General features: G+C 70.5%; 115 protein-coding genes, 2 tRNA genes and 1 pseudogene (1 of these 118 running past the window's edge). 91 read left to right on the top strand and 27 right to left on the bottom strand.

Annotated features, from left to right (window positions below; translation table 11 throughout):
• Positions 1-536 carry the 3' portion of a response regulator transcription factor gene (locus tag ACIBCT_RS02650; protein ID WP_344890264.1) on the top strand. 154 nt of this gene lie to the left of the window's left edge, so only the last 536 of its 690 coding nucleotides appear in the window; the start codon falls outside the window, past its left edge; it ends in the stop codon at positions 534-536.
• A 189-nt stretch (positions 537-725) separates the two neighbouring features.
• Here ACIBCT_RS02650 and ACIBCT_RS02655 read toward each other — a convergent pair whose 3' ends face one another.
• A complete protein-coding gene (locus tag ACIBCT_RS02655) occupies positions 726-1,370 on the bottom strand; it encodes a copper chaperone PCu(A)C (RefSeq protein WP_399185668.1) in 645 nt (214 codons plus the stop codon).
• Between the two features lie 261 nt (positions 1,371-1,631).
• On the opposite strand from ACIBCT_RS02655, the gene ACIBCT_RS02660 reads away from it, so the two are divergent.
• The 4 genes from ACIBCT_RS02660 to ACIBCT_RS02675 all read left to right on the top strand — a co-directional run bounded on the left by ACIBCT_RS02660 (position 1,632) and on the right by ACIBCT_RS02675 (position 3,401).
• Positions 1,632-2,114, top strand: a complete 483-nt coding sequence (locus tag ACIBCT_RS02660; protein ID WP_030924410.1) for a CarD family transcriptional regulator — start codon at positions 1,632-1,634, stop codon at positions 2,112-2,114.
• A gap of 17 nt (positions 2,115-2,131) precedes the next feature.
• Positions 2,132-2,590, top strand: a complete 459-nt coding sequence (gene ispF, locus ACIBCT_RS02665; protein ID WP_399185669.1) for a 2-C-methyl-D-erythritol 2,4-cyclodiphosphate synthase — start codon at positions 2,132-2,134, stop codon at positions 2,588-2,590.
• Between the two features lie 185 nt (positions 2,591-2,775).
• Positions 2,776-3,042, top strand: a complete 267-nt coding sequence (locus ACIBCT_RS02670; protein ID WP_344890255.1) for a GlsB/YeaQ/YmgE family stress response membrane protein — start codon at positions 2,776-2,778, stop codon at positions 3,040-3,042.
• 92 nt (positions 3,043-3,134) lie between these two features.
• Positions 3,135-3,401 (top strand): GlsB/YeaQ/YmgE family stress response membrane protein, encoded by a 267-nt coding sequence (locus tag ACIBCT_RS02675; RefSeq protein WP_344890252.1) that lies wholly within the window; start codon positions 3,135-3,137, stop codon positions 3,399-3,401.
• Positions 3,402-3,931: 530 nt separating this feature from the next.
• On the opposite strand, the gene ACIBCT_RS02680 is transcribed toward ACIBCT_RS02675, so the two are convergent.
• Positions 3,932-5,635 (bottom strand): hypothetical protein, encoded by a 1,704-nt coding sequence (locus ACIBCT_RS02680; protein ID WP_399185670.1) that lies wholly within the window; start codon positions 5,633-5,635, stop codon positions 3,932-3,934.
• 86 nt (positions 5,636-5,721) lie between these two features.
• Between ACIBCT_RS02680 and ACIBCT_RS02685 the strand changes: the two genes are divergently transcribed.
• The 8 genes from ACIBCT_RS02685 to ACIBCT_RS02720 all read left to right on the top strand — a co-directional run bounded on the left by ACIBCT_RS02685 (position 5,722) and on the right by ACIBCT_RS02720 (position 12,424).
• On the top strand, positions 5,722-6,111 hold the full coding sequence (locus tag ACIBCT_RS02685) for a PPOX class F420-dependent oxidoreductase (RefSeq protein WP_399185671.1): 390 nt from the start codon (positions 5,722-5,724) through the stop codon (positions 6,109-6,111).
• Positions 6,112-6,227: 116 nt separating this feature from the next.
• Positions 6,228-7,625: a cysteine--tRNA ligase gene (gene cysS, locus ACIBCT_RS02690; RefSeq protein WP_399185672.1), complete on the top strand. Its 1,398-nt coding sequence runs from the start codon at positions 6,228-6,230 to the stop codon at positions 7,623-7,625.
• Positions 7,626-7,648: 23 nt separating this feature from the next.
• Entirely contained in the window at positions 7,649-8,623 is a 975-nt protein-coding gene (gene rlmB, locus ACIBCT_RS02695) for a 23S rRNA (guanosine(2251)-2'-O)-methyltransferase RlmB (RefSeq protein ID WP_399185673.1), read from the top strand.
• A gap of 71 nt (positions 8,624-8,694) precedes the next feature.
• Positions 8,695-8,767: transfer RNA gene (locus ACIBCT_RS02700), tRNA-Thr, on the top strand.
• A gap of 200 nt (positions 8,768-8,967) precedes the next feature.
• On the top strand, positions 8,968-9,147 hold the full coding sequence (locus ACIBCT_RS02705) for a hypothetical protein (protein ID WP_399185674.1): 180 nt from the start codon (positions 8,968-8,970) through the stop codon (positions 9,145-9,147).
• Positions 9,144-9,959, top strand: a complete 816-nt coding sequence (locus ACIBCT_RS02710; RefSeq protein ID WP_399185675.1) for an inositol monophosphatase family protein — start codon at positions 9,144-9,146, stop codon at positions 9,957-9,959. Before ACIBCT_RS02705 ends, ACIBCT_RS02710 begins: the two co-directional genes overlap by 4 nt.
• A gap of 988 nt (positions 9,960-10,947) precedes the next feature.
• A complete protein-coding gene (locus ACIBCT_RS02715; RefSeq protein ID WP_399185676.1) occupies positions 10,948-11,901 on the top strand; it encodes an Imm10 family immunity protein in 954 nt (317 codons plus the stop codon).
• Between the two features lie 199 nt (positions 11,902-12,100).
• Positions 12,101-12,424 (top strand): hypothetical protein, encoded by a 324-nt coding sequence (locus ACIBCT_RS02720; protein ID WP_399185677.1) that lies wholly within the window; start codon positions 12,101-12,103, stop codon positions 12,422-12,424.
• 282 nt (positions 12,425-12,706) lie between these two features.
• Here the strand turns inward: ACIBCT_RS02720 and ACIBCT_RS02725 are convergent, their stop codons facing one another.
• Positions 12,707-12,847: a hypothetical protein gene (locus ACIBCT_RS02725; RefSeq protein ID WP_399185678.1), complete on the bottom strand. Its 141-nt coding sequence runs from the start codon at positions 12,845-12,847 to the stop codon at positions 12,707-12,709.
• A 73-nt stretch (positions 12,848-12,920) separates the two neighbouring features.
• Here ACIBCT_RS02725 and ACIBCT_RS02730 point away from each other — a divergent pair, with 73 nt between their 5' ends.
• The gene (locus ACIBCT_RS02730; RefSeq protein ID WP_399185679.1) at positions 12,921-13,118 is read left to right on the top strand and encodes a hypothetical protein; all 198 of its coding nucleotides are present in this window, start codon (positions 12,921-12,923) and stop codon (positions 13,116-13,118) included.
• Positions 13,119-13,205: 87 nt separating this feature from the next.
• Here ACIBCT_RS02730 and ACIBCT_RS02735 read toward each other — a convergent pair whose 3' ends face one another.
• The 3 genes from ACIBCT_RS02735 to ACIBCT_RS02745 all read right to left on the bottom strand — a co-directional run bounded on the left by ACIBCT_RS02735 (position 13,206) and on the right by ACIBCT_RS02745 (position 15,504).
• Positions 13,206-13,973: a glucose 1-dehydrogenase gene (locus ACIBCT_RS02735; RefSeq protein ID WP_399185680.1), complete on the bottom strand. Its 768-nt coding sequence runs from the start codon at positions 13,971-13,973 to the stop codon at positions 13,206-13,208.
• Positions 13,974-14,054: 81 nt separating this feature from the next.
• Positions 14,055-14,909, bottom strand: coding sequence for a helix-turn-helix transcriptional regulator (locus tag ACIBCT_RS02740; RefSeq protein ID WP_399185681.1), 855 nt, complete (start codon positions 14,907-14,909; stop codon positions 14,055-14,057).
• Positions 14,869-15,504 carry a GNAT family N-acetyltransferase gene (locus ACIBCT_RS02745; RefSeq protein WP_399185682.1) on the bottom strand — a complete coding sequence of 212 codons (636 nt, stop codon included), beginning with the start codon at positions 15,502-15,504 and terminating at the stop codon, positions 14,869-14,871. Before ACIBCT_RS02745 ends, ACIBCT_RS02740 begins: the two co-directional genes overlap by 41 nt.
• A gap of 249 nt (positions 15,505-15,753) precedes the next feature.
• Between ACIBCT_RS02745 and ACIBCT_RS02750 the strand changes: the two genes are divergently transcribed.
• From ACIBCT_RS02750 to ACIBCT_RS02795, 10 genes are all read left to right on the top strand, one after another.
• On the top strand, positions 15,754-17,724 hold the full coding sequence (locus ACIBCT_RS02750) for a glycosyltransferase family 2 protein (protein ID WP_399185683.1): 1,971 nt from the start codon (positions 15,754-15,756) through the stop codon (positions 17,722-17,724).
• 68 nt (positions 17,725-17,792) lie between these two features.
• Positions 17,793-18,836 carry an energy-coupling factor ABC transporter permease gene (locus tag ACIBCT_RS02755; protein WP_399185684.1) on the top strand — a complete coding sequence of 348 codons (1,044 nt, stop codon included), beginning with the start codon at positions 17,793-17,795 and terminating at the stop codon, positions 18,834-18,836.
• A gap of 47 nt (positions 18,837-18,883) precedes the next feature.
• The gene (gene cbiQ / locus ACIBCT_RS02760; protein ID WP_399185685.1) at positions 18,884-19,600 is read left to right on the top strand and encodes a cobalt ECF transporter T component CbiQ; all 717 of its coding nucleotides are present in this window, start codon (positions 18,884-18,886) and stop codon (positions 19,598-19,600) included.
• 62 nt (positions 19,601-19,662) lie between these two features.
• A complete protein-coding gene (locus tag ACIBCT_RS02765) occupies positions 19,663-20,394 on the top strand; it encodes an ABC transporter ATP-binding protein (RefSeq protein ID WP_344893369.1) in 732 nt (243 codons plus the stop codon).
• Positions 20,395-20,632: 238 nt separating this feature from the next.
• Positions 20,633-21,001, top strand: a complete 369-nt coding sequence (locus ACIBCT_RS02770; protein ID WP_399185686.1) for an STAS domain-containing protein — start codon at positions 20,633-20,635, stop codon at positions 20,999-21,001.
• Between the two features lie 33 nt (positions 21,002-21,034).
• The gene (locus ACIBCT_RS02775; RefSeq protein WP_399185687.1) at positions 21,035-21,808 is read left to right on the top strand and encodes an SDR family NAD(P)-dependent oxidoreductase; all 774 of its coding nucleotides are present in this window, start codon (positions 21,035-21,037) and stop codon (positions 21,806-21,808) included.
• Between the two features lie 10 nt (positions 21,809-21,818).
• Positions 21,819-22,583 (top strand): crotonase/enoyl-CoA hydratase family protein, encoded by a 765-nt coding sequence (locus ACIBCT_RS02780; RefSeq protein ID WP_399185688.1) that lies wholly within the window; start codon positions 21,819-21,821, stop codon positions 22,581-22,583.
• Positions 22,584-22,729: 146 nt separating this feature from the next.
• Positions 22,730-23,377, top strand: coding sequence for a rhomboid family intramembrane serine protease (locus tag ACIBCT_RS02785; RefSeq protein ID WP_399185689.1), 648 nt, complete (start codon positions 22,730-22,732; stop codon positions 23,375-23,377).
• A gap of 279 nt (positions 23,378-23,656) precedes the next feature.
• Positions 23,657-24,370, top strand: coding sequence for a GntR family transcriptional regulator (locus ACIBCT_RS02790; protein ID WP_399185690.1), 714 nt, complete (start codon positions 23,657-23,659; stop codon positions 24,368-24,370).
• 208 nt (positions 24,371-24,578) lie between these two features.
• Positions 24,579-24,986, top strand: a complete 408-nt coding sequence (locus tag ACIBCT_RS02795) for a BlaI/MecI/CopY family transcriptional regulator (RefSeq protein WP_399185691.1) — start codon at positions 24,579-24,581, stop codon at positions 24,984-24,986.
• Between the two features lie 49 nt (positions 24,987-25,035).
• Here the strand turns inward: ACIBCT_RS02795 and serC are convergent, their stop codons facing one another.
• Positions 25,036-26,145, bottom strand: a complete 1,110-nt coding sequence (gene serC / locus ACIBCT_RS02800; protein ID WP_399185692.1) for a phosphoserine transaminase — start codon at positions 26,143-26,145, stop codon at positions 25,036-25,038.
• Positions 26,146-26,459: 314 nt separating this feature from the next.
• Positions 26,460-27,566, bottom strand: a complete 1,107-nt coding sequence (locus ACIBCT_RS02805; RefSeq protein ID WP_399185693.1) for a citrate synthase 2 — start codon at positions 27,564-27,566, stop codon at positions 26,460-26,462.
• A 169-nt stretch (positions 27,567-27,735) separates the two neighbouring features.
• On the opposite strand from ACIBCT_RS02805, the gene pdxH reads away from it, so the two are divergent.
• The 4 genes from pdxH (at position 27,736) to ACIBCT_RS02825 (ending at position 32,609) form a co-directional block, all read left to right on the top strand.
• Entirely contained in the window at positions 27,736-28,389 is a 654-nt protein-coding gene (gene pdxH, locus ACIBCT_RS02810; protein WP_344890186.1) for a pyridoxamine 5'-phosphate oxidase, read from the top strand.
• 343 nt (positions 28,390-28,732) lie between these two features.
• Positions 28,733-29,437 (top strand): metal-dependent transcriptional regulator, encoded by a 705-nt coding sequence (locus tag ACIBCT_RS02815; protein ID WP_344890183.1) that lies wholly within the window; start codon positions 28,733-28,735, stop codon positions 29,435-29,437.
• Positions 29,438-29,554: 117 nt separating this feature from the next.
• Positions 29,555-31,780: a SpoIIE family protein phosphatase gene (locus ACIBCT_RS02820; protein WP_399185694.1), complete on the top strand. Its 2,226-nt coding sequence runs from the start codon at positions 29,555-29,557 to the stop codon at positions 31,778-31,780.
• 52 nt (positions 31,781-31,832) lie between these two features.
• Positions 31,833-32,609 carry an alpha/beta fold hydrolase gene (locus ACIBCT_RS02825; RefSeq protein ID WP_399185695.1) on the top strand — a complete coding sequence of 259 codons (777 nt, stop codon included), beginning with the start codon at positions 31,833-31,835 and terminating at the stop codon, positions 32,607-32,609.
• An 86-nt stretch (positions 32,610-32,695) separates the two neighbouring features.
• Here the strand turns inward: ACIBCT_RS02825 and ACIBCT_RS02830 are convergent, their stop codons facing one another.
• The gene (locus ACIBCT_RS02830; RefSeq protein ID WP_399185696.1) at positions 32,696-32,857 is read right to left on the bottom strand and encodes a hypothetical protein; all 162 of its coding nucleotides are present in this window, start codon (positions 32,855-32,857) and stop codon (positions 32,696-32,698) included.
• 103 nt (positions 32,858-32,960) lie between these two features.
• Between ACIBCT_RS02830 and ACIBCT_RS02835 the strand changes: the two genes are divergently transcribed.
• The gene (locus ACIBCT_RS02835; RefSeq protein WP_399185697.1) at positions 32,961-33,509 is read left to right on the top strand and encodes a hypothetical protein; all 549 of its coding nucleotides are present in this window, start codon (positions 32,961-32,963) and stop codon (positions 33,507-33,509) included.
• 121 nt (positions 33,510-33,630) lie between these two features.
• Here ACIBCT_RS02835 and ACIBCT_RS02840 read toward each other — a convergent pair whose 3' ends face one another.
• Positions 33,631-34,776: an acyl-CoA dehydrogenase family protein gene (locus ACIBCT_RS02840; protein ID WP_399185698.1), complete on the bottom strand. Its 1,146-nt coding sequence runs from the start codon at positions 34,774-34,776 to the stop codon at positions 33,631-33,633.
• Positions 34,777-35,049: 273 nt separating this feature from the next.
• Here ACIBCT_RS02840 and ACIBCT_RS02845 point away from each other — a divergent pair, with 273 nt between their 5' ends.
• From ACIBCT_RS02845 to ACIBCT_RS02855, 3 genes are all read left to right on the top strand, one after another.
• A complete protein-coding gene (locus ACIBCT_RS02845; protein WP_399185699.1) occupies positions 35,050-36,444 on the top strand; it encodes a hypothetical protein in 1,395 nt (464 codons plus the stop codon).
• A gap of 11 nt (positions 36,445-36,455) precedes the next feature.
• On the top strand, positions 36,456-37,322 hold the full coding sequence (locus ACIBCT_RS02850; RefSeq protein WP_399185700.1) for a class F sortase: 867 nt from the start codon (positions 36,456-36,458) through the stop codon (positions 37,320-37,322).
• A 1,112-nt stretch (positions 37,323-38,434) separates the two neighbouring features.
• A complete protein-coding gene (locus tag ACIBCT_RS02855) occupies positions 38,435-39,664 on the top strand; it encodes a glycerophosphodiester phosphodiesterase family protein (RefSeq protein WP_399185701.1) in 1,230 nt (409 codons plus the stop codon).
• 32 nt (positions 39,665-39,696) lie between these two features.
• On the opposite strand, the gene ACIBCT_RS02860 is transcribed toward ACIBCT_RS02855, so the two are convergent.
• The 10 genes from ACIBCT_RS02860 to ACIBCT_RS02905 all read right to left on the bottom strand — a co-directional run bounded on the left by ACIBCT_RS02860 (position 39,697) and on the right by ACIBCT_RS02905 (position 51,537).
• A complete protein-coding gene (locus ACIBCT_RS02860; RefSeq protein WP_399185702.1) occupies positions 39,697-40,887 on the bottom strand; it encodes a PQQ-dependent sugar dehydrogenase in 1,191 nt (396 codons plus the stop codon).
• A 141-nt stretch (positions 40,888-41,028) separates the two neighbouring features.
• Positions 41,029-42,027, bottom strand: a complete 999-nt coding sequence (locus tag ACIBCT_RS02865) for a sugar-binding transcriptional regulator (RefSeq protein ID WP_399185703.1) — start codon at positions 42,025-42,027, stop codon at positions 41,029-41,031.
• Between the two features lie 148 nt (positions 42,028-42,175).
• Positions 42,176-43,210, bottom strand: a complete 1,035-nt coding sequence (locus tag ACIBCT_RS02870) for a D-ribose ABC transporter substrate-binding protein (RefSeq protein WP_399185704.1) — start codon at positions 43,208-43,210, stop codon at positions 42,176-42,178.
• Between the two features lie 213 nt (positions 43,211-43,423).
• Positions 43,424-44,536 carry an ABC transporter permease gene (locus tag ACIBCT_RS02875; protein ID WP_399185705.1) on the bottom strand — a complete coding sequence of 371 codons (1,113 nt, stop codon included), beginning with the start codon at positions 44,534-44,536 and terminating at the stop codon, positions 43,424-43,426.
• Entirely contained in the window at positions 44,533-46,080 is a 1,548-nt protein-coding gene (locus tag ACIBCT_RS02880) for a sugar ABC transporter ATP-binding protein (RefSeq protein WP_399185706.1), read from the bottom strand. Before ACIBCT_RS02880 ends, ACIBCT_RS02875 begins: the two co-directional genes overlap by 4 nt.
• Positions 46,077-46,751: a DUF2291 family protein gene (locus ACIBCT_RS02885; protein ID WP_399185707.1), complete on the bottom strand. Its 675-nt coding sequence runs from the start codon at positions 46,749-46,751 to the stop codon at positions 46,077-46,079. Before ACIBCT_RS02885 ends, ACIBCT_RS02880 begins: the two co-directional genes overlap by 4 nt.
• Positions 46,748-48,424: an FGGY family carbohydrate kinase gene (locus ACIBCT_RS02890; RefSeq protein ID WP_399185708.1), complete on the bottom strand. Its 1,677-nt coding sequence runs from the start codon at positions 48,422-48,424 to the stop codon at positions 46,748-46,750. The genes ACIBCT_RS02885 and ACIBCT_RS02890 overlap by 4 nt, the downstream gene beginning before the upstream one ends.
• Positions 48,417-49,370 (bottom strand): transketolase family protein, encoded by a 954-nt coding sequence (locus ACIBCT_RS02895; protein ID WP_399185709.1) that lies wholly within the window; start codon positions 49,368-49,370, stop codon positions 48,417-48,419. The genes ACIBCT_RS02890 and ACIBCT_RS02895 overlap by 8 nt, the downstream gene beginning before the upstream one ends.
• On the bottom strand, positions 49,367-50,254 hold the full coding sequence (locus ACIBCT_RS02900; protein ID WP_399185710.1) for a transketolase: 888 nt from the start codon (positions 50,252-50,254) through the stop codon (positions 49,367-49,369). The genes ACIBCT_RS02895 and ACIBCT_RS02900 overlap by 4 nt, the downstream gene beginning before the upstream one ends.
• Positions 50,255-50,523: 269 nt before the next feature.
• A complete protein-coding gene (locus tag ACIBCT_RS02905; RefSeq protein WP_399185711.1) occupies positions 50,524-51,537 on the bottom strand; it encodes a sugar phosphate isomerase/epimerase family protein in 1,014 nt (337 codons plus the stop codon).
• 488 nt (positions 51,538-52,025) lie between these two features.
• Here ACIBCT_RS02905 and ACIBCT_RS02910 point away from each other — a divergent pair, with 488 nt between their 5' ends.
• Together ACIBCT_RS02910 and ACIBCT_RS02915 are read left to right on the top strand one after the other, a co-directional pair.
• On the top strand, positions 52,026-52,955 hold the full coding sequence (locus ACIBCT_RS02910) for a hypothetical protein (protein WP_399185712.1): 930 nt from the start codon (positions 52,026-52,028) through the stop codon (positions 52,953-52,955).
• Positions 52,956-52,968: 13 nt separating this feature from the next.
• Positions 52,969-53,808: a class F sortase gene (locus tag ACIBCT_RS02915; protein ID WP_399185713.1), complete on the top strand. Its 840-nt coding sequence runs from the start codon at positions 52,969-52,971 to the stop codon at positions 53,806-53,808.
• Positions 53,809-53,935: 127 nt separating this feature from the next.
• Here the strand turns inward: ACIBCT_RS02915 and ACIBCT_RS02920 are convergent, their stop codons facing one another.
• Positions 53,936-54,832 (bottom strand): NAD(P)-dependent oxidoreductase, encoded by an 897-nt coding sequence (locus ACIBCT_RS02920; protein WP_399185714.1) that lies wholly within the window; start codon positions 54,830-54,832, stop codon positions 53,936-53,938.
• 67 nt (positions 54,833-54,899) lie between these two features.
• On the opposite strand from ACIBCT_RS02920, the gene ACIBCT_RS02925 reads away from it, so the two are divergent.
• On the top strand, positions 54,900-55,274 hold the full coding sequence (locus ACIBCT_RS02925; RefSeq protein ID WP_399185715.1) for a winged helix-turn-helix transcriptional regulator: 375 nt from the start codon (positions 54,900-54,902) through the stop codon (positions 55,272-55,274).
• Between the two features lie 278 nt (positions 55,275-55,552).
• Complete coding sequence (locus ACIBCT_RS02930) at positions 55,553-56,698, top strand: acetyl-CoA C-acetyltransferase (RefSeq protein ID WP_399185716.1); 1,146 nt, start codon at positions 55,553-55,555, stop codon at positions 56,696-56,698.
• A 123-nt stretch (positions 56,699-56,821) separates the two neighbouring features.
• Here the strand turns inward: ACIBCT_RS02930 and ACIBCT_RS02935 are convergent, their stop codons facing one another.
• Together ACIBCT_RS02935 and ACIBCT_RS02940 are read right to left on the bottom strand one after the other, a co-directional pair.
• Complete coding sequence (locus ACIBCT_RS02935) at positions 56,822-57,034, bottom strand: hypothetical protein (RefSeq protein ID WP_399185717.1); 213 nt, start codon at positions 57,032-57,034, stop codon at positions 56,822-56,824.
• Between the two features lie 288 nt (positions 57,035-57,322).
• Positions 57,323-58,036: a class I SAM-dependent methyltransferase gene (locus ACIBCT_RS02940; protein ID WP_344890109.1), complete on the bottom strand. Its 714-nt coding sequence runs from the start codon at positions 58,034-58,036 to the stop codon at positions 57,323-57,325.
• A gap of 369 nt (positions 58,037-58,405) precedes the next feature.
• Here ACIBCT_RS02940 and ACIBCT_RS02945 point away from each other — a divergent pair, with 369 nt between their 5' ends.
• Positions 58,406-60,688 carry an ATP-binding protein gene (locus ACIBCT_RS02945; RefSeq protein WP_399185718.1) on the top strand — a complete coding sequence of 761 codons (2,283 nt, stop codon included), beginning with the start codon at positions 58,406-58,408 and terminating at the stop codon, positions 60,686-60,688.
• Between the two features lie 52 nt (positions 60,689-60,740).
• Here ACIBCT_RS02945 and ACIBCT_RS02950 read toward each other — a convergent pair whose 3' ends face one another.
• On the bottom strand, positions 60,741-61,826 hold the full coding sequence (locus tag ACIBCT_RS02950) for an adenosine deaminase (protein ID WP_399185719.1): 1,086 nt from the start codon (positions 61,824-61,826) through the stop codon (positions 60,741-60,743).
• 94 nt (positions 61,827-61,920) lie between these two features.
• Between ACIBCT_RS02950 and ACIBCT_RS02955 the strand changes: the two genes are divergently transcribed.
• The 4 genes from ACIBCT_RS02955 (at position 61,921) to ACIBCT_RS02970 (ending at position 67,634) form a co-directional block, all read left to right on the top strand.
• Positions 61,921-62,421, top strand: coding sequence for a SigE family RNA polymerase sigma factor (locus tag ACIBCT_RS02955; RefSeq protein ID WP_399185720.1), 501 nt, complete (start codon positions 61,921-61,923; stop codon positions 62,419-62,421).
• Positions 62,418-63,374: a PASTA domain-containing protein gene (locus ACIBCT_RS02960; RefSeq protein ID WP_399185721.1), complete on the top strand. Its 957-nt coding sequence runs from the start codon at positions 62,418-62,420 to the stop codon at positions 63,372-63,374. The genes ACIBCT_RS02955 and ACIBCT_RS02960 overlap by 4 nt, the downstream gene beginning before the upstream one ends.
• Positions 63,375-63,597: 223 nt before the next feature.
• Positions 63,598-65,598, top strand: coding sequence for an ATP-binding protein (locus ACIBCT_RS02965; RefSeq protein ID WP_399185722.1), 2,001 nt, complete (start codon positions 63,598-63,600; stop codon positions 65,596-65,598).
• A complete protein-coding gene (locus ACIBCT_RS02970) occupies positions 65,595-67,634 on the top strand; it encodes an ATP-binding protein (RefSeq protein WP_399185723.1) in 2,040 nt (679 codons plus the stop codon). The genes ACIBCT_RS02965 and ACIBCT_RS02970 overlap by 4 nt, the downstream gene beginning before the upstream one ends.
• 2 nt (positions 67,635-67,636) lie before the next feature.
• Here ACIBCT_RS02970 and ACIBCT_RS02975 read toward each other — a convergent pair whose 3' ends face one another.
• On the bottom strand, positions 67,637-68,842 hold the full coding sequence (locus tag ACIBCT_RS02975) for a pyridoxal phosphate-dependent aminotransferase (RefSeq protein WP_399185724.1): 1,206 nt from the start codon (positions 68,840-68,842) through the stop codon (positions 67,637-67,639).
• A 294-nt stretch (positions 68,843-69,136) separates the two neighbouring features.
• On the opposite strand from ACIBCT_RS02975, the gene ACIBCT_RS02980 reads away from it, so the two are divergent.
• The 6 genes from ACIBCT_RS02980 to ACIBCT_RS03005 all read left to right on the top strand — a co-directional run bounded on the left by ACIBCT_RS02980 (position 69,137) and on the right by ACIBCT_RS03005 (position 72,929).
• A tRNA-Trp gene (locus tag ACIBCT_RS02980) sits at positions 69,137-69,209 on the top strand.
• Positions 69,210-69,284: 75 nt separating this feature from the next.
• On the top strand, positions 69,285-69,533 hold the full coding sequence (gene secE, locus ACIBCT_RS02985; protein WP_399185725.1) for a preprotein translocase subunit SecE: 249 nt from the start codon (positions 69,285-69,287) through the stop codon (positions 69,531-69,533).
• 77 nt (positions 69,534-69,610) lie between these two features.
• Positions 69,611-70,480, top strand: coding sequence for a transcription termination/antitermination protein NusG (nusG, locus tag ACIBCT_RS02990; RefSeq protein ID WP_399185726.1), 870 nt, complete (start codon positions 69,611-69,613; stop codon positions 70,478-70,480).
• Positions 70,481-70,625: 145 nt separating this feature from the next.
• Positions 70,626-71,057 carry a 50S ribosomal protein L11 gene (gene rplK, locus ACIBCT_RS02995; protein ID WP_399185727.1) on the top strand — a complete coding sequence of 144 codons (432 nt, stop codon included), beginning with the start codon at positions 70,626-70,628 and terminating at the stop codon, positions 71,055-71,057.
• 176 nt (positions 71,058-71,233) lie between these two features.
• On the top strand, positions 71,234-71,947 hold the full coding sequence (rplA, locus tag ACIBCT_RS03000; protein ID WP_362808622.1) for a 50S ribosomal protein L1: 714 nt from the start codon (positions 71,234-71,236) through the stop codon (positions 71,945-71,947).
• A 154-nt stretch (positions 71,948-72,101) separates the two neighbouring features.
• The gene (locus ACIBCT_RS03005) at positions 72,102-72,929 is read left to right on the top strand and encodes a DUF1396 domain-containing protein (RefSeq protein ID WP_399185728.1); all 828 of its coding nucleotides are present in this window, start codon (positions 72,102-72,104) and stop codon (positions 72,927-72,929) included.
• Here ACIBCT_RS03005 and ACIBCT_RS03010 read toward each other — a convergent pair.
• On the bottom strand, positions 72,871-73,248 hold the full coding sequence (locus tag ACIBCT_RS03010) for a hypothetical protein (RefSeq protein WP_399185729.1): 378 nt from the start codon (positions 73,246-73,248) through the stop codon (positions 72,871-72,873). The two genes, ACIBCT_RS03005 and ACIBCT_RS03010, sit on opposite strands and share 59 nt — an antisense overlap.
• Positions 73,249-73,410: 162 nt before the next feature.
• Between ACIBCT_RS03010 and rplJ the strand changes: the two genes are divergently transcribed.
• From rplJ to truA, 44 genes and pseudogenes are all read left to right on the top strand, one after another.
• Positions 73,411-73,935, top strand: coding sequence for a 50S ribosomal protein L10 (gene rplJ / locus ACIBCT_RS03015; RefSeq protein WP_399185730.1), 525 nt, complete (start codon positions 73,411-73,413; stop codon positions 73,933-73,935).
• 82 nt (positions 73,936-74,017) lie between these two features.
• A complete protein-coding gene (gene rplL, locus ACIBCT_RS03020) occupies positions 74,018-74,407 on the top strand; it encodes a 50S ribosomal protein L7/L12 (RefSeq protein ID WP_344890067.1) in 390 nt (129 codons plus the stop codon).
• A gap of 353 nt (positions 74,408-74,760) precedes the next feature.
• Complete coding sequence (locus ACIBCT_RS03025) at positions 74,761-75,303, top strand: hypothetical protein (RefSeq protein WP_399185731.1); 543 nt, start codon at positions 74,761-74,763, stop codon at positions 75,301-75,303.
• Positions 75,300-75,821 (top strand): hypothetical protein, encoded by a 522-nt coding sequence (locus tag ACIBCT_RS03030; RefSeq protein WP_399185732.1) that lies wholly within the window; start codon positions 75,300-75,302, stop codon positions 75,819-75,821. The genes ACIBCT_RS03025 and ACIBCT_RS03030 overlap by 4 nt, the downstream gene beginning before the upstream one ends.
• Positions 75,822-76,265: 444 nt before the next feature.
• Positions 76,266-79,733, top strand: a complete 3,468-nt coding sequence (gene rpoB / locus ACIBCT_RS03035; RefSeq protein ID WP_399185733.1) for a DNA-directed RNA polymerase subunit beta — start codon at positions 76,266-76,268, stop codon at positions 79,731-79,733.
• A gap of 24 nt (positions 79,734-79,757) precedes the next feature.
• The gene (locus ACIBCT_RS03040; protein WP_399185734.1) at positions 79,758-83,645 is read left to right on the top strand and encodes a DNA-directed RNA polymerase subunit beta'; all 3,888 of its coding nucleotides are present in this window, start codon (positions 79,758-79,760) and stop codon (positions 83,643-83,645) included.
• Between the two features lie 514 nt (positions 83,646-84,159).
• Entirely contained in the window at positions 84,160-84,531 is a 372-nt protein-coding gene (gene rpsL, locus ACIBCT_RS03045) for a 30S ribosomal protein S12 (protein WP_012887826.1), read from the top strand.
• A gap of 2 nt (positions 84,532-84,533) precedes the next feature.
• The gene (gene rpsG / locus ACIBCT_RS03050; protein WP_179819699.1) at positions 84,534-85,004 is read left to right on the top strand and encodes a 30S ribosomal protein S7; all 471 of its coding nucleotides are present in this window, start codon (positions 84,534-84,536) and stop codon (positions 85,002-85,004) included.
• A gap of 87 nt (positions 85,005-85,091) precedes the next feature.
• On the top strand, positions 85,092-87,140 hold the full coding sequence (gene fusA, locus ACIBCT_RS03055; RefSeq protein WP_399186088.1) for an elongation factor G: 2,049 nt from the start codon (positions 85,092-85,094) through the stop codon (positions 87,138-87,140).
• Positions 87,141-87,413: 273 nt separating this feature from the next.
• Positions 87,414-88,607: an elongation factor Tu gene (gene tuf, locus ACIBCT_RS03060; protein ID WP_399185735.1), complete on the top strand. Its 1,194-nt coding sequence runs from the start codon at positions 87,414-87,416 to the stop codon at positions 88,605-88,607.
• A 334-nt stretch (positions 88,608-88,941) separates the two neighbouring features.
• Positions 88,942-89,250, top strand: a complete 309-nt coding sequence (gene rpsJ, locus ACIBCT_RS03065; RefSeq protein ID WP_030912931.1) for a 30S ribosomal protein S10 — start codon at positions 88,942-88,944, stop codon at positions 89,248-89,250.
• A gap of 14 nt (positions 89,251-89,264) precedes the next feature.
• Entirely contained in the window at positions 89,265-89,918 is a 654-nt protein-coding gene (rplC, locus tag ACIBCT_RS03070; protein ID WP_399185736.1) for a 50S ribosomal protein L3, read from the top strand.
• Entirely contained in the window at positions 89,915-90,562 is a 648-nt protein-coding gene (gene rplD, locus ACIBCT_RS03075; RefSeq protein WP_399185737.1) for a 50S ribosomal protein L4, read from the top strand. The genes rplC and rplD overlap by 4 nt, the downstream gene beginning before the upstream one ends.
• Entirely contained in the window at positions 90,562-90,864 is a 303-nt protein-coding gene (gene rplW, locus ACIBCT_RS03080; RefSeq protein WP_030912923.1) for a 50S ribosomal protein L23, read from the top strand. The genes rplD and rplW overlap by 1 nt, the downstream gene beginning before the upstream one ends.
• Positions 90,865-90,955: 91 nt before the next feature.
• Positions 90,956-91,792, top strand: a complete 837-nt coding sequence (gene rplB, locus ACIBCT_RS03085) for a 50S ribosomal protein L2 (protein WP_344890038.1) — start codon at positions 90,956-90,958, stop codon at positions 91,790-91,792.
• 11 nt (positions 91,793-91,803) lie between these two features.
• Positions 91,804-92,082 (top strand): 30S ribosomal protein S19, encoded by a 279-nt coding sequence (gene rpsS / locus ACIBCT_RS03090; RefSeq protein ID WP_012887835.1) that lies wholly within the window; start codon positions 91,804-91,806, stop codon positions 92,080-92,082.
• Positions 92,083-92,201: 119 nt separating this feature from the next.
• Positions 92,202-92,555, top strand: coding sequence for a 50S ribosomal protein L22 (rplV, locus tag ACIBCT_RS03095; protein ID WP_344890035.1), 354 nt, complete (start codon positions 92,202-92,204; stop codon positions 92,553-92,555).
• Complete coding sequence (rpsC, locus tag ACIBCT_RS03100) at positions 92,555-93,454, top strand: 30S ribosomal protein S3 (protein ID WP_344890032.1); 900 nt, start codon at positions 92,555-92,557, stop codon at positions 93,452-93,454. Before rplV ends, rpsC begins: the two co-directional genes overlap by 1 nt.
• 2 nt (positions 93,455-93,456) lie before the next feature.
• Entirely contained in the window at positions 93,457-93,876 is a 420-nt protein-coding gene (rplP, locus tag ACIBCT_RS03105; protein ID WP_184538242.1) for a 50S ribosomal protein L16, read from the top strand.
• Positions 93,876-94,112: a 50S ribosomal protein L29 gene (gene rpmC / locus ACIBCT_RS03110; protein WP_344890026.1), complete on the top strand. Its 237-nt coding sequence runs from the start codon at positions 93,876-93,878 to the stop codon at positions 94,110-94,112. The genes rplP and rpmC overlap by 1 nt, the downstream gene beginning before the upstream one ends.
• Complete coding sequence (rpsQ, locus tag ACIBCT_RS03115) at positions 94,105-94,404, top strand: 30S ribosomal protein S17 (protein ID WP_344890024.1); 300 nt, start codon at positions 94,105-94,107, stop codon at positions 94,402-94,404. Before rpmC ends, rpsQ begins: the two co-directional genes overlap by 8 nt.
• 178 nt (positions 94,405-94,582) lie before the next feature.
• Positions 94,583-94,951, top strand: a complete 369-nt coding sequence (gene rplN / locus ACIBCT_RS03120; protein WP_012887841.1) for a 50S ribosomal protein L14 — start codon at positions 94,583-94,585, stop codon at positions 94,949-94,951.
• 8 nt (positions 94,952-94,959) lie between these two features.
• Positions 94,960-95,190: pseudogene (gene rplX / locus ACIBCT_RS03125) on the top strand (50S ribosomal protein L24); the annotation flags it as partial.
• Positions 95,191-95,360: 170 nt separating this feature from the next.
• Positions 95,361-95,939 carry a 50S ribosomal protein L5 gene (gene rplE, locus ACIBCT_RS03130; RefSeq protein WP_399185738.1) on the top strand — a complete coding sequence of 193 codons (579 nt, stop codon included), beginning with the start codon at positions 95,361-95,363 and terminating at the stop codon, positions 95,937-95,939.
• Positions 95,940-95,941: 2 nt separating this feature from the next.
• Positions 95,942-96,127, top strand: coding sequence for a type Z 30S ribosomal protein S14 (locus ACIBCT_RS03135; protein ID WP_012887844.1), 186 nt, complete (start codon positions 95,942-95,944; stop codon positions 96,125-96,127).
• A gap of 143 nt (positions 96,128-96,270) precedes the next feature.
• Positions 96,271-96,669: a 30S ribosomal protein S8 gene (rpsH, locus tag ACIBCT_RS03140; RefSeq protein WP_030912900.1), complete on the top strand. Its 399-nt coding sequence runs from the start codon at positions 96,271-96,273 to the stop codon at positions 96,667-96,669.
• Between the two features lie 17 nt (positions 96,670-96,686).
• Positions 96,687-97,229: a 50S ribosomal protein L6 gene (rplF, locus tag ACIBCT_RS03145; protein WP_329089952.1), complete on the top strand. Its 543-nt coding sequence runs from the start codon at positions 96,687-96,689 to the stop codon at positions 97,227-97,229.
• Between the two features lie 2 nt (positions 97,230-97,231).
• A complete protein-coding gene (rplR, locus tag ACIBCT_RS03150; RefSeq protein ID WP_399185739.1) occupies positions 97,232-97,615 on the top strand; it encodes a 50S ribosomal protein L18 in 384 nt (127 codons plus the stop codon).
• Between the two features lie 61 nt (positions 97,616-97,676).
• The gene (rpsE, locus tag ACIBCT_RS03155; protein ID WP_344890012.1) at positions 97,677-98,309 is read left to right on the top strand and encodes a 30S ribosomal protein S5; all 633 of its coding nucleotides are present in this window, start codon (positions 97,677-97,679) and stop codon (positions 98,307-98,309) included.
• Positions 98,310-98,312: 3 nt separating this feature from the next.
• Entirely contained in the window at positions 98,313-98,495 is a 183-nt protein-coding gene (gene rpmD, locus ACIBCT_RS03160) for a 50S ribosomal protein L30 (protein WP_012887849.1), read from the top strand.
• 2 nt (positions 98,496-98,497) lie between these two features.
• The gene (gene rplO / locus ACIBCT_RS03165; protein WP_399185740.1) at positions 98,498-98,953 is read left to right on the top strand and encodes a 50S ribosomal protein L15; all 456 of its coding nucleotides are present in this window, start codon (positions 98,498-98,500) and stop codon (positions 98,951-98,953) included.
• A gap of 180 nt (positions 98,954-99,133) precedes the next feature.
• Positions 99,134-100,453 (top strand): preprotein translocase subunit SecY, encoded by a 1,320-nt coding sequence (gene secY / locus ACIBCT_RS03170; protein ID WP_399185741.1) that lies wholly within the window; start codon positions 99,134-99,136, stop codon positions 100,451-100,453.
• Positions 100,453-101,103 carry an adenylate kinase gene (locus ACIBCT_RS03175; protein WP_399185742.1) on the top strand — a complete coding sequence of 217 codons (651 nt, stop codon included), beginning with the start codon at positions 100,453-100,455 and terminating at the stop codon, positions 101,101-101,103. Before secY ends, ACIBCT_RS03175 begins: the two co-directional genes overlap by 1 nt.
• A 126-nt stretch (positions 101,104-101,229) precedes the next feature.
• Positions 101,230-102,048: a type I methionyl aminopeptidase gene (map, locus tag ACIBCT_RS03180; protein ID WP_399185743.1), complete on the top strand. Its 819-nt coding sequence runs from the start codon at positions 101,230-101,232 to the stop codon at positions 102,046-102,048.
• A gap of 32 nt (positions 102,049-102,080) precedes the next feature.
• A complete protein-coding gene (locus tag ACIBCT_RS03185; RefSeq protein ID WP_399185744.1) occupies positions 102,081-102,542 on the top strand; it encodes a DUF1707 domain-containing protein in 462 nt (153 codons plus the stop codon).
• A gap of 112 nt (positions 102,543-102,654) precedes the next feature.
• Complete coding sequence (locus tag ACIBCT_RS03190; protein WP_399185745.1) at positions 102,655-103,137, top strand: hypothetical protein; 483 nt, start codon at positions 102,655-102,657, stop codon at positions 103,135-103,137.
• A 529-nt stretch (positions 103,138-103,666) separates the two neighbouring features.
• Positions 103,667-103,888: a translation initiation factor IF-1 gene (gene infA, locus ACIBCT_RS03195; RefSeq protein WP_012887858.1), complete on the top strand. Its 222-nt coding sequence runs from the start codon at positions 103,667-103,669 to the stop codon at positions 103,886-103,888.
• A 23-nt stretch (positions 103,889-103,911) separates the two neighbouring features.
• Positions 103,912-104,025, top strand: a complete 114-nt coding sequence (gene rpmJ / locus ACIBCT_RS03200; protein WP_003956441.1) for a 50S ribosomal protein L36 — start codon at positions 103,912-103,914, stop codon at positions 104,023-104,025.
• Between the two features lie 210 nt (positions 104,026-104,235).
• The gene (rpsM, locus tag ACIBCT_RS03205) at positions 104,236-104,616 is read left to right on the top strand and encodes a 30S ribosomal protein S13 (RefSeq protein WP_344889992.1); all 381 of its coding nucleotides are present in this window, start codon (positions 104,236-104,238) and stop codon (positions 104,614-104,616) included.
• A 45-nt stretch (positions 104,617-104,661) separates the two neighbouring features.
• Entirely contained in the window at positions 104,662-105,066 is a 405-nt protein-coding gene (rpsK, locus tag ACIBCT_RS03210; RefSeq protein WP_012887860.1) for a 30S ribosomal protein S11, read from the top strand.
• A gap of 20 nt (positions 105,067-105,086) precedes the next feature.
• Positions 105,087-105,713 carry a 30S ribosomal protein S4 gene (gene rpsD / locus ACIBCT_RS03215; RefSeq protein ID WP_344889988.1) on the top strand — a complete coding sequence of 209 codons (627 nt, stop codon included), beginning with the start codon at positions 105,087-105,089 and terminating at the stop codon, positions 105,711-105,713.
• Positions 105,714-105,812: 99 nt separating this feature from the next.
• On the top strand, positions 105,813-106,829 hold the full coding sequence (locus ACIBCT_RS03220) for a DNA-directed RNA polymerase subunit alpha (RefSeq protein WP_399185746.1): 1,017 nt from the start codon (positions 105,813-105,815) through the stop codon (positions 106,827-106,829).
• A 147-nt stretch (positions 106,830-106,976) separates the two neighbouring features.
• Positions 106,977-107,552 carry a 50S ribosomal protein L17 gene (gene rplQ, locus ACIBCT_RS03225; protein WP_399185747.1) on the top strand — a complete coding sequence of 192 codons (576 nt, stop codon included), beginning with the start codon at positions 106,977-106,979 and terminating at the stop codon, positions 107,550-107,552.
• Between the two features lie 98 nt (positions 107,553-107,650).
• A complete protein-coding gene (truA, locus tag ACIBCT_RS03230) occupies positions 107,651-108,556 on the top strand; it encodes a tRNA pseudouridine(38-40) synthase TruA (protein ID WP_399185748.1) in 906 nt (301 codons plus the stop codon).
• Between the two features lie 123 nt (positions 108,557-108,679).
• On the opposite strand, the gene ACIBCT_RS03235 is transcribed toward truA, so the two are convergent.
• Positions 108,680-110,425 carry a hypothetical protein gene (locus tag ACIBCT_RS03235; RefSeq protein ID WP_399185749.1) on the bottom strand — a complete coding sequence of 582 codons (1,746 nt, stop codon included), beginning with the start codon at positions 110,423-110,425 and terminating at the stop codon, positions 108,680-108,682.
• Positions 110,426-111,612 lie beyond the last annotated feature (1,187 nt).

The raw sequence follows: 111,612 nt of genomic DNA on the forward strand, positions 1-111,612 counted from the left end.
ACCTGATGCTCCCCGGCCTGCCGGGTACGGAGGTCTGCCGCTCGCTGCGCCAGCGCTCCAACGTTCCCGTGATCATGCTCACCGCCAAGGACAGCGAGATCGACAAGGTCGTCGGGCTGGAGCTGGGGGCGGACGACTACGTCACCAAGCCCTTCTCCTCCAGGGAGCTGGTGGCCCGCATCCGCGCGGTGCTGCGCCGCCAGGGCGACGTGGAGGAGCTGGAGTCGGCCGTGCTGGCCGCAGGTCCGGTCCGGATGGACGTCGACCGCCACACCGTCGCCGTACGGGGCGAGGCGGTGCAGCTTCCGCTGAAGGAGTTCGAGCTGCTGGAGGTGCTGCTGCGCAACGCCGGGCGGGTGCTCACCCGGGGGCAGCTCATCGACCGGGTCTGGGGCGCCGACTACGTGGGTGACACCAAGACCCTGGACGTTCACGTCAAGCGACTGCGCGCCAAGGTCGAGTCGGACCCCTCCAACCCGCGGTGCATCCTCACCGTCCGGGGACTGGGCTACAAGTTCGACCCCGCCGAGGCCTAGAGGCCCGTTTCGTCTGGACCCCGGCTCGTTTCCGCTCCCCTGCCGGATCCCGGCTCGTCCCCGTCCCTGGTGAGCTCCGGCTCGTGACCGTTCCCGTCGGTCTTCGGCCCGGCGGCCGGGGCCGTCCTCGGCATCGTCATGCCCGCTGAGGGGCGGCCACGGTCCGGTGGGCCGCCCCGGCGGAGATCGTCAGTGGCCGCCGGTCTCGTTGCCGGAGGTCTCGGCGCCGTCGGTCTGGGTGCTGTTGGTGTCGGTGCCCGTCTCGGCGCCCGTCTGGGTGGGCGTCGGGGTGGGCGTCGGCGTGGGGGCCGCCGAGGCGCCCGGAGCCTGCGGGTAGGCGGTGTACTCGCGGCTGCGCGTGATCACCGGGACCCTGACCTGGATGATGCCGGCGTTGGCGAACTGCAGCTGCACCGGGATGCTCTCCCCGCCCCGCAGCGGCTTCTTCAGCCCCTCGATCAGGATCGTCGGCGTGGGCCTGCCGACGCCGACCCGCTCGTTCTGCGGGAGCGCGACCGGCGCCGTGACCTTCGCCGTGCCGAGCGCCGGGTCGACCCCCAGGCCGACGAGCTGGTCGGTGCCCGCCTGGGTGTTGACGACCGACAGGTAGAGCGGCAGCGCCCCTCCCACGGGAAGCGTCGCGCCGGAGTCGGGACCCAGGAAGAACGCCTGGGAGATGTCGATGCCCTGTGGCGTCTTGGTCGTCAGCGCCTCGGTCGGCGAGTAGGGCCTGTTGGTGATCGCATCGGTTCCGGCGCCGCAACCGGCCAGAGCCGAGACGGCTGCCAGGAACGCGGCGGCGACGATCGCCCGGTGACGGCTGTTGCGGGTCACGGTGCGAGTTCTCCTTGTCACGCATGAGATAGGGCAAGGGCCACCCTATCGGCGATGATTGCCGGGTTTCCCGGCGCCCCGCCCATCCGTCCGCGGCCGTCGAACGCAGGTCATAAGTGCTTTTGACCCCCTTGATTCATACAGTTTGGCACTTGTCAAGTCATAAGATGCGGCTTTGACCTGCAGTTATGGTGATTTCACTGTTCCGGGAGGCTGTGGATACGTGGTACTCTTGAGTACAGCGGAAGGGGTACTTGTCACATGACTTTCCAGGTCGGCGACACTGTCGTCTACCCCCACCATGGGGCTGCTCGGATCGAGGCGATCACGACCCGAACCATCAAAGGTGAGGAAAGGACCTACCTGGTTCTCAAGGTCGACAAGGGCGACCTTACCGTCCAGGTTCCGGCTGACAACGCAGAACTCGTGGGTGTTCGCGACGTCGTCGGACAAGAGGGCCTTGAGCGCGTCTTCGACGTGCTTCGAATGCCTCACACCGAAGAGCCCACGAACTGGTCCCGCCGCTACAAGGCGAACCTTGAGAAGCTGGCGTCCGGCGACGTCAACAAGGTCGCCGAGGTCGTTCGTGACCTGTGGCGACGAGACAGGGAGCGCGGGCTCTCCGCCGGAGAGAAGCGGATGCTGGCCAAGGCCAGGCAGATCCTCGTCAGCGAGCTGGCGCTCGCCGAGAAGACCAACGAGGACAAGGCCGAGGCCCTGCTGGACGAGGTTCTCAACTCCTGAACACGAGATTTCCACGGGTGGGCGTCGGTGTCGACGTCCACCCGTTCGCTTCCGGCCGTGAGCTTCACCTCGCAGGCCTGCACTGGCCCGGTGAGACCGGCCTGGCAGGGCACTCCGACGGTGACGCCGCCGCCCATGCCGCCTGTGACGCGCTGCTGTCCGCGGCCGGCCTCGGTGACATCGGCGGCCTGTTCGGCACCTCCGACCCTCGCTGGGCGGGTGCCTCCGGTGCCGTCCTGCTGGAGGAGACCGCCCGCAGGGTGCGCGCCGCGGGCTTCGACATCGGGAACGTGGCCGTCCAGGTGATCGGCAACCGTCCCAAGCTGGCCCCCCGCCGTGCCGAGGCCGAAAAGGCGCTCGGGGCCGCCGTGGGGGCTCCGGTGAGCCTCAGCGCCACCACGACCGACGGGCTGGGCCTGACCGGTCGCGGCGAGGGAATCGCGGCCGTGGCGACCGCGATCGTGGTGAACCTGTAGCGCATCCGGGGCGTCTTCTCATACGGAACGTGAAAACGTTCTGGCGAGCGGCGCGGAATGCTCGTCGATCCCTATCAGGTGGTGGCCCGTTTACTGGCGCGGTGCGGGCCACCCCTTTTGGGTGATCATGAGCACGTTGGGTAACCCCTTGGTGACCATGTCTCGTATATCGGGGGGAGCCGGACATGATCGGATCGATCGTCGCCGCCGTCATCATCGGCGCCATCATCGGGGCGCTGGCGCGTCTCATCATTCCCGGGCGTCAGAACATCAGCATCGGCCTGACGCTCATCGTGGGAATCGTCGCAGCGCTCATCGGCACGCTCATCGCCGCGGCGCTCGGGCTGACCAACACGCGGGGGATCAACTGGCTGGAGCACCTCATCCAGCTCGTCCTGGCCATTGGCGGGGTCCTCCTTGTGGTGCAGATGCAGGCGCGGAAGACGCACTGAAGGAATTTTTGCCGCCTATAGGAATAACTGTGACGTGGGGGGTAGCCACCTGTCCGTGAGGGTGAAGGTCTCACTCTCGCTGGGAGGTTGAAATGACTATCGCGTCCATTCTTGGGGCTATCGTCATCGGTGCTGTCGTCGGCGCCATCGGTCGTCTGCTGCTTCCCGGCAGGCAGGCGATCGGATGGATCCTTACCGTCGTCGTCGGAATCGTCGCAGCCCTCATCGGTACCGCCATCGCGCAGGTTCTCGGCGTGGCGACCACCAACGGGATCGACTGGATCGAGCTCGTCATGCAGGTCGTTCTGGCCGCCGTGGGTGTCGGCCTGGTCGCCGGCCTCAAGCGGTCGAGGGTCTGACGGAGACCTACATGCCCGATGTCCGGCGCAGGACGGGACGCACCGTCCCGATGACCTCGCCGGGCTCCACCGGACATCCCTCCGGCCTGAGGCCGCGGTGACGCGCACGATGTCACCGCCGTCAGGAAGGACCCGCTCGGCCCCGTACGGGGTCCCGAGCGGGTCTCGGACGTTCCGGAACGGTTCGAGCACCGCTGCCGAACCGGATCCGGTCCGCTCCTGGCATGGCCCGGAGGTGAGAGAGCGCCGGTCCGCAGCGGGGCGCCGCTCACACGTGTGTGAGCGAATAGCTGCGGGCCGGTCCACCCACGGGTGACCGGCGGCGACCCCTGAAGGGGCCGCCGCCGGTCTTCCGAGGGGTGAGAACCACGTGGCCCCCACGCCCGGCATCCCGGGCGTGGGGCGCCGGTCACGTTGCCGCGCCCGGCGGAGAGATCCGGCCGGGCGCACGGCCCCCGAGACCGGGCCGGCTCCTCCCAGGCCCCGGAGCTGGTCCGATCGTCCGCCGTCCTCCCCGGCCCGCCCGGGAGCTACTCCTCGCCCGGGGGGACCGGCGTGCTGCGCATCCGCCCCGAGGGCGGGGCCGCGGTGCCGTCGTCGTACGTGCGGGCCTCGGTCTCCTCGCCGCTGTCGGCGGCCTCGGCGCCGTGCGCCGGATCGGGTGACCCGCCGCCCTTCCTGCCGGAGGCGCCAGCCTCGTCAGCCGTGGAGCCCTCCCGGGCGGACCTCTCCGTCGCCGTGGACCCTTCCTCGGCGGACCTGCCGGTGACGGGCCTGCCCGCGACGGGCCTGTCGGCGACGGCCCCGGCCGAGGCCCTCCCGGCCGTACCGCCTCCGGGCCGACCGGTCGTGCCGCCTCCGGGCCGATCGGGGACGGTACGGATCGGCTGGGTGTCGGCGTCGCGCTCGCTCACCTCGGGGGCGTCGTCGTGCCTCCCCGCCCCGGACGTGCCGCGGCCCGCCACGGGGGCCGCGTCCTGCCGGGCCCCGGTGGTGTCGTGCCGGCCCGGTTCTTCCGCGTCGTGCCTGGACTCGTCGTCCCGCCCGGTTCCGCTGGTGTCGTGCCCCGCTCCGGTGCCCGCCTCCCTCGCCGGGAGATCGGTGTCGGCGTCCCAGGTCTCGATCCGCTCACCGACCCTGCCGGAAGGCTCGGGCCGGGTGCCGGACCGGGTCTCGGGACGCGGGCCGGGCGTGTCCTCCTGCCGCGGCGTCCCGGCGGCGGGACGGGGCGGGTGGACGAGCACGTCCCCCTCGCGCGGCCGGACCAGGTCGCCCCAGCGCATCGGCTTGGCCGGTGCGGGGACCACGGGGGCGGGCGGGGGGTCCCGCGGGATGTCGGTGACCTCCGGGGTCTCCGGCGCCGGGGTGGGGCCGATCACCGGTTCGGCCGGGGGCAGGTCGTGGTGGGGGACGCTCTCCAGCGGGGGAGCGGCGTGCGGGTCGAGCATGATCTCGGCCGCCGGGTGGTGCACCAGCTGGCCGTGGTGACCCGGAAGGTGGTGGTCCCCCTGCCCGGTACGTGCCTGCTCGGGACGTGCCTGCTCAGGGCGTACGGACTCGGGGCGGGCGGACTCGGGGCGGGCGGACTCGGCCTGCGGGGCGTGCCCGTGCCGCCGGTCCCCGGTCCCGGACGCGGCCGGATCGGTGCCGGCGTCCCTGTCGCCCTCCCCGGGGAAGGGCACGATGTCGCGGGGCGACGAGCGGCCGGCCGAGGCGGCGTCGGTCGCGGCCCGGCGGGCGGCGGCGTGCTTGATCAGCAGCAGCCAGAGCCAGAGGGCCAGGATCAGGATCACCCACGGGGCGACGGCGACCACGATGGCGGCGCGCTGCTCGTCCACGGCCACTCGCATGGCGGTGACCACCTCGGCGGCGACCGCGCCGGCGAACAGCAGCGTCAGGATCAGGCCCGCCTGCAGCCGTACCGGCCACCACCCGCCTCTCAGCAGGAGCACGCCGATCATGGCGATCACGAGCAGGGCGTCGAAGGCGGCGGGGTAGAGGTAGGCCAGGCCGGCGGGGGCCCTGCCCGCCACGGCGAGCACGCGCAGGTCCTCGAAGGAGAGCACGCAGGCCGCGGCGGTGAGGGCGGCGACGCCGATTCCGGCGACGGCGATCCCGGTGCGGCGGAGGGCGACGGCCACCCGGCTCGGCCGGGCCGAGGCGGTCGGGGGCGAAGGCGGGGGCGGGGACGGACGGGAGACCTGGTCTGCCGCCGCGAGGGGTTTGTCGTCCATGGCGCCTCGAGCCTACAGAATCGGCACCTGGCATGATCGGTGGAGTCGACTCACGCAGGGAAGTCGGCTCACGAGAAGGGGTGAAGATGGCGATTCTGCCCGATGGCGCACGGGACCTGTTCGATGCGGTGAACTTCGCCACGGTGACCAGCCTCAACGCCGACGGCGGCCCGCACGCCAGCGTCGTGTGGGCCAGGACCGACGGCGACGACATCCTCTTCTCCACCGTCCGGGGGCGGCGCAAGGACGTCAACTTCCGGCGTGACCCGCGTACGGCCATCGTGGCGTTCGACCACGCCGACCCCTACCGCTACGCCGAGGTGCGCGGGAGGGTCGTCCTGACCGACGACCCCGAGGGGGCGCTCATCGAGGAGATGTCGCGCAAGTACACCGGAAAGGCATGGGTCGAGGCGGATCCGCAGGCGCGCAGGGTGATCGTCCGGATCGTTCCCGAGCACGTGTTCTATCGCGGTTGATCCACCGGCGTTGTCAGGTGACATTTGCCGCTAATGGTCATAAAAGCCGCTGGCGGGTGCCTTCAAGGTCTCACAACCTGGTTTGTGAGGGGAGGTGAGGCATTAGCCTTGCCTTTGTGAGCCTGCAGCTATACGACACCAGCGTACGTACGGTCCGCGAATTCGTCCCGGTCGAACCCGGCCGGGCCTCGATCTACCTGTGTGGTGCCACCGTGCAGGCTCCCCCGCACATCGGGCACATCCGCTCGGGCGTCAACTTCGACGTGCTCCGGCGCTGGATGATCCGGTCGGGGTACGAGGTGACCTTCTGCCGGAACGTCACCGACATCGACGACAAGATCATCCGTGTCGCGGCCACCGAGAACGTGCCGTGGTTCGCCGTCGCCGAGCGCAACCAGCGGGCCTTCACCTGGGCCTACGACGTGCTGGGCTGCCTGCCCCCCACGGTCGAGCCCCGGGCGACCGGTCACGTGCCCGAGATGATCGAGCTGATGGAGCGGCTGATCGCCGCCGGGCACGCCTACGCCGCGGGGGGCGACGTCTACTTCGACGTCATGTCCTACGCCGACCGCTACGGCTCGCTGTCCAACCAGAGGCTCGAGAACATGCGGGCGGCCGGTGACACCGACACCGACTCGTGCAAGCGCGACCCGCGCGACTTCGCGCTCTGGAAGGGCGAGAAGCCCGGCGAGCCGACCTGGCCGACCCCGTGGGGACGGGGCCGCCCCGGCTGGCACCTGGAGTGCTCGGCCATGGCGACGAAGTACCTCGGGACGACCTTCGACATCCACGGCGGCGGCGTCGACCTGATCTTCCCGCACCACGAGAACGAGCTGACCCAGTCGCAGGCCGCCGGTGACGGCTTCGCGCGCTACTGGATGCACAACGGCATGCTCAAGATCGGCGCAGAGAAGATGAGCAAGTCGCTCGGCAACTCCCTGCTGGTCCCGGAGATCATCAAGAAGGTCCGCCCGGTCGAGCTCCGCTACTACCTGGCGGCCCCGCACTACCGCTCCTCGATCGCCTACTCCGAGGAGGCGCTGCTGGAGGCCGCCTCGGCCTACCAGCGCATCGAGGGCTTCGTCACCCGGGCCGCAGAGGTCATCCACGACGTCGACGCGCACGCGCCGCTGCCCCAGGCGTTCTCCGACGCCCTCGACGACGACCTGGCCACCTCCCAGGCGCTCGCCGTGGTGCACGAGGTGGTCCGCGAGGGCAACGTCGCCCTGGCCCAGGGCAACAAGGAGCAGGTCGCCAGGCTGCTGGCCGAGACGCAGAACATGCTCGACGTCCTCGGCCTCGACCCGCGCTCGGAGCAGTGGCGCTCCTCGGGCGGCGAGACCGGCATGCGGGCGACCGTCGACGCCCTGGTCGCGGTGGCGCTGGAACAGCGGCAGGCGGCACGGGCCCGCAAGGACTTCGCGGCGGCCGACGGCATCCGCGACAGGCTCGCCCACGCGGGGATCCACGTCGAGGACACCCCCCAGGGCCCCCGCTGGGAACTCTCGCGGTGAAACCAGGCCGTACGCTATAGACCATGGCTGGTGGGGGTAAAGGGTCCGGGCGACCCGCGAAGAAGAAGAGTCCGACCAAGGGCACGGGCGGCAACGTCCGCCGCGGTCTGGAGGGCAGGGGGGCCACCCCGCCGGCGCACATGCGGCACTGGCACAAGGACAAGTCGCGTACCGAGCGGATCGAGCGCGAGGAGAAGGGCGGCAGGACCTCGTCCTCCTCCTCGCGGACCCCGGTCCGCACCCGGCGGAGCGAGGACGCCCCCGAGCACATCGGCGGGCGCAACTCCGTGGTCGAGGCGCTGCGGGCCGGGGTGCCGGCCAGCACGCTGTACGTGGCCCTGCGCATCGACAACGACGACCGGGTCAAGGAATCCGTCCGCATCGCCGCCGACCGCGGCATCGCGATGCTGGAGGTCGGCCGGGAGAAGCTCGACCGCCTCACCGAGGGAGGCGTCCACCAGGGCATCGCCCTGCAGGTTCCGGCGTACGACTACGCCCACCCCGACGACCTGGTCCGCATCGCCCAGGAGGCCGCCGAGGCCCCGCTGATCGTCGCCCTCGACGGCGTCACCGACCCGCGCAACCTCGGGGCCATCGCCCGCTCGGCCGCCGCCTTCGGCGCCCACGGCCTGCTCGTCCCCTCCCGCCGCTCGGCCGGGGTCACGGGCGGGGCCTGGAAGACCTCGGCCGGCACACTGGCCTCGCTGACCGTCGCCCGTGCCGCCAACCTCACCGCCACCCTGCGGGAGTACCGCGAGGCGGGCCTGTTCGTGGTCGGCCTGGACGGGGAGAGCACGACCGACATCGGCGAGGCCAACCTCCTGGACGGTCCGCTGGTCATCGTCGTGGGCTCCGAGGGCAAGGGCCTGTCCCGCCTGGTCCGCGAGTCGTGCGACCTGGTCGTCCGGATCCCGATGGGGGCCGCGGCCGAGTCCCTGAACGCCGGCGTGGCCGCCGGTATCGCCCTGTACGAGGTGGCCCGCCACCGCCGCCCCTGACGACTCCCGATCACCGGGCATACCTCGGTGACGCGGAGGGGGCGGGCCGACTACACTCGTCAGGCGACCGTGCCGACGTAGCTCAATCGGCAGAGCAACAGTCTTGTAAACTGTAGGTCAGGGGTTCGATTCCCCTCGTCGGCTCGTGACGAAGGGCCAGGTCGACCGGTATCCGGGGACCTGGCCCTTTGATCGTTGAGCGGTCTTCTCACCTTTTCGTGCCACCCGCGTGCACCTTGAGCGCCTTCGCCCAGGGCCTCGGCGCCGGCCTTGTCCCGGCCCTGACCGGCGTGCCGGTAGATCACCGTCCCCGGAGGCGGCCGAACCGCCTGAACCACGTGTCCGTGAGCTTCACCATCCTTGTCGCGGACGGGACCGCATGCGTGGACCGGCCCTACCTGCCGAAGGCTCGTGGAGCCGGCTCGCCTACCATCGTGACCGATGACGACATGGCCGCCGATGGGCCGTTCCCCGTCTTCGACCAGGTGTTCACCTCGACGTGGGAGCGAAGCAGCCTCGTATGACCGTCGACGCCCGCGCACTCCTGCCGATCGCCGAGCAGGCCGTCACCATCGCCGCCGAGATCGTGAAAAGCCGCCTGCCCGGGATCGTCACGGCCAAGGGCGACCGCGACATGGCCACCGAGGTGGACTATGCCGTGGAACGGGCGGTCCGTGACTTCCTGAGCCGTGAGACACCCGAGATCGGGTTCGTCGGTGAGGAGGAAGGAGCCACGACCGTTGCCGAGAGCGGCCTCAAGTGGGTCCTCGATCCGGTCGACGGAACCGTCAACTTCCTGCACGGTCTCCCGCTGTGCGGTGTCTCCCTCGGCCTGGTCGATGAGGACATGCCGGTCCTCGGCGTGATCGACCTGCCGTTCCTCGCCTCCCGCTACAGCGCGGCCGAGGGCCACGGGGCGCGGGCCGACGGACGCCAGATCCATGCCGGCGAAACCGGCGACCTCCGTGCCGCCGTGGTCGCCATGGGCGACTACGCCGTGGGCGATGACGCGACGACGAAGAACCGTCTTCGCCTGGCGCTCACCCGCGAACTCGTCGCCCGCGTGCAACGCATCCGGATGTTCGGAGCGGCCTCGATCGATCTCGCCTGGGTGGCGGAAGGCAGGGTCGACGCCCTCGTCATGCTCAGCAACAAACCATGGGACACCGCCGCAGGAGTACTCATCGCCCGCGAGGCCGGAGCCGTCGTCGTCGACCTGGACGGCAGCCCGCACACCATGAACTCCGAAGCCACCATCGCGGCGAGCCCCGAAATCCTCGCCGACCTCATCGAACTCATCGCCGAAGTACGCAAGGAAGCCGAGCGCAACGAGTAGCTTGCCGAATTGTTCTCATGGGTCATCAAGGCGGCGGCGCGGCGCGCCGCCGCACGGCCCTCCCACCGTCCGCCTTCCGGGCGTGCGGCGTGGGCGCCCGTCCCGAACGGCGGCGGGAATCGGCCCACTCGCCGTACCCGGCACCCGCTGCACCCACCTAAACCACCGCACCGAGGCCACACCGCCGCAGCCCTGTCTACGGCATGCACGCAGTAGCTACGCTCACTCACTATGTCCTATGGATCACAACACCCGGTCGAGTCGCGCAAAGTCCCCCGTGGAACTTTGAGACGCCCTTCAGGCGCATTACTCCTGCTCGGTTTCCTGATCGTGCTCTTCGGTTTCGGTTATGCGTTCATCGGAGAAATCAAGCCTGAACAGGGGACGCTTTCAGGCGTACTCGGCCTGGCTGTCATGGTCGGAGGAGTCGGCTTCTCAATCAGTGAACTCATGAATCTGAGCTCCCCGCCCGCCACGAGGGAGTTCGTGAAGCTCGGGTCGACGTCATCCTCGACGCCTGAGTCCCAGACGACTCCATAACTGACCCTGGCGTCAATCGTGTCACCTTCGACTGTCGTGCTGGCCCCCTTGCCAACGACCCTGACCCCGCATGCCGGACGAACTCCGACAGGACTAAGACGCCACAGGCTCCAGGATGATCGACGTTCCAAAGTCGAGGCAGAAGACCGGATCTTCCCGTCTGTCACGTCCCAGGCAAGCCCACCGTCTCGGCTCCTCCGGAACAGGGCCGTCTGTGACCGTCGGCACACCGTGGCCGAGGAACGTCCATCGGCCGATGGACGCGCGAGGACGGCTTTGATCCTCCGTCCCCGAGTTGTTGCCCCTCCAGGGTGGGGCGGCGGGGAAGCCGGGACGATCCGGTAGGCGAAGCGTGCGCTCGAGCGCGTCAACGATCGGACGCAGCCACCTGGAAACACCCCCGATGAATTCCTGTTCTCGTTCGCACGACGGAAAAGGCTCGGTGAGCATGTCATCCGACCGTACCCATGAACTCTGTGCCGAGATCGGGCGGACCGTACGGGCCGGTGCCCCGGACGGATGGCGGGAGGCCGATGTCCTTCGCTGCCAGCTCGGCACCTTCGGCATGACCGCGATCACCTATTTGATGGCCGACGGTTCCCAGCAGATTCGAGACGACATGGATCTCGGTGACCTTTTCCATCAGCTGAAAGTGGCCGAGTACAAGCCGGACGAGGGGACGTGGTTCGTCTGCCGACTCGGCTACAGCCTGCGCGGAAAATCGTACAACTCCATGATGGAGACCTTCGGGACGGAGTCGCCTTTCTCCCAGGACTACACCGCCATGATGCCGCCCGCCTTCGGGACGGAGCTGCCTTTTACCCGAGCCATCGAGGTGCCCGCCTGGGCCTACGTGGAGGAATTGACCATGTTCCCGCGCAGGCCGGATCTCACCCCGCCGTGGATGCACGCCGCCTGGCCCGAAGGTGTGCCCCTGCCTGAGAGCGGCTCCACCGCCACCTCACCGGCGGAGAACGGGCCCAGCCCCACCTGGCCTCCTCTGGGAGCCATGGTCGCGCGAACCGTCGGCCGGGACGAGACCCCGGAGACGATCGTCTTCGGAATGGCCGAACACGAGGACGGCACCGGGAACGCCTTGATCTTCATGATGTCCACCGAGGAGCCGGACGGGCAGGAGATCGGACTCGGTATGGACACGTACTGCATCGTCCGCGAGGACCAGGCGGGTACCACCTACGGCGGCGTGACTCACTGCGGGATCGACTCCGGCCGCCTGACCTTCCACTTCACCGCGGAGGCCGCGAAGGAACTGAACGTGGAGCCCATCGTCCGGATCGATCTCCAGGTCGACGACGGCAGCGTCGAAGTTCTCAGGAGCAGCCTGCGAGAGATCCTGCTGTCCGGCCGTCTCGACCAGCACCCCCACGGCATGCACCTCTGATCGCCGGGTCGTCGACCAGGGCCACGAGGGGCCGACCACGGCCACTCACGACCGGCCGAACACCCGGGCCGACCGTTCCAGAAGGCGTGATCGGTACGTTTCCCAAGCCGACGGCGCAGATTTTCTCCTGTCGTTCGCCTTGATCCCGACGGCTGCCCGTCTTGACGCTTTACCACAGCGATGCCAACATGCAGCAACTATGACCGTCCACTCCTCGAACCCGAACGAACAGGATTACAGGATTTTATCCTTCGTCCTCGTCTTGTTCAGCTCGGTACTCATGGTCATGCCGATCGGCATCGTGGTCGAGGTGAGCGGATCAGGGCTCCGGCAACCGATCACTCCGGCTTTTGTTCCGGCATTGATATTGGTCGGGTCGCCTGCGGCCGGAGCTCTCGCGGGAGCTTTCCTGAGGTTTCAGGGACCCGGTGGAAAATTCTTCGGTATCGTATTGGGGATTTTTGTCGGCAGTCTGATCCTGATGGCACTTCTCGTCTGCTGGGTTTTCTCCTCCGTCGACTGATCCGCCCTAGTGGCTCGATCTGCCGAAACGGCACACGTCATCGAGGGCAAGCCGCCCGTCGCTCCTTCGTGTCATCCACGCGTACGTGAGCGCCTTGCCGAGAGTCTCCGCGATGACCTCCTCCCGGTCCTGGCCGGTGTGCCGGTGTGCCGGTGGATCAGCGCCGTTCGCGTCGGGTGGCGGCGTACCGTGCCGTCGTACGCTCCGCACCGGTGTCTCCGTGCCGCGGCGTCCCGTGGGGGTGCCTCATCTCGGTGCCGACCGCTCCTGTGTCCGAGGGGGCTATCCCTGCGGTCCTCCACGCGCGGAACGTTCACGGTCATGCTTCAGAGCCAGGCGTACGGCGAAGTAGATGACCAGGAACTGCACGAGAGCGCCGAACAGCATGAAGAGCACACTCATGACCGAAGTGCCGAAGTTCATGATGTCTCCCTCGTCGCCGTGTGGTCAGCCTGCCCGCCCCGGCCCACGCTGTCCACCGCCGATGCCACGACCGGTGAACCGCACAGACGCGCTCATCGCCCTGCTCGACGTCGCACCGGATACGGCGATGGTCGACGTCGGGTGCGGATCCGGCCGGGGCGATCAGCGACGCGCAGGCGAAATCTGGCTTGCCGAGCAGCGTGAACGGGGCCGTCGCGGGCGGTTGTTCCTCGCCCTCCCGCTGTTCGTGGCCGCGGCCACGCTCCGGTGACCGCCCGGCGTCGCGTCCAGAACGGCGCCGGACGGGAACGGCGCCGAAAGAGAACGGCGCCGGACGGGAAGGGGGTCGCCGCGGGTGTCAGGAGGCGACGGCGACGAGGCCGCCGTCGATGATCAGGTCCTGCCCGTTGACGTAGGACGCGTCGTCGGAGGCGAGAAAGGCGACCGCGCCGGCGACGTCCTCGGGGGTGCCGATCCGGCCGGAGGGCACCGTGGCGACGACGGCGGCCTGGGCCTCGGCGGAGATGTTGGCGTGGAACATCGGGGTCTCGATGTAGCCGGGGCTCACGGAGTTGACCCGGATCCCCCCGGGTCCCAGTTCGGCCGCGAGGGTGCGCGTCAGGGTGTGCACGGCCGCCTTGGTCGTCGCGTACAGGGAGGCGCCGGGCATGCCGCGGTGCGCCGTCCACGACGCGTTGATCACGATCGCCGCGCGGCCGGACAGCAGCGGGAGGACCTTCTGCAGGGTGAAGAACACGCCCTTGACGTTGATGTCCATGACACGGTCGTACTCGGCCTCGGTGATCTCGCCGGCCGGCTGGAACGAGGCGACGCCCGCGTTGGCGAAGACCACGTCCAGCCGCCCGTACCGGTCCCGGATCGAGGCCGTGAGCGCGTCCAGGTCGTGAAGGTCGGCCGTGTCGCCGCGTACCGCCAGGACGCGGTCCCCGCCGTCCAGGACCGCGACCGCTTCGTCCAGCCTGGCCCGGTCGCGTCCGGTGACGACCACCCGTGCGCCTTCGTCGAGCAGCCTTCGTGCGGTCGCCAGCCCTATGCCGCTGGTGCCGCCGGTGATGAGCGCGATCCTGTCGTCGAATCGCGAGATTCGGGAGATGCCGTACGTCATGGGAGCCAGCGTGCCGAGCGGCGCGCGGGGTGAACAGTGCGGGCGTATCCGGGGAGTGTCACCACCACCTTCGCCGGACGGTCACGCCGGAGCGGCGAGCCGGGCGTGCGGGAGCCGCTCGAGGCGGTCCGCGGTCCCGGTGCCGGGCCTCGGGTTGTACAGCTCCAGGTGCCAGCCCGGGTGGTCGGTCACCGCCAGGGGCGTCATGTCGAAGAACAGGTCACCGGCCTCGGGGTGACGCACCGCCTTCACCGTCTGGGCCGGGTGGCCGACGTCGTGGCGCGCCCACAGCCCGGCGAACTCCGCGCTCACGGCGCTCAGGTCGCCGACCAGCCGGTCGAACTCCGGATCCCCGGGGGCGTGCGCCGCGTCGGCGCGGAAGGCGGCGACGACGAGGGGGGCGACCGCCTCCCAGTGGACGTGCGCGTCGCGGTACCGGGCGCTCGTGAAGAACGTGATCAGGCAGTTGTGGTCGGTGTCGCCGTACCCGAACACCGTCCGGGCCGCGTCGTTGACCGCGAGCAGGTCCCAGTGGCGGTCCCGCAGCACCGCGGGGCGCGGGGCCCACGCGTCGAGCAGGTGCCGCAGCTCCGGTGTGACCGCGGCGTCGCGCGTCACGCGGGCCCGGGGCGGGTTGAGGCCGGCCAGCAGGTACAGGTGCGCGCGTTCGGGCTCGTCCAGGCGCAGCGCCCCGGCGATCGCGTCGAGCACCTCGGCCGAGGCGTTGATGTCGCGGCCCTGTTCGAGCCAGGTGTACCAGGACACGCCGACCCCGGCCAGCACGGCGACCTCCTCGCGCCGCAGCCCCGGCGTCCGGCGTCTGCCCGCCACCGCCATGCCGACGTCGCCGGGCGTGAGCCGTGCCCTGCGGGTGCGCAGGAAGACTCCGAGCTGCTCACGGCGCCGCCGCGTCGCCGCGGGGGGTTCGCTGGTCATGCGCCGTGCAACGACGGCCGGCGGCGGCCGATTCCTGGCGCAGGTCGCGACGCCAGGTGAACAGGGTGATGCGATCGCCCTTGCGCTCGAAGGTGACCGGTTCGGCGTCGGTCAGGTGGAAGCCGGTGGCGCGCGCCACCGCGACGCTCGCCCCGTTCGCCGGGTCGACGCGCAGGACCAGGCCGCGCATCCCCAGGGAGGTGGCGGCGTACCCGGCCATCACCTCGACGGCGCGAGCCGCCAGCCGCCGTCCCCGGTACCGGGCGCCGATCGCGTACGCGAGCTCGGCCACCCCGTCGTCGTCGGCCGTCCGGAAGAGCAGCACCTCTCCCTGCGCCCGGTGGCCGTCGTCGGTGACGGCGAGCTGCACGCCACGGTCGGCGGCACGCGCCGCGCGGGCCCGGGACAGGTACTCCCGGGCGGCGTCGGCGTCGAACGGCGAACGCAGCGGGGTCCAGCGGGCGACCTGCGGCTCGTCGAAGAGGGCGACCATGGCGGGCAGGTCGTCGTCGGTCCACTCGCGCAGGTGCAGCCCGAGGCCGGACAGCCGGATGTGGGAGGGAAAGCGGTTCGCGATCTCGTCCGGTGCCGTCATGACGTCGATTCTGCGGGTGGGCGACTCTTGTGATCAAGGTCGTGCGACAGGGCCCCGGCGGAGGTCCGGGCGCCGACGGGGCGGGGTGGCGTCTCGTGCAAGCCGTACGAATCGGGGACTTTCCCGCGACGGGCCGCTGTCCGGTGGTGATTCGGGGAGGTAAGAGCTGGGATTCGCCACGTGCGATCACTCTCCCGTCACATACTGAGACACTGTAAAAGCGGAGAGTGACCGACGAGGGGCGCGGCGGTGACGGTAACGATCCTTCAGCGAGTCCGTACGGGGCCGGACGGCTGTGACATCACGGACGGCTGTGACATCAAGGGCGGCTCCGGTGGCACGGACGACCGTGACGTCACGGGCGGCCGGGACATCACGAGAGAGGAGACGGTCCGGTCCGACGTCGACGTCACCGTGATCGTCCCCCTGCACAACTGCCGTCCCTATCTGGACAGGTGCCTGACCTCGCTGCTGATCCAGCGGGTGGCCCTGGAGGTGGTCGTCGTCGACGACGGCTCCACCGACGGCGGCGGGGAACTGGCCGACCTGTACGCCTCCTGCCACCGGGGCGTGGTCCGCGTCGTCCGGCAGGAGGCCTCCGGCGGCGCCGGGCGCCCGCGCAACGTCGGGCTCTCCCACGCGCGCGGCAGGTACGTCTTCTTCTGCGACGCCGACGACTACCTCGGCCCCCAGGCGCTGGAGCGGATGCTCGCCATGGCCGACCGCAACGGGTCGGACATCGTGCTGGGGAAGATCGTGGGGCACGACCGCAGGGTGCCGGTCTCGATGTTCAAGGAGAACGCCGAACGGGTGCCGCTCGGCGACAGCGCGGTCTACAACAGCCTGAGCTGCTTCAAGCTGTTCCGCAGGGAGATGCTGGAGCGGCACGCCATCCGCTTCGACGAGACGCTCCTGGTGGGCGAGGACGTGGTCTTCACCACCCACGCCTACTGCCACGCCGACGTGATCTCGGTGGTCGCCGACTACGACTGCTACCACCTGGTCGACCGGCCCGACGGGACCAGCATCATGCAGCGTCCGGGCAGCCGGGACCCGGTCTCCTGGCTTCGGATGATCAAGAAGCCGATCGGGGTGATGCTCGCCCACGTGCGTCCGGGGGAGCTGCGCGACCACCTGCTGCGCCGGCACTTCCGGATGGACGCCTTCGGCAACCTGGGCAGGCCCTTCCTGGAGGCGGGGGAGGTCGAGCGCAAGGAGATCGTCGCCGAGGTGGCCGACATGTGCGAGCGGTGGCTGACCGACGGGGTCCGCGACCGGCTCCCGGCGATCGACCGGAGCCGGATCGCCGCGCTGGAGGACATCGACCGCCTGGTGCGGCTGGCCCACATCGAGTCGGCCGCGGTCCGCCGGGAGCTGACCGCGCTCCGCTGGGAGGGGACGGGACGGCTGGCCGTGTCGGGCAAGGTGGCGCTGAGCACGCTGGAGCGCTACGACCGGCCGGAGATCGCGGGCGGGGACCCGGCCCTGGTGCTGCGCCGCAGGCACTCGGGCGCCGGCCCGGCGGAGGAGGTCGTGATCCCGGTGACCGGCGACTGCGCCGAGTTCACCGGGATCGTGGACGTCACCGCCCTGGCCGCGGGCATCTGGGACGTCCACGTCGGCGTCACCTTCGAGGGCGTGCGCAGGATCGCCCGGCTCGGGGCCGACCGGGACGGGGTCGTCGTGCCGCCCGCGCCGCGGGTGGCCGGGGACGTGGTCGCGCTGCCGTACTTCACCCGCCCCTACGGCAACCTCAGCCTGGACATCGGCGGGTACGTGGTCCCGGTGCCGGGGGGCGCCAGGCTGGTGCGCGCCCGCTGGACGGCCGGGCACCGGCTGGTGCTCGACGGCCAGGCGGTGGTGGGCACGGCCTGGCCGGCGGGGAAGGCGGTGCGCCACCTCGTCTGGCGGGAGCGCGAGTCCGGGCGGGAGCGGCGCGAGCCGGTCGCGGTCGGCGGGGACGGCACGTTCACGGCCTGCCAGGCGATGGGCCGGCTGGGCCCGGGGACCTGGGACGCCTACCTGGAGCTGGACCTGGGCGGGCCGCCCGCGCGTTTCCGGATCGAGGCGGTGCCCGAGGTGATCGAGCACCCGCGCACCTGGTGGCGGGGGACGACCCGGTGGAGCGTCCGGCCCTACGCCACCGCGGGCAAGGGGCGGCTCAGCACGGTGGTGCGCACCCTGGGTCCCCGGACCTTCATCAGGCGCATCGTTCGCTAATGCCACCATGTCGCAACTACAAGCCTATGGCCTAAAGTGGGGTCACATCCGCATCTCGGAGGCTTGTCGTGCACGTACCCGATGGCTTTTTCAACGCGGCCGTGTCGCTGTCCGCGGGAGTCGTGGCCGCCGCGGGCGTCACCGTCTGCCTGCGCGGTGCCCGCCGTGAACTCGACGACCGCACCGCCCCGATGGCGGGCCTGGTCGCCGCCTTCGTCTTCGCGGTCCAGATGCTCAACTTCCCGGTCGCCGCGGGCACCAGCGGTCACCTCCTCGGAGGGGCGCTCGCCGCGATACTCGTCGGCCCCTACACGGCGGTGCTCTGCGTGGCGGTGGTCCTGCTCGTGCAGGCGTTCTTCTTCGCCGACGGCGGGCTGACCGCGCTGGGCGTCAACATCACCCTGATGGGCGTCGTCGCGGTACTGGTCGCGTGGGGCGTCTTCCGCCTGATCACCCGGAGCGTGCGGGGCAGGGGGGCCGTGGTGGCGGCCTCGTTCGTCGCGGCGCTGCTCTCGGTGCCCGCCTCGGCGCTGGCGTTCACGCTGCTGTTCTGGATCGGCGGCACCGCGCCGATCGAGATCGGCACGGTGGCCGCGGCCATGGGCGGCGTGCACCTGCTGATCGGCATCGGGGAGGGCCTGATCACCGCCGTCACGGTCAGCACGGTGCTGGCCGTCCGGCCCGACCTGGTGTACGGCGCCAGGGGGCTCGCGGCGCCGCTGGTGCTGCGCGGCGCGGACGGGGACGTGACCGTCGTCCCGGGCGCCCCGGCCCCGGCCGCGGCTCCCCGCGGTCCCCGCTGGTTCCTGCCGGCCGGTGTCGCGGTGGCCGCGCTGCTGGCGGGCGTGGTCAGCTTCTACGCCTCCTCCTCGCCGGACGGCCTGGAGCGGGTCGCCCAGGACAAGGGCTTCATCGGCCAGGCGGCCGACCACGCGCTGGGCGAGCAGCCGCTGGCCGACTACGGGGACGCGGGCGGCCTCCCGGTGGGGGTGGCCGGCCTGATCGGCGTCGGCGCCACCCTGGTGACCGGCGGCGGTCTCTTCCTGGCCGTACGCCGCCGGGGCGGGGACGCCGGGTCGGCCGACGAGAGCCGGAAAAAGGCCTCCGTCTAGTGGGGGCGGGCCACACGAGCCGCCTACACCGGCCCGGGGACACGCTCGTGCACCGGCTTCCGCCCCAGTGCAAGCTGGTGGCGGTGGCCGGTTTCGCGCTGGTCGTGGTCGCCACCCCGCGCGAGTGGTTCTGGGCCTTCGGGCTGTACGCGGTCCTGCTGGCCGTCGTGGCTGCCCTGGCCCGCGTGCCGGCCGGGTTCGTGCTGCGCAGGATGGTGGTGGAGGTCCCGTTCGTGGCCTTCGCCCTGGCCATCCCCTTCATCGGGTCCGGCGGGCGGACGACCTTCATGGGGGTCTCGCTCAGCGTCGCCGGTCTGTGGGCCGCCTGGAACATCCTGGCCAAGGCGACCCTGGGCGTGGCCGCGAGCGTGCTGCTCGCGGCCACCACCGAACCCCGGATGATGCTGCTGGGCGCCCAGCGCCTGAGGCTGCCGCCGCTGCTGGTGCAGATCGCCATGTTCATGCTCCGCTACCTGGACGTCATCCTGGACGAGATGCGCCGGATGCGGGTGGCCAGGGAGTCGCGCGGGTTCGTCGCCAGGGACGTGCGGCACATCCCGGTGATCGCCAGATCGGCCGGCGCGCTCTTCATCCGCTCGTACGAGCGGGGCGAGCGGGTGCACCTGGCGATGCTCAGCCGGGGGTACACGGGCTCGATGCCGATGATCCAGGACGTGTCCGCGGTGCCGCGGCAGTGGCTGGCCGCCGGTATGTTGCCGGGTGCGGCGCTCGCCGTGCTGCTCGGAAGCTGGGGGATCGCATGAGCTCGCCCTGGTCCTCGGCGCCCTCGCCGTCACCGCTCCCGTCGCCGTCCGGGCCGGTGCCCGTGCCGCCGTCGCTGGAGGTGAGCCGTCTGGCGTACGCCTACCCGGACGGCACGCAGGCGTTGTTCGGCGTGGACCTGCGGGTCGAGCGGGGCGAGCGGGTGGCGCTGCTGGGGCCGAACGGCGCGGGCAAGACCACGCTGGTGATGCACCTCAACGGCATCCTGACCGCGGGGCACGGCACGGTCTCGGTGGCAGGGCTGCCGGTCGGCAAGGGGACGCTCGCGGAGATCCGCAGGCGGGTCGGGCTGGTCTTCCAGGATCCCGACGACCAGCTCTTCATGCCGACCGTCCGCGACGACGTGGCCTTCGGACCGGCCAACGCCGGGGTGACGGGACAGGAGCTGGAGCGCCGGGTCAGGGACGCGCTGGAGCGCGTGGGCATGCTGGAGACGATCGACCGGCCGCCGCACCACCTGTCGTTCGGGCAGCGCCGCCGGGTCGCGGTGGCGACGGTGCTGGCCATGGAGCCGGAGATCCTGGTGCTCGACGAGCCGTCGTCCAACCTGGATCCGGCCTCCCGGCGCGAGCTGGCCGAGATCCTGCGGGGGCTCGACGTGACCGTGCTGATGGTCACCCACGACCTGCCCTACGCGCTGGAGCTCTGCGAGCGCTCGCTGATCCTCTCGGGGGGCGTCATCGCCGCGGACGGGCCGACCCGCGAGATCCTCACCGACGCCGCCCTGCTGGCCGCGCACCGGCTGGAGCTGCCCTACGGGTTCGCCCCGCCCTGAGCGGACGGACCGGGGATCGCTTCGAGAGGTCGTCCGGGCCGGGAGGGCCGGCGGGCGCCGGAGGGGGTGCGGCCACGGAGAGTAAGGGTTCCGTACGGTGCCGGAAGTGCCGCCGAGGCCGACGGGCAGGGACCTGCGGGCGTGGCGAGGGTGAACTTCTCCCGAAGAGTCGCGCACGACCTCGCGCGGAGTGACGGCGAAGTAAAGTAGGTCTGCCCTTCGGGCGCGAGGAGGACTGATGAAGCTACGGCTGGCTCGCCGCGCCGTCGGTGACACCGTGGTGGTGGCCGTCGAGGGTGAGCTCGACCTGTTCACCGCTCCCTTCCTGCGGGACGAGGTCCGTGAGGCGATCAAGCTGGACGGCTCACGGCTGGTCCTCGACCTCACCGCGCTGTCCTTCATGGACTCCAGCGGGCTGTCGGTGCTGATCGAGGCGTGGCGGCTGGCCACCGGCGAGGGCGGCGGCGTCTGCCTGGCGGCCCCCCAGGCGCCGGTGGCGAGGATCCTCCGCACCACCGGACTGGACCGGAGGATCAAGGTCTACCCGGACGTGGGCAGCGCCGTCGGCGAGGTCCAGCGGGGCGGAGATTTACCCCACCCCCAGTAGAACTTCATTCGGTCGGCGCGTTAAAGTCCGCTCATGGACCTGAACGGAGCAGCAGCAATCATCTCGGGCGGCGCCAGTGGCCTCGGCGAGGCCACGGCCCGCGACCTGGCCGCGCACGGCGCCACCGTCGTCATCGCCGACCTCAACGAGGAGCGCGGCAAGTCCCTGGCGGGCGAGCTCGGCGGCGTCTTCGTCAAGACCGACGTGTCGGACGAGGGGCAGGTGCAGGCGGCCGTGGACGCGGCGGTGGCGGTCGGCAGCCCGCTGCGCGTCGTGGTGAACAGCGCGGGCATCGGCTGGGCCAGCCGGACCGTGGGCCGCGACGGCTCGCCCCACGACCTGGCCTCGTACCGCAAGGTCATCGAGGTCAACCTGATCGGCACCTTCAACCTCATGCGCATCGGCGCCGCGGCGATCGCCAGGACCGAGCCGGTCGACGCGGACGGCCAGCGCGGCGTGGTGATCAACACCGCCTCGATCGCGGCGCTGGAGGGGCAGACCGGCCAGGTGGCCTACTCCGCGTCCAAGGGCGGCATCGTCGGCATGACCGTCCCGGCCGCGCGTGACCTCGCCGCCATCGGCGTGCGCGTCAACACCATCTGCCCCGGCATCATCGACACCCCGATCTACGGCACCTCGCCGGAGTCGGAGGGGTTCAAGGCCAAGCTCATCGCCCCGGTGGCCTTCCCCAAGCGTCTCGGCCTGGCGTCGGAGTTCGCGCACCTGGTCCGCGCGCTGATCGAGAACGACTACATGAACGCCGAGACGATCCGTTTCGACGGCGGCATCCGCTTCCAGCCCAAGTAGGAGTCATCCGGTGTCTGACGAGGTTCTGGTCGACGTGGACGGCGGCGTCGCCGTCATCACGATCAACCGCCCCAAGGCCAGGAACGCCATCAACGGCGCCGTCGCGCGCGGGGTCGCCGCGGCCCTGGACGAGATGGAGGAGCGCAGGGACGTCTCCGCCTACGTCCTGACCGGCGCCGGTGGCACGTTCTCCTCCGGCATGGACCTCAAGGGGTTCCTGACCGGCGACCTCCCGGTGGTGGAGGGGAGGGGTTTCGGAGGCTTCGTCGAGGCGCCGCCGACGAAGCCGCTCATCGCCGCCGTCGAGGGCTACGCCCTGGCCGGAGGGTGCGAGCTGGCGCTGGCCTGCGACATCATCATCGCCTCCGAGGAGGCCAAGTTCGGGCTGCCCGAGCCCAAGCGCGGCCTGGTGGCCGGTGCGGGCGGCGTGATGCGGCTGCCGCGGCGCATCCCGTACCACGTCGCCATGGAGATCGCCCTGACCGGCGACCACTTCCCCGCCTCCCGGCTGTACGAGCTCGGCCTGGTCAACCACGTCACGCCCGCGGGTGAGGCGCTGACCACGGCGGTCGAGCTGGCGAAGAAGATCGCCGCCAACGCCCCGCTGGCGCTCGCCGCCACCAAGCGGGTGATCATCGAGTCCGTGGACTGGAGCCGGGAGGAGATGTTCAGGAAGCAGGGCGAGATCATCAACCCGGTGTTCGGTTCCAAGGACGCCATGGAGGGCGCTGCGGCCTTCGCCGAGAAGCGCGCCCCCCAATGGAAGGGCGAGTAACCTCCTTCAAGGGATTTTCCGCCGGGCGCGATCCAAAAGGGTCGCGCCTGGCGCGTTCACGGCCAAGAGTGCGTACGGTAAAGGTATGGACGAGTGCGGCGAGGGCACGTGACGCCCATCCACCGCTCCGAGGCCGGGAGAAGTGCATGAACGACCACGCCCACGGAACGACCCCCGTCGGCCGCTCCACCGGCGCCGTCCTGAAGCGCAGGGCGGGAAGTCTGGCGGCGGGCGCCCTGGGCGCCGCGATCATCAGCGTCCTGATGGTCGGCTCCATGTGGGCGGTCGAGATCGCCGATTACGTCCTTCCTGCGGAGTTCGACGTCTACGGCATCTGGGCCTGGGATCCCGACGGCCTGGGAGGCATCTTCCTCGCGCCCTTCCTGCACGCCGGGTTCGGCCACCTGATGGCCAACTCGCTGCCCCTGCTGGTCCTGGGATTCCTGGCCGCGCTGCGCGGGATCGGCCGGTTCCTGGCCGCCAGCCTGATCGTCGTCCTGGTCAGCGGCCTGGGAGTCTGGTTCACCAGCGCGCCGCAGACCCTCACGGTCGGCGCCAGCGGGCTGGTCTTCGGCTACTTCGGCTTCGTCGTCGCCCGAGGGCTGTTCGACCGCCGGGCCCTGGACATCATCGTGGGCGTGGGCGTGGCGATCGCCTACTACTCGATCATCTGGGGCGTCCTGCCCGGCGAGGCGGGCATCTCCTGGCAGGGGCACCTGTTCGGGCTCGTGGGCGGCGTCTTCGCGGCCTGGGTGGTGCGCCGCAGGCGCCGCGCTCTCTCCCCGGCCCGCTGAGGCGCGTCCCGGACCGGGTCCTTCCGGCCGGGACGGCCCGCTGGGTCCGCCGGGACGGCTCGCCGGGCGAGGGGCCGTCCACCCCGCTCCGATCGGGTGAGCGGACGTGTCGGTTCGGCCCTCTCACCCCCTTCGTCCTGACGGGCGCCGGACGGGCCTGTGGACGCCGTAGGGGACCCGCGCGGTACCGGGTGGCCTCCGGTGCCGGGTGGCGGTCCGCGTCCCTCAGGATCGAATAGGGTCGGCCGGGAGCATCATCGCTGAGGAGGACCTGCGGCCATGGGGGACGACACCGCGACCGACGCTCCGGCCGACGACGGACGAGACGGACGAGACGGACGCACCGGGCACGACGAGCAGCCCGGGCACGGCGGGCACGACGGGCGCACCCGGAACGGCGGGCACGAGGAGCGTGCGGGGCGGACGGGCCGGGAGGCCGCCGGCGGGCCCCGGGTGATCGTCCGGCGCGCGATCCCCACCGAGCCCGCGGTACGGGGCTCGGAGTCGCTCTTCGTCACCGAGGCCGCCCGCCAGGGCGTACGGCCCACCCGCAGGATGCTCTACGTCGGCCCCGAGCCGGCCGGTGACGACGTCGCCGCCGCGCTGCGGGTCGAGCCCGGCACGGAGGTCCTGGCCCGCAGGAAGATGATGTTCGCCGACGAGGTGCCCGTACGCGTCGCCACCAGCTACCTCCGCCTGGACCTCTTCGGCGGGACCCCGCTGGCGGACCCTGGTTTCCTGAGGCCCAGCCTGCAGGCCGCGATCGAGGCGCTCGGCCACCGGTTCGGCCACGCCGAGGAGCACCTGGTGGCCCGGCCACCGTCCCCGTCCGAGGCCGGGACGCTCCGGCTCGATCCCGGCGAGTGGGTCGTGCGGATCCTGCGCGCCGCCTACTCCGAGGACGGCACCCCGGTGCACGTGCTGGAGACGGTCTGCGCCGCCTCGCGTCACGTCTTCCCCATCGCGCAGGTCACCGGCGCCGACCAGTTCTGACCGGCGGCCGTTCACCGGTGGTCGCTCACCGGCCGGACGCGTCCGGAAGAGGCCAAACGATCATGTCGAGGGCCATCTGCTATGGCCGCATCGAGGTATTTAAGTGACAATATGACAAAATTTCATGTGTGGACCTGCTCGGCGGCGTGCCCGTACGTGTTCCACAGGGCCGTCACCGCCGGGCGCGATCCTCGAGAGGTGGCCGCGGGTGAACCTGGGATCCCTGGAACGCGCGATCATGGACGTGCTGTGGGGCTGTAAGCAGCCACTGCTGGTCCGCCAGGTACAGGACATGCTGAACCGGGACGAGGAACGGAACCTGGCCTACACCACCGTGCAGACGGTCGCCGAGCGCCTCGTCAGGAAGGGGCTGCTGGAGAGGGCCCCCGCGCGCAACGCCTTCCGCTACACCGCCAGCCGCTCCCGGGACGAACACGTGGCGGGGCTGATGCTCGCCGCCCTGGAGGGCAGCCCGGACCGGGCACCGGTGCTCTCCCGCTTCGCCGAGGGGGTGGCCCCGGACGACGCCCTGCGCCTGCTGCACGAGCTGGCCCGGCGCACCGGGGAACGGGTGCACGCCCCCGGGGCGGGCGGCCTCCCGAGCGTGCTGCCCTGAGACGCCCCGCGGGCCGTCCCCCGACCCCGGGAGACGGCCCGGACGGCGGCTACAGCCGCTCGGCGACGTAGTCGATGCAGGCGGTCAGGGCCTCGACGTCGTCGGGGTCGACGGCCGGGAACATGGCGACGCGCAGCTGGTTGCGGCCGAGCTTGCGGTAGGGCTCGGTGTCGACGATGCCGTTGGCGCGCAGCACCTTCGCGATCGCCGAGGCGTCGACCTCGTCGGCGAAGTCGATCGTGCCGACCACGTTGGAGCGGAACTCCGGCCCGGCGAACGGGGTGGTGTAGGAGGTCTTCTCGGCCCAGGTGTACAGGCGCCGGGCCGAGTCGGCCGTGCGGGCCGTCGTCCAGGCCAGGCCGCCGTTGCCGTTCATCCACTCGATCTGGTCGGCGAGCAGGAAGAGCGTGGCCACCGAGGGGGTGTTGTAGGTCTGGTCCTTGGAGGAGTTGTCGATGGCGACCGGCAGGCTGAAGAACTCGGGGACGTAGCGACCGCCGGCGGCGATCTCGTCCACCCGGGCCAGTGCGGCCGGGGACATCAGGGCGATCCACAGGCCGCCGTCGGAGGCGAAGCTCTTCTGCGGGGCGAAGTAGTAGACGTCGAACTCGCTCGCCTCGACCGGCAGGCCGCCGGCGCCGGAGGTGGCGTCGACGAGCACGAGCGAGCCCTCCTCGCCCACCCGCCGGATCGGCATCGCCACGCCGGTGGAGGTCTCGTTGTGGGTGAGCGCGTAGACGTCGACGCCCTCCTCGGTCCTGGCCTCGGGGTGGCTGCCGACCTCCGACTTGATCACGGTCGGGTCGCCGAGCCACGGCGCCTTGGCGGCGACCGAGGCGAACTTGGAGGAGAACTCGCCGAAGTGCAGGTGCTGGGACCTCTCGCGGATCAGCCCGAAGGCGGCGATGTCCCAGAACGCGGTCGTGCCGCCGTTGCCGAGGACGACCTCGTACCCCTCGGGGAGGGAGAACAGCTCCGACAGCCCCGCGCGGACGCGCCCGACGAGCGACTTGACCGGCTTTTGGCGGTGAGAGGTGCCCAGGACGGCGGCACCGGAGGCCGCGAGAGCCGAGAGCTGCTCGGGGCGCACCTTCGAGGGCCCGCAGCCGAAACGGCCGTCGGCGGGCTTGATGTCAGAGGGAATCACGATGTCAGCCACCTGACCAGCCTACTGAGCCCGCGGGGCGTTCCAGGACGGGGTCCGGATTCTGAGACGAGACGTGTCAGGAAATGGGCGGCGTCCAGGGACGGGTCATCGCGAAGGGTGCAGGGACGGGTCGTCGCGAAGGGGCGATGCCGCGCGGGACGGGCAGCGTGCGGGACGGACGCGAGGGGCCGATGCGGCGATGCCGGGCAGGACGGTCGTCGCGCGGGACGGGCGCGAGGGGCCGGTGCCGCGGGGGAGCGGGCGGCCGGTGACGGCTGCCGCGCGGGACGTCCGCGCGGCAGCCGCGAGGGAGGAGGCGGAGATCTCTAGACGGAGCCGACGACCTCGGAGGCCCCGGGGACGTCCTGGACCGACCGCTGGGAGGGACCCACGTAGTCGGCGCTGGGGCGGACGAGCCTGCCCGTGCGCTTCTGCTCCAGGATGTGGGCGGCCCAGCCCGCGGTACGGGCGCAGGTGAACATCGAGGTGAACATGGACGAGGGGATCTGGGCGAAGTCCAGGATGACCGCGGCCCAGTACTCGACGTTGGTGGCGAGCACCCGGTCGGGCTTGCGGGCGTGCAACTCCTCCAGCGCCGCCTTCTCCAGCGCCGCGGCGACCTCGTACCGCGGTGCGCCGAGCTCCTTGGCGGTGCGGCGGAGCACGCGCGCCCGGGGGTCCTCGGCACGGTAGACGCGGTGGCCGAAGCCCATGAGCCGCTGGCCCTTGTCGAGCTCGGACTGCACGTACTTCTTGGCGTCGCCGACCTGCTCGACGCCCTCGATCATGTGCAGCACGCGCGCGGGCGCGCCACCGTGCAGCGGCCCGGACATGGCGCCGACCGCACCGCTCAGCGCGGCGGCGACGTCGGCTCCGGTGGAGGCGATGACCCGGGCGGTGAAGGTGGAGGCGTTCATGCCGTGCTCGGCGGCGGACGTCCAGTAGGCGTCGATGGCCTTGACGTGGCGGGGGTCGGGCTCTCCCTGCCAGCGGATCATGAAGCGCTCGACGATGGTCCGGCCCTTGTCGATCTCGCTCTGGGGGACCTCGGGCCTGTCCTTGCCGCGCGAGGACTGGGCGACGAAGCTCAGGGCGGTCACGCTGGCGCGCGCGAGGTCGGCGCGGGCCTGCGCGTCGTCGATGTCGAGCAGCGGCTTGAAGCCGTACGTGGTGGCCAGCATGGCCAGCCCGCTCTGGACGTCGACGCGGACGTCACCGGAATGGACAGGAACGGGGCAAGGCTCGGCCGGGGTCAGCCCCGGCTGGAACTCGTTATCGACGAGCAGGCCCCACACGTTCCCGAAGGGGACGCGGCCGACCAGCTCTTCGATGTCGACGCCCCGATAGCGGAGGGCGCCCCCTTCTTTGTCCGGTTCCGCGATCTCCGTCTCGAAAGCTACTACGCCTTCGAGCCCGGGTTTGAAGTCGGACATTCTCGGCCGCCTCCCTTTCTTGAAGTCAAAGCCTTGATGTCGAGATACCGGCGGGTCATATTCAACCCCCTGGGGCGAGGCGGTGTGCCGCCGGACCCGCCTGAACGCGATCGCCGCAGGTGGGGGGCGCCGTACGGGCTTCCGGCTCGGCACGCGAGAATACCTTCCCGTGGATGCCGCATCGCGACCGCCTTCGGTGGCGGGACTTCGCCGTACGTATCAGGGACTGCCTCTGCTGGAGGCCGATCTCGCACCCGACCCCGTCTCGCAGTTCGCCGCCTGGTTCGGCGACGCCGTGGACGCCGGGCTTCCCGAGCCGAACGCGACCGTGCTGGCGACGGCCTCGGCGGGCGGCCGGCCGACGGCCAGGACCGTACTGCTCAAGGGGTACGACGAGAACGGGTTCGTGTTCTACACCAACTACGAGTCGCGCAAGGGCCGGGACCTGGCGGAGAACCCGCGGGCCGCCCTGCTGTTCCCCTGGCACTCGATCCGCCGTCAGGTGCGGGTCGAGGGGAGGGTGGTGCGGCTGCCCCGCGAGGAGTCGGCCGCCTACTACAGGACCCGCCCCTACGGGTCGCGGATCGGCGCCTGGGCGTCGCGGCAGTCGGCGGTCGTGAACTCCCGGCAGGAGCTGGACGACCGGTACGAGGAGCTGGCGGAGCGCTGGCCCGACGACCCGCCGGTCCCCGACTTCTGGGGCGGGTTCCGCGTGGTGCCCGCGGAGGTGGAGTTCTGGCAGGGCCGTACCGACCGCATGCATGACCGCCTCCGTTACCGCCGCTCCGGTGCCTCCTGGGTGGTCGAACGCCTGGCGCCCTGAGAACGTGCCTCGGGGCCGGACGCCCGATCCTGGGCAGCCTGCCCTCTATTCATTCATATATCCGTATATGTCCGTTGAGGGGGAGAGGGACGGGGCGGGGATCTCATTCGCGGGCATCCGGCCGGCCCGCGCCCGCCCGCCGTCCCCGGAGCCGGTCGCGGACCCCTCGCGGAGGCCGTTCCGGCTGCTCGGGAAGGATTTCATGACCGTCGGTGTTGCTGTCCCTTGTCACCGCGGCCCGTTCTCCCAATAGGGTCGTGTTCTCAAACTTCCAAGGTCCCGCGCCGCTCTCCCGGGAACGCCGCGCCATGGACGTAGCATCGAGAGAGGACGGGAGGAAACCTTGACCGCACACGGCCTGATCGACACGACGGAGATGTACCTTCGTACGATCTTCGAGCTGGAGGAGGAGGGCATCGTCCCCCTGCGCGCTCGCATCGCCGAGCGGCTCCAGCAGAGCGGTCCCACGGTCAGCCAGACGGTCGCCCGGATGGAACGCGACGGCCTCGTCCGCGTCGAGGGCGACCGGCACCTGACCATGACCGACCTGGGACGCACGCTCGCCACGCGCGTCATGCGCAAGCACCGGCTCGCGGAGTGCCTGCTCACCCAGGTGATCGGCCTGCCCTGGGAGGAGGTGCACATCGAGGCCTGCCGCTGGGAGCACGTCATGTCCGAGTCGGTGGAGGCGCGGCTGGTCGGCCTGCTGAACAATCCCACCGAGGATCCGCACGGCAACCCGATCCCCGGCCTGGAGGAACTCGGCGTCATCGGCCTGCCCGAGGGCCGCCTGGAGACGCTGCCGTCGATGGCCGCGATGGCCGGACCCAGAGATATACCCGCTGTGGTGCGGCGAATTAGCGAACAAGTGCAAAGCGATCCGGCTGTGATGCTTAAACTCAAGCAAGTTGGGATACAACCCGGACGCGAGGTGACGCTCGCGGCGAGCGACGACGGTGTGCGGGTGACAGGTGATAACGAGGCGGACAATTTCCTTGCGGTTCTCCCGCGAGAGATTGCAGCTCACGTTTTCGTCTCCACACGCTGACCGAGGCCCCTTAGCTCGGTTGGATCCCGTTCGGGAGTCCCTCCGCTCCCAGGCCGAGACTGCAGGAGCAACCGTGGTTCGCTTTGCACACACCCGCCCACGAGGGGCGGTCGCCGGATGAAGCGGTGGGGGGATGTTTCCCAGGACGCCGCCGAGCACCTTACGGCCGGTTCCGTCCTGGACCATGCTGAGATGGCGGTGGTCGTCACCGACAGGTTCAGCAACCTGCTCTACTGGAACCCTTTCGCGGAAAGGCTCTTCGGACGTCCGGGAACGTCCGGGCCCCGCGACCCGTCCCTCTCCCTGGGCATCATGGAGAAGGACCACCCGCTGGCCGTCGAGCTCTCCAAGCACGTCCTCAAGGGCGGCGTCTGGGAGGGCACGTTCGACGTCAGGCGCGGAGACGGAACGATCATCTACGTCCGGGCCCAGGCCGTGCCGCTGCGCCATCCCTCGGGAGCGGTGACGGGCATCGTCATCACCGCCCGCGAGGCGATGCGCAGCAACGAGCGCGAGAAGGACCGCTTCGGGCTGCTGGAACGCATCGGCGAGCGCCTCGCCGGTTCGCTGTACGTCGAGGAGACGCTCAAGCGCGTCGCCGAGATGCTCGTCCCGCAGTTCGCCGACCACTGCTTCATCGAACTGATGGAGGAGGGCCGGATGGTCCGCAGGGTCTCCACCCACGTCCAGGGATGGAGCCCGCCTGCCGACACCTGGGCGCCGGTCGGCGCGGAGATCCGCTACCCGGCGGGCCACTACGCCGACACCGCGCTGCGACGCCAGGAGACGATCCTCGTCGAGGACTTCTCCCAGACCAGCTATCCCAGCACCGGCGAGGCCAACACCCGCCTGGCCGCCGAGATCGGCATGACCTCGGCCATCGTGGCGCCGCTGTGCGTGCGCGGCGAGACCCTGGGGCTGATGTACCTGGGGCTGTCCAACCTGACCGACCGGCGCAGCCCGCACTACGACGCCTTCGACCGCGACTTCGTGGGGGCCATCGCCACCCGGGTCGCCCTGGCCGTCGACAACGCCCTGTTGTTCGAGGAGGAGCGGCACACCGCGGAGTCCTTCCAGAAGCACCTGCTGCCCCGCGCGCTGCCGCAGCTCGACGGGCTGGAGATCGCGGTCCGCTACTACCCGGCCGCACCCCTGGCCAGCCACGGGCAGGGCATCCAGACACAGGTCGGCGGCGACTGGTACGACGTCATCCCGCTCTCGGCGGGCCGGGTCGGCATCGTCATCGGCGACGTCGAGGGCAGGGGCGCCAAGGCGGCGGCGGTGATGGGGCAGCTGCGCGCGGCGCTGCGCGCCTTCGCCCAGGACGACAAGCCGCCCGCGGAGATCCTGGCCAGGCTCGACGAGTGGACGCGCATCATCGCCACCCCCGAGCAGGACGAGAGCGGCGCCGACATCAGCATCCCGCCCATCGTCACCTGCCAGTACCTCGTCTACGACGCCTGGTCGCGGCAGCTGTCGTTCGCCAACGCCGGTCACGCCCCCCCGCTGCTGCTCATCGGTGACACCTGCACCGAGCTGGACATCCGCGAGGTCGGCCAGCCGCTGGGCGTACGGGCCAAGGGACTGCACGCGGACCTGGTCTACAAGGAGGAGACGCGCACGCTGCCCCGCGGGGCGGCCCTGCTCCTCTACACCGACGGGCTCGTCGATCGTCGCCCCCTCCGCGACGCCGACGGCCATCCGCCCGACGTCGAGGAGACGCTGGCGCAGCTCTGCGGCAAGCTCGCCGAGCTCAGCGACGCCTCCGTCGAGCGCATCGCCGACGTCGCCACCGTCGCGGTGCCCGGCGAGATCGACGACGACATGGCCATCCTCGTGATCAGGTCCGCCTCCGAGGACCTGGCCGTCGAGGAGCGCACCTTCCCGGCCCAGCCGATCATGGTGGGGGAGGCGCGCAGGATGGCCCTGGAGGCGTTCGTCAGCTGGAACGTCCCCGAGGAGCGGGCCGAGCTCGCCTGCCTGCTGGTCTCCGAGGTCGTCACCAACGTCGTGCTGCACGCCGCCACCGCCAGCGTCCCGCGCAGGGAACTGTCGATGGACGGCCCTCCGCTGCCGTTCGACGAGTCCTGGGACGTCCCCGGCTTCGAGGACGACGTCGTCAACGAGAAGGAGTTCACGCTCCGGCTCCGGCGGGGCGGGGAGTCGGTCTGGGTCGAGGTCTTCGACCAGGACCTGCGGCTGCCGCGCATCCGCAGCGCCGGGGAGAACGACGAGGGCGGCCGGGGTCTCTACCTGGTCGACCAGCTCGCCAGACGCTGGGGCTCGCGCCCCACCAAGGAGGGCAAGGCCGTCTGGTTCGAGATCCCCACCAGGTCGCGCTGAGCCACCGCCGGCCGGGCTGGAACGTGCTCCCGATCGGTGGTTGACTCGGGGCATGGAGCTGGCGTTCGAACGGCGAGGTACGGGTCCGTCCCTGGTCCTGCTGCACGGGATCGGGCATCACTGGCAGGCATGGCTGCCAGTGCTGGACCGGCTCGCCACCGAGCGCGACGTGATCGCCGTCGACCTTCCCGGCTTCGGGGTGTCACCGCCGCTGCCGTCCGGCACGCCGTACACGCCCGAGAGCCTGGCGGACGCGGTCGAGTCCTTCTTCGCGATCCTGGGCCTGCGCGACCCTCACGTGGCGGGCAACTCCCTCGGCGGCTACGTCGCCCTCGAACTGGCCTCGCGCGCCGTGGTCCGCTCGGCCACCGCGCTGTCTCCGGCGGGGTTCTGGAACCGTACCGAACTCGCGTACGCGCGAGCCGTCCTGCGCCTGAGCAGGGTCTCGGCCAGGAGACTCCCCCCGGGCCGCGCGCTCGCCCTCGCCGAAGATCCGCTGGGCCGCACGCTGGCCGCGGGCCTGATGGTGGCCCGTCCCGCCGACCTCTCCCCGCAGGCGCTGCTCGCCGCCCTCCAGGCGCTCGGGGACGCCCCCGGATTCGACGAGACCCTGGTCTCGTTCACCGGGCTGATGCCTCCCGCGCCGCCCAAGGTGCCGGTGACGATCGCCTGGGGTGAGCGCGACCGGCTGCTCGTGCGCCGCCAGGCCGTCCGGGCCGCCCGGTGGTCCGGGCAGCGGGTGAAACTGCTGCGCGGCTGCGGTCACCTGCCGATGACGGACGATCCCGAGCTGGTCGCGCGCGTGCTGCTGGAGGCGTCGTCCGGGTAGGGCGGATCCCGCCCCTCGGGCCCGGCCGGTGGAAGGCCCCGGTCCGGCTCGCGGCCGGGGAAGGCCCGGACCGGTCCGCGGCGCGGCTAGCGGAAGGTCTGGCCCCAGACGGCGAGCATCACGACGACGAACACGATCATGACGCCCGCGTACGCCATCGGGCCGAGCCGGAAGGCGCGTCGCACCCGGTTCAGGCCCCAGGCGAACAGGAACGCCAGGAAGACCAGCAGAATCAGCCCGCTGTCCATTCGTCACCATCCCGTGGAGGTCTCCGCTGACCAGTATGCGTCGGCGGAGCCGTTCCCGCGGCCGGTTAACCGTTGTGCCCGGCCCATGAGATCGTTGCGTCTCGTGAACAGAACATCGAAGATGACGCGGGTCCTGCCGGTGGCGATGCTGGCCGCCGGCCTCTGCGCGTGTTCGGGCGGGGTGGGCGTGTCCGCGGCGGCGCCGACCGCGACCGTCACGGTGACCGCCTCCGCCTCCCCGTCCCTGTCGTCCCCGACCCCCCTTCCCTCGCCGTCGGCCTCGCCCTCGGCCGTCCCCTCGCTCTCCCCCTCCGCGTCCGAGACCTCCTCGCCCGACGCGCTCTCGCCGTCACCGTCGGTGAGCGTCCCCGGTGGCCGGGGCGTCGACGCCAAGGTGCGCGGGCAGCTCGCCCTGCGCGGGGTGGACGCGATCACGGTGACCCCCGAGAGCGACCAGGAGGTGAAGGCGCTCCTGCTGCCGTTCACGGTGGTGAACGACGCGAAGGGAGTGATCTGCAGCAACGGCAAGGCCCCGCGCAGCTGCTCGATGGAACAGCTCCAGGAGGCGTTGCAGAAGGACGTCGTCCTCTTCGCCGAAGTGACGATCAAGGACGGGGTGGCGGTGCAGATCGACAAGATCACCGAGGAGTGACGGGGCCGGCACGGGGACCGGCCGGCCCGGATCCCGGGCCGGGGACCGGGGCGAACCGGTCCGGAAGCCGCTCCGGGGCCGGGTTCCCAGGCGCCGGTCCCGAGACAGGTCGGGAGCCCGTTCAGAAGCCGAAGGAACGGCCGATGATCTCCTTCATGATCTCGGTGGTACCGCCGTAGATGGTCTGCACCCGGCTGTCGACCCAGGCCTTGGCGACGGGGTACTCCATCATGTAGCCGTACCCGCCGTGCAGCTGGAGGCAGCGGTCGATGACCTTGGTCTGCAGCTCGGTGGTCCACCACTTGGCCTTGGCGGCGTCCACCGCGGTGAGCTCTCCGGCGTTCAGGGCGAGGATGCACCTGTCCACGTAGTGACGGGCGATGTCCACCTCGGTGTCCAGCTCGGCCAGGACGAACCGGGTGTTCTGGAAGCTGCCGATGTTCCGGCCGAAGGCCGTGCGGTTCCTGCAGTACTCGATGGTCGTCCGCAGCACCGTCTCCGCCGCCGCCACCGCCATCACCGCGATGGACAGGCGCTCCTGCGGCAGGTTGGCCATGAGCTGGAAGAAGCCCTGCCCCTCCTGCGGGCCGAGCAGGTTGGCCGCGGGCACCCGGACGTTGTCGAAGAACAGCTCCGCCGTGTCCTGGGCGTGCATGCCGATCTTCTCCAGGTTGCGTCCCCGGGTGAAGCCCTCCATGCCCCGTTCGACGACGAGCAGCGAGATCCCGCGGGCCTTGGCCTCCGGATCGGTCTTGGCGACCACGACGACCAGGTCGGAGTTGATGCCGTTGGTGATGAAGGTCTTCTGGCCGTTGAGCAGGTAGTGGTCGCCCTGGCGCACGGCCGTCGTCCGGATGCCCTGCAGGTCGCTCCCGGCGCCGGGCTCGCTCATGCCGACCGCCGTGATCAGCTCGCCGCTGACGAACCCGGGCAGCCAGCGTGCCTTCTGCTCGTCGTCGGTGAGGTCCACGAAGTACGGGGCCATCACGTCGTTGTGCAGCGAGTAGCCCAGGCCGGTCGCGCCGATCGCCATGACCTCCTCGACGATCACGGCGTTGTAGCGGAAGTCGCTGATCCCCGCCCCGCCGAACTCCTCGGGCACGCCGAAGCCGAACATCCCGATCTCGCCGGCCTTCTTCCACACGTCGCGCGGGACGATGCCGTCCTTCTCCCAGCGGTCGTGGTGGGGGGCGACCTCACGGGCCAGGAACTCGCGTACGGTCTCCCGGAAGAGCTGGTGCTCCTCCTCGAAAAGGTCTCGCTGCACGGTGTGCCTCCTAGGGTCCGTGGTACAGAATACGATTCTGTTACTTTCAGGTACACCCGGTTCCGGGCCTCCCGCGACCTTCGTGGAGGTGCGCGGGGATCCGTCCAGATCACAAGTGCGCCACGGTATCCGCCCGTACCCATCATCTCGCTGCGGCGAAGACGGGTGAAACCGTACGATCTACCCTCGGTGTGCCATGGGTATGCCCGTTCAGGGCGGCCTTCGTGATCGGAGTGTGTGGTGGTTCGGTGGCGATCTCGGCTCCCTAGGACCGTGGCGGTCTCGGCCCTGTTCCTTTTCGGCGGCGCGCTGGTCGCGCTGCCCTCGGGCGCGGCCGGTGCCAGCAACGCCGAACTCGTGGTCGACTACAGCTGCAAGGGCGGCATCGCCCTGAACGGCGGCACGGTGAACCTCCGTACCAAGGTGTCGATCCCCACGACGCTCAAGGTCGGTGAACCGCTCAGCATCGGCTGGGACCTCAACTACAAGAACGGTGACCCGGCCAGGTTCGGCTCGCCCGACTACTTCGAGACCGGGGCCAAGACCCTGGTCACCGGGAACGTGCAGATCTCCGGGAGCTGGGTCGGTGTCCTGCAGCCGAAGGGCTCCGCCGACCAGCCCGGCAAGCTCCAGCCCGGCAAGATCCTGAAGCTTCCCGAGGGGATCTCCGACTCCGCCCACACCGCCGAGGCCGGCAAGATCAAGGTCACTCCCCGGAAGCTGTTCGTGGACTTCATCCCCCCGGCCGGTGAGGTCATGGTCAACGACGACGACCCTCGGGTGAGCTACCACGCGGCGGGTGACTGGCAGGACCTGAACGACCAGCCGCCGAGCATCGGCGACCACGGCCGCGACCTTCACCGCACGAAGCAGGTGAACTCCTGGACCTCCTTCACCTTCACCGGCACCGGGATCGAGTACGTCGCCCGGCGCAGCGTCGAGGCGGGACAGGTCGGGTTCCGGATCGACGGCCAGGACGCCACGCCGTCCTTCGTCGACGCCTCGAAGAACGCCGACGGCACGCCGACGAACGCCGCGCACCAGGGCGGGGTGACGCTGTGGAGGTTCAACGGCCTCAAGTACGGCAAGCACACCATCGACGTCAGGAACCTGGAGAACGGGAAGTGGGCGCAGCTCGACGCGTTCCGGGTGATCACCAGGGAGCTGCAGAACCCGCCGGAGGAGTACCGGGCCACCTGCACGCTCGTCAGCGCACCGGTCTCGGTGGACGTCACCATCTCCGAGGCGGGGGCGAGCCCCACGGTCACCCCGACGGGCCCCACGGGCAGCCCGACGGTGACCCCGACCGGCACTCCCAGCGTCACCCCCACCGGTACGCCGACGGGCACCCCCACCACCACCGCCTCCCCGACCGTGACCACCAGCCAGAGCGGTAACCCGTCGGCCGGGCCGAACGGCGGCACCTCGACGCCCAGGCCGACCCTGACCGTGACCGCCACCGTCATCCCCACCAGGACCGCGCCGACCACGCCCCAGGTGGTCATCACGCCGAGCGGCGGGGCGCAGACCGGCGAGGCACCGGGCGGAGGCTCCTCCGGCCTGGGGCTGCTGGGCGCGGGGACGGCGATGGTGGCCGGGAGCGCGCTCGGCGGCGTGGCTCTGATGAGGCGGCGAGCGGCACACGCGCGAGGCCAGAGGGACGGCTGAAGGAGGCCCGGATGTACCAAGGACCCACCGGCCCCGACCAGTACCACGGCGGCCACGACCCCTACAACGGTGGTGGCCCCGCGCCCAGGCGCAAGGGGAACCTGCTGATGGGCGGGCTCCTGGTGGCCGGCTCCCTCGGCGGAGTGGCCGCGATCATGGCCGGGCTGCTCACCTACCTGTCTCCGGTGGAGCAGGACGAGCCGTACGGGCCACCCGTGCCGCAGGCGGCGGGCAGCACCCTGGGGCCGCAGGAGGTCCCCGGAGGAGGGCAGCCGGTCACCGACCAGCAGCCTCCCGGGGTGACGCTGCCGTCCTCGGTGGGACCGGGCGGGCTCGACGTCCCGCTGACGGCGGCCGCTCCCACGGCGGCCCCGCCGCCGCCCGTGGTCCAGCCTCCGGAGCCGCTGAAGAGCGACGGGGTGAAGCCCCGCCGCCTGGCCATCCCGAGGATCGGGGTGATGGCCCCGCTGATGGCGCTCGGCGTCGACTCCAAGCGGGAGATCCAGACACCCCCGCTGAGCCGGCCCAACCAGGCCGGTTGGTACAAGCACGGCCCGATCCCCGGGCAGCAGGGCCCCTCGGTCGTGCTGGGACACGTGAACAACAAGCGCGGGGCCGCGGTCTTCAGCCGCCTCAAGGAGGTCAAGCGCGGGGACAAGATCAAGGTCTCCCGGACGGACGGGACGGTCGCGGAGTTCACGGTCGACGGCGTGGAGCAGGTCAGCAAGAAGGCGTTCCCGTCGAAGCGGGTCTACGGCAACACCGGTGAGGCGACGCTGAGGCTCGTCACCTGCGGCGGCGTCTACAACGCCAGGACCGGCCACTACACCGACAACATCATCGTCTACGCGACCCTGTCGAAGACCCGCCGCGCCTGAGCACCGCCCGCTTCGCGGACGGGGCGCCGGGGAAGCTCCCGCGCCGTGCACCGCTTCCCGGAGGGTCCACCGGGGCGTGGACCGCGGGCCCGGACGGTTCACCGGAGAAGCACACTCGCGCCGTGGATCGTCCCGGCGCGCCCGGCGCGTTCGTTAGCCGCCCGGGCGATCCGGGTAGAAGCCGTTTGTACCAGGTGAGCCCCCCGACCGATCACAAGACGGGGGTGTGCCCAGGTGAGCGTCATGCGGGCCGGTGTCGTGGCCGTAATCATCGGTGTGGCGGCCGTCGGCGGTGTCCAGCACTCGAAACAACCGCATGACCGGTCCTCCGGCTGGGTCGCCAAGCGGCCGGCGAAACCGGCGATGAAGCGCGCCGGGGCCTGGACGGTCAGGCGGCCGAACGCGGACACCGGACGGTACGACCGGCGCACCTCCGAGCGCTCCTTCAGCCGGACGTTCGGCCGGGACCCCGGACGGGCGGAGCCGGGCGCCGGGCGCGGGTGGGGAGAGCGGCGGTCGGGCCGGACGGAACCGGGACGGTACGGGGGCCGGGAGGCCGGTGACTGGGGAACGGGCTCCGGACGGTACGCGGAGCGCGACCGTTCCCTGGACCCGGGGTACGGCCGCGGACCCGGCCGGGACGGGTCCGGATGGCGCGGCACCGGTGCCGGACGCGACGGTCGGTGGGGACCCGGACGTTCCCCGGGCCCCGGGTTCGGCTCCTCGCGGGACCGCGGGTCCGGGCGTTACGGGGACCGCGGGTTCGGGCGTTCGCAGGACCGGGGGTCCGGCCGCTACGAGGACCGTGGGTTCGGGCGTTCCCAGGGCCCGGCGTACGGGCGGTACGACGGGCGCGCGTTCGGGCGGCGCGGGTCGGAGGCCCGGCGTGGATCGGAGGCCCGGCGCGGCGGGGAGCGGTGGTCGGGACGCCAGCCGCGGGCGTACCACCGTCACCGGCATGGGCGGGACGACCGCTCCCGCCACACCGGTAGGTAGATTACGTCCCATTTCATCCGCTGCTTGCTTGTACTGGGCATTCGCGCATCCGGTCCGGGTATAGAGGCTTATGCCAATGTGTCCCCCCGCTGAGCCGGAGCGAGGGGTGTACACGGGTGAGCAAGACGCGGGCCGGTGTTCTGGCCGTACTCATAGGAATGGCCGCGATCGGCGCTCTCCACCACGCGGAGACGACGGGAACGCGCGCGGGAGGCCAGGCGGCCGAACGGCCCGGTCACCCGACGGGACGGTCCGCGACGTCCACCACCGGGCGGGCCGCGGGCGCGAGGACCGGACGGCGCGGGAACCCGGCCTCCGGCAGGCGCGCGGACCGCGCGGACCGCGAGGCCGCGCCGATCGTCATCGCGCATCGCGGCGCCAGCGCCTTCCGGCCGGAGCACACGCTGCTGTCGTACCGGGTCGCCATCTCCATGGGCGCCGACTTCATCGAGCCCGACCTCGTCTCGACCAAGGACCACGTGCTGGTCGCCCGGCACGAGAACGAGCTCTCGGCGACCACGGACGTGGAGAGACATCCCGAGTTCGCCTCCCGCAGGACGACCAAGCTCGTCAACGGCGCCCGGCGCACGGGCTGGTTCACCGAGGACTTCACCCTGGCCGAGCTGCGCACGCTCCGCGCCAGGGAACGCTACGCCCGGCAACGACGCGACAACACCGCCTACGACGGCAGGGCCCGCATCCCGACGCTCGACGAGATCGTCCTGCTCGCGCAGAAGCACGGGGTGGGCGTGTACGCCGAGACCAAGTTCCCCACCTACTTCGCCTCGATCGGCCTGCCGCTGGAGAAACCGCTGCTGGAGACGTTCAAGCGGTACGGCTGGGAGGACGAGCACGACCCGGTGTTCATCCAGTCCTTCGAGCCCGGCAACCTCGGGCGGCTGCGCCCCCTCACCCGGATACGGCTCATCCAGTTCGTCGCCGCGACCGGGGCGCCGTACGACCTGGTGCGCGCAGGTGACCCGCGCACCTACGACGACATGGTGACGCCGAAGGGCCTGGCGAGGATCGCCGAGTACGCCGACGGCATCGGCGTGGTCACCAAGCGGATCGGACCCGGGGAGACCGGCGGCATCGACGGCAGGCGGATCTCACCGGCCGCGCTCGTCAGGAACGCCCACCGCGAGGGCCTCCTGGTGCACGCCACCACGGTCCGCAGGCTCGACGCGCGGCTGCGGGCCGAGCGCCGCGGGCGCGACACCGACCGCGTCACCGAACAGGTCAGGACATGGCTGAGGCACCTGTACCGGCTGAAGGTGGACGGCGTCATCGCCGACGACCCCGGCCTGGCACGCGCGGTACGGGAGAGCCTGCGCCCCGGGGACTGAGGACCGGGCCCCCGCGGGAGCGGGATCGCGCGTCACCCGGTGCCGGGGCTCGCGGGGTAGCGCAGGATCCGGTCGTCGCCGTCGCGCACGTCACCGCGCCCGTCGGTGTTGGACGTGGTCAGCCAGAGCGCCCCGTCCGGTGCCACGGCGACCGTGCGCAGGCGGCCGTACCGCCCGGTCAGCTCGGCCCTGGGCTCACCGGCCCGGCCGTCGCGCAGCGGCACCGTCCAGAGCCGTTCCCCGCGCAGCGCGGCCACGTAGAGCGTGTTCCCGGCGATGGCGGCGCCGGACGGCGACGCCTCGCCGGTGGGCCAGGTCACCAGCGGGTCGGTGAACCGTCCCCCGGCGGTGTCGCCCTTGCCCTCCACCTCCGGCCAGCCGTAGTTGCGGCCCGGTTCGATGAGGTTGACCTCGTCCAGCGCGTTCTGCCCGAACTCCAGGGCGAACAGCCGGCCCCGCGCGTCCCACGCCAGCCCCTGGACGTTGCGGTGCCCGAGGCTGTACACGGCCGAGCCCGCCCGCGGGTTGCCGGGGGCGGGCTCGCCCTCCGGGGTCAGCCGCAGGATCTTCCCGTTCGGGCTGACCGGGTCCTGCGAGGCGCCGCGCACCCCCGCGTCCCCGGTCCCGGCGTACAGCATGCCGTCCGGGCCGAACGCGATGCGGCCGCCGTTGTGGATGCCGGCCTTGGCGATGCCCTCGAACACCGTCTCGGGCGTGGCGTCGTCGAGGCGGAAGCGCACGATCCGGTTGTCGGACGCGGCGGTGAGGTAGGCGTACACGTACCGGTCCTCGTCGTAGCCGGGCGAGACGGCGAGCCCGAGCAGGCCGCCCTCCCCGCCCGGGGTCACGCCGGGCACCCGGTAGACCTCGCGCGGCTGCCCGCCACCGGCCGGGACCCGGAGGATCCGGCCGCTGTCGCGCTCGGCCACCAGCGCGTCGCCGCCCGGCAGGAAGGCCAGCCCCCAGGGGGTCCGGATCCCGGTCGCCACCTCCCGGCCCGCGCCCAGATCCGGTGTCCCGGTCCCGCCCGGCGCGGGGGAGGCCGAAGGGCTCCGCTCGGCGGCGGGCGTCCCGGTGGCGGGCGCGCTCGCGCTCGCGGTGGTCGCGACCGGCGTGGCGGCGGCTCCGGAAGCGGTTCCCGGGGTGGCCGGGTCGCCCGCGCAGCCGGCCAGCAGGACCGTCAGCCCGGCGGCGGCCGCGATCCGGCTCGCGTTCTTCCTCATGCTCACCCCTCCTGAAACCGGACGTCCCGGCCGGATGATCCGGAACCGGTCGACCCTTCGTACCCCATGCTGGTCCATGCTCGCGCCCTGGCGCGTCCCGCGCGGCCGGACACCGCCGCGCGGAGTTCCCCGGCCCGGGGGTCAGACCGGTTCGGCGAGCAGGCGTTCGGCCACGTCCAGGTCGGTGATCAGCACGTTGATCCACCCGCCCCGCAGGGCCGCCTTGATCGCGGAGTACTTCCGCTCGCCCCCGGCGACGGCGACCCGGCGCTCCACGGCACGGAAGGTCTCGACGTCTATCCCGACGACCCGCCGGTCGAAGGCCGAGTCGACCACGTCGCCCTGGGCGTCGAAGAAGTGCAGGCACACGTCGCCGACGGCGCCCAGCGAGCGGAGCTCCTCCTGGTCGGCATGGCCGACGGCGTTGCCGCTCCGCAGCAGGAGCGGGGAGGGCTCCAGGCTGCCGATGCCGACCAGGACGACGGTCAGCTCCCGCCACTGCGCCATCACCTCGACGACCGCCGCGTCCTGCAGCAGCGCGTCGCGGACCATCGGCGTGCCCACGACGCCCGCCGAGGGGACGAACACCGGCCGGGCGCGGGTGACACCGGCCAGACGGCTGATCAGTCGCGTGGCGTGCACCTGGGCCTCGGGGCTGCCGACCCCCCCGACGACCTGCATGACGCGGTCGGCGACCTGGGTGTTCCTGGGGTGCATGCGCTCGACGGCGGCCAGCAGGGTCTCGCTCCAGGAGGAGATGCCGATGACGTCGCCGCCCGTGAAGGTGGTGTCGAAGTAGGCCGCGGCGGCCGAGCCCAGCGCCGGGATCACGTCGCCCCGGGCGCCGCCGGTGTCGACCACCACCGCGTCCCGCAGCCCGTAGCGCCGCTGGAGCTCCTCCTCCAGCTCGGTGTGCACCCCGTCGGGGAGCACCACGACGGTACGGACGATGCCCCGGGTGATGGCCTCCTTGAGCAGGCGGGAGACGCGCGGCTGCGAGATGCTCAGCGCCGCGGCGATCTCGGGTTGCCGCATGCCCTGCTCGTGGTACATCCGCGCCACCCGCGCCAGCAGGCGCAGGTGGTCGACGGCCACGGCACGGCCGGAACGGTGGACCCGCCCCAGCTCGGGGACGACCATGCACCGCCTCCTCATCAGATCGTGGCACCGGCTCCGTGACCGGCACTCAGCGTACCGGCCCGGGTTCCCTCATGCCCGGTGAGCCCGGACATGGGAGCCATGACCGGAACCTCCGGCCGGGGCGGCGGCCGGAGGTCCCGGTGGGCGGTCACTTCCTGCCGAAGACCCCGAACTCGTCGGCGTTCTCCTTGGTGACCAGCTCACAGTCGATGGACTGCTTCTCCTCCGCGCCGGTGGAGCCCGTCCTGATCAGCTTGTCGGCCTGCTCCACGGCGCTCTCGGCGGCCAGCGCGGCCGGCTGGAGGGCGGTCGCGTGCATCTGGCCCGCCTTGATGGCGGCGATGGCGTCCGGGCTGCCGTCGAAACCGACCACCACCACCTTGTCGATCATCCCGGCGGCCTTGAGCGCCGCCACCGCGCCGAGGGCCATCGTGTCGTTGCCCGCGATGACGCCCTGGATGTCGCGGTTCTTCTGGATGATGGTCTCCATCTTGCTGAACGCCTCCTGCTGGTCCCAGTTGGCGCTCTCCTTGGCCACGGACTTCAGGTCCGGGTACTGGGAGATCACGTCGGCGTACCCCTTGGAGCGCACGCTGGCGTTGGTGTCGGACTCCTTGCCGACCAGCTCGACGTAGTTGCCCTTCTCCTTCATGGCCTCCACGAACGACTGGGCGGCCAGCTGGGCGCCCTGGGAGTTGTTGGAGACGATCTGGGCCTTGGCCACACCGGTCGCGTTGATCTCCCGGTCGATCAGGAAGACCGGGATGCCGCTCTGCGCGGCCTTTTTGACCGGACCGATGGACGCGTCGGCACCGGCGTTGTCCAGGATGATGGCCCTGGCCTTCCTGGAGATGGCGGCGTCGACCAGCTCGCTCTGCTTGTTGGGGTCGTCGTCGTGCGAGGCCACCGACGTCTGGTAGCCGAGCTGCTCCGCCTTGACCTTGGCCGCGTCGGCCTCGGCCTTGAAGAAGGGGTTGTCCGGGGACGGGGTGATGATGGCGATCAGCCCGCCCGCCTCGCCGCCGCCGGACGGGCCGGCCGCCTGGCTGGTCTGCGCGGTGGGCGCGCTCTGCGCCGAGGTCTCGGCGCCCCCGCACGCCGCCAGCAGCGAGGTGCCGGCGAGCAGCGAGAGCGCGAGGCCGAGGCCCCGCCTGCGGATGGAACCAACGATGGGAACGGACATCTCCGGCCTCCGGAAAATGGTGAACGGTGTGTGGGCGAGGGGTGAGGGGTGGCCGCCACGGGGCGGCCGTCTGGTCGTTCTCCCGCGAGGGGCCGGTGGGTCCGGCCGGCTCGGCGGGGTGGTGCGGGCCCGGTGGGGGCCCGGTGCGGGTCCGGTGCGGGTCCCGTGCGGTCCGGTGCCCGATGCGGGCCGCGCGGGTCGCGGGGCGCGGGGTCAGTCGGGTCGTTTGCTGGCCACCACCGCCGAGACCGCGGCGCCGCGCCGCTGGAACCGCTGCTGGCCCTGGTCCAGCATCACCGCGAGGATGATCACGGCCCCCTTGATGAGGATCTGCCAGAACGTCGACACGCCCAGGATCACCAGGCCGTCGGCGAGGAAGCCGATCACGAAGGCACCGACGAGGGTTCCCCGCACGGTGCCGCGCCCCCCGCTCAGCGCGGCGCCGCCGATGACCACCGCGGCGATCGCGTTGAGCTCGTACGTCTCACCGGCCTGCGGCGCGGCCGAGGTGAGCTCCGAGGCGATGATCAGGCCCGCGATCGCGGCGCAGGCGCCGGAGATCACGTAGACGGCCGTCTTGACCCGGTTGATCGGGACGCCGGAGAGCTCGGCGGCCCGCTCGTTGCCGCCCGTGGCGTACAGCCAGCGCCCGAACGGGGTCTTGGTGAGCACCAGCGTCACGACGACGGCGAGGACGATCATGATCCAGATCGAGGTGGGCAGGCCGAGCGGCCGCCCGCTGCCGAGGAGGTCGAAACCGGTGTTGCCGAGCTCGGGGGAACCGGCGAGGTTGGGATAGGTCGTGCCGCCGGAGATCAGCAGGGCGAGTCCGCGCGCCACGTACAGCATGCCGAGCGTGGCGATGAACGGTGCCACCTTGAAGCGGGTGACCAGGACGCCGTTCACCAGGCCGACGAGCATGCCGACCGCGATGCAGAGCGCGATCACCCCCCACACCGGCGGGTAGGCGATGATGTCGACGAACCCGAGGTGCAGGCCCTGGAGCAGCTCACCGGCGACGACGCCGGAGAGCCCGACGATCGAGCCGACCGACAGGTCGATCCCGCCCTTGAGGATGACCAGCAGCATGCCGAGTGCGATCACCGCGTTGATCGCGACGTGCTTGGTCATCGTGATGAGGTTCGGCACGGTGAGGAACGACTCCGACAGCAGGCCGAAGACCACGATCAGGACCGCGAGCGCGATGAACGCCCGCAGCTCGAACAGGGCGTTCAGCAGGGACAGACGGCGGGCCTCGGCCGCGACCTTCTCCGGCGGGGCGTCCCCCGGGGCCGGTAGGGCGGGGGTGGTTCTCTGCGAGGTCACGTCGCGTCCTCCTCGGCCGCGTCGATGGCGGCACCGTCCGACACACTCATCAGTTCCTCCCGGGTGATCTCGCCGCGCCGGAACTCACCGGCGACGACCCCGCGGGCGAGCACCAGCAGCCGGTCGGGGATGTGCAGGGCCTCCTCGGCGTCCGAGGTGGTGAACACCACGGCCAGGCCGCGCCTGGCCTGGGCCGCCATGAGCTCGAAGATGTCCGCCTTGGCGCCGACGTCGACGCCGCGCGAGGGCTCGTCCAGCAGCAGCACCCGCGGGCCGGTCAGCAGCGCCTTGCCGATGACCACCTTCTGCTGGTTGCCGCCGCTCAGCGAGCCGATGGGCGCCCCGGCGCCGTCCGTCTTGACGGTGACGTCGGAGATCATGCGGTTCACCGCGTCCCGCTCGCGGTCGGCCGAGACGAACAGCCGCCGGACGAACCGGCCCAGCCCGGCCAGGGAGAGGTTCTGCCCCACCGACATCGTCTGGACCAGGCCGTCGCGCTGGCGGTCCTCGGGGACCAGGACCACGCCCCGGTCGATACGGTCGCGGATGCCCGCGTCCTGCAGCGCGTCGCCGGAGAGCAGCACCTCTCCCGACTGCGCGGGGATCCGTCCGGCGAGCGCCTCCAGCAGCTCGGTGCGGCCCGAGCCCATCAGGCCGTAGATCCCCACGATCTCGCCCTCGCGGACGCTCAGCGACAGGGAGTCGATCGCCAGGCGGTCGGGGTTGGCCGGGTCGGCCACCGTGAGCCCGCGCAGCGTCAGCAGCTCCTCGCCGACGACCGGGGTGCGGTGCGGGAACAGGGCGTCCTGGTCGCGGCCGACCATCTGTTCCACGATCCACCGGATGTCGACGGCGCCGGCGTCGGCGGTGGCGACCCGCCGCCCGTCGCGCAGCACCACCACGTCGTCGGCGATCTCCAGGGCCTCGTCCAGGTGGTGGGAGATGTAGACCACCGCGACCCCGTTCGCGGTCAGCTCCCGGATCACCCGGAACAGGACCTCGACCTCCGGCGCGGTGAGCGCCGAGGTGGGCTCGTCCATGATCAGTACCCGGGCCTCCTGGAGGAGCGCCCGCGCGATCTCCACGACCTGCTGCTGGCCCAGCCTCAGGTCCCCGACCGGCCGGTCGGGGTCCAGGTCCTCCTCCAGGCTGCGCAGGATCGCCACGGTGGTGGCCCGCTGGGAGGCGCGGTCGATCGTGCCGAACCCGCCGTGGATCTCGCGGGCCAGGAAGAGGTTGTCCTGGACGCTCAGGTTGGGGCAGAGGTTGAGCTCCTGGTGAATGATCGAGATGCCCTGGTCGGAGGCGTCGCGGGGGGAGAGCAGCTCGACGGGCCGCCCGTCCATCTCGACGTGGCCGGTGGTCGGGTACTCGATCCCCGAGAGGATCTTCATCAGGGTGGACTTGCCGGCCCCGTTCTCGCCGAACAGCGCGGTCACCCGGCCGGAGGCGACCTCGAAGTCGACGCCCTTGAGGGCGTGCGTGCCGCCGTAGACCTTGGTGACGTCGCGGGCGCGCAGGATCGGGGTGGCCGAGGTCGTCACGACGCCTCCTCGATCGAGATCGGGGTGATGGTCACCACGGAGGGGCTGAGCAGGCTGAAGGCACCGACGAAGGTGATCTTCTTGCCGGCCAGGCTCGGCGCGTCCAGGGTGGTGAGCAGCTTCTGGCGCATCTGGTTGTTCAGCGCGGTGGCCGCGTCGGCGTACTCCACCTGGTTGAGGAACTGGCCGAAGGTGATGTACCCGGCCGCGTCCCGCAGCGCCGTGCCGTTGATGGCCGGGCCGACCTGCAGCGACACCCGGGTGCCCTCGGGCAGGTCCGGCACGGTCACCGGCATCAGCCCGGACTTCGCCGTCCCCGCCTCGCCGGTGCCCTTGACCGCGAAGCTGTAGGGGCCGGTGCCCTGGCGGACGCCGTACCTCTCACCGGCCGCGTCCTTGTCGGCGGCCAGCGCCCTCACCAGCACGGGCAGCTCGACGGCCTTCTTCTCGATGGCGGGCACGACCTTGCTCTCGTAGTTCTGCGCGCCGAACGCGGCCGGGTCGAACCGCTTGGGACCCGAGGCCGCGGCCGACTCCGTCGAGCGGTACTGCGTGCTGAACCCGATGGCCGCGAGGAGGAGCGCGCCCAGGGCGGCCGCGATCCACCTGGCCGGGATCCGCCGGCGGGACGCGCTCCCGGCGTGTTCCTGCGCTTCGGTCGGCGTGCTCATGCGCCGCTCCTCTCGGCCAGGCTGTCGCCCGCCTCCTGGTTCGTGGGGTGAGACCCGGCCCCGTCCGGGCCGGTGTCCGGGTGGAGGTCCGGGAAGGTGGCCGGGCGCAGGTCCGGGAAGGTGTTCCGGTGCGTGTCCGGGCCGGTGTCGCGGTGCGCGCCGGTCCGCGGGGGCGCGGTCGTCCCGGTACGGGGCAGGGACCGTCCGACCGCCCGGTGCCAGGCGGCGCGCCGGGCGGCCCGGTCCGGCGCGCCGGTGGCCGGGTGGAAGTCGTCGGACGGACGGGGACGGGCCTCCAGGTCGGCCAGGCTCCACAGGCCGGCCACCAGCCCGGCCGCGTCGGCCACGCCGAGCGCGGACAGGTCGTGCTCGGCCGAGCGCGAGACCGTCCGCCCGCCGATGTCGGCCTGGAGCCGCATCATCCGGTCGCTGCGGGTCAGCCCGCCGTCGGCCAGCAGCACCCGTACCGTGCCGGTGGCCCGCTCGATCGCCGCGATCACGTCCTCGACCTGGAAGGCCACGGACTCCAGGGCCGCGGCGACCAGGTGGCCGCGGCGGGCGCCCAGGGTCAGGCCGCTCAGCACCGCGGTCGCGCCGGGCTCCCACCAGGGGGCGCCCAGCCCGCCGAAGGCCGGTACCAGGTGAACGCCCAGCGACGTCTCCGCGGCCTCGTCGAGAAGGGCCGGCGTGGTGGTGCCGAACAGGTCGGCGAGCCAGCCGAGGGTCCGGCCGGTCGCCCGGACGTTGCCCTCCACCGCGAGCACCGGCCCGGTCACGTCCCAGGCGACGCTGCGGCACAGCCCCGGCACGTCTCCGCCCTCGCCCTCGCCGACGGCCATCACCGACGAGCCGGTCCCGTAGGTGGCCTTGACCACGCCGGGCCGCCACCCGCCGTGCGCGAACATCGCGGCGTGCGAGTCGCCCATCACGGCCAGCACGGGCACCCCGTCCGGGAGCGGCGCCAGGCCGCGGACCGCGGGGAAGGGGCCGCGGGAGGGGACGATCCTCGGCAGGACCTCGCGCGGCACGCCGAACAGGCCGAGCAGCGCGGGGTCCCACCGCCGGGTCGCCAGGTTCATGAGCTGGGTACGGGAGGCGTTGCCGACCTCGATCAGGTGCTCACCGGCTCCGGCGCGGTCCCCGGGGTCGCCGCCCAGGCGGCTCAGCAGCCAGGAGTCGACCGTTCCCAGGCACAGCTCGCCCGCCAGGCTGCGGCGGCGGTCCGGGTCGTGGGCGTCGAGGAGCCGGCGGGCCTTGAGCGCGGAGAACATCGGGTCCAGCGGCATCCCGCTGGACGCGCGCACCGCCGGGCCCGCGCCGGTGGCGGCGAGCGCCAGGCAGTCCGCCGCCGTGCGCTGGTCCTGCCAGCTGATCAGGGGACCGGCCGGAAGGCCGGTGCGGCGCTCCCAGAGCACCAGCGACTCGCGCTGGGTGCTGAGGCCGACCCCGGCGACCCGGGAGGCGAGCGAGGGGTCGACGCAGTCGGCGACGGCCCGGCGCACGCTCTCCCAGATCTCCTCGGCCGACTGCTCCACCCGGCCCGGACGGGGCTGGCTCTCGGAGACCGGGGCCGATCCGCGCGAGACGACCCGGCCGTCCCGGGCGACGAGCAGCGCCTTGGTGGAGCCCGTTCCCTGGTCGACGGCCAGAACGAGCGGGCCGGTGCTAGCCATGTCCCAGCAGTTCGCGCACGGCGGTGGCGACACCGTCGGCGGAGAGCCCGAAGTGGTCGAGCAGGAACGAGGCGTCCCCGGTGGGGGCGAAGACCCGCGGCACGCCGAGGATCCGCATCGGGCAGGGGTGGCGGGCCACCACGACCGAGGCGACGGCCGCGCCCAGCCCCCCGCTGACCGTGGCCTCCTCGGCGGTGACGATGCCCCGGGTCTCGCGGGCGGCGGCCACCACGGCCTCCTCGTCCAGCGGGGACACGAAGGGCATGTTCAGCACGCGTACCGAGACGCCCTCGTCCCGGAGCCGGTCGGCGGCCTCCAGGGCCCGGGAGACGAGCGAGCCGACGGCGACCACCGTGACGTCGCCGCCGTCGCGCAGCAGGACGGACCGGCCGCGTTCGAAGGGGGCGTCACCGGGGGTCACCTCGGGCACCTTGAAGCGGGGGACGCGCAGGTAGGAGGGCCTGCCGGAGGCGGCGGCCCAGCGTACGGCCGCGCGGGTCTGCGTCGGGTCGGCCGGGACGACCACGTCCAGGCCGGCCACCGCCCGCATCCACGACAGGTCCTCGATGGAGTGGTGCGTGGGGCCGAGCTCGCCGTAGGCCATCCCGGGGCTCTGGCCGCACAGCACGACGTGCGTCTCGCTGTAGGCGACGTCGGCCTTGATCTGCTCCAGGGCGCGGCCGGTGAGGAACGGCGCCGCCGCGCAGACGAAGGGGATCCTGCCCGCGTTGGCCAGCCCCGCGGCGACGCCCACCAGGTCCTGCTCGGCGATGCCGACGTTCACCAGCCGGCGGGGGAACTCCTGGCGGAAGCCCACCAGGTTGCTCGACCCGACGGAGTCGTTGCACACCGCGACGATCCGCTCGTCGGCGCGGGCGAGCGCGATCAGTTCCTCGGCGAACGCCTGGCGGGAGTCGAAGGTCGGCCGCTGGTCGGTGATCGTCATCGGACCGGCTCCAGCTCGGTGAGGGCCGCCTCGACCTGCTCGGGACTGGGCACCTTGTGGTGCCACTCCACCCGGTCCTCCATGAACGACACGCCCTTTCCCTTGACGGTGTTGGCGATGACCACGACCGGTCTGCCGCTGGTGGAACGTTCCAGGGCGGCCAGCAGCGCGAGGTGGTCGTGGCCGTCGACCTCGCGCACCTCCCAGCCGAAGCTGCGCCACTTGTCGGCGAGCGGCTCCAGCGTCTTGGTCTCCTCGGTACGGGCGCCCTGCTGGAGGCGGTTGCGGTCGATCACGGCCGTCAGCGACGACAGCCCGTAGTGGGACGCGGTCATCGCCGCCTCCCAGTTGCTGCCCTCCTGGAGCTCGCCGTCGCCCAGCACCACCACGGTCCGCCAGGGCGCCCCGTCCAGCTCGGCGCCGAGCGCGCAACCGGTGGCGACCGGGAACCCGTGCCCGAGCGCCCCGGTGTTCGTCTCCACGCCGGGCACCTTGATCTTGTTGGGGTGCCCGTTGAGGGCCGAGAGCGGGGCCATGAAGGTCTCCAGCTCGGCCGTCGGGAAGAAGCCGCAGTGCGCCAGGGTCGAGTACAGGGCCGCCGCGCAGTGGCCCTTGCTCAGCACGAACCGGTCGCGGCCCTCCCAGCGGGGACGTTCGGGGTCCACCGACAGCACCCCGTAGAAGCAGGCGACCAGGATGTCGGTGACCGACAGGTCGCCGCCGACGTGACCCAGCCCGGCCCGGGAGATCATCTGGACGATGCTCCGGCGGACCTGGACGGAGACACGCTCCAGCTCGGCGACCGCGTCCCGGGGGTCCCCCGCGCGGATGCGCCCGGAGACCTCCCGGTACTCGGTGACGCGCAGCGGATCAGCGGTCAACATGGTGCTTCCATTTCTCGACGTGGTTCTCGACATGGTCGTCTCCGCAGGGGTGGCCGGTGGCCCGCCCGCCGGGGGAGAGCCCGGGGAAGGGCTCGCGGACGGACCGGGGAAGGGCCCGGGGGAAGGCTCGGGGAGCCCCGGGGCTTCCGCAGGGGCCCGGGGAGGCGGGTTCCCGCGGAGGCCGGGGCGGGGGCCCGGACCGGAGGCGAGGGGGAGGATTCCGGCCGGGAGCCGGGGAACGGCGCCGGGGGGCCGGCGGGGCGGGGGCGTCACCGTTCGGCGAGGGAGCTCAGCAGGGCCTGCTGGACGATGCGCTGCGCGGCCAGCGCGTCCTGGGCCTTCTGCGCGGCGGCGAGGGCCTCGCGGTCCACCAGGTCGAGAGCACGATGGATGTTCCTCATCATCCGTATACCCGCTCGGGCGGCTTCCACCGAGTTCTCACGGAACGGGAATTGGTCGAGCTGCCAGACGCCGTCCCAGCCCGCGTCGCGCAGCGCGTAGAAGAACTCGAAGGTCTCGGTCAGGTGGACCGAGCCGACGACCATGTCGTCGTCCCAGCCGCGGTGGTTGTCGTTGACGTCGATGGCGAACAGGCGCCCGCGGGAGATCGCCAGCCGCGCCGCGTCCGCCGGGGACTCGCCGCCGTAGAGGGAGTGGCCGAAGTCCAGCAGGACGCCGACGTTGGGCAGGCCGATCTCCTCGATGGCCAGCAGGGTCTTGGCCGCGGAGGAGAAGACGATGCTGTTGCGCGGCTCGCGCGGCTTGTACTCGATCGCGAAGCGCAGGTCGGGGAAGGCCGTGGCCAGCTCGCGCACCGCGTCCAGGGAGAAGCGCCACAGCTCGGAGTGGTCGGCCTGGAAGGGGTAGTCCCACCCGTCCTGGCCCGGCCAGAGCTTCACGTAGTCGCATCCCAGCTCCCGGGCCGTCTCGGCACCCTGGGAGACCAGCTCGACCGCCTGGCGGCGCACCTCGGCGTCGGGGTTGGTGAACGCGCCGCGGACGAAACGCCGGGTGTAGATCTCCGGCGTGACCGCGATCGCCCGCAGGCCGTTGCGCTCCAGGGCCGCCTTCACCTCGTCCAGGCCGAGCTCGGGCGGGTCGAAGGGGAATGTCAGGTCCACCACGGACAGATCACCCACCTGCCCGGCCAGGTCGATCGCCTCCAGCGTGCTGACCGGCGGGCCGTAGCCGTCGGTGGCGTACCGGTCCACGTACCGCCCGAAGTGCCAGATACCTGCGCCGAAGGTCGGCTCTTGAATATCTATGCGTGAGTGACTAGACATAACCATGACGGTAGGATCAGCAGGGCGTCCATGTCAATGAAATCTTTCGGCAACGTCCGCGACGCTCCGGAGTCACCCCCTGGACGGGCGGGCCGGTTCCGCCGTGCCCGCCGGGGCCGCGGGTCGAAAGGCTCCCACCTGCGGTGACGTCGACCTTGACCAGGTTTTTCCCCGTGACCCCTGCGCCGCCACCCATGGGTCGCGGGCACATGACGACGGCCGTCAGGCGGCCGGGAGGCTTATGGCGATCTTCGGCGAAACATGTCGGTAACATGTATCGGTTGCCAGGGAAGACGGCTTTCGTCCCGCCATTCGTGCTTCGTCCATGTAGCGTGGCGTTTGCGGTGGGATAGATGGGAATTTGTGTCCGTTTAGCCGACCCGCTCGCATGGCCGGGTCTGTGTTCGTAGGATCTATGCCGAACCTTGACCGAGACCTGTAAGCCCCCCACCGGTACGAGCCGGTGACATCCGGAACGAGGAGAGATCGTGCTGAAGTCCAGGACGCGGCGGCGCATAGCGGTCAAGACGGCCGTGATCGCGGCGGCGGGCGTAGGCGTCTTCGGTGCGTTCCCGGCGCTCGCCTCGATCTACGCCGCCCCCAAGCCCGTCACCTACACCTGCACGGTGGTGGGGGGCACGGCCACCGCACCCACGTTCGCGTTCCAGATGGACCTCACCGGTCCGACCGCGGCGGTGACCAACGCGCCGCTCACGGCCACCTGGAAGATCGGCGCCCCCAGCGGGACGCCCTCCTTCGTGGCGCCCATGCCCATCCCGTCGACCATGCGGCTCGTGATCGACGCCGACATGGACGTCTACAGCGTTCCCAGCACGCCCGCGCTGGTCCCCACGGGGCTGCGGTCGGTCGCCGCCACCGCTCCCGCCGCCGCGATCCCGTCGGGCCAGCCGCTGACCGCGCCCCCGCTGGTCGTCACGGTGACGCCCACCGCCACCGGCGTCGTCGCCTTCCGGCCCGACACCTTCAGCGTCCTGATGAACACCGGCACCGGGACGGGCACCGGGACCGACACCGAGCTGTTCAGCTGCAGCGTCGCGGATCCGGTGCAGGCGAGCGCGGCGGCGCTGCAGGTCACGGTCAAGGCGACGATCTCCACCTCGACCTCCCCGAGCGCCTCGGTCACCCCGAGTGCCTCGGTGACCCCCAGCGCGTCGGTCACCCCCAGCGCCTCGGCCACCCCCAAGCCGACGATCACCGTCACCCGGACCAGGACCTCCAAGCCCACCAGGAGCTCCGACGAGCAGATCGAGGAGACCCCCGACGGCGCGGCCTCCACGGGCGGTGGCGGGGACGCCGGGCCGGACGCCCGCACGATCATGTTCAGCGGCATGCTGATGGTGGCACTCGCCGGGGCCGGGGGCCTGGTGCTGCGGCGCCGCACCGCCGGGCGCGGCTGATCGGGGCCGCCGGATGACCACCCCTCCGCCGGACGGATGGCCGCCGGGACAGGTGCCCGGGTACGGGCCGGTGGGCCGGCCCTACCCGCCGCCCGGCGCGCAGCAGTACGGCCCGGCGTACGGGGAGTGGCCACCCCCGGAGCCCCCCGCCCTCGACGGCGGGCGGGTGATGCGGTCGGTGCTCATCCTGGCGGGGATCGCCGGGGTGGTCACGGTGCTGGTGGGCGTGCTGTTCATGCTGGCCTCCCCGGAGGAGTACGGCCTGGCCGACGGGCGCACCACGCTGCCGCCCCGCAGCGAGGTGGCCGGGGCGCCGGCCGACCCGTACTTCAAGGGACCCGCGACCGCGCCGCCGCCGCAGCCCACCGTGCCGGCGGCACCGCCCATGCAGCCCTCGTCCCCGGTACGCCTGGTCATCCCCAAGCTCGGCGTCAACGCGCCGGTCAGGTCGGTGGGGCTGGACCGCAAGGGCGCGATCGAGGTGCCGCCGGTCGGCAACCCGAACCTGGTCGGCTGGTACCGCTCGGGTCCCACCCCCGGCGAGGCCGGCCCCGCGATCATGCTCGGGCACAAGGACACCCGCTCGGGAAGCGCGGTGTTCAGCCGCCTCGACGAGATCCGCAACGGCGACGTCATCGAGGTGCACCGCAAGGACGGCATCATCGCCGTCTACACGGTCGGCGGGCTGGAGCAGGCGGAGAAGTCGGTCTTCCCCACCCAGCGGGTGTACGGGGAGTCGCCCGTCCCGCGGCTGCACCTGATCACGTGCGGTGGCGTCTACGACCGCGCGACCGGCCACTACACCGACAACGTCATCGCCTACGCGACCATGACGAGCACCAGGAGCGCCTGAGCCGTTCCCCGGCCGTCCCGGACCCCTGCGGCGTGCCGGTCGCCGCGGTCACCCCGAGTCCCCATGGTCAGGCCGGGTCCCCGTGCTCAGGCCGGGTCCCTGCGGGCAGGCCGACGTCGTGCCGGCGTCACGCCGACGGGGTCCGGATCGTCTCGACGAGGCGCGCGAAGCTGTCGGAGCCCCGGCCCGCGTCGATCGCCCGCCGGGCGGTGGCGTGGGCGGCGGCCAGCACGCCGGTGTCGAGGCCGTGTCCCCGCGCCGTGTGGACGATGTGCTCCATCCCGGCCGCGGCCGAGAGCAGGTCGGAGCCGTCCGCCGGATACTCGCCCTTGTCGATCTTGATGGCGAAGTCGTCCATGATGTCGGGGAGCAGGGCGCTGATCCCCTTGGCGTACGGGACGAGGTCCCGGGCGGAGATGTTCTCCGCCGCGGCCAGCGCGAAGGCGTGCACGATGCCGCTCATCGCGGTCCAGAAGACGTCCAGCAGCGCCACGTCGTGGGCGGCGGCCCGGCCCGGGTCGGTGCCGAGGTGCACGGCCGCGCCGCCCAGGTGCCGCAGCACCGGCCGGTGCGCCTCGTACACGGACTCGGGCCCGCTGTACAGGACGAGGGTCGAGGGGCTGCCGATCACGGTGGTGGGGACCATGATCGCACCGTCCAGGTAGCCGGCGCCGATCCCGGCGGCCCAGGCCGCGGTGGCGCGGGCACGGTCGGGGGAGTCGGCGGTGAGGTTCACCACCGTGCGGCCCGCCAGCTCACCGGCCACGGGTTCGAGGATGGCGTGGACGGCGTCGTAGTCCAGCACGCAGACGATGACGAGGGGGCTCGCGGCGACCGCCTCGGCGGCCGTGGCGGCGAGGACGGCGCCCTCGGCCACCACCTCGGCGGACTTGCCCGGCGTGCGGTTCCAGACGGTGACGGGGTGGCCGGCCCGCAGGAAGGTGGTGGCCAGGGTCCGGCCCATCGGCCCGAGGCCGAGGACGGTCACCGGCGACGCCGAGGGCAGGCTGGGGGAATGGCTCATAGGGTGCTCCCGTTCAGAGGATTGAGGGCGAGTGTGGATCGGCCGGAGGTCGGAGGTCGGAGGGGACATGACCCGCGAGGTACACGTCTGTGGCGTCGGCGCCGCGATCGACGTCGTCCAGGGCAAGTGGAAGACGTTCCTCCTGTGGACGCTCGCCGAGCGGCCCCGCCGTTTCGGTGAGACCAGGCGGCTGGTGCAGGGCATCAGCGAGAAGGTGCTCACCGAGCAGCTGCGCGAGCTCGAGACGGACGGGATCGTCCACCGCGAGGTCTACGACGAGTCGCCACCGAAGGTGGAGTACTCGCTGACCGCGAAGGGACGAGGGCTCTTCGAGGCACTCGAAGTCCTGGACGTCTGGGGCAGGCGGCACCTTGAGGAGGATCGGGTGTCGGTCGGGGTGCGTGGCGCGCCTTCACCAGACTCCCCGTCGCGCTCGATCTGATCAAGTACGCACCTGAAAGTGGGTGCCCACCTCGGGGTACGTGACCCCGGGCCGTCGCACGACCGGTGCCCGGTGACAGGCGGGGCGGGCGGCGGGTTCGCGGGCTCGTCGGACTGCCCGGCCCCCGGCGGCCGGTCCGCCCTCGGGCCGGTTCGCCCTCGGGCCGGGTCCGGCCTCGCGGCGGCGGGCGAAGGCCCGCCCTGGGAAGGCGTGGACGAAAGTTCTGTTGTAATCTCCTACTGACCGAACATTGCTCGGTTTCATACGCAGGAGGCACTGTGGCAGAGGCGTACATCGTCGGGGCGGTCCGTACCCCGGTCGGTAAGAAGAAGGGCGGTCTGTCCACCGTCCACCCCACCGATCTGGCCGCGCACACCCTGGGAGCGCTGATCGAGCGCACCGGGGTCGACCCGTCCGCGGTCGAGGACGTGATCATGGGCTGTGTCATGCAGTTCGGCCCGCAGAGCATGGACATCGCGCGCAACGCCTGGCTGTCGGCGGGCCTGCCGGAGAGCGTCGCCGGTGTGACCATCGACCGCCAGTGCGGCTCCTCCCAGCAGTCGATCCACTTCGCGGCCCAGGGAGTGCTCTCGGGCACCCAGGACCTGGTCGTGGCCGCCGGGGTGGAGTCGATGAGCATCGTCCCCATGGGGTCGAGCATCACCGCCGCCCTGGAGAAGGGCATGCCCTTCCCCTTCGGTGAGAAGTGGGTCGAGCGCTACGGCAAGCAGGAGATCTCCCAGTTCCGCGGCGCCGAGCTCATGTGCGAGAAGTGGAACCTCAAGCGCGACGAGCTGGAGCGGTACGCGTACGAGAGCCACCAGCGGGCGGCGAAGGCCATCGCGAACGGCCACTTCAAGGACCAGATCGCCCCGATCAACGGCGTCGAGGACGACGAGGGCCCCCGCCCGGACACCACCCTGGAGAAGATGGCGTCGCTGAAGACGCTGCGGGAGGACGGCCGGATCACGGCCGCCACCTCCTCGCAGATCTCCGACGGCTCGGGAGCGCTCCTGATCGCCTCCGAGCAGGCGGTCCGCGACCACGGCCTGACCCCCAGGGCGCGCATCGTCACCCTGGCGCTCACCGGCGACGACCCGGTCTACATGCTGACCGCGCCGATCCCGGCGACGCAGAAGGCGCTCAAGCGGGCGAACCTCTCCATCGACGACATCGACGTCACCGAGATCAACGAGGCGTTCGCCCCGGTCCCGCTGGCGTGGATCAACGACCTGGGCGCCGACCCGGCCAAGGTCAACCCGAACGGCGGCGCGATCGCCCTGGGCCACCCGCTGGGCGGCACCGGCGCGATCCTGATGACCAAGCTCCTGCACGAGCTGGAGCGGACCGGCGGCCGGTACGGGCTGCAGACGATGTGCGAGGGCGGCGGCCAGGCCAACGTCACGATCATCGAGCGTCTGTGACCCGGCGTCCGCGGCACCTCGCGGGGGCCGCGGCGCGCGACCGCGAGATGTGATCGAGGTCCCGCGGCACACGGAAAGGCCCCGGCCCCGGATTCCTCCGGGGCCGGGGCCGTGGCCAGGGGATCAGCGACCACCCTTGCCCGGGATGCGGCGCGGCTGCCGGGTGGGCCTGGTCGGCATCGGCGGCATCTGCCTCGGCGTCCGCTTGGGTGCCGGGGGCATGACGCGCTCGGCCGGCGGGGTCCGCGGCTCGAACGGTCCGTTGATCTTGACGGTCGTGACGGGGAGGGCGGACACGGATCCGCCGTCGCGCTTCTGGGCGGCGTGAATTCGCATATGGACTCCTTGAGGCATGTGGCGACGCGGTGAGATCCCGGTCGAGACTCAGCTGCCGCGTCGGAACGGACGGGCCTGACGGCTGAGTGCGGGCGGATCAGCGATGGCTGATCGACGCCGGCTCTAGGAGTTGATCCACATGTGAACGAGGTTACGCCGCCGCCGCCGGGACGTGCAAGACGTTTTCCGGCGGCGGCGCGCGAGGCGGTTCCAGCCGCGGGGCGGTTCCATCGCGCGGGCCGCTGACGCGCGCGAGGTGCCGGCGCGCGGGTCACCGCGACAGGCGCGTCACTTCTTGGGGACGCGGGCGACGCAGAAGACGGTCTGCCCGAACGGCGGGCGGACGAAGCGCTCGATGAGCCGGGTCAGCGGCACCACCGTACGGTCGTAGATCTTGACCAGGCGGGGGTCGGGGTAGCCGACGCCACCGCGCCGCACCGCGGCCCACCAGGCGATGCCGCCCAGGAAGTTGATCGGCTTGAGCACGTCGATGTCCAGGCCCGCCTTGGAGACCGTGCTGCGCAGGGTGGCGGGGGTGTAGCGGGTGACGTGGCCGACCTTGCGGTCGAAGTCCCCGTACAGCTGCATGTAGCCCGGCACCCAGATGATGATCCGGCCGCCCGGGAGGGTGACGTCGGCCAGCGACCGCAGGGCCTCGACGTCCTCCTCGATGTGCTCCAGGACGTTCATCAGCACGACGGTGTCGACCTTCTCGCCGATCGGGATCTCGGTCGGCAGGCCGAACTGCAGCACGTCGATGTCGTCGCGGCCCTCGAAGCGCTTGTTCAGCTGCTCCACGCAGTAGGGGTCGAAGTCGCTGACCACCAGCCGGTCCAGGCGGGGCAGGAACTGCTCGGCGAAATGGCCCAGGCCGGAGCCGATCTCCAGCATGGAACGGCCCACGTGCGGGGCGACCATGTCGAACTCGTACTGCCGGTAGTTCTTGGCCTCGTCCCCACCGAGGTGGTTCTCCAGGGCCTCGTCACCGGCCGCGGGTTGCACTACGCGGTCATACCCAGACATGCGGTTCCGTCCAGCTCGTTCGGGGAAGGCCGCGGCGCGAACCGCGGATCAGGGACAGCCAGAGTCTAGTGGCCCCGCCCGCACCGCGGCCTCCCGACGATCGATGCCGGACCCGGCCGTCCGCGCCCCGCCGCGGCCGGGGCCCCGCCCCTGGTTACCGGCTCCGCCGAATCACCGATAAAGCACCTGCATTCTCGCCCTTTCCTCCGTACGGGAGAAGTCCGGCCCGGATGCGGCGGTGAGATGTGCACCGCAGGGCAAGGAAACCCCCCTGGAAAACGATGACCCCGCCGGTTCGTGATGTGGGAGGAGTGCGATTCCCGGTAAGTGAAAAAGGAGCGCGAACCCATGGAACAGGTCCAGTGGTGGCGTGGGAACCTCCCCGCGGAGACGGATCCCCTCATCGGCCGGGAGAGCGAGGTGCGGCGGTTGCTGAAGCTCGTGGCCGGCACGCCGCTGACCACGGTCACCGGTGCCGTAGGCGTCGGCAAGTCCCGGATCGCGGTCAGGGCCGCGCGGGAGCGGCACGGCCGCCATCCGGACGGCGCCTGGCTGGTGGAGCTGTCCGGTGAGCGCAACGGCGACCTGCTCGCCGACACGGTCGCGGCCGTGCTCGGCCTTCCCGAGCGGTCCGCGCGGCCGCAGACCGAGGCGCTGGCCGGGTTCCTCGCGGGCAGGAGGCTCCTGCTGCTCCTGGACGGGTGCGAGCACATCCTGCCGGCCTGCCGGGAGCTCGTCACCGCGATCGGGGCGGCCGCTCCGGACGTGCGGATCGTCGTGACCTCCCGCCGCCCGCTGGGACTCTCGCGGGAGGCGCTGCTGCACGTCGACCCCTTCGACGTGCCCGGCCCGCAGGACGACCGCACCGGCCCGGCGGTGCGTCCCTGGACGCAGGGACGCTCCTCGTGGGAGGGGCCGGCGGGCGGCGACGCGCTCCGTTTCTTCCTCGACCGCGCCGCCGCCGTGCCGAGGGCGGAACCGGCCGGGACCGGCCCGGCACGGACGGGAACCGGGACGCCCGCGGAGACGGGCGCGACCGCGGAGGCGCGGGCGACGGCGGGGACGCCCGCGGAGACGGGCACGACCGCGAGGATGACGGCGGAGGCGGGGACGACGGTGGAGGCGGGGCTCAGGATCTGCCGCCTGCTGCACGGCGTCCCGCTCGCCGTCGAACTGGCGGCCGGAGGGCTCCGCACGGTGTCCCCCGGACGGCTCGCGGACCTGGTGGAGAGCCGCCTGCGCGCGCCGTCCGGCAGGGGCGCCCCGGCCGTGCGCCCGCGGGCCCTTCCCGGTGGGGCCGCCCTCGCCGGGACCGTCCTCGACGAGCCCGTGCGCGACCCGGACACCTGCGACCGGGCCGTGCGCGCCGCGCTCGACGTGGCCCACGACCTCTGCACCCGCAGGGAGCGATCGCTCTGGGCCGGGCTCTCGGTCTTCGCGGGGGGCTTCACGGCGGCCGACGCCGAGTGGATCTGCGGCGGCGGGGACCTGTACGACGTGCCGGAGCTGCTGGAGCGGCTGGCCGCGCGGTTCCTGCTGGACCGGATCCCCGGTGGCTACCGGCAGCCGGTCGCGGTCAGGGAGTACGGCGGCGAGCGGCTCGCCCTGCGCGGCGACGAGGCGACGACGACGCGCCGGCACCGCTACCACTACCTGGACCTGGCGCGCCGGGCCGAGGCCGGCTGGTACGGACCCGGGCAGGAGGAGTGGGCGGCCAGGCTGACCTTCTCCATGGCCGACCTGCGCGCCGCCCTCGACGCGACCTCCCCGGTCCGCGTCGAGCTGGCCGGCACGCTCTGGATCCTCTGGTTCTGCCTGGGACGGCTGGACGAGGGCCGCTACCACATGGGCCGGGCCATCGAGACGGCCCCGGTGACGGATCCCGGACTGCCCCGGCTGCTGTGGGCGGACGGCTGCGTGGCCATCGCCCGGGGCGAGCTGGAGCAGGGCCGCTGCCGGGCCGAGGCCGCCCTGTCCGCGGCGCTCGACCGGGGGGACCACGCGGCGGCCGGGCACGCTCAGCTCGGGCTGGCCAGCCGGTCGCTGCTCACCGGCGCCCTGGACGAGGTCGAGCCCCGCGTCGAGCGCGTGCGCGAGTACTTCCGCAGGGCCGGGACCGCCACGGTCGGCGAGCCGCTCGCGCTGGTGACGGCGGCGATGGCCGTCACCTGGCGCGGCGAGTTCGGCCGGGCCGTCTCGGTGCTGCAGGAGGTGCAGCGGCTCTGCGACGCGCGCGGCGAACGCTGGGTCCGCGCCTGCGGGGACTACGTGCTGTCCATCGCCCTGCTCGGCCTCGGCCGGCCGGCCGAGGCGGCGGAGGCCGCCCGGCAGTCGCTCGACGCCAAGTGGCGCCTGCGCGACGCCATCGGGGTGGCGCTGGCCGTCGACCAGCTCGCGGTGATCGCCGCGGTCCAGGGCGACGGCCGCCGCACCGCCAGGCTCCAGGGGGCGGGGGTACGGCTCGGGGCGACCTTCGGGCTCCGCGACCTCGGCTCCGAGGGCATGTCCGAGCCGAGGACCGTCGCCCAGCGGACCGCCAGGCAGCTGCTCGGCGACGAGACCTACGAGGCGCTCTTCGCCGAGGGCTACGGGGACGAGCCGGACGCGGCGGTCGCCTACGCCCTGCGGTGAGGGCCGGTCCGGTCGCCCCGCCCGGCCGTCCGACGCCGGCCGGTCGTCCCGCTCACCCCTGCGACGCCGGCCGGTCGCCGATCCGCTCGGCGTCCGACGTCGGCCGGTCGTCGTCCCGCCCGGCGTCCGACGCCAGCCAGTCGTCGATGCCCTGGAAGAGCCTCTTGCGCACCTCCTCCGGGGCCGCCGAGACCCGGATCGACTGGCGGGCCAGCTCGGCCAGCTCCGGATCGGAGAAGCCGTACACCTGCCTGGCCAGCTCGTACTGGGGCAGCAGCCGGGCACCGAAGAGCAACGGGTCGTCGGCGCCCAGCGCGATCGGCACCCCCGCCTCGAACAGGCGCCGCAGCGGCACGTCCTCGGCCCGCTCGACCACCCCGAGGCCGACGTTGGACGTCGGGCAGACCTCGCAGGCGATCCCCCGCCCGGCCAGGCGCTCCATGAGCCACGGCGACTCGGCCGCGCGTACCCCGTGGCCGACCCGGTCGGCCTCCAGCACGTCCACGCACTCGGCCACGCTGGCGGCCCCCAGCAGTTCCCCGCCGTGCGGCACGGCCAGCAGCCCGGCCCGCTTGGCGAGCCGGAAGGCCCCGTCGAAGTCGCGGGCCCGGCCGCGCCGCTCGTCGTTGGAGAGCCCGAACCCGATCACGCCCTGGTCCATGTAGCGCGTGGCCAGACGGGCGAGCGTCTTGGCGTCCAGGGGATGGCGGGTGCGGTTGGCGGCCACCACCACCGCGATCCCTATCCCGGCGTGGTCGGCGGCCCTGCGCGTCGCGTCGAGCATCAGCTCCATGGCCGAGGTGAGGCCGCCGAACGTCGAGGCGTACCCGGACGGGTCGATCTGGATCTCCAGCCAGCCCGACCCCTCGGCCGCCTCGTCCTCGGCCGCCTCGCGCAGCAGGCGGTAGACGTCGCTCTCGCGCTGCAGCACCGAGCGCGCGATGTCGTACAGCCGCTGGAAGCGGAACCAGCCCCGTTCGTCGGTCGCCCGCAGCTGCGGCGGCCAGTCCTCCTTCAGGGCGTCGGGAAGGTGTGAGCCGTGCTCGAGGGCGAGCTCGACGAGCGTCGAGTGCCGCATGGAGCCGGTGAAGTGCAGGTGCAGGTGAGCCTTGGGCAGTTCGCTGAGGGGACGTGGCATTTCAACATGGTGCCGTACCCGGGGTGGTCGCGATGTTTCTTGGTCTCAACCTGACGGGGTCTCCATACGTTGGGGAGGGCGAAAGGGGACCTCGATGACGGAAGAAGACGAGGCGGCCTTCGACGAGTTCCTGGCCGCACGGAGTACGGCGCTGCTGCGTACCGCGATCCTGGTCTGCGGCGCGTCGCCGCACGACGCCGAGGACCTGGTGCAGAACGCGCTGGAGAAGGTCTACCGGCACTGGAGCCGGATCCGGCACGACAATCCCGAGTCCTACGCCCGCAGGGTCGTGGTGAACGCCGCGATCAACGTCTCCCGGCGCCGCAGGGTGATCCAGGAGATCACCTTTGCCCGTCCCCCGGAGACCGCGGTGGACGCGCCGGACGTGGACCTGCGCGACGCGCTCCTGGCCGAGCTGCGCAGGCTGCCCGCGCGGATGCGGGCGGTGCTGGTGCTGCGCTACTGGGAGGACCTGTCGGAGAACGAGACCGCCACGTTGATGGGCTGCTCGGCGGGGACCGTGAAGAGCCAGGCCGCACGGGGGCTGGCCAGGATCCGCGAGCGGATGGGCACCTTGGAAGGGGTACGGGGATGACGCTGGAACAGGAACTGTCCGAGGCGATGGGGGAGCACGTGGCCGATGTGCGGGCCTCCTCCCTGATGGGCACGAGGATCCGCCGCCGGCACCGCGGCAGGCGGGTCCGGGTCCGCACGGCCGGGGCCGCCCTGGTCACGGTCGCGGTCGCCGGGGCCGTGCCCTCGTACCTGGCGCTGACCGAGGGGCCGCGGGCCACGGTGGCCGGTCCGGCCGGGACGGAGTCCGAGGCCAGGGCCGGGATCGCCCCGCCGGTCGAGGTGCCGCGCGCGATCAAGATGACCGTGGCCGAGGCCAGGGCGGTCCTGGAGGCGGCGGGCCTGACGGCGAGCGTCGAGGGAGAGACCGGCGAGGCGGGCCTGGTGGTCGAGCAGACCCCCGAGATCGGGGAGAGCGTCCCCCGCGGGTCCGCGGTCAGGCTGGTGGCGATCGACCCGGCCCGGCCCGGCCCGTCCTCGACGGCCGACGGCCCCGAGGAGAAGACGACGATGCCGCAGGACCTCGGTGACCTCGGGGACGGCCGCGCGTTCGGCGGCGTCAGGTTCGGCTACCTGCCCGACGGCCTGGAATGGGGGAAGTGGTCGGGAAAGAATGGCTTCGGCACCACGAGCTACACCACGACGTGGCAGCGGCCGGGCCTGCCCGAGGGAGAGTACGACGTCCAGGCCGTGGTCTACCGGGATGGAGCCGTCGCACAGCTGAAGAAGCGGATGAGGGGGTACGAACGGCAGGGCGCCGAGCCGATCACGATCGACGGGCGCACCGCTTACCTCGTCCGGGCGGGCGAGGCCGCCTCCCGGATCGACGAGAACGGCACCCTCACGCTCGTGTGGACCGAGAACCGGGACGTGGCCGTCGAGGTCATGATGAGCCCCGGCTACGCCGGTGGGTTCGGCGACCGGGCCGAGGCCGAGATGAGGAAGATCGCCGAAGGGGTGGAGGCCGCGAAGTGAGACCGGATCGGCGGTCGATCCCTCTCGCCCTTTCCCCCGCGCTTCGATAATTACATTTTCACCTCAAAGGTGTTATTTCGGACGGACGTCACCGGTTTTCGGCGGCGTCCGTCCATATCTCATTCCGCCATATATCAAGGAAATCTGGGAAACGGGCTTTCAGTCGAGCGCGCCCCCGTGCGACCGTAGAGCCACACGTTGTCAGGAAGACGGTGGGGCTGCCATGGAAGCGGACGTCTTCGTCGGCAGGGAGACCGAACTCGCCGACGTGTCCGCCCTGCTGGAGAGGGTCCGGCACGTCACGCTGACCGGTCCCGCCGGAGCCGGGAAGACCGCCCTGGCCCTGCGGCTGGCCCGCACCCTCGCGCCGGCGTTCCCCGGCGGGGTGCACCTCGTGGAGCTGGCCGAGGCGCCCGCGGACCTGGACTCCCTGGCCGGGACGCTCGCCGACGCGATCGGCGCCCCGCGGCGGCCACGGACCCCGGCGCTGCGCGCCCTGGCCGACGGGCTCGCCGAGCGCCGGAGCCTGCTGATCCTCGACACCTGCGACCGCGTGGTCGGCGCCGCGGGCATCCTGGTCGGCCTGCTGCTGCGCTCCGTCGAGGAACTGCGCGTCCTGACCACCAGCAGGCAGCGGCTGGGCCTGCCCGGCGAGCACCTCTACCCGGTCGGCGGGCTCCGCGAGGCGGACGCCGTCCGGCTGCTGACCGCCCTGGGCCCCGGCCGCCCCGACCCCGGCGGCCTCGACGACACCGGCGGCCTCTGCGGCCCCGACGGCCCCGGCGGCCCAGGCGGCCCTGACGGTGCCGACGCGGACCCGGCCCGGTTCTGCGGCAGCCTGGACAACCTGCCGCTGGCCATCCGGCTCGCCGTGACCGGCACGCGGACGGACGGCACCGTCCACCGGCACACCTCCATGCGCGTCGCCCTCGGCTGGAGCCACGAGCTCTGCACCCCGGCCGAGCGCCTGCTCTGGGCGCGGGCCTCGGTCTTCGCCGGCACCTTCGACCTGGAGGCGGCCGAGGGGGTCTGCGCCGACGACGCCCTCGCCTCCGCCGACGTCCTCGACGGGCTGCTCGGCCTGCTCGACAAGTCCGTCCTGGTTCGCGAGGAGGGCGAGGGCGGGGTCCGCTACCGCCTGCTGAACACCGTCCGCGACTTCGGCGCCGTCTGGCTGGACCGGCTCGGCGAGACCGAGGAGATCCGGCGCCGGCACCGCGACCACTACCTCGCCCTGTCCGCCCGCGCCGAGATGAGCTGGCAGGGCCGCCAGCTGGAGTGGTACCGCAGGCTGGTCCTCGAGTGCGGCAACATGCGCGGCGCCATCGAGTACTGCTACTCCAGGCCCGAGGAGTACCGCAGGGGCCTGGACCTGGTCGGCAACCTGTGGTTCCTGTGGGCCTGCTGCGGCATGCAGGCGCCCGGCGACGACCTCCTCCAGCGGGGCCTGGACCTGGAGCACGCCGCGGGCCCCGAGCGGGTCAAGGCCCTGTGGGTGCACGCCTGGGTCTCGATCCAGCGCGGCGACCTGGAACGCGCCGAGCGGACCCTGGCCGAATGCGCCGCCCAGGACGCCGACGGCTACGCCACCGCCTACGTCAGCCAGTTCCAGGCCCACCTGGCCGTCGTCAGGGGCGACGTGGGCGAGGCGCTGCGGCTCATCAAGCACGCCCGGGTACGGCACCGCTCCACCGGCAACGTCTTCCCCGGCTTCCTGCCCACCTACACGGTGGTCGCCACCGCCATGATGCTCACCGGCCGCCACGACCAGGCCGTGTCCGTGCTGCGCGAGGGACGCGAGCTCTGCGACTCCTGCGGCGACTACTGGACCCTCATCCGCCTGGACCTCCTGCTGGGTCAGGCGGAACACCTCCTGGGGAACACCGCCTCCGCGGCCGCCTCCGCCCGCGACTCGCTGCGCGGGGCCCGCCTGTTCGGGGACACGGTCTCGCTCATGGAGGCACTGGAGGTGTTCGTCGTGATCGCCGAGTCGTGCGGCGACGACGTCCTCGCCGCCACCCTGTTCGGGGCCTCGGGGGCCGCGTGGCGTGAGGCCGAGGTCCCGCCCAGCCGATCCCCCATGATCGCGAACCTGCTCCGCACCGCGGAGCTGCGGCTGCGCGGGCGCCTGGGCAGGACGAAGTTCGAACGGCTGCTGGAACAGGGAGGTTCGATCAGCCTGCGGGACGCCGTGGACCACGCGCTGCGGGGAGAGTCTTCTTGACGCGGCGCGGCAACCTGCCGATCGAGATGAACAGCTTCGTCGGCCGCGCGGCCGAACTCGGCGAGATCGCGGAACTGCTCGCCCGCACCCGCCTGCTCACCCTGCACGGGGCCGGCGGGGTCGGCAAGACGCGCCTGGCCCTGCAGGCCGCGCGCGTCCTGCAGGACGGCCACCCCGACGGGGTCTGGGTGGCCGAGCTCTCCGCCGAGACCGACGGGGACCTGCTCGCGGGCGTCGTCGCCGGCGCCTTCGGCCTGTACGAGACCAGCGGGCGCCCGATCCTGGACTGCCTCGTCGACTTCCTCTCGCCCCGGCGCCTCCTGCTCGTGCTCGACGCCTGCGAACACCTCGTCGGACCCTGCGCCGCCGTGGTCACGGCCCTGCTGGACGGCGCGCCCGGCATCCGGATCATGGTGACCAGCCGCCAGGAGCTCGGCCTGCCGGCGGAGCTCGTGCTGCCCGTCGAGCCGTTCCCGGTGCCCCCGCCGGAGGCCGCCGACCTCGCCGGCTACGACGCGATGAGCCTCTTCCTCGACCGCGCCACGGCCGTCGCCCCGGGCCTGCGCACCGACGAGCGGGCCCTGATGGCCGTCGCCAGGCTCTGCAGGAGGCTCGACGGCATGCCGCTCGCCATCGAGCTGGCGGCCAGCCACATGCGCGGGCTCTCGGCGACCCAGCTCGCCGACCGGTTCGAGAACCGCTTCGGGCCGCCCTCCGGCGGCGTGGGACTGCTCCTGCGCCACACGCTGCACGCCACCACCGGCTGGAGCCACGAGCTGTGCACCCCGGCCGAGCGCCTGCTCTGGGCCCGCCTGTCGGTCTTCGCCGGCACCTTCGGCGTGGAGGCGGCGCGAGGCGTCTGCGAGGACGGGCGCCTGCCCGACGTGCCCGCCGTGCTCGACGCGCTCGCGGCCAAGTCCGTCGTCACCCGGGTGGGGGACCGGTACCGGCTGCTCGACACCATCAGGGACTACGGCCGCGACCGGCTCGACGAGCTCGGCGAGACGGACCTGACGATCCGCCGGCACCGCGACCACTACCTGTCCGCCGCCCGGCGGATGAGCGCGCGCTGGTCCGGCCCGGACCAGATCGCCTGGGCCGACTGGGCGTACGGGGAACTGCGCGACATCCGGGCCGCCCTCGACCGCTGCCTGGCCTCCGGCGACCCTCGTACGGCACTGGAGCTGGCCGGGGCCCTGCGGGTGCTCTGGTGCCACCTGGGCCTCGTCCGCGAGGGCCGCCGCTACCTGGACCGCGCGCTGGCCGCGGTCGCCGCCCCCGACCGGGTGAGGTCCAGGCCGCTGTGGGTGGCCGCCCACCTCGCGCTCGTCCAGGGCGACATGCCGCTGGCGCGCGCCAGGGCCGAGGAGTGCCTGGAGTCGGCCCGCCACCACGGCGACGCCGAGGCCGAGGCCGAGGCCCACCTCCGCCTGGCCGGGACCGACATGCTGGCCGGTGACCTGGCCGGCGCCCGGGAGCGCGTGCTGCGCGGGGCCGCGGGGCTGCGGCGGGCCGGTACGGGGTCGCCCGGCGTGCTCCTGGTCCCCCTGCTGCTCGCGGGGATCGCCGTCTTCGGCGGCGACCTCGACGAGGCGGTGGAGATCCTGCGCGAGACGCGCCGCAGGTGCGAGGCGCGCGGCGAGCTGTGCCAGCGCGCCATGGGCGACTACGTCCTGTCGCTGGCGCTGTTCAGCCGGGGAGAGCTCACCGCGGCCGCCGCCGCGGCGAAGGCGGCGCTGGAGACCAAGTGGCGGCTGCGGGACGCGGTCGGCAGCGTCCTGGCCATCGGCCAGCTCGCCAGGATCGCGGTCGGCGCGGGCGACGGCCTCCGCGCGGCCTGGCTGCTGGGCGCCGCCCGGCGGATCTGGATCACCTTCGGGCTGCCCGGCCAGGGCGTGGACTCGGTGTTCGAGCTCCGCACGGCCGCCGCGGCCCGCGCGGCGGCCCTGATCGGTGAGGCCGCCTACGCGCGGGCCTTCGAGGAGGGCTCGGCCGCCCACCTCGACGCCGCGGTCGCCTACGCCCTGCGGGACTGAGCTCAGCCGGCCTGGCCGAGGAACTTGGCGATGCGCCCCACACCCTCGGCGAGGTCGTCGTCGCCGAGCGCGTACGACAGCCGGAAGTAGCCCGGGGTGCCGAAGGCCTCGCCGGGGACGACCGCCACCTCGGCCTCCTCCAGGATGATCTCGGCCAGCTCGGCGGAGGTCGCCGGGCGCCTGCCGCCGAACTCCCTGCCCAGCAGCCCCTTGACCGACGGGTAGGCGTAGAACGCGCCCAGCGGCTCGGGACAGAGCACGCCCGGGATGTCGTTGAGCATCCGGACCATGGCCCGGCGCCGCCGGTCGAAGGCCTCGCGCATCTCGGCCACCGCCGACAGGTCACCGCTCACCGCGGCCAACGCGGCGATCTGGGCGACGTTGGAGACGTTGGAGGTGGCGTGCGACTGCAGGTTGGCCGCGGCCTTGACGACGTCCTTGGGGCCGATCAGCCAGCCCACCCGCCAGCCGGTCATCGCGTAGGTCTTGGCGACGCCGTTCAGGATCACGACCCTGTCGCCCAGCTCCGGGACCACCGTGGCGATGCTCGCGAACGTCGCGTCGCCGTACGTGAGGTGCTCGTAGATCTCGTCGGTGACGACCCACAGGTCGTGCTCGGCCGCCCAGCGGCCGATCCGCGCGACCTCGTCGGGGCTGTACACGGCGCCGGTCGGGTTGGAGGGGGAGACGAACAGCAGGACCTTGGTGCGGTCGGTGCGGGCCGCCTCCAGCTGCTCCACGCTCGCCAGGTAGCCGGTGGTCTCGTCGGTCACCACGTCGACCTGCACGCCCCCGGCGAGCTTGATCGCCTCGGGGTAGGTCGTCCAGTACGGGGCGACGACCAGGACCTCGTCACCCGGGTCGAGCAGCGTGGCGAACGCCTCGTAGACGGCCTGCTTGCCGCCGTTGGTCACCAGCACCTGGGACGCGTCCACCCGGTAGCCGGAGTCGCGGAGGGTCTTGTCGGCGACGGCCTGCTTCAGCTCGGGAAGGCCCCCGGCCGGCGTGTACTTGTGGAACCGCGGGTTCCGGCAGGCCTCGGCGGCGGCCTCGACGATGTAGCCGGGCGTCGCGAAGTCCGGCTCGCCGGCACCGAAGCCGATGACCGGGCGGCCCGCCGCCTTCATCGCCTTGGCCTTGGCGTCCACGGCGAGCGTGGCGGACTCGGAGATCGCGGAGATACGCGCTGAGATGCGAGGACGGGTCATGCCTCCATGGTTACAGACCTGTGCCGCCGATCCCGCCGGATATCCACCATCCGGACCTCGTCCGGGCCCCGTCCGCACCTCCGTCCGGACCCCGCGGGCGTGCCCGCGCCCGCCCCCGCGGTGCCGTCCCGGGCCGGAAAGCCCCTGAGCAGGGCTCTCATCCGCCGGTTCGACGTGATGGCCAATCACCCGTAGACTCCGGCATGGTCTTTCCGCCGCATGCGTGAACCGGCGGTCAAGACCGTGAGCCACGGACAAACTTCGGTCCAACCGATGTATGGTGGTTCATGTCTTAGGGCACTAGCGCAATTGGTAGCGCACCGGTCTCCAAAACCGGCGGTTGGGGGTTCGAGTCCCTCGTGCCCTGCGAGGAGCGGTCCGCGCATCTGGCGTCTAGCGCGCCGCTGTTATGCGTTGGACTCGAAGGATTCAGGTGAGGACTGTGGCGATCGACACGCGCGGCGAAACCGCAGACAAGCCGAGCGGTGAGAAGAAGACGAAGCGCACTTCTCCCGCCCTCTTCTATCGGCAGGTCGTCGCCGAGCTGCGTAAGGTCATCTGGCCTACGCGCAAAGAACTGATCTCTTACACCATCGTCGTCCTGGTATTCGTTCTGCTCATGGTCGGGATCGTGTCGGCGTTGGACGCGCTCTTCACCGAGGGTGTGCTGAGAATCTTCGGCGGATCCTGAGCCGCGACATCCCGCGGGCGAGGCGTCCCAGGACGCCCCGCCGGCCATCGACCATCGACGAAAAGAGATAGAGCACCGTGTCCGAGTCTGCACAGTCGGCCGGCCAGCCCCGCGACGAGCGCGAGGACGGGCCGGAGGAGGCCGTCGACGTCACCCGGGATTCGCTTGACGATTCCGACGGGCAGACCGTCGACGCCGAGACCGACGCCGAGATCGCGGAGGCCGGGTCCGGCGGCGACGCCGAGACGTCCGACGCCGACGCGGAGATCGAGCAGGCCGGGCAGGCCACGGCCGGTGCCGCCGACGGCGAGGACGACGGCGTGGACGGCGTGGACGAGGACGGCGACGTCCTCCCCGACGTCGACCCGGTCGAGGACTTCAAGCGGCACCTGCGCGGCCTGTTCGGCGAGTGGTACGTGATCCACTCCTACGCGGGCTACGAGAACCGGGTGAAGTCGAACATCGAGACCCGGACGCAGTCCCTCAACATGGAGGACTACATCTTCCAGGTCGAGGTGCCCACCCACCACGTGACCGAGATCAAGAGCGGCAAGCGCCAGCTGGTCAAGGAGCGGGTGCTCCCCGGCTACGTGCTGGTCCGGATGGAGCTCACCGACGAGTCCTGGTCGGCGGTGCGCAACACGCCCGGCGTGACCGGCTTCGTGGGCCTGTCCAACAAGCCGAGCCCGCTGAGCCTGGACGAGGTCGCCAAGCTGCTCGCGCCCGAGCCCTCGGAAGAGGTCAAGAAGTCCACCGCCAAGGCCTCGGCCGCGACGGTCGACTTCGAGGTCGGCGAGTCCGTCACCGTCATGGACGGACCGTTCGCCACGCTGCCCGCCACGGTCAGCGAGATCAGCGCCGAGTCCCAGAAGCTCAAGGTGCTCGTGTCGATCTTCGGCCGCGAGACCCCGGTCGAGCTCTCGTTCAACCAGGTCTCGAAGATCTGACCCGGTCGCGTAGACTTCATCAGTCTGCCCCGCGTTCGCGGGGATGGTTCCATGACCGCCGCGCCGCTCACGGCGCAGTCGCGGCCGACCTCGCGTGCGCGGGGATCAGGAACATCGCTCAGAGAAGAAGGACCCGGAGAGAATCATGCCTCCCAAGAAGAAAGTCGCAGCGCTGGTCAAGGTTCAGCTTCCCGCTGGCCAGGCCACGCCCGCACCGCCGGTCGGTACCGCCCTCGGTCCGCACGGCGTCAACATCATGGAATTCGTGAAGCAGTACAACGCTGCCACCGAGGCCCAGCGGGGCAACATCATCCCCGTCGAGATCACCATCTTCGAGGACCGCAGCTTCACCTTCGTCACGAAGACGCCCCCGGCGCCCGAGCTGATCAAGAAGGCCGCCGGTGTCGCGAAGGGTTCGGCCATCCCGCAGAAGGACAAGGTGGGCAAGCTCACCAGGGAGCAGCTGCGCCAGATCGCCGAGACCAAGATGCAGGACCTCAACGCCAACGACGTCGAGGCGGCGGAGAAGATCATCGCCGGCACCGCGCGGTCGATGGGCATCACGATCGCCGACTAGCACCATCCGCCGTACGTTCCCGGCGGTGACCTCGTGGCGGTGGACACCCCCGCGGGTCGGCCAGCAGGCGGCGGCGATCGCGACCCAGGTCGCGCCATGACACCGCACGTCGACGTCGAGTGGAGGGGCCCGCGCAGGCCCGTACCACGGACACTCGGATTCACAGGAGTGATCACATGAAGCGCAGCAAGGGATACCGCGCCGCAACGGCGCAGGTCGACCGCGAGACCCTGTACAGCCCCGCCCAGGCGGCCAAGCTGGCCAAGGAGACCAACGTCGCCAAGTTCGACGCCACCGTCGAGGTGGCCCTGCGGCTGGGTGTGGACCCCCGCAAGGCCGACCAGATGGTCCGCGGCACCGTCAACCTCCCGCACGGCACCGGCAAGACCGCCCGGGTCCTGGTCTTCGCGACCGGTGACCGTGCCGAGGAGGCCCGCGCCGCGGGCGCCGACATCGTCGGTGCCGACGAGCTGATCGACGAGGTGGCCAAGGGCCGTCTCGACTTCGACGCCGTCGTCGCCACGCCGGACCTGATGGGCAAGGTCGGCCGCCTCGGCCGCGTGCTCGGCCCCCGTGGCCTGATGCCGAACCCCAAGACCGGCACCGTGACCCCGGCCGTCGGCAAGGCCGTCACCGACATCAAGGGCGGCAAGATCGAGTTCCGTGTCGACCGGCACGCGAACCTGCACTTCATCATCGGCAAGGTGTCCTTCGGCGAGCGCCAGCTCATCGAGAACTACGCCGCCGCCCTCGACGAGGTGCTCCGTCTCAAGCCGTCCGCGGCCAAGGGGCGTTACGTCAAGAAGGTCGTCTTCTCCACGTCCATGGGCCCCGGCATCCAGGTCGACCCCAACCAGACGCGGGCGCTGACCGCCGAGCTCGACGCCTGATACCAGACGCGTTCCGCAGAGGGCCTCGACCGAATGGCCATTCGGTCGAGGCCCTCTTTCGTTCCTCCGGACGACGCGCCCGGCCGAGTCGACGCGTAGTGTCGTAAGTCAGGATCATCGGGGGAAACGAAGGAGTGAGGACGAAATGCGCCGAATGGCTCCCGCACTTGCACTGGGAGCGGCCGCGCTCGTCGCGGTCGCGGGATGCGGTGCACAGCAGAACACCGTGGCCCTCGGAAACGTCAAGCTCGCCGCGGCCGACGCGGTGCAGCAGAGCGCGCAGAAGGCCGAGGCGGTCACCTCGTACTCGGCGGACGTGGTTCTCGACACCAAGGGCGGCGGCCAGGAGGGCTCGGGCAAGGTCCAGGGCAGCATGCTCTACCAGAGCCAGCCCGAGCTCGCGACCGACATCAGGCTCGACACGATCAACTTCGGCGGGCAGAACGTGCCCGGCGGTGCGCGGGCCATCCTGACGGACGAGACCGTCTACGTGAAGTCCGAGATGCTGAACCGGATCGGCGGCATCACCAAGCCGTGGGTCAGGGTGCCGCTCAGCCAGGTCGACGCCGAGGGACAGGCCGAGATCAGGAAGTTCATGGACCAGGCCCGGCAGTTCGACCTGGCCGGCACCGTCAAGCTGCTGACCGCGTCCAAGGACGTCAAGGCGGTCGGCACCGAGACGGTCGGCGGGGTCGACACGACCCACTACAGCGGCACGTTCCCGGTCGCCGAGGCCGCCCGGCTGGTCGACCCGGCACAGCGTGAGAAGCTCCAGGAGGGCCTCTCGCACGCCAAGGACGTGAAGTTCGACCTGTGGGCCGACGCCCAGAGCCTGCCCCGCAAGGTGACGCTCAGCGGCTCCGAGAAGGACGCGACGTTCAACCTGACGGCGCTCTTCAAGGGTTTCAACGAGCCCGTGGAGATCACCGCTCCGCCGGCCGACCAGGTGGACGACCTTCCCAAGGGGCGCGCCGGGAACTGACGCTCCCTCGCCCCCGCTCTTCCGCCCGCGCCCCCGGTCCCACGACCGGGGGCGCGGGCGCGTCCCGCGCCGCCGTACGCTCCGCGCCGCCCGGCGGGCCCCTCCCGTCGCCGTCCCTGTGGCCGTCGCCGTCCCTGTGGCCGTCCCCGTCCCCGTCCCCGTGACCGTCCCCGCGACCGTCTCCGCGTGCGTGTGCGTTCCCCCGTGCGTACCCGCGTCGGTGGCCGTGCCGGGCCCGCCGCCGGGATCGATTTGGCATCCGGGGCGACAGGACGTACGCTGTCAACGCCGAAGACCGCCGGTCGTCGTCGGGCCTCATGGCCTGCCGACCTAAAGGATCCACGTTCAGTGGACGGCCCGCGTAGGTGTGATGTGAGTTTTCATCTGGACTAACCTCCTCATGTGAGCCCCGTGCGCCTGCGCCGGGGCTTGTTCTCTTTTCCAGGGCCTTTACCCCGGCGGCACATCTGGAAGGAGGCCCATGGCGAAGGCAGAAAAGGCAACGGCTGTCGCAGAGCTGAAGAGCAGCTTCGACGGCTCCAGCGCTGCCGTTCTGACCGAATACCGCGGTCTCACCGTCGCCCAGCTCAAGCAGCTGCGTGTTTCTCTCGGTGAGAATGCGAAGTTCGCCGTGGTGAAGAACACGCTGACCAAGATCGCGGCCTCCGAGGCCGGGTTCAGCCAGCTCAACGACCTGCTCGCGGGTCCGTCGGCGATCGCTTTCGTCAACGGCGACGTGGTCGAGGCTGCCAAGAGTCTGCGTGAATTCGCCAAGGCCAATCCCCTCCTGGTCATCAAGGGCGGTGTGGTCGACGGCAGGTCGATGACGCCGGACGAGATCACCAAGCTTGCCGACCTCGAGTCGCGCGAGGTTCTCCTCGCGAAGCTGGCCGGTGCCCTGAAGGCGAAGCAGGGCCACGCGGCCGCCGTCTTCAACGCGCTGCCCACCAACATGGCTCAGCTGGCCGAGGCCCTGCGCGCCAAGCGCGAAGGCGCCGGCGAGTAGGTCCGCGCAGGCGGTCACAGGGGATTAACGCAACCGCGGTCCCAACTTTCCCAGCACGTCACATCCGTATGGAGGAACCATCATGGCGAAGCTCAGCACCGACGAGCTGCTCGACGCTTTCAAGGAGATGACTCTTCTTGAGCTGTCCGACTTCGTGAAGGTCTTCGAGGAGACCTTCGACGTCAAGGCCGCCGCTCCGGTCGCCGTCGCCGCCGCGGCCGCCCCCGGTGCCGCCGCCGCCGAAGAGGTCGAGGAGCAGGACGAGTTCGACGTCGTCCTCGAGGCCGCCGGCGAGAAGAAGATCCAGGTCATCAAGGAGATCCGCGCCCTGACCAGCCTGGGCCTGAAGGAGGCCAAGGACCTCGTCGACGGCGCTCCCAAGTCCGTCTTCGACGGCAAGGTCAACAAGGAGCAGGCCGAGAAGGCCAAGGCCGCCCTCGAGGGTGCCGGCGCGACGGTCACCGTCAAGTAGTTCGTTCGCTTCACACGGGAAGAGCGGGTCCACCAGGTGCCGGTGGCCCGCTCTTTTCGCGTTCCCGGGCCGTCTCGTGGGAGCCGGGACGATCTCCGGAAGCTGTTGGACCCCCTTCCAATCCGGGCGATCGCGGTTACCGTTGATCCCATCGAGGGCTTGCGCCGGTGGAGTCTCCGCCACACCGGGGGCGGCTGCCGAGCCGGCGGCGGGCACCGCGGGTGCGCCAAGGCCGCTGTACGTACCGGTGTGGCGGGTTATGATCCGGCGGTCGGGGAGCATGCCGTCCCTGGAGGCGGGGGAGCCGCGCTCACCCGCCCGCGTTCCGCAGACCGCGTGAGGGGAGAGAACGCATGGCATCGCACGCCGCCCGTCCCCCAGGCTCCCGCCGCCTGCGCCGCGCCCGTGCCCGCAGGCCGCGCAGGCTCGCCGGGCCGGTGCTGGCGACGCTGATCGCGGTGCTGCTGGCCGTGGCGTTCTGGGTCGGCACGGACCTGCGCGACGCCCAGGCGGCGGCCGACGACAGGCAGGCCGCGATGCGGGCGGCGGGGACGCACGCCGTGCACCTGCTCTCGGTCGGTCACCGCGCCGTCGACGCCGACATCGGGCGCGTCCTGGCCACCTCCACGGGCGCGGCCAGGGCCGAGTACGCCAGGGCCGCCGCGGAGCTGAAGAGGACGACGGTCGCGGGCAGGCTGCTGCGCACCGGCGCGCTGCGCGCCACCGGCCTGGTCTCGCTCAGGGGCGGCACGGCCCGGGTGATGGTGGTGGGGGACGAGCTGACCAGAAGGGACGGGGGCGAGGACGTCCCGCAGGAGCGGTTCCACCGCTGGGACATGGAGGTGACCAAGGTCGGTACGGCCTGGCTGGTGTCCAAGGTGGAGCCGGTGCCGTGACGGGCGCCTCCCGGCTGGCGATCGGGCTCATGGCCGCCGTCGCGCTCGCGCTCTCGGCGGTGATCTGGATCATGCACACCGACCTGAGCCGGCTCCGCGCCGACGAGGAGGCGGCACGGGAGGCGCTGGCAGCCGCCCGCGCGGTCGCCGCCGACATGCTCTCCTACGACCACCGGACGATCGAGCAGGATTTCGCCCGGGCGGGCGGGTACACCACCGGGGCGCTCAGCCTGCACTACCGGGAGCTGTCCCGCACCATGGCGGCACAGGCGCGGCGCGAGAAGGCGGTCCAGCAGGCCGCCGTGACCGGGGCCGGGGTGGAGTCGGCCTCGGGGCGTTCGGGCCGCGTGGAGGTGCTCCTGTTCATGAACATCAGTACGGTGAAGACCCTCAAGGGCGAGGAGGAACCCCGCCGTCAGGTCAGCCGCAACCGGGCCCGTTTCATCATGGTCGAGAAGGATTCCCGCTGGCTGGTCGCGGAGCTCTCCACGCTGCTCGGGGACCCCCCTCCGCCGTGATCGGCGCGCCGCTTCATTCAATTGTTAGCAAAGACCTGGTTTGAGTTCGGTCGGTCACCGGGTACACCGGCCATGGCAGCGTCGATCGTCGGTCGAACCATCGGCCGGCGACCGGAACGCCGGGTCACTCAGCGTCAGTCACACCAGGTCGGTCACCGTCTTGGATCGTGGAGGTGTACGCAGGTCACCCGGTGGGAAAACTCCCATGGCCGCAGCTGTTTCCCGGCCGAAATGTCAGCTCCCGGGCTTGACGTTTCGGTTCCGAAGAGCGATGCTGCGACCAACGTGGAGCTTGCAGCGAGACTGAAGTGGACAGGTGTATGCCGTTCGGCTACACTGCCCCTTTGCGCTGCCCTTTGACGACCCGCTTCTTTTGGTGCTCTGATGCATGGTCGTCTGGCGTGCGTGTAGTCAGTCCGCCGCGAGCCCTCGGAAGGACATCTGTTGGCAGCCTCGCGCAACGCCTTCGCCGTACCCGCCGGTCCCCGTCGTGTGTCTTTCGCACGAATTCAGGAGCCGCTAGAAGTTCCTGACCTTCTCGCCCTACAGACCGAGTCCTTCGACTGGTTGCTCGGAAACGAGAAGTGGAAGGGGCGGGTCGAGGCGGCTCGCCAGGCCGGGCGCAAGGACGTTCCGGCCCAGTCGGGCCTTGAAGAGATCTTCGAGGAGATCAGTCCCATCGAGGACTTCTCCGGAACCATGTCCCTGTCGTTCCGGGATCACCGGTTCGAGCCGCCCAAGTACTCCGTCGAGGAGTGCAAAGACAAGGACATGACCTACTCCGCCCCGATGTTCGTCACGGCGGAGTTCATCAATAACACCACCGGTGAGATCAAGAGCCAGACCGTGTTCATGGGCGACTTCCCGCTCATGACCGGCAAGGGAACGTTCATCATCAACGGCACCGAGCGTGTCGTGGTCTCCCAGCTGGTCCGGTCCCCGGGCGTCTACTTCGACCGCAGCGTCGACAAGACCTCCGACAAGGACCTGTACGGCTGCAAGGTCATCCCGTCGCGGGGTGCCTGGCTGGAGTTCGAGATCGACAAGCGCGACAGCGTCGGTGTGCGCATCGACCGTAAGCGCAAGCAGGCCGTCACGGTGCTGCTCAAGGCCCTCGGCTGGACCAGCGAGCAGATCCTCGAGCGGTTCGGCCAGTACGAGTCCATGCGCGCGACCCTGGAGAAGGACCACACGGCCGGCCAGGACGACGCGCTGCTCGACATCTACCGCAAGCTGCGCCCGGGCGAGCCGCCGACCAAGGAGTCGGCGCAGACGCTGCTGGAGAACCTGTACTTCAACTCCAAGCGCTACGACCTCGCCAAGGTCGGCCGGTACAAGATCAACAAGAAGCTCGGGGTGGACAGCGAGATCACCCAGGGCACCCTGACCGAGGACGACATCGTCGCCACCATCGAGTACATCGTCCGGCTGCACGCCGGCGAGGTCTCGATGCCCGGCGCCAACGGTGAGATCGTCGTCGAGACCGACGACATCGACCACTTCGGCAACCGCCGCCTGCGCACGGTGGGCGAGCTCATCCAGAACCAGGTCCGCCTGGGCCTGGCCCGTATGGAGCGCGTCGTGCGTGAGCGCATGACGACCCAGGACGTCGAGGCGATCACGCCGCAGACCCTGATCAACATCCGCCCGGTGGTGGCGTCGATCAAGGAGTTCTTCGGTACCTCGCAGCTGTCGCAGTTCATGGACCAGACCAACCCGCTGGCCGGCCTGACGCACAAGAGGCGTCTGTCCGCGCTGGGTCCCGGTGGTCTGTCCCGTGAGCGGGCCGGCTTCGAGGTCCGTGACGTGCACCCGTCCCACTACGGCCGGATGTGCCCGATCGAGACCCCGGAAGGCCCGAACATCGGCCTGATCGGCTCGCTGGCCTCCTTCGGCCGGGTCAACTCCTTCGGTTTCGTGGAGACCCCCTACCGCAAGGTCGTCGACGGCCGGGTGACCGACCAGGTCGACTACCTGACCGCCGACGAGGAGGACCGGCACGTCATCGCCCAGGCGAACACGCCGATCGGTCCCGACGGAACGTTCCTCGAGTCCAGGGTCCTGGTCCGCAGGAAGGGCGGGGAGTTCGAGTCCCTGCGCGCCACCGAGGTCGACTACATGGACGTCTCGGCACGCCAGATGGTGTCCGTGGCGACCGCGATGATCCCGTTCCTGGAGCACGACGACGCCAACCGCGCGCTCATGGGCTCGAACATGCAGCGCCAGTCGGTGCCGCTGCTCAAGAGCGAGGCGCCGCTGGTGGGCACCGGCATGGAGTACCGTGCCGCCACCGACGCCGGTGACGTGATCACCGCCGAGAAGGCGGGCGTGGTGGAGGAGGTCTCGGCCGACTACGTCACGGTGATGAACGACGACGGCACCCGCACCACCTACCGGGTGGCGAAGTTCAAGCGCTCCAACCAGGGCACCTGCTTCAACCAGAAGCCGATCGTGGCCGAGGGCGACCGCATCGAGGCCGGCCAGGTCGTGGCCGACGGTCCGTGCACCGACAGCGGTGAGATGGCGCTGGGCAAGAACCTGCTGGTGGCGTTCATGCCGTGGGAGGGTCACAACTACGAAGACGCGATCATCCTGTCGCAGCGCCTGGTGCAGGACGACGTGCTGTCCTCGATCCACATCGAGGAGCACGAGGTCGACGCCCGCGACACCAAGCTGGGCCCTGAGGAGATCACCCGCGACATCCCCAACGTCTCCGAGGAGGTGCTGGCCGATCTCGACGAGCGCGGCATCATCCGCATCGGCGCCGAGGTCGTGCCCGGGGACATCCTGGTGGGCAAGGTCACGCCCAAGGGCGAGACCGAGCTGACCCCCGAGGAGCGGCTGCTGCGGGCGATCTTCGGTGAGAAGGCCCGCGAGGTGCGCGACACCTCGCTGAAGGTGCCGCACGGCGAGCAGGGCAAGGTCATCGGGGTGCGGGTCTTCTCCCGCGAGGAGGGCGACGAGCTTCCCCCCGGCGTCAACGAGCTGGTGCGCGTCTACGTGGCGCAGAAGCGCAAGATCACCGACGGTGACAAGCTCGCGGGCCGGCACGGCAACAAGGGCGTCATCTCCAAGATCCTCCCGGTCGAGGACATGCCCTTCCTGGAGGACGGCACGGCCGTCGACATCATCCTGAACCCGCTGGGCGTGCCCGGCCGGATGAACGTCGGCCAGGTGCTGGAGACCCACCTGGGGTGGATCGCCGCCCGCGGCTGGGACATCTCCGGCATCGAGGAGGCGTGGGCCGAGCGCCTGCGCGACAAGGGCTTCGCCGAGGTGGAGCCGCGTACCAACATGGCGACCCCCGTCTTCGACGGCGCCAACGAGGAAGAGATCATCGGTCTGCTCGACAACACCCTGGTCAACAGGGACGGCGGGCGCATGGTCGGCGCGAACGGAAAGGCCCAGTTGTTCGACGGGCGTTCCGGCGAGCCGTTCCCGCACCCGATCTCCGTGGGTTACATCTACATCCTGAAGCTGCTCCACCTGGTCGACGACAAGATCCACGCGCGGTCGACCGGCCCGTACTCCATGATCACCCAGCAGCCGCTCGGCGGTAAGGCCCAGTTCGGCGGCCAGCGCTTCGGTGAGATGGAGGTCTGGGCCCTGGAGGCCTACGGCGCGGCGTACGCGCTGCAGGAGCTGCTGACCATCAAGTCCGACGACGTCCTGGGCCGGGTGAAGGTCTACGAGGCGATCGTCAAGGGCGAGAACATCCCCGAGCCGGGCATCCCGGAGTCGTTCAAGGTCCTCATCAAGGAAATGCAGTCGCTGTGCCTGAACGTCGAGGTGCTCTCCAGCGACGGCATGTCCATCGAGATGCGCGACACCGACGAGGACGTCTTCCGCGCCGCGGAGGAGCTCGGCATCGACCTGTCCCGGCGTGAGCCGAGCAGCGTCGAAGAGGTCTGATCTAGAAGCTGAGGGGGATTACAAGTGCTCGACGTCAACTTCTTCGACGAGCTTCGGATCGGCCTCGCGACCGCCGACGACATTCGCCAGTGGTCGCACGGTGAGGTCAAGAAGCCCGAGACCATCAACTACCGGACGCTCAAGCCCGAGAAGGACGGACTCTTCTGCGAGAAGATCTTCGGCCCGACCCGGGACTGGGAGTGCTACTGCGGCAAGTACAAGCGCGTCCGCTTCAAGGGCATCATCTGTGAGCGCTGCGGCGTCGAGGTGACCCGTGCCAAGGTGCGCCGCGAGCGGATGGGCCACATCGAGCTGGCCGCTCCGGTCACGCACATCTGGTACTTCAAGGGCGTCCCGTCCCGTCTGGGATACCTGCTCGACCTGGCCCCGAAGGACCTCGAGAAGGTCATCTACTTCGCGGCCTACATGATCACGCATGTCGACAAGGAGATGCGCGAGCGCGACCTGCCGTCGCTGGAGGCGAAGATCTCCGTCGAGCGGCAGCACGTCGAGCAGCGCCGTGACTCCGACATCGAGGCCCGCCAGCGCAAGCTGGAGGCCGACCTGGCCGAGCTCGAGGCCGCCGGGGCCAAGGGCGACCAGCGCCGCAAGGTGCGCGAGGGTGCCGAGCGTGAGATGCGGCAGCTGCGCGACCGGGCCCAGCGCGAGCTGGACCGGCTGGACGAGGTCTGGAGCCGTTTCAAGAACCTCAAGGTCCAGGACCTGGAGGGCGACGAGCTGCTCTACCGCGAGATGCGCGACCGCTTCGGCCGCTACTTCCGCGGTGGCATGGGCGCCCAGGCCATCCAGGAGCGGCTGACCAACTTCGACCTCGCCCTGGAGGCCGAGAACCTCCGCGAGACGATCCGCAGCGGCAAGGGCCAGAAGAAGGCCCGCGCGCTCAAGCGTCTCAAGGTCGTCTCGGCGTTCCTGAACACCCGCAACTCGCCCAACGGCATGGTCCTGGACTGCATCCCGGTCATCCCGCCGGACCTGCGCCCCATGGTGCAGCTCGACGGTGGCCGGTTCGCGACCTCGGACCTGAACGACCTCTACCGCCGGGTGATCAACCGGAACAACCGCCTCAAGCGGCTTCTCGACCTCGGCGCGCCCGAGATCATCGTGAACAACGAGAAGCGGATGCTCCAGGAGGCCGTCGACGCGCTGTTCGACAACGGCCGCCGCGGCCGCCCGGTCACCGGACCCGGCAACCGCCCCCTGAAGTCCCTCAGCGACATGCTCAAGGGCAAGCAGGGCCGGTTCCGCCAGAACCTGCTGGGCAAGCGAGTCGACTACTCCGGCCGTTCGGTCATCGTCGTCGGCCCGCAGCTGAAGCTGCACCAGTGCGGCCTGCCCAAGCAGATGGCGCTGGAGCTGTTCAAGCCGTTCGTGATGAAGCGCCTGGTGGACCTGAACCACGCGCAGAACATCAAGTCGGCCAAGCGGATGGTCGAGCGTGCCCGGCCGGTCGTGTGGGACGTCCTCGAAGAGGTCATCACCGAGCACCCCGTGCTGCTCAACCGCGCGCCCACCCTGCACCGCCTGGGCATCCAGGCCTTCGAGCCGCAGCTGGTCGAGGGCAAGGCCATCCAGATCCACCCGCTCGTGTGCACCGCGTTCAACGCGGACTTCGACGGTGACCAGATGGCCGTGCACCTGCCGCTGTCGGCCGAGGCGCAGGCCGAGGCCCGCATCCTGATGCTGTCCACCAACAACATCCTCAAGCCGGCCGACGGCAAGCCCGTGACCATGCCCACCCAGGACATGATCATCGGCCTGTACTCGCTGACCACGCTCAAGGACGAGGACGAGAACGGCGCCGGCAGGGGCCGGGTCTTCGGCTCGGTGTCGGAGGCGCTCATGGCCTTCGACCGCCGCGAGCTGGACATCCAGTCGCTGATCCAGATCCGGATGAAGGGCGACGTCCCGCCGCCCCGCGACTGGACCGCCCCCGAGGGCTGGGAGCCCGGCGACGGGTACCGCCTGGAGACCACCCTGGGCCGGTGCCTGTTCAACCAGACGCTCCCGGCGAACTACCCGTACGTGAACTCGCAGGTCGGCAAGAAGCAGCTCTCGGTCATCGTCAACGAGCTGGCCGACAAGTACCCCAAGGTCGAGGTCGCGGCGGCGCTCGACGCCCTCAAGGACGCCGGCTTCTACTGGGCGACCAGGGCCGGTGTGACGATCTCCATCGAGGACGTCATCGCGCCGCCGAACAAGGCCGAGATCATGGAGACGTACGAACGCCGGGCCGACAAGGTCCAGCGGGAGTACGAGCGCGGTCTGATCACGGACGAGGAGCGCCGTCAGGAGCTCATCGAGATCTGGACGCACGCGACCAGTGACGTGACCGACGACATGCAGAAGGCGTTCCCGAAGACCAACCCGGTCTGGATGATGGTCCAGTCGGGCGCCCGAGGGAACCTGATGCAGGTCCGGCAGATCTCCGGCATCCGCGGCCTGGTGTCCAACACCAAGGGTGAGACGATCCCGCGTCCGATCAAGGCCTCGTTCCGCGAGGGCCTGTCGGTGCTGGAGTACTTCATCTCCACCCACGGCCAGCGGAAGGGTCTGGCGGACACCGCGCTGCGGACCGCCGACTCCGGCTACCTGACCCGTCGTCTGGTGGACGTGGCGCAGGACGTCATCGTCCGCGAGATCGACTGCGGCACCGACCGCGCCGTGCCGCTGCACGTCGCCGACCGCGACGCCCAGGGCAACCTGGTCAAGGCGGAGAACGCCGAGAGCAACGTGCACGGCCGCATCCTCGCCGAGGACGTGGAGGTGGACGGCAAGGTCGTCGTGCCGATGGGCGTCGACATCAACGACGCCCACGTCACCGCCCTGGTCGAGGCCGGTGTGGAGACCGTCAGGACCCGCAGCGCCCTCGTCTGCGAGGCCAAGATCGGTGTCTGCGCCACCTGCTACGGCCGCTCGCTGGCCACCGGCAAGCTCGTGGACGTCGGCGAGGCGGTCGGCATCATCGCCGCCCAGTCGATCGGCGAGCCCGGCACCCAGCTGACGATGCGGACCTTCCACACCGGTGGTGTGGCGGGCGCCGACATCACCCACGGCCTGCCCCGTGTCACCGAGCTGTTCGAGGCGCGCGTCCCCAAGGGCGTCGCCCCGATCAGCGAGGCCGAGGGCCGGGTCCGCATCGACGAGACCGACAAGACGCGGAAGATCGTGGTCGTCCCCGACGACGGCTCCGAGGAGGTCGCGTACCCGGTGTCGATGCGGTCGCGGATGCTCGTCTCCGACGGGCAGCGGGTCGGCGTCGGCCAGCAGCTGATCGCCGGTGCGGTCAACCCCAACGAGGTGCTGCGCATCCTCGGCCCCCGCGCCGTGCAGCTGCACCTGGTGGCGGAGGTCCAGCAGGTCTACCGCTCGCAGGGTGTGTCGATCCACGACAAGCACATCGAGATCATCGTGCGGCAGATGCTCAAGCGCGTGAACGTGCTGGAGTCCGGCGACGCCGACATGCTGCCCGGTGAGCTCGTCGAGCGGCCGCGCTTCGAGCGGATCAACCGCGAGTGCGTGGCCGAGGGCGGCACGCCGGCCTCGGGCCGCCCGGTGCTGATGGGCATCACCAAGGCCTCGCTCGCCACCGAGTCCTGGCTGTCGGCGGCGTCCTTCCAGGAGACGACCCGGGTGCTCACCGACGCGGCGATCCACGCCAAGTCGGACTCGCTGCTCGGTCTCAAGGAGAACGTCATCATCGGAAAGCTCATCCCGGCGGGTACGGGCATGCCCCAGTACCGCAACATCCGGGTCGAGCCCACCGAGGAGGCCAAGGCCGCGATGTACACGGTCGGCGGCTACGACGGCTCCGCGGCCGACTACACCTTCGGCTCGGGCTCCGGCGAGGCCGTGCCGCTGGAGGAGTACGACTTCGGTCAGTACAACCGCTGAGCGAGCACGCCCGGCACAGTGATCGAGACGGCGCCCGGTCCCCGCGAGGGGGCCGGGCGCCGTCCGTCTTGACCGGAACGTTGCGGCCCAAGCCGTACGTCAATGCGGAGAACGACCGGAGAAGTGTCCGGGGGCGGGTAAACTTCGGTGTGGACCCGGACGTGGTCGGTCGGAAACCGGTCACGGGAGCCAGGGCACGGATGCGGGCGCGCGTGACGGCGCCCGGCCGGTGCGGTCGTTTTGACGTGTTGCACTGGGCTGGGTAGTCTTTCCCTTCGTGCCCATGTCTTCATGGGTCCTCATGCGTGCGCGTCGACGGTTTCCCATCGAGGAGTCGGCAGGGGCGCCGTGTGGCCTCCTCCAGCGGATCGTTCCTTTCCGGGACGTGGTACGACACCCCGCGACACGCCCGAACGCGTGGGTCGGAGGAGCTGGAAGAACCGCAGGTCATGACACCGGCAGTACCTGCAAATGCACCACATTCGAATAACCGGCTAGCACGAACGGAGACGCGGTGCCCACGATTCAGCAGCTGGTCCGCAAGGGCCGCCAGGACAAGGTCACCAAGACCAAGACCCCGGCGCTCAAGGCCAGCCCTCAGCGACGCGGCACCTGCATGCGCGTTTACACCACGACCCCGAAGAAGCCGAACTCCGCCCTCCGCAAGGTGGCGCGTGTCCGGCTGACCAACGGCATCGAGGTCACGGCTTACATCCCCGGTGTCGGTCACAACCTCCAGGAGCACTCCATCGTGCTCGTCCGTGGTGGGCGTGTGAAGGACCTTCCGGGTGTTCGCTACAAGATCATCCGTGGTTCGCTCGACACCCAGGGTGTCCGCAACCGCAAGCAGGCCCGTAGCCGTTACGGCGCGAAGAAGGAGAAGTAGGAATGCCTCGCAAGGGTTCTCCTGGCCGTCGTCAGCTCATGGCCGACCCGGTTCACAACTCGCCCCTGGTCACCGCTCTGATCAACAAGGTGCTCCTGGACGGCAAGCGATCCATCGCCCAGTCCATCGTGTACGGCGCCCTCGAAGGCGCCAGGGAGAAGACCGGCAACGACCCGGTCGTCACCCTCAAGCGCGCGCTGGACAACGTCAAGCCCACCCTCGAGGTCCGCAGCCGCCGTGTCGGTGGCGCGACCTACCAGGTCCCGGTCGAGGTGCGCGCGGCGCGCAGCACCACCCTGGCCCTGCGCTGGCTGGTGCAGTACTCCCGCGCCCGCCGCGAGAAGACCATGACCGAGCGTCTGATGAACGAACTGCTCGACGCCAGCAACGGCCTCGGCGCAAGCGTCAAGAAGCGCGAGGACACCCACAAGATGGCCGAGTCCAACAAGGCCTTCGCCCACTACCGCTGGTAACAGCGGGTTCGACGAGACGACGAGGACGCGAGAGAAGTGGCCACCACGACCGCTCTTGACCTGGCCAAGGTCCGAAACATCGGGATCATGGCCCACATCGACGCGGGCAAGACCACGACGACCGAGCGCATCCTGTTCTACACCGGTATCAACTACAAGATCGGTGAGGTCCACGAGGGCGCAGCCACGATGGACTGGATGGAGCAGGAGCAGGAGCGTGGTATCACCATCACCTCCGCTGCCACCACCTGCGAATGGCTCGGCCACACGATCAACATCATCGACACGCCGGGTCACGTGGACTTCACGATCGAGGTGGAGCGTTCGCTCCGCGTCCTCGACGGTGCCGTCGCCGTGTTCGACGGCGTCGCCGGTGTCGAGCCGCAGTCCGAGACGGTCTGGCGTCAGGCCGACCGCTACGAAGTACCCAGGATCTGCTTCGTCAACAAGATGGACCGGGTCGGCGCGGAGTTCCACCGCTGCGTCGACATGATGGTCAGCCGCCTGAACGCGACCCCCGCCGTCATCCAGCTTCCCTGGGGCGTCGAGGCCGACTTCAAGGGCGTCATCGACCTGGTCAAGATGAAGGGCCTGCTCTGGAGCGCCGAGGCGGCCAAGGGCGAGATGTACGAGACCGTCGACATCCCGGCCGAGCACGCCGAGGTCGCCCGCGAGTGGCGTGACAAGCTCGTCGAGACCGTCTCCGAGAACGACGACGAGCTGATGGAGCTCTTCCTGGAGGGCGTCGAGCCCACCGAGGAGCAGCTGGTCGCGGCCATCCGCCGCGCCACGCTGAAGAGCGTCATCAACCCGGTCCTGACCGGCACCGCGTTCAAGAACAAGGGCGTCCAGCCCCTGCTCGACGCGATCGTCGCCTACCTCCCCGCCCCGATCGACATCGCGGCCTTCAAGGGCCACGCGGTCGGCAAGGAGGACGAGGTCATCGAGCGTCACGCCGACGTGAACGAGCCCTTCTCCGCGCTCGCCTTCAAGATCATGAGCGACCAGCACCTGGGCCGTCTCACCTACATCCGCATCTACTCGGGCACGCTCGAGACCGGCACCGCCGTGGTCAACTCGGTGAAGGGCCGCAAGGAGCGGATCGGCAAGATCTACCAGATGCACGCCAACAAGCGCGAAGAGCGCCCGTCGGCCGTCGCCGGTCAGATCGTCGCCGTGATGGGTCTGAAGGACACCACCACCGGTGACACCCTGTCGGACCCGGCTCATCCCGTGGTCCTGGAGTCGATGAACTTCCCGGCGCCGGTCATCAGCGTCGCCATCGAGCCCAAGACCAAGGGTGACCAGGAGAAGCTGGGCACCGCGATCCAGCGTCTGGCCGAGGAGGACCCGTCCTTCCAGGTCCGTCGTGACGACGAGACCGGGCAGACGGTCATCTGGGGTATGGGCGAGCTCCACCTGGAGATCCTCGTCGACCGGATGCGCCGCGAGTTCAAGGTCGAGGCCAACATTGGCCGGCCTCAGGTGGCCTACCGGGAGACCATCCGCCGCAAGGTGGAGAAGGTCGACTACGTCCACAAGAAGCAGACCGGTGGTTCGGGCCAGTTCGCCAAGGTCATCATTGACATCGAGCCGCTGGGCGAGGGCAACGACGGTTACGAGTTCTCGAACAAGGTCTCCGGTGGCCGCATCCCGAGGGAGTACATCCCCTCGGTCGACGCGGGCGCCCAGGAGGCGGCCGAGTTCGGTGTCCTGGCCGGCTACCCCATGGTCGGGGTCAAGGTCACCCTGCAGGACGGTGCCTACCACGAGGTGGACTCGTCCGAAATGGCCTTCAAGATCGCCGGCTCGATGGCCTTCAAGGAGGCCGCGCGCCGTGCGGACGCCGTAATCCTGGAGCCGATGATGGCCGTCGAGGTCACCACGCCCGAGGACTACATGGGTGACGTCATCGGTGACCTCAACGGTCGCCGCGGGCAGATCCAGGCGATGGACGAGCGCTCCGGCGCCCGGATCATCAAGGCGCTCGTGCCGCTCTCTGAGATGTTCGGCTACGTGGGAGACCTCCGTAGCAAGACGCAGGGACGCGCGAGCTACAGCATGCAGTTCGACTCCTACGCGGAAGTGCCTGCGCACATCGCCAAGGAGATCGTCGCGAAGGTGCGGGGCGAATAAGTCCGGCATCCGTTCCGGGTGCGGGAGGCGAGGAGATCGCCGCCCCGCCACCGGAGGGGTGCGGGGCGAACAGCTCGGTATCCGTTCCGGGTGTGGGGGGGCGAGGAGATCGCCGCCCCGCCACCGGAGGGGTGCGGGGCGAACAGCTCGGCATCCGTTCCGGTGACGGGAGACGGGAGACCCGCCTCCCGCCACCGGAAGGGTGCGGGGCGCACAAGCCCGGCATCCGTTTTTGAAGACGCAAGTCACGTCAGAATCTCTAAGGAGAGAGCAGTGGCCAAGGCCAAGTTCGAGCGGACCAAGCCGCACGTAAACATCGGCACCATTGGGCACATCGACCACGGCAAGACCACTCTGACCGCGGCGATCACCAAGGTGCTCCACGAGCGTTTCCCGAACCTCAACGAGGCGACCCCGTTCGACAAGATCGACAAGGCGCCCGAGGAGAAGGCTCGTGGTATCACGATCTCCATCGCGCACGTCGAGTACCAGACCGAGAAGCGCCACTACGCCCACGTGGACTGCCCCGGTCACGCCGACTACGTGAAGAACATGATCACCGGTGCGGCTCAGATGGACGGCGCGATCCTCGTGGTCGCCGCCACCGACGGTCCGATGCCGCAGACGAAGGAGCACGTCCTCCTGGCCCGCCAGGTCGGCGTCCCCTACATCGTCGTGGCCCTCAACAAGTCCGACATGGTGGACGACGAGGAGATCCTGGAGCTCGTCGAGCTCGAGGTCCGCGAGCTTCTCTCGGCCCAGGAGTTCCCCGGCGACGACCTGCCGGTCGTCCGCGTCTCGGCGCTGAAGGCGCTCGAGGGCGACTCCAAGTGGGGCGACTCGATCATCGAGCTCATGACCGCCGTGGACGAGAACGTCCCCGAGCCGACCCGTGAGACCGAGAAGCCGTTCCTGATGCCGATCGAGGACGTCTTCTCGATCACCGGTCGTGGCACCGTCGTCACCGGCCGTATCGAGCGCGGTGTCGTCAAGGTCAACGAGACCGTCGACATCATCGGCATCAAGGAGACCAAGACCACCACCACGGTCACCGGTGTCGAGATGTTCCGCAAGCTGCTCGACGAGGGCCAGGCGGGCGACAACGTCGGTCTGCTCCTCCGTGGCATCAAGCGCGAGGACGTCGAGCGCGGCCAGTGCATCATCAAGCCGGGCACGACCACCCCGCACACCGAGTTCGAGGCCCAGGTCTACATCCTGAGCAAGGACGAGGGCGGCCGCCACACCCCCTTCTTCAACAACTACCGCCCGCAGTTCTACTTCCGCACCACCGACGTGACCGGCGTGGTGAACCTCCCCGAGGGCACCGAGATGGTCATGCCGGGCGACAACACCGAGATGAACGTCCAGCTCATCCAGCCCATCGCGATGGAGGACGGTCTCAAGTTCGCCATCCGTGAGGGTGGCCGCACCGTCGGTGCGGGTCGAGTGACCAAGATCATCAAGTAGTACGATCGCGGAGTGGCGGCCGGCCTCCATACGGGACCGGCCGCCGCGCCACGAGGGGCCCGCGCCGCAGGGCACGGACCTGGCAGGACCCACGAACCGTGATCTCGCAGTGGCTTCGGCCGGAAAATCTGCCGAAGTGACTGCCAGATCACGGAAGAAAGCGCGGACTCTCAGCGTCTGCTACGTGGGACACGTACGGAGAACGCCCCCGCGGGGGGACACGGACTCCCGTACGAGGCGGAGGGGACGTCGCGAGACGGACCCGCCCCACAGCACAGCGGCAACAGGCCGCACGTAACTTTTTCAGACGACAGCGAAGGACACCGAGGCCATTATGGCGGGACAGAAGATCCGCATTCGGCTCAAGGCCTATGACCACGAGGTCATCGACGTTTCGGCCAAGAAGATCGTCGAGACGGTGACACGGACTGGCGCCAAGGTCGCGGGCCCGGTGCCGCTGCCGACCGAGAAGAACGTGTACTGCGTCATCCGCTCGCCGCACAAGTACAAGGACAGCCGCGAGCACTTTGAGATGCGCACGCACAAGCGGCTCATTGACATCATCGACCCGACGCCGAAGACCGTCGACTCGCTCATGCGACTCGACCTTCCCGCCGGCGTCGACATCTCGATCAAGCTCTGAGGGAACGCACTGACATGGCTAAGCAGATCAAGGGCGTCCTGGGCAAGAAGCTCGGCATGACCCAGGTCTTCGACGCGGACAACCGGATGGTCCCGGTGACCGTCGTCGAGGCCGGTCCGTGCGTCGTGACCCGCGTCCGCACCCCCGAGAAGGACGGCTACTCCGCCGTTCAGCTGGGCTTCGGGCAGGTCGACCCACGGAAGGTCAACAAGCCGCTCGGCGACTACCTGCGCAAGCACGACATCACCCCGCGCCGTTACTTCGCGGAGATCCGCACCGACGACGCCGGTGACTACACCCTGGGCCAGGAGCTCTCGGCCGACACCTTCGAGGCCGGCCAGTTCGTCGACGTGACGGGCAAGAGCAAGGGCAAGGGCTTCGCCGGTGTCATGAAGCGCCACGGCTTCAAGGGCCTGGGCGCCTCCCACGGTACGCAGCGCAAGCACCGCTCGCCGGGTTCCATCGGTGGCTGCGCCACCCCGGGCCGCGTCTTCAAGGGCGTGCGCATGGCCGGCCGGATGGGCAACGTCCGCACGACCGTCCAGAGCCTCAAGGTTCACGCCGTGGACGCCGAGAAGGGCCTCATCCTGATCAAGGGTGCGATCCCCGGTGCCAACGGCAGCCTGGTCCTGGTCCGCACCGCCGCCAAGAAGGGGGCTGCCAAGTGAGCACCATTGACGTCCTCGACGTGAGCGGCGACAAGGCCGGCACCGTCGACCTGCCGGAGGACATCTTCGGCACGAAGGTCAACATCCCGCTGATCCACCAGGTCGTCGTGGCCCAGCTCGCCGCTCGCCGGCAGGGCACCCACAAGGCCAAGACCCGCGGTGAGGTCCGGGGCGGCGGCAAGAAGCCGTACCGCCAGAAGGGCACCGGCCGCGCCCGTCAGGGCTCGACCCGCGCCCCGCAGTTCGCCGGCGGTGGCACCGTCCACGGCCCGGTGCCGCGGGACTACTCGCAGAAGACTCCCAAGAAGATGAAGGCCGCCGCCCTGCGCGGTGCCCTGTCCGACCGGGCGACCGGTGGCCGCGTTCACGTGGTCAGCGGTCTGGTCGCGGGGGAGACCCCGGCGACCAAGGCGGCTCTCGAGTCGCTTCGCAGGATCACCAAGGCCCGTAGCGTTCTCGTCGTCGTCGACGAGGGTGACGAGCTCACCTGGCTGAGCCTGCGCAACGCCCCCGAGGTCCACCTGCTGGACGCCGGGCAGCTCAACACCTACGACGTGCTCTGCTACGACGACGTGGTCTTCACCCAGGCGGCCTACGACCAGATCGTGGCCCGTCTGAGCAAGAGCGGGAAGGAAGACGCCTGATGGAGAAGATCGCCGACCCGCGCGACATCATCATCAAGCCGGTGGTCTCCGAGAAGAGCTACGGCCTGATCGACGAGCACAACAAGTACACGTTCCTGGTGCGGAAGACGGCCAACAAGACGCAGGTCAAGATCGCCGTAGAGAAGATCTTCGGTGTCAAGGTGGCCAGCGTCAACACCATCAACCGCCAGGGCAAGCGCAAGCGGACCAGGTTCGGCTACGGCCAGCGCCCCGCCACCAAGCGGGCGATCGTGAGCCTGGTCGAGGGCGACCGGATCGACATCTTCGGTCAGATCGGCTGACGCGCTCGCTCAGTACGTACAGGGAGAAAGCCCCTCACCAGCCGGTGAGGGGCATTCGACCGGATTAACCGACGAAGGATGAACGAAAAAGATGGGCATCCGTAAACTCAAGCCGACGACCCCGGGTCGCCGCGGCGCCAGCGTCTCGGACTTTGCCGAGATCACGCGCAGCACGCCCGAGAAGTCGCTGCTTGCACCCTTGCACAGCAAGGGTGGCCGTAACGTCCACGGCCGTGTCACCACCCGTCACCAGGGCGGTGGCCACAAGCGCGCCTACCGGATCATCGATTTCCGGCGTCACGACAAGGACGGGATCCCGGCCAAGGTCGCTCACATCGAGTACGACCCGAACCGCACGTCCCGCATCGCGCTGCTGCACTACGCCGACGGGGAGAAGCGCTACATCCTCTGCCCGACCGGTCTGAAGCAGGGCGACAACATCGAGAACGGCCCCACGGCCGACATCAAGCCGGGCAACTGCCTCCCGCTGCGCAACATCCCGACGGGTACCTTCATCCACGCGGTGGAGCTCCGTCCGGGTGGCGGCGCCAAGCTGGGCCGGTCCGCCGGCGCGCAGATCCAGCTCCTGGCCAAGGAGGGGCAGTACGCCACGCTGCGTATGCCCTCCGGCGAGATGCGCCAGGTCGACGTCCGCTGCCGGGCCGCCGTCGGCCAGGTCGGCAACGCCGAGCAGGCCAACATCAACTGGGGCAAGGCCGGACGCATGCGGTGGAAGGGCAAGCGCCCCACCGTCCGCGGTGTCGCGATGAACCCGGTCGACCACCCGCACGGTGGTGGTGAGGGTAAGACCTCCGGCGGTCGTCACCCCGTCAACCCCAAGGGCAAGCCCGAGGGTCGTACTCGTGCGGCGAACAAGGCCAGCGACCGGCTGATCATCCGCCGTCGTACCAAGCGGAAGAAGCGGTAGGAGCAGCCAAAATGCCACGTAGCCTCAAGAAGGGTCCCTTCGTGGACGACCACCTTCAGAAGAAGGTGGATGTCCAGAACGAGAAGGGCACCAAAAACGTCATCAAGACGTGGTCGCGGCGCTCCATGATCGTGCCCGACATGCTCGGCCACACGATCGCCGTTCACGACGGCCGCAAGCACGTCCCGGTGTTCGTCACCGAGTCGATGATCGGCCACAAGCTCGGTGAGTTCGCCCCGACGCGAACCTTCCGCAGCCACGTCAAGGAAGACCGCCGCAGCCGGCGATAAAGCGCCTCACAGGGAGGGCTCGTCCCGCCCGCAGACGACCGGACGGCGAGAGCCGTACCGGTCACCACCGGGCGAGACAGACCCGACCGACACGAAGCAGAAGGTAAGAGGAGTAAGCGATGGAAGCCAGGGCTCAGGCGCGGTTCGCGCGCCACACGCCCATGAAGGCCCGCCGCGTGGTGGACCTCATTCGCGGGCTGCCCGCTTCGGAGGCGCAGGCCGTGCTGCAGTTCGCTCCCCAGTCGGCGAGCGAGACCGTGTACAAGGTGCTGTCCAGCGCCATTGCCAACGCGGAGCACAACTTCAAGCTCGACCGGGAGACGCTCTTCGTGAGCCGTGCCTGGGTCGACGAGGGCCCGACGCTGAAGCGGTTTCGTCCCCGCGCCCAGGGTCGCGCCTATCGGATCAACAAGCGGACCAGCCACATCACCGTGATCGTGGAGTCCCGCGAGCCGAAGGGGAGGACCCGCTAGTGGGTCAGAAGGTCAACCCGCACGGGTTCCGCCTCGGCATCACGACCGACTTCAAGAGCCGGTGGTACGCCGACAAGCTCTACAAGTCGTACGTGGCCGAAGACGTGGCGATCCGCCGCATGCTCAAAAAGGGCATGGAGCGGGCCGGCATCTCCAAGGTGGAGATCGAGCGGACCACCGACCGGGTACAGGTCGACATTCACACCGCCCGTCCGGGCATCGTCATCGGCCGCCGCGGCGCCGAGGCGGACCGGATCCGCGGTGACCTCGAGAAGCTGACCAAGAAGCAGGTCCAGCTGAACATCCTCGAGGTCAAGAACCCTGAGATCGACGCTCAGCTCGTCGCCCAGGGTGTGGCCGAGCAGCTGTCCAGCCGTGTCTCGTTCCGCCGTGCCATGCGCAAGGCGATGCAGTCGGCGATGAAGAGCGGCGCCAAGGGCATCCGGGTGCAGTGCTCGGGTCGTCTGGGCGGCGCCGAGATGTCCCGCTCGGAGTTCTACCGCGAGGGCCGCGTGCCCCTGCACACCCTCCGCGCGGACATCGACTACGGCCTGTACGAGGCCCGCACCACCTTCGGCCGCATCGGCGTGAAGGTGTGGATCTACAAGGGTGAGGCCCCGACCAGCCGCGCCGAGCGCGAGGCGGCCGCCGCCGGTGCCCGCGCCGGCGGCCAGCGCCGTGACCGCGACGACCGTCGTGGCCCCGGTGCCGGTGGCGGCGACCGTCCCCGTCGTGGTGGCGGCGGCGCCGGTGGCGCCCGTCGCGGCGGCGGTGCCGGTGGCGCCGGTGCCGGTCGTGGTGACCGCGCCGCGGCTCCGTCCGCACCCAGGAACGAGGCGGCCTCACAGGCCGCCCCCGAGACCGGCCCGGCTGCGCAGCCGGGTGCTGAAGGGAGCTGACCATGCTGATCCCGCGCAGGGTCAAGCACCGCAAGCAGCACCGGCCCGACCGTCACGGCGCCGCCAAGGGCGGCACCAGGGTCGTGTTCGGCGAGTTCGGCATTCAGGCGCTTGAGCACTCCTACGTGACCAACCGCCAGATCGAGTCGGCTCGTATCGCGATGACCCGTCACATCAAGCGTGGCGGAAAGGTCTGGATCAACATCTACCCGGACCGTCCCCTCACCAAGAAGCCTGCCGAGACCCGCATGGGTTCCGGTAAGGGTTCGCCGGAGTGGTGGATCGCCAACGTCAAGCCCGGCCGCATCATGTTCGAGCTGTCGGGTGTCGCCGAGCCGGTGGCTCGCGAGGCCCTGCGGCGCGCCATGCACAAGCTGCCGATGAAGTGCCGGTTCGTCAAGCGTGAAGTGGGTGAGGCGTGATGGCTAAGGGCCTGACCGCTGGTGAGCTGCGGGTGGAGGACCAGGACACGCTGGTCACGAAGCTGAAGGAAGCCAAGGAGGAGCTGTTCAACCTCCGCTTCCAGGCCGCGACCGGCCAGTTGGAGAGCCACGGGCGGCTGCGTGCCGTTCGCCGCGAGATCGCCCGTATCTACACCGTGATGCGCGAGCGGGAGCTCAAAATCGTCACGGTAGAGAAGGAGTCGATCGATGGCTGAGGCCGTGGAGACCACCGAGAGCACCGAGAGCACGACCAAGGCGCGGAACTACCGCAAGACCCGCGAGGGCCTGGTCGTCAGTGACAAGATGGACAAGACCGTCGTGGTCGCCGTCGAGGACCGCGTCAAGCACCCCCTGTACGGCAAGGTCATCCGCAGGACGACCAAGTACAAGGCGCACGACGAGGCCAACGACTGCGGCGTCGGCGACCGCGTTCTCCTGATGGAGACCCGGCCGCTGTCGGCCAGCAAGCGCTGGCGCGTCATCGAGATCCTCGAAAAGGCCAAGTAGGCCACACGCCTCGTGGGGGGTGACGGTGTCACCCCCCACGACGGCGTCCAAGGGGGCGAAGCGATCTTCGCCCCGCCTCGGCCGCGGTCCGTCAGGGCTGTGGTCGCAGGACAAAGACCCAGCAGGTTCCGCAAGGCTCACCCGAGGGTGAGAACCGGCGAGACAAACAGGAGTTCAAGTGATCCAGCAGGAGTCGCGGCTCAAGGTCGCCGACAACACCGGTGCGAAGGAAGTCCTTTGCATCCGCGTGCTCGGCGGCTCGGGCCGGCGCTACGCGGGAATCGGCGACATCATCGTCGCCACGGTCAAGGACGCCATCCCGGGCGGCACCGTGAAGAAGGGCGATGTGGTCAAGGCCGTCATCGTCCGTACTGTCAAGGAGCGCCGCCGGCCCGACGGCTCCTACATCCGCTTCGACGAGAACGCCGCCGTCATCATCAAGGACAGCGGCGACCCGCGGGGCACTCGCATCTTCGGTCCCGTCGGACGCGAGCTGCGTGACAAGAAGTTCATGCGGATCATCTCGCTCGCGCCGGAGGTGTTGTAATGCCGAAGCTGCACGTGAAAAAGGGTGACCTGGTGCTGGTCATCGCAGGCAAGGACAAGGGTGCCAAGGGCCGCGTGATCGCCGCCCACCCGCGTGACGAGCGCGTGGTGGTCGAGGGCGTCAACATGGTCACCAAGCACTCCAAGGAGACCAACCAGGGTCCGCGCGGTGCCAAGAGCGGTGGCGTGCAGACGATGGAGGCTCCCATCCACGTGAGCAACGTCAAGAAGCTCAAGGATGACGCCAAGCCCGCCAAGGATGACGCCAAGTCCACCAAGGCCACCAAGGACGACACGTCCACCAAGGACGACACGTCCGCCAAGGCCGAGGCCAAGCCCGCCAAGGACGACAAGCCCGCCGGGAAGGAGACGGCCGAGGCCGCCTCCGACGAGACGGGCGGGGACAAGTGATGACCGCGAACACCACCGAGACCGAGCAGCGGACCCTTCCGCGCCTCAAGCAGCGCTACCGCGAAGAGATCATCGCGAAGCTGAACGAGGACTTCGGGTTCGAGAACATCATGCTGGTGCCCACGATCACCAAGATCAAGGTGAACATGGGCGTCGGCGAGGCCGCGCGCGACTCGAAGCTGATCGAAGGCGCCGTCCGCGACCTCACCGTGATCACCGGCCAGAAGCCGGCGGTCGTCCGCGCCCGCAAGTCCATCGCCCAGTTCAAGCTGCGCGAGGGCATGCCGATCGGCGCTCACGTCACGCTCCGCGGTGACCGCATGTGGGAGTTCCTCGACCGGCTGCTCTCGCTGGCGCTGCCCCGTATCCGTGACTTCCGGGGCCTGTCGCCCAAGCAGTTCGACGGCAACGGGAACTACACCTTCGGTCTCACCGAGCAGGTCATGTTCCACGAGATCGACCAGGACAAGGTCGACCGTCAGCGGGGCATGGACATCACGGTCGTGACCACCGCTAAGACCGACGACCAGGGCCGGGCGCTGCTGAAGCACCTCGGATTCCCCTTCAAGGAGGCCTGATCATGGCGAAGACGTCGCTCAAGGTCAAGGCTGCTCGCAAGGCCAAGTTCGAGGTCCGGGCCTACACCCGCTGCTCGCGCTGTGGCCGTCCCCGCGCCGTCTACCGGAAGTTCGGCCTGTGCCGCATCTGCTTCCGCGAGATGGCGCACCGGGGCGAGCTGCCCGGCATCACCAAGTCGAGCTGGTAGCCCCCCGCGCGGTCCCGTGACCTTACGGGTCCGCGCGGTCTCCGGCCCCACATAGAATTTCGTATTCACCGGGCGCTGATCGAAGCGCCCATGACCGCACCGTAGGTCCCCTGTGGAAACCGCGGTGAGGAAGGCCACCGGCCATGACGATGACCGACCCGATCGCAGACATGCTGACGCGTCTGCGAAACGCGAACTCGGCGTACCACGACAGCGTGGCGATGCCGTACTCGAAGATCAAGGCGCACATCGCCGAGATCCTCCAGCAGGAGGGATACATCCAGGCCTGGACCGTCGAAGACGCCAAGGTCGGGAAGAACCTCGTGGTGGAGCTCAAGTTCGGGCCGAGCCGTGAGCGGTCGCTCGCGGGCCTGCGCCGGGTTTCCAAGCCCGGCCTGCGGGTCTATGCAAAGAAGGACAACCTGCCCCGAGTCCTGGGCGGACTGGGCGTCGCGATCATCTCGACGTCCGGCGGTCTCATGACGGACAAGCAGGCCGGCAAGCGTGGAGTGGGCGGGGAAGTCCTCGCCTTCGTTTGGTAGAGGGGAGAACGAACAGCATGTCAAGAATCGGACGGCTGCCCATCCCCGTACCGAACGGAGTGGACGTCGCCATCGACGGCCGGGACGTCACGGTCAAGGGTCCTAAGGGCACACTTTCACACACGGTCGCGGAACCCATCGCGATCGCCAAGGGCGACGACGGGAACCTCTCCGTCACCCGCCCCAACGACGAGAACAAGGTCCGTGCGCTGCACGGCCTGTCCCGCACCCTGGTCGCCAACATGGTGACCGGTGTCACCCAGGGGTACTCCAAGACCCTGGAGATCGTCGGCGTCGGTTACCGCGTCCAGGCCAAGAGCCCGACTCAGCTCGAGTTCGCTCTCGGTTTCAGTCACCCGGTGATCGTCGACGCCCCCGAGGGCGTCACCTTCCGCGTCGAGCGGCCGACCCTGTTCCACGTGGACGGCATCGACAAGCAGAAGGTCGGCGAGATCGCCGCGAACATCCGTAAGTTGCGCAAGCCCGACCCGTACAAGGGCAAGGGTGTGCGTTACCAGGGTGAAGTTATCCGCCGCAAGGTCGGAAAGGCTGGTAAGTAGGCATGGCTGGCAAGACTGCGTTCGGCAAGCACACGGCCGCCCGCGCCGTCTCGCGGGCCCGCCGCCACGGCCGAGTCCGCAAGAAGGTGGTCGGCACGGCCACGCGTCCGCGTCTGGTCGTCAACCGCTCCACGAGGCACCTCTTCGTGCAGATCGTCGACGACGCCCAGGGCCACACGCTGGTGAGCGCGTCCACCATGGACGCCTCGCTGCGCTCGGCGGACGGCGCCAAGACCGACAAGGCCAAGCAGGTCGGCGAGCTTCTCGCTCAGCGGGCCAAGGCGGCCGGGATCACCGCGGTCGTGTTCGACCGGGGTGGCAACCGCTACGCGGGCCGTATCGCGGCGCTCGCGGAGAGCGCTCGCGAAGGCGGACTGGAGTTCTGATGACTCCTTTCCGAGGACCGCAACCGATGGCCCGTCTTACGAATGAGAAGAGGAACCACTAATGGCTGGAGCTCCGCGTCGCGGTGGCGCCGCCGGTGGCGAGCGGCGTGACGGTCGTCGTGACGACCGCCGCGGTGGCAACGCTGACAAGGGCGTCTCGTACATCGAGCGCGTCGTGAAGATCAACCGAGTGGCCAAGGTCGTGAAGGGTGGTCGTCGCTTCAGCTTCACCGCCCTCGTCATCGTCGGTGACGGCAACGGCATGGTCGGCGTCGGTTACGGCAAGGCCAAGGAGGTGCCCGCGGCGATCGCCAAGGGCGTCGAGGAGGCCAAGAAGAACTTCTTCAGGGTGCCCCGGATCCAGGGCACCATCCCGCACATCGTGCAGGGCGAAGAGGCCGCGGGCGTCGTCTTCCTGCGTCCGGCCTCGCCCGGTACCGGCGTCATCGCCGGTGGCCCGGTGCGCGCCGTGCTGGAGTGCGCCGGCATCCACGACGTGCTGTCCAAGTCGCTCGGCTCGGACAACCCGATCAACATCGTGCACGCCACCGTGGCGGCTCTGAAGGGCCTCAGCAGGCCCGAGGAGATCGCCGCCCGCCGTGGCCTGCCGATCGAGGACGTCGCGCCCAAGGCGATGCTCAAGGCTCGCGCCGAGGGTCTCGCCGAGGCCGCGGCCGCGAAGGCGGTGAGCTGACCGATGGCACGCCTGAAGATCACCCAGGTCCGCTCGAAGATCGGTGGCAAGCAGAACCAGCGTGACTCGCTGCGCTCGCTCGGTCTGAAGCGAATCGGTGACGTCGTCGTCAAGGAGGACCGCCCGGAGATCCGCGGCATGGTCACCGTGGTGACGCACCTCGTCACCGTGGAAGAGGTCGACTAGACATGGCAGAGAACACTCCGCTCCGCATCCACCACCTGCGTCCGGCCCCCGGCGCCAACAAGTCCAAGGTCCGCAAGGGCCGTGGCGAGGCGTCCAAGGGCAAGACCTCGGGTCGTGGCACCAAGGGCACGAGGGCCAGGAACAAGGTTCCCCTGGGCTTCGAAGGCGGACAGGTCCCGCTGCAGCGGCGCCTGCCCAAGATGAAGGGCTTCTCCAACGCCCTCTTCAAGACGACCTACCAGGTCGTCAACCTCGACCGGCTCGGTGAGCTGTTCCCCGACGGTGGCGACGTCACCGTGGAGGCGCTCGTCGCCAAGGGCGCGGTCCGCAAGAACCAGCTCGTCAAGGTTCTGGGAACCGGCGAGCTCTCCGTGGCGTTGAACGTGGAGGCGCACGCGTTCTCCTCGGCCGCCAAGGACAAGATCGCCGCTGCCGGGGGCTCCGTCTCCGAGCTGTAGGTGTCATCATCACGTGGCGCGGGGGCTCAGCAATGGGCTCCCGCGCCCGTAGTGCGTTAGAGTTCGCTGGACGGTGGGCCTCGACTCATTTCCTCGGGCTCATTGACTGGATATGGCAAAGATGGAACACCCCCGCACCATCGCTGACCGACCTCGCCTTTCAGGCGCGCAGGAGGGACCGTGCTGACCGCATTTACCCGAGCGTTCCGTACGCCGGACCTGCGTAAGAAGTTGCTCTTCACCTTGGGCATCATCGCGCTGTTCCGACTTGGATCGGTTCTGCCGACCCCGGGTGTGCATACCGAGAACATCAGCCGTTGTCTCACCCAGGCGCAAGCGGGGGACGCGGGCAACATCTACGGAATGGTGCAGCTGTTCAGCGGCGGCGCGCTTCTGAAACTTTCAGTCTTCGCCCTGGGCATCATGCCCTACATCACCGCGAGCATCATTCTTCAGCTGCTCGTCGTGGTGATTCCGAGGCTGGAGGCCCTCAAGAAGGAGGGCCAGGCCGGGCAGACCAAGATCACGCAGTACACCCGTTACCTGACGGTCGGGCTGGCCGTTCTCCAGTCGACCGCCTTCGTGGCGCTGGCGCGCACCGGGCAGCTGTTCCCGCAGTGCCGCGAGGAGATCCTGCTCGACAAGGACAACGTCTTCGCCATCGTCACGATGGTGCTGACCATGACCGCCGGTACCGCCGTGGTCATGTGGCTGGGTGAGCTGATCACCGACCGCGGCATCGGCAACGGCATGTCGATCCTGATCTTCACGCAGGTCATCGCGGTCTTCCCGTCCGAGCTGATGAACATCGCCCGCCAGAAGGGCGCCTTCGTCTTCGCCGTGGTCATCGTCGTCGGTATCGCGATGATCGCCCTGGTCGTGATGGTGGAGCAGGCACAGCGCCGCATCCCGGTGCAGTACGCCAAGCGCATGGTCGGCCGCCGGATGTACGGGGGGACCTCCACCTACATCCCGCTCAAGGTCAACCAGGCCGGCATCATCCCGGTCATCTTCGCCTCGTCGCTGCTGTACCTGCCGCAGCTGATCACCACGCTCTTCACGAACACCCAGTCGGAGCCCCACCCGATCATCCAGTGGATCTCCCAGGAGTTCGGCGGCGGCGGCACCACCCCGACGTACATGATCACGTTCTTCCTGTTGATCGTCTTCTTCACGTACTTCTACGTGTCGATTACCTTCAACCCCGTTGAGGTCGCCGACAACATGAAGAAGTACGGTGGGTTCATCCCGGGCATCCGCCCGGGGCGCCCGACGGCTGAGTACTTGAACTTCGTGCTCACGCGACTCACCGCTCCCGGCGCGCTGTATCTGGGCCTGATCTCCATGGTGCCGATCGTCGCGCTGGCGCTCGTCGGCGCGAGTCAGAACTTCCCGTTCGGAGGGACGAGCATTCTGATCATGGTTGGTGTCGGCCTTGACACCGTGAAGCAGATCGAGAGCCAGCTGCAGCAGCGCAACTATGAAGGCTTCCTGAAGTAGTGCGCCTCGTCCTGGTCGGGCCCCCCGGAGCGGGTAAGGGGACACAGGCCCAGTTCGTCGCATCGAACCTGTCGATCCCGAAGATTTCGACAGGTGACATCTTCCGCGCCAACGTCTCGGGCGGCACGGAGCTCGGCAAGCTTGCCAAGGAATACATGGACCGCGGCGACCTCGTACCCGACGAGGTCACCATCGCGATGGTCCGCGACCGTCTCGCCGAGAAGGACGCGCAGGACGGTTTCCTGCTCGACGGCTTCCCCAGGAACGTGCCCCAGGCCGAGATCCTGAAGAAGATCCTCGCCGAGTTCGGGGCCGGGCTGGACCTCGTCCTGGAGCTCGTGGTCGACGACGAGGAGGTCGTGCGCAGGCTCGCGGGCCGCCGTACCTGCAGCCAGTGCGGCCGTATCTGGCACGTCGACTTCGACGACAAGAAGGACGACGTCTGCGACGCCTGCAACGGGAGGCTCTACCAGCGCGACGACGACAAGGAGGAGACCGTCAGGCACCGCCTGGAGGTCTACCAGGAGCAGACCGCCCCCCTGGTCTCCTTCTACGCCGGCGAGGGCATCCTGGTCGGCGTGGACGCCACCGGTCCGGTGGAGGAGGTCACCCGGCGTGCGATGGAGGCCCTGAGCCCCTACGCCGGCTGACGAAGCGGTCATATACGCCCTGTACGCCACCCATGGGTTCCCATGGGTGGCGTACTGCCATTTAGGGCAGAATCGGGGGAATTGGCGTCCCGGTCCGTCCGTTGAGTCACCCCAGGGGGTGTGCAGGTGTTCAAGAAGAACAAGCACGGAATCCAGATCAAGACGCCCGAGCAGCTCGACAGGATGCGGGCGGCCGGCCTGGTGGTCGGCCGTACCCTGAACCTGCTGCGCGGATGCGTCCAGCCCGGCATGACGCCCCTGGACCTCGACGCCATCGCCGAGAAGGCCATCCGCGACGAGGGGGCGATCCCCTCGTTCAAGGGCTACCAGGGTTTCCCCGCCACGATCTGCGCCTCGGTCAACCACGAGGTCGTGCACGGCATCCCGAGTGATCGCCGCAAGCTGCGCGAGGGCGACATCATCTCGATCGACTGCGGCGCCATCCTGGACGGCTGGCACGGCGACTCGGCCGTGACCGTGCCGGTCGGCGAGGTGGCCCCCGAGCTGACCGAGCTCATGCGGGTCACCGAGGAGGCCATGTGGCGGGGCATCGCCGCGCTCACCGTGGGCCGTCACCTCTCCGACATCGGCCACGAGGTGGAGCGGTACGTCCGCTCCCAGGGGCGCTACGGCATCCCGCAGGAGTACGGCGGGCACGGCATCGGCACCGAGATGCACATGGACCCGTGGGTGGCCAACCACGGCAGGCCCGGTCGCGGGCCGAAGTTCGAGGAGGGCATGTGCTTCGCGGTCGAGCCCATGGTCAACCTGGGGACGGACCGGACCAAGGTGCTGGCCGACGACTGGACCGTGGTCACGGTCGACGGGAAGATGTCCGCGCACTTCGAGCACAGCGTCGCCGTGACACATAATGGTCCTTGGGTACTGACCGCGCTTGACGGGGGTAAAGAGCGGCTTGCCGACCTGTTGGGAGACGCGGGCTAGTTCGGGCCCGGTGCTGAGTGGATGTGGTTGACATGCCGTCCGGTCCTGAGATGCGGGCCTCCGACGGGGACCGCGACAAGGTCGCCTCGGTCCTGCGGGAGCACTACGCCCAGGGGCGCCTGACCACCGAGGAGTTCGACGAGCGCCTGGAGCAGCTCTACACCAGCAAGACCTACGGGGAGCTGGCCACGCTGACCTACGACCTTCCCGACGTCGATCTGCGCAGCCTCCCCGAGACCCCTTCCAAGGCCCCGCAGCGTGCCACCGGGGCCACGGGCGCGGCGGCGCCGGACAAGGGCCTGGGGGCCGCCTGGGCCGTCTGGGCGACGGCCAGCGGCATCAACTGGATGATCTGGCTGATCGTCGGCGTGACCTCCGGGCTCGACTTCCCTTACCCCTGGCCGCTGTGGGTGATGGGTCCCTGGGGCGTGGTGTTGCTGGTGTCCACCCTCGCCTCCGGTGCGGGACAGTCGAAAAAGCCGGAAAAGCCGTAATAGTGCACTCTGCGGCTTGAGTGTGCATTCCTCCGCAGAAGAGAGCGGCGAATCTTCCTAACGTGAGCGGTGTCCGAACGGCAGGACCCCCGCTCCACAGGAGGAAGAGACCATGAGCATGATCCGTACCGCTCTCGTCGGTGCCACGCTGGCCGGTTCGCTGGCCGCGGGTGTGGCCGCCGCCCCGGCCTCGACGGCCTCCACGGCCCCGGCCTCGACGGCCTCGGCCGCCGTGGTCCAGGAGGCCCAGGCGTCGGGCAAGCACTTCTTCGGCCCCTACCACTCCGGCTTCGGCCGGGGCGAGAGCTTCGGCAAGCGCTCCTACTTCAAGGGGTATTGGACCAAGGACGGCGGCCGCTACTGGTTCTACGGCGACCTGTTCGACCGTGACCGCGACCGCGACCGCAGCTACGTGTGGTTCAAGTGGCACGACCGCTTCGGCTCGCACACCAAGGTCTTCAAGACCTCCGGCCGCTCGCACTTCCACAGGTTCGGCGGCTTCAAGAAGAGCAACGGCTTCGACGACTTCAAGATCCGGGTCTGCGAGGGCGACGACAAGTTCGACGACTGCGGCCGCTGGGGCGACGCCTTCTGAGAAGGTGACCCGCCCACGACGGGCCCCCGCCACGGCGCGGGGGACCTTTCGTCCAGGAGACGATCGCGAGGAGCCCCCCGGTGACAGGCCACCGGGGGGCTCCTCGCGTGGGAGGGGAGGCTCCGGGGCGGGACGTGCGCGCCGGAAGGCATGGGAGGCGCGTGGGGCGTGGGGGACGTGGGGGCGCCGGGGCCGGTGTCGCGGCGCCGGAGGGCTCCCCGCATCCGCGCAGGAGGGTCCGGGTGCTGGTCTGACCAGGCCGGACGTGCCACAATGAGGGCGCGGGTACACGCGCGCCGAGCCGCGCCGTCCGTCCCTTGCGGGATCTGCGGTATCCTATGTAGCGGTTGTGTCAAGGCACCGGCCGTGTGTTTCGCCTTTCCTCGCCCGGTGCCGTACACTCCTTTTTCGGTTCACTATGACCATTGCGCATCGGCGGTTTCGCAACCGTCGCTCTCATCGAAGCGCTGGGTCGCGGCTGCGTAGTGTTCCGAAGCCTCAGACGACCGATCAGTGAAACGCGAGGGACATGGCCAAGAAAGACGGCGCCATCGAGATCGAGGGCACTGTGGTTGAGTCGCTCCCGAACGCGATGTTCAGGGTGCAACTCGACAACGGCCATAAGGTCCTGGCCCACATCAGCGGGAGGATGCGGATGCACTACATCCGGATCCTTCCTGACGACAGGGTTGTCGTCGAACTGAGCCCCTACGACCTCAGTCGTGGGCGGATCGTCTACCGATACAAGTAAGCGTCTGAGGGACGAATAGGACTATGAAGGTCAAGCCGAGCGTCAAGAAGATCTGCGACAAGTGCAAGGTGATTCGCCGGCACGGTCGCGTCATGGTGATCTGCGACAACCTGCGCCACAAGCAGCGCCAGGGCTGATTCGCTCCACCAGGCCCCGCAAGAGTCCGCTCCACGTGGCGGACTCGACCCATGTCGGGCCGACACCGTAAATGCGTCTCACACCTGCGCCGGCGGCTTCGGTCGTACCCCGCAGGAGACCCCCGGTCGGAGGCCGGGGCCCTCACCCCGGGCATGGGGAGGGGAAGTGAGGCGTAAGACCTCCGTCACAACGAAGGAGAATGCCCCACCATGGCTCGCCTTGCTGGTGTGGACCTCCCCCGCGACAAGCGGCTGGAGATCGCTCTCACCTACATCTTCGGAATCGGCCGCACCCGTGCGCTCGAGACCCTCAAGGCCACCGGCGTGAACGGCGACCTCCGTGTCCACCAGCTCACGGACGAGGAACTCGTCCCGCTGCGTGACTACATCGAGGCGAACTACAAGATCGAGGGTGACCTCCGTCGCGAAGTTCAGGCCGACATCCGCCGCAAGATCGAGATTCAGTGCTACCAGGGCATCCGGCACCGCCGTGGCCTTCCCGTGCACGGTCAGCGCACGCAGACCAACGCGCGTACCCGCAAGGGCAAGAAGAAGACCGTGGCCGGCAAGAAGAAGCCCGGTAAGAAGTAGTCCGCGTAGCCGCAGGACCGACCACCTCAGGAGTGAAGGCACAGAATGCCTCCTAAGAGCCGCCAGGGTGCACCCAAGAAGGTGCGCCGCAAGGAAAAGAAGAACGTCGCTCACGGGCACGCCCACATCAAGAGCACGTTCAACAACACGATCGTCTCGATCACCGACCCGAGTGGGAACGTGATCTCCTGGGCCAGCGCCGGCCACGTCGGGTTCAAGGGCTCCCGTAAGTCCACCCCGTTCGCCGCGCAGATGGCCGCGGAGAACGCCGCCCGCCGCGCGATGGAGCACGGCATGCGCAAGGTCGACGTCTTCGTCAAGGGTCCCGGCTCCGGCCGTGAGACCGCGATCCGCTCGCTTCAGGCGACCGGGCTCGAGGTCGGATCCATCCAGGACGTCACCCCGGTGCCGCACAACGGTTGCCGTCCGCCCAAGCGCCGTCGCGTCTGACGCCCAGGAGAAGATAGAAAATGGCTCGTTACACGGGTGCGGACTGCAAGCTCTGCCGGAGGGAGAAGACCAAGCTCTTCCTCAAGGGTAAGAAGTGCGAGTCCGCCAAGTGCCCCATCGAGATCCGTCCTTACCCGCCGGGTGAGCACGGCCGCGCTCGTCCCAAGGAGTCGGAGTACCAGCTCCAGCTCCGGGAGAAGCAGAAGACCCGCCGCATCTACGGCGTCCTCGAGAAGCAGTTCCACAACTACTACGAGGAAGCCAACCGCAAGACCGGCAAGACCGGCGAGAACCTCCTCCAGATCCTGGAGAGCCGTCTCGACAACGTGGTCTACCGCGCCGGTTTCGCCGAGTCGCGCGACGCCGCCCGCCAGCAGGTCCGTCACGGGCACATCCTGGTGAACGGCAAGAAGGTCGACATCCCGTCGTACCGGGTGCGCGAGCACGACATCGTCGAGGTCCGCGAGAAGTCGCGCAACCTCCTGCCCTACGAGGTGGCCCGCGCCACCGCCGGTGACAAGACGTACCCGGCGTGGCTGGGTGTCATCCCGGACGCGCTCCGCGTCCTGGTCCACCAGCTCCCGGTCCGTCAGCAGATCGACACCCAGGTCCAGGAGCAGTTGATCGTCGAGCTCTACTCCAAGTAGCGGCTCCGTCGGTGCCGTGCGGCCCTGTGCCGCACGGCACCTATGCTGTTGTTCGAGCGGCGTCAAATAGCGGGCGCCGCCACGCAAGGGAGATCCCACATGCTGATCGCTCAGCGCCCCTCCCTCCTCGAGGAGTCCATCGAGGAGACCCGGTCCAAGTTCATGATCGAGCCGCTGGAGCCGGGTTTCGGCTACACCATCGGCAACTCGCTGCGGCGCACGCTGCTGTCGTCCATCCCGGGCGCGGCCGTGACCAGCATCCGCATCGAGGGCGTGCTGCACGAGTTCACCACCGTGCCGGGCGTCAAGGAGGATGTCACCGACATCATCCTGAACCTCAAGGACCTGGTCGTCTCCTCCGAGCACGACGAGCCCGTGGTGATGTACCTGCGCAAGCAGGGCCCCGGTGACGTCACCGCCGCCGACATCGCGCCCCCGGCCGGTGTCGAGGTGCACAACCCCGAGCTGCGCATCGCCACCCTGAACGGCAAGGCGAAGCTGGAGATGGAGCTGACCGTCGAGCGCGGTCGCGGCTACGTCTCCGCCGCCCAGAACAAGCAGCCCGGCCAGGAGATCGGCCGCATCCCGATCGACTCCATCTACTCGCCGGTCCTCAAGGTCACCTACAAGGTCGAGGCGACCCGTGTCGAGCAGCGCACCGACTTCGACCGCCTGATCCTGGACGTCGAGACCAAGCCGTGCATGAAGCCCCGCGACGCGGTGGCCTCCGCCGGCAAGACCCTGGTCGAGCTGTTCGGCCTGGCCCGCGAGCTGAACGTCGAGGCCGAGGGCATCGACATCGGCCCGTCGCCGACGGACGCGGCCCTGGCCGCCGACCTGGCGCTGCCGATCGAGGAGCTGAACCTCACGGTCCGCTCCTACAACTGCCTCAAGCGCGAGGGCATCCACACCGTGGGTGAGCTCGTGGCCCGCAGCGAGCAGGACCTTCTCGATATAAGGAACTTCGGCGCCAAGTCCATCGAAGAGGTCAAGCAGAAGCTGCACGAGATGACGCTCGCCCTCAAGGACTCCCCGCCCGGGTTCGACCCGAGCGCGGTGGCCGGCGGCGGTTACGACGACGACGACAGCGCCTACGTCGAGACCGAGCAGTACTAGAGCCTCACGCCCCGCCGGACCGGTGCCCGCACGGGTCCGGCGGATGCGCGGGTTACGCGCGTTTCACGATGACGGGGGCCCTCCGGCCCCCGGCCCGACCCCGGTACCTCGTACGGCCGGGGCGGTTTCACTCCCAAGGAGAACGTTATGCCCAGGCCCACCAAGGGTGCCCGTCTCGGCGGCAGCCCGGCCCACGAGCGGCTGATCCTGGCGAACCTCGCCACCCAGCTGTTCCAGCACGGCCGGATCAAGACCACCGTGGCCAAGGCGAGGCGTCTGCGCCCGCTGGCGGAGAAGCTGATCACCAAGGCCAAGCGGGGCGACATGCACAACCGTCGCCAGGTCCTGACCGTCGTCAAGGACAAGGGCGTGGTTCACCACCTCTTCACCGAGATCGCCCCGACCTTCGCCGAGCGTCCCGGTGGCTACACCCGGATCACCAAGATCGGTCTCCGTAAGGGCGACGCCGCCCCCATGGCAGTGATCGAGCTGGTGTCCGAGCCGCTGAACCAGGTCCGGGTCGGCCAGACCCAGCCCGCCGCCAGGCCGGCCGCGGCACCGAAGCCCGCGGCGGAGGAGGCCCCCAAGGCCGAGACCGAGGAGACCAAGGCCGAGCAGGCCGAGGCGACCGAGGCCGGGACCGCCCAGGAGCCGAAGGCCTCCGAGGAGGGCGCGGAGACGAACGAGACTCCCGCCACCGAGGCCAAGAAGGACGACGCCTGATCCCTCAGGTCCGGTGAACGGGCCCGGCACCCTCCCAGCGGGGGTGCCGGGCCCGTTCTCGTTCCCGAGGGGTCCGGCCAGGCGCAGGAAGGAACATCGTGGTACGGCTTCGGCTGGATCTCGGCTATGACGGCACCGACTTCTCCGGCTGGGCCAAGCAGCCGGGGCGGCGCACGGTCCAGGGGGAGATCGAGGAGGCGCTCGGCAGGATCCTCCGCCTCCCCGAGCCCCCCGCGCTGACCGTGGCCGGACGGACCGACGCCGGCGTGCACGCCCGGGGCCAGGTGGCCCACGTCGACCTGGACGCCGCCACGCTCGGCACACTGGACGGCCGCTCCCGCCGGAAGGGCCCGGAGCGGGACGGCCCGGCGGACGGCGCCCCCGAGGAGCCCGGCGCCGAGGCCGAACTCGATGAGCGGCTCTCTGCGCTCCGCAGGAGGCTGGCCGGGGTCCTGCCCCCGGACGTACGGGTGCATCGCGTCACCGTGGCTCCTGAGGGCTTCGACGCCCGCTTCTCTGCCCTGTCGCGGCGGTACGCCTACCGGGTCTCCGACGCCCCGGGCGGGCCCGACCCTCTCCGCCGCCGTGAGGTCCTCTGGTACGCACGCCCTCTGGACGTGCCGAGGCTGAACGCGGCCGCCGCCGCGCTCCTCGGCGAGCACGACTTCGCGGCCTTCTGCAGGAAACGCGAGGGCGCGACCACGATCCGCGAGCTGCAGCGGCTGGACTGGGCCCGGCAGGACGGTCTCGTCGTCGCGACCGTGGTGGCCGACGCCTTCTGCCACTCCATGGTCCGCGCGCTCGTGGGGTCCCTGCTGCCGGTGGGCGAGGGGCGGCTCGGGGTCGACTGGCCGGCCGGGGTGCTGGCCAGGGCCGTACGGGACTCCGGGGTGCACGTCGCGCCCGCGCTCGGGCTCTGCCTGGAGGAGGTGCGCTACCCCGACGCCCCCGAGCTCGCCCGGCGGGCCGCGGAGACCCGCCGGGTGCGGACGCTCGGTCCCTGACGCCCGGCCCGTGACGTCCGGGCCCATGGCATACGGGCCTGTGACGTCCGGGCCATGACGTCCGGGCCACCCGCCTGTGAGGCCCGAGCCCGTGACGTCCGGGACGCCCTGGGCCGGGGACGCTCAGCTCGTGACGCGCCGCTCGACGACCTTCGCGGTCTGGTCGCGGAACGCCCCGCTGACCTTGGCGAGGGTCTTCTCCTTGGCGGTCGGGGTGTGGCCGTCGCTGAAGGTGGCGTAGCTGAACACGATGTAGCGACCCCACACCATCCCGGCCGCGTAGCCGCCGGCGATGTGCACCCGCTCGGCCCCGCTGCCGGCCGCGGCGGGCAGGCCGCGGAACCACAGGTTGTCGTCCAGCTTCTTGGCCCGGTCGGCCGCGATCGCGGACTCGCGGGTGGGCAGCACGGCGATCCCGGTGGTCACGGCGTACCTGCGCTTGCCGTCCACGTACGTCGCCCGCAGCACCCGGCGGCAGTCCTGGTCGCGCAGGGTGTCGGCGAACCTGCCGGCCGCGGCCTTGTGGCACCGCTCGGTGACGTCGGTCTTGACCCGGGTGAACGTGGTCCCGGCCAGGGTCACCTTCTTGACGAAGGCGTCGGACACCTTCACCGTGCCCGGATCGGTCTTCTCGGAGTTGAGCACCGTGGTGTTGACCGGCTCCGGCTCGGAGGTGATGTTCAGTTCGTCACCGGTGTCCACCTCTCCCGGGGTGGGGATCGGGTTCGCCGCGGTCGCGGACTGGTCGGCGCTGAAGGAGCGGTAGGCGAAGAAGGCACCGATGCCGATGCCGATCACCACGACCGAGACCACGGCCGCCAGCAACAGCGTGCTCGCCCGGCTGCGGGACGGCGCCGGGGGGGCGGGCGGCGGTTCGGGGGTGAACTCCGACAGCGGCGTGAACGGGCCACGCGCCGTCGCCGGATCGCTCGATGCGGTACCCGCCTGCGGACCGCCCGCCTGCGCGGGGACCGCAGGCAGGGCCGGGAAGATCGGGATGCCGCCCGGCGGGGTCGCCTCGTCCACCGGAGGCGGGGGTGGGACGGGCAGGGAGGAACGGGCCGTCCGGGGACGCGTGACCTGCTCGGTGTCGTGCTCGTCGGACTCCTCGAGGGGCGGCACGGGCGACTGCGCGCTCGGCTCCCTCACCGGCGGCGTCACCGGCGGGGTCACCGGCGGCACCACGGGTGCGGAGGACGCGCCGGGTGACCCGACGTGCGACCTGATGGGCGACCCGACGGGCGCGGAGGGTGCGAGAGGTGCGGACGCGAGGGGGCCGGGAGGCAGGGGCGGGGCGGCCGGTGGCTCCTGCCGCGGGGCCGGACCGTGCAGGGCCGACGCGCCCTGGTCGGCGGGGGCGGCGTGACCGGGGACCCACGCTCCCGTCCGTCCGGGTTCCTCGAAGGTGCCGGGCGCCTGCCGTCCCGCCCCCTCGGGAGCGGGGGGCGCCGGAGACTCCACCGCGTCGGGCGTGCCGGGCGCTCGCGCTCCCGCCCGCCCGAACTCGGCGGGTGCCGCGGGTGCCGCGGGTACCGCGGGTACCGCGGGTGCCGGGGATCCCGTCCTGCCGGACGCGCCGGGTACGGCGCCCCGGACATCGGCGGTGGTCTCGCCGGTCTCGCCGGCCGAGACGGCGTCCGGTGGCCAGACGGCGACGTCCCCGGGCTCCCCGGGACGGCCGGGCGACTCCTCGGGATCGGACCAGACCGGCTCGCCGGTGGCGGCGGGCCAGGGAGAGGACTCCTGTCCGGCGGCGGGCCAGACCTGCATGCCCGCGGCGGCTGCGGTGAAGGCCGGGGGCGGCTGCCACGGCGGGGCCCCGGGGACGACGGGCCCCTCGGGGAGCGTCCGATCGCCCGGCGGGCTCACCGGACCGGGCGACGAGCTCAGGACGTCGGACGAGGGCGAACCGGCGGGACCGGGCGACGCCGGGGAACCCTGCGGTGACGAGCCCAGGGGGTCGTGCGGGAAGCCCTCGGGCCGTACGGGCCAGGCGGGGCGGCCGGGCTCGGGGGGCGTGGGGGAGTTGATCCACGCAGGGGGAGCCGGCTCGGGCCGGGAGAAGTCGTTCCAGGGGGGACCCGCGGGACCCGCGGGGTCACGACCGTGAACCGGGTGACCGGGATCGGAGGGGTCGAGAAGGTCGGCAGGCCCGGACCCCGGCAGACCGGAGCCGGGCAGACCGGGGCCGGGCAGACCGGGGCCCGGGGCACCGGGGCTCGGGGCATCGAAGGTCGCGGGGCGGGGAGCCATGAGGCCGGGAGCCGGAGCGCCGAGCGGGCCCAGGGGACCCGACCCCGAGGGGCCGTGGGCCTGGAGGCCGGGTGCCGGAGCGTTCAGGGGATCCGAGAGGCCGGACCCCGAAGGGCCGGAGCCTGAAGGGCCGGAGCCCGAGGCGCCGGGATCCGAAGGGCCGGGGCCCTGAGGACCCTGAGGACCTTGAAGACCCTGAGGACCGAGCGGGCCGGAGGGCCCGGAGCCGGGCAGGCCGGAGCCGGACGCGCCGGAGCCGGGGACGGCGGGGTCCGAGAGGCCGAAGGTGCCCGGGACGCCGGAGCCCGAGGGCCCGAGAGGACCGAGCGGGCCCAGCGGCCCGGAACCCGACGGTCCCGAGCCCGACGGTCCCGAGCCCGACGGACCCGAACCGGACGGACCCGAACCGGACGGACCCGACGGGCCGGCACCCGGGGAGCCGGGAGTCGCGGGAGCGGGGCCCGGGGGGCCGAGGGGACCCGAGGGGCCGAAGCCCGAAGGACCGCCCGGAACCGAGGGGCCGCCCGGGACCGGAGAACCTTGGGACGAAGATCCCGGAGCAGGGAGACCGGGAGCCGGGGAGCCCGGCCCGGTGGCCTCTCGGGGCAGGCCGGTCCAGGCGGGCCCGGCGTGCGGGTCGGCCGGAGGCGCGGGAGGCTGTGACGGCGGGTCGGACCAGCCCGGAGGCGGGTCCTCCTCCGGCTGGGCGTACCAGTCGTAGGGGACCCCGTCGTCCACGGGAACCGTCCATGGCGAAGCCGCTCCCGGGGCCGGCTCCGGCCACGCGGAGGGGCTGGGAGACT

Source organism: Streptosporangium sp. NPDC050855 (assembly GCF_044456585.1).
GTDB lineage: Bacteria > Actinomycetota > Actinomycetes > Streptosporangiales > Streptosporangiaceae > Streptosporangium > Streptosporangium longisporum.

What these genes read in the sequence shown, in the direction of transcription:
- ACIBCT_RS02890 (WP_399185708.1), bottom strand. Translation starts at nt 48,424, where the DNA reads ATGGCTAGCACCGGCCCGCTCGTTCTGGCCGTCGACCAGGGAACGGGC.
- rplQ (WP_399185747.1), top strand. Translation starts at nt 106,977, where the DNA reads ATGCCCAGGCCCACCAAGGGTGCCCGTCTCGGCGGCAGCCCGGCCCAC.
- ACIBCT_RS02860 (WP_399185702.1), bottom strand. Translation starts at nt 40,887, where the DNA reads ATGAGGAAGAACGCGAGCCGGATCGCGGCCGCCGCCGGGCTGACGGTC.
- ACIBCT_RS03025 (WP_399185731.1), top strand. Translation starts at nt 74,761, where the DNA reads ATGGCATCGCACGCCGCCCGTCCCCCAGGCTCCCGCCGCCTGCGCCGC.
- ACIBCT_RS02865 (WP_399185703.1), bottom strand. Translation starts at nt 42,027, where the DNA reads ATGGTCGTCCCCGAGCTGGGGCGGGTCCACCGTTCCGGCCGTGCCGTG.
- ACIBCT_RS03135 (WP_012887844.1), top strand. Translation starts at nt 95,942, where the DNA reads ATGGCGAAGACGTCGCTCAAGGTCAAGGCTGCTCGCAAGGCCAAGTTC.
- rpsQ (WP_344890024.1), top strand. Translation starts at nt 94,105, where the DNA reads ATGGCTGAGGCCGTGGAGACCACCGAGAGCACCGAGAGCACGACCAAG.
- rplJ (WP_399185730.1), top strand. Translation starts at nt 73,411, where the DNA reads ATGGCGAAGGCAGAAAAGGCAACGGCTGTCGCAGAGCTGAAGAGCAGC.
- rpmJ (WP_003956441.1), top strand. Translation starts at nt 103,912, where the DNA reads ATGAAGGTCAAGCCGAGCGTCAAGAAGATCTGCGACAAGTGCAAGGTG.
- ACIBCT_RS02685 (WP_399185671.1), top strand. Translation starts at nt 5,722, where the DNA reads ATGGCGATTCTGCCCGATGGCGCACGGGACCTGTTCGATGCGGTGAAC.
- ACIBCT_RS02975 (WP_399185724.1), bottom strand. Translation starts at nt 68,842, where the DNA reads ATGACCCGTCCTCGCATCTCAGCGCGTATCTCCGCGATCTCCGAGTCC.
- ACIBCT_RS02960 (WP_399185721.1), top strand. Translation starts at nt 62,418, where the DNA reads ATGACGCTGGAACAGGAACTGTCCGAGGCGATGGGGGAGCACGTGGCC.
- ACIBCT_RS02905 (WP_399185711.1), bottom strand. Translation starts at nt 51,537, where the DNA reads ATGTCTAGTCACTCACGCATAGATATTCAAGAGCCGACCTTCGGCGCA.
- rpsM (WP_344889992.1), top strand. Translation starts at nt 104,236, where the DNA reads ATGGCTCGCCTTGCTGGTGTGGACCTCCCCCGCGACAAGCGGCTGGAG.
- ACIBCT_RS02670 (WP_344890255.1), top strand. Translation starts at nt 2,776, where the DNA reads ATGATCGGATCGATCGTCGCCGCCGTCATCATCGGCGCCATCATCGGG.
- fusA (WP_399186088.1), top strand. Translation starts at nt 85,092, where the DNA reads ATGGCCCACATCGACGCGGGCAAGACCACGACGACCGAGCGCATCCTG.
- rpmC (WP_344890026.1), top strand. Translation starts at nt 93,876, where the DNA reads ATGGCTAAGGGCCTGACCGCTGGTGAGCTGCGGGTGGAGGACCAGGAC.
- rplC (WP_399185736.1), top strand. Translation starts at nt 89,265, where the DNA reads ATGGCTAAGCAGATCAAGGGCGTCCTGGGCAAGAAGCTCGGCATGACC.
- rplA (WP_362808622.1), top strand. Translation starts at nt 71,234, where the DNA reads ATGAAGCGCAGCAAGGGATACCGCGCCGCAACGGCGCAGGTCGACCGC.
- ACIBCT_RS02770 (WP_399185686.1), top strand. Translation starts at nt 20,633, where the DNA reads ATGAAGCTACGGCTGGCTCGCCGCGCCGTCGGTGACACCGTGGTGGTG.
- ACIBCT_RS02920 (WP_399185714.1), bottom strand. Translation starts at nt 54,832, where the DNA reads ATGAGCCATTCCCCCAGCCTGCCCTCGGCGTCGCCGGTGACCGTCCTC.
- rplF (WP_329089952.1), top strand. Translation starts at nt 96,687, where the DNA reads ATGTCAAGAATCGGACGGCTGCCCATCCCCGTACCGAACGGAGTGGAC.
- rplV (WP_344890035.1), top strand. Translation starts at nt 92,202, where the DNA reads ATGGAAGCCAGGGCTCAGGCGCGGTTCGCGCGCCACACGCCCATGAAG.
- rpsE (WP_344890012.1), top strand. Translation starts at nt 97,677, where the DNA reads ATGGCTGGAGCTCCGCGTCGCGGTGGCGCCGCCGGTGGCGAGCGGCGT.
- ACIBCT_RS02895 (WP_399185709.1), bottom strand. Translation starts at nt 49,370, where the DNA reads ATGACGATCACCGACCAGCGGCCGACCTTCGACTCCCGCCAGGCGTTC.
- ACIBCT_RS03190 (WP_399185745.1), top strand. Translation starts at nt 102,655, where the DNA reads ATGAGCATGATCCGTACCGCTCTCGTCGGTGCCACGCTGGCCGGTTCG.
- ACIBCT_RS02675 (WP_344890252.1), top strand. Translation starts at nt 3,135, where the DNA reads ATGACTATCGCGTCCATTCTTGGGGCTATCGTCATCGGTGCTGTCGTC.
- ACIBCT_RS03220 (WP_399185746.1), top strand. Translation starts at nt 105,813, where the DNA reads ATGCTGATCGCTCAGCGCCCCTCCCTCCTCGAGGAGTCCATCGAGGAG.
- ACIBCT_RS02740 (WP_399185681.1), bottom strand. Translation starts at nt 14,909, where the DNA reads ATGACCAGCGAACCCCCCGCGGCGACGCGGCGGCGCCGTGAGCAGCTC.
- ACIBCT_RS02680 (WP_399185670.1), bottom strand. Translation starts at nt 5,635, where the DNA reads ATGGACGACAAACCCCTCGCGGCGGCAGACCAGGTCTCCCGTCCGTCC.
- ACIBCT_RS02850 (WP_399185700.1), top strand. Translation starts at nt 36,456, where the DNA reads ATGTACCAAGGACCCACCGGCCCCGACCAGTACCACGGCGGCCACGAC.
- ACIBCT_RS02825 (WP_399185695.1), top strand. Translation starts at nt 31,833, where the DNA reads ATGGAGCTGGCGTTCGAACGGCGAGGTACGGGTCCGTCCCTGGTCCTG.
- ACIBCT_RS02820 (WP_399185694.1), top strand. Translation starts at nt 29,555, where the DNA reads ATGAAGCGGTGGGGGGATGTTTCCCAGGACGCCGCCGAGCACCTTACG.
- infA (WP_012887858.1), top strand. Translation starts at nt 103,667, where the DNA reads ATGGCCAAGAAAGACGGCGCCATCGAGATCGAGGGCACTGTGGTTGAG.
- ACIBCT_RS02710 (WP_399185675.1), top strand. Translation starts at nt 9,144, where the DNA reads ATGACCGTCGACGCCCGCGCACTCCTGCCGATCGCCGAGCAGGCCGTC.
- ACIBCT_RS02745 (WP_399185682.1), bottom strand. Translation starts at nt 15,504, where the DNA reads ATGACGGCACCGGACGAGATCGCGAACCGCTTTCCCTCCCACATCCGG.
- ACIBCT_RS02775 (WP_399185687.1), top strand. Translation starts at nt 21,035, where the DNA reads ATGGACCTGAACGGAGCAGCAGCAATCATCTCGGGCGGCGCCAGTGGC.
- ACIBCT_RS02830 (WP_399185696.1), bottom strand. Translation starts at nt 32,857, where the DNA reads ATGGACAGCGGGCTGATTCTGCTGGTCTTCCTGGCGTTCCTGTTCGCC.
- ACIBCT_RS02715 (WP_399185676.1), top strand. Translation starts at nt 10,948, where the DNA reads ATGTCATCCGACCGTACCCATGAACTCTGTGCCGAGATCGGGCGGACC.
- ACIBCT_RS02735 (WP_399185680.1), bottom strand. Translation starts at nt 13,973, where the DNA reads ATGACGTACGGCATCTCCCGAATCTCGCGATTCGACGACAGGATCGCG.
- rpsG (WP_179819699.1), top strand. Translation starts at nt 84,534, where the DNA reads ATGCCTCGCAAGGGTTCTCCTGGCCGTCGTCAGCTCATGGCCGACCCG.
- rplB (WP_344890038.1), top strand. Translation starts at nt 90,956, where the DNA reads ATGGGCATCCGTAAACTCAAGCCGACGACCCCGGGTCGCCGCGGCGCC.
- ACIBCT_RS02785 (WP_399185689.1), top strand. Translation starts at nt 22,730, where the DNA reads ATGAACGACCACGCCCACGGAACGACCCCCGTCGGCCGCTCCACCGGC.
- ACIBCT_RS02945 (WP_399185718.1), top strand. Translation starts at nt 58,406, where the DNA reads ATGGAACAGGTCCAGTGGTGGCGTGGGAACCTCCCCGCGGAGACGGAT.
- ACIBCT_RS02935 (WP_399185717.1), bottom strand. Translation starts at nt 57,034, where the DNA reads ATGCGAATTCACGCCGCCCAGAAGCGCGACGGCGGATCCGTGTCCGCC.
- rplL (WP_344890067.1), top strand. Translation starts at nt 74,018, where the DNA reads ATGGCGAAGCTCAGCACCGACGAGCTGCTCGACGCTTTCAAGGAGATG.
- ACIBCT_RS02965 (WP_399185722.1), top strand. Translation starts at nt 63,598, where the DNA reads ATGGAAGCGGACGTCTTCGTCGGCAGGGAGACCGAACTCGCCGACGTG.
- rplO (WP_399185740.1), top strand. Translation starts at nt 98,498, where the DNA reads ATGGCAGAGAACACTCCGCTCCGCATCCACCACCTGCGTCCGGCCCCC.
- ACIBCT_RS02915 (WP_399185713.1), top strand. Translation starts at nt 52,969, where the DNA reads ATGACCACCCCTCCGCCGGACGGATGGCCGCCGGGACAGGTGCCCGGG.
- ACIBCT_RS02870 (WP_399185704.1), bottom strand. Translation starts at nt 43,210, where the DNA reads ATGTCCGTTCCCATCGTTGGTTCCATCCGCAGGCGGGGCCTCGGCCTC.
- rpsK (WP_012887860.1), top strand. Translation starts at nt 104,662, where the DNA reads ATGCCTCCTAAGAGCCGCCAGGGTGCACCCAAGAAGGTGCGCCGCAAG.
- rlmB (WP_399185673.1), top strand. Translation starts at nt 7,649, where the DNA reads ATGGCTGGTGGGGGTAAAGGGTCCGGGCGACCCGCGAAGAAGAAGAGT.
- rplE (WP_399185738.1), top strand. Translation starts at nt 95,361, where the DNA reads ATGACCGCGAACACCACCGAGACCGAGCAGCGGACCCTTCCGCGCCTC.
- ACIBCT_RS02885 (WP_399185707.1), bottom strand. Translation starts at nt 46,751, where the DNA reads ATGAGCACGCCGACCGAAGCGCAGGAACACGCCGGGAGCGCGTCCCGC.
- ACIBCT_RS02790 (WP_399185690.1), top strand. Translation starts at nt 23,657, where the DNA reads ATGGGGGACGACACCGCGACCGACGCTCCGGCCGACGACGGACGAGAC.
- ACIBCT_RS02955 (WP_399185720.1), top strand. Translation starts at nt 61,921, where the DNA reads ATGACGGAAGAAGACGAGGCGGCCTTCGACGAGTTCCTGGCCGCACGG.
- ACIBCT_RS02950 (WP_399185719.1), bottom strand. Translation starts at nt 61,826, where the DNA reads ATGCCACGTCCCCTCAGCGAACTGCCCAAGGCTCACCTGCACCTGCAC.
- rpsJ (WP_030912931.1), top strand. Translation starts at nt 88,942, where the DNA reads ATGGCGGGACAGAAGATCCGCATTCGGCTCAAGGCCTATGACCACGAG.
- rpmD (WP_012887849.1), top strand. Translation starts at nt 98,313, where the DNA reads ATGGCACGCCTGAAGATCACCCAGGTCCGCTCGAAGATCGGTGGCAAG.
- ACIBCT_RS02805 (WP_399185693.1), bottom strand. Translation starts at nt 27,566, where the DNA reads ATGTCCGACTTCAAACCCGGGCTCGAAGGCGTAGTAGCTTTCGAGACG.
- ACIBCT_RS03010 (WP_399185729.1), bottom strand. Translation starts at nt 73,248, where the DNA reads ATGAGGCCCGACGACGACCGGCGGTCTTCGGCGTTGACAGCGTACGTC.
- rplP (WP_184538242.1), top strand. Translation starts at nt 93,457, where the DNA reads ATGCTGATCCCGCGCAGGGTCAAGCACCGCAAGCAGCACCGGCCCGAC.
- ACIBCT_RS03185 (WP_399185744.1), top strand. Translation starts at nt 102,081, where the DNA reads ATGCCGTCCGGTCCTGAGATGCGGGCCTCCGACGGGGACCGCGACAAG.
- rplW (WP_030912923.1), top strand. Translation starts at nt 90,562, where the DNA reads ATGGAGAAGATCGCCGACCCGCGCGACATCATCATCAAGCCGGTGGTC.
- rpsH (WP_030912900.1), top strand. Translation starts at nt 96,271, where the DNA reads ATGACGATGACCGACCCGATCGCAGACATGCTGACGCGTCTGCGAAAC.
- ACIBCT_RS02900 (WP_399185710.1), bottom strand. Translation starts at nt 50,254, where the DNA reads ATGTTGACCGCTGATCCGCTGCGCGTCACCGAGTACCGGGAGGTCTCC.
- ACIBCT_RS03005 (WP_399185728.1), top strand. Translation starts at nt 72,102, where the DNA reads ATGGCTCCCGCACTTGCACTGGGAGCGGCCGCGCTCGTCGCGGTCGCG.
- rpsD (WP_344889988.1), top strand. Translation starts at nt 105,087, where the DNA reads ATGGCTCGTTACACGGGTGCGGACTGCAAGCTCTGCCGGAGGGAGAAG.
- ACIBCT_RS02925 (WP_399185715.1), top strand. Translation starts at nt 54,900, where the DNA reads ATGACCCGCGAGGTACACGTCTGTGGCGTCGGCGCCGCGATCGACGTC.
- ACIBCT_RS02725 (WP_399185678.1), bottom strand. Translation starts at nt 12,847, where the DNA reads ATGAACTTCGGCACTTCGGTCATGAGTGTGCTCTTCATGCTGTTCGGC.
- ACIBCT_RS02720 (WP_399185677.1), top strand. Translation starts at nt 12,101, where the DNA reads ATGACCGTCCACTCCTCGAACCCGAACGAACAGGATTACAGGATTTTA.
- ACIBCT_RS02660 (WP_030924410.1), top strand. Translation starts at nt 1,632, where the DNA reads ATGACTTTCCAGGTCGGCGACACTGTCGTCTACCCCCACCATGGGGCT.
- rplR (WP_399185739.1), top strand. Translation starts at nt 97,232, where the DNA reads ATGGCTGGCAAGACTGCGTTCGGCAAGCACACGGCCGCCCGCGCCGTC.
- rpsS (WP_012887835.1), top strand. Translation starts at nt 91,804, where the DNA reads ATGCCACGTAGCCTCAAGAAGGGTCCCTTCGTGGACGACCACCTTCAG.
- rplK (WP_399185727.1), top strand. Translation starts at nt 70,626, where the DNA reads ATGCCTCCCAAGAAGAAAGTCGCAGCGCTGGTCAAGGTTCAGCTTCCC.